96 protein-coding genes, 2 tRNA genes and 1 pseudogene are annotated in these 115,343 nt (G+C 67.4%); 63 read left to right on the top strand and 36 right to left on the bottom strand.

The window, feature by feature from the left end; all coding sequences use genetic code 11:
- Positions 1–128: 128 nt before the first annotated feature.
- On the bottom strand, positions 129–1,007 hold the full coding sequence (locus A9976_RS02460; protein ID WP_183017671.1) for a neutral zinc metallopeptidase: 879 nt from the start codon (positions 1,005–1,007) through the stop codon (positions 129–131).
- A gap of 108 nt (positions 1,008–1,115) precedes the next feature.
- On the bottom strand, positions 1,116–1,472 hold the full coding sequence (locus A9976_RS02455; protein WP_232245895.1) for a hypothetical protein: 357 nt from the start codon (positions 1,470–1,472) through the stop codon (positions 1,116–1,118).
- 101 nt (positions 1,473–1,573) lie between these two features.
- Between A9976_RS02455 and A9976_RS02450 the strand changes: the two genes are divergently transcribed.
- From A9976_RS02450 to nadB, 4 genes are all read left to right on the top strand, one after another.
- On the top strand, positions 1,574–2,521 hold the full coding sequence (locus A9976_RS02450) for a delta(1)-pyrroline-2-carboxylate reductase family protein (RefSeq protein ID WP_183017669.1): 948 nt from the start codon (positions 1,574–1,576) through the stop codon (positions 2,519–2,521).
- 15 nt (positions 2,522–2,536) lie between these two features.
- Entirely contained in the window at positions 2,537–4,288 is a 1,752-nt protein-coding gene (locus A9976_RS02445) for a sensor domain-containing diguanylate cyclase (RefSeq protein ID WP_183017668.1), read from the top strand.
- 172 nt (positions 4,289–4,460) lie between these two features.
- Complete coding sequence (gene nadA / locus A9976_RS02440) at positions 4,461–5,594, top strand: quinolinate synthase NadA (protein ID WP_183017667.1); 1,134 nt, start codon at positions 4,461–4,463, stop codon at positions 5,592–5,594.
- Positions 5,595–5,604: 10 nt separating this feature from the next.
- Positions 5,605–7,107 carry an L-aspartate oxidase gene (gene nadB, locus A9976_RS02435; protein ID WP_183017666.1) on the top strand — a complete coding sequence of 501 codons (1,503 nt, stop codon included), beginning with the start codon at positions 5,605–5,607 and terminating at the stop codon, positions 7,105–7,107.
- Positions 7,108–7,328: 221 nt separating this feature from the next.
- On the opposite strand, the gene dcd is transcribed toward nadB, so the two are convergent.
- The 3 genes from dcd to A9976_RS02420 form a co-directional block, all read right to left on the bottom strand.
- Entirely contained in the window at positions 7,329–7,901 is a 573-nt protein-coding gene (gene dcd, locus A9976_RS02430) for a dCTP deaminase (protein WP_013803686.1), read from the bottom strand.
- 68 nt (positions 7,902–7,969) lie between these two features.
- Positions 7,970–9,262 carry a guanine deaminase gene (gene guaD / locus A9976_RS02425; protein ID WP_183017665.1) on the bottom strand — a complete coding sequence of 431 codons (1,293 nt, stop codon included), beginning with the start codon at positions 9,260–9,262 and terminating at the stop codon, positions 7,970–7,972.
- Between the two features lie 112 nt (positions 9,263–9,374).
- Positions 9,375–10,481 carry a BMP family ABC transporter substrate-binding protein gene (locus A9976_RS02420; protein ID WP_183017664.1) on the bottom strand — a complete coding sequence of 369 codons (1,107 nt, stop codon included), beginning with the start codon at positions 10,479–10,481 and terminating at the stop codon, positions 9,375–9,377.
- Between the two features lie 193 nt (positions 10,482–10,674).
- On the opposite strand from A9976_RS02420, the gene A9976_RS02415 reads away from it, so the two are divergent.
- Complete coding sequence (locus tag A9976_RS02415) at positions 10,675–11,115, top strand: HIT family protein (protein ID WP_183017663.1); 441 nt, start codon at positions 10,675–10,677, stop codon at positions 11,113–11,115.
- 6 nt (positions 11,116–11,121) lie between these two features.
- Here the strand turns inward: A9976_RS02415 and A9976_RS02410 are convergent, their stop codons facing one another.
- The 10 genes from A9976_RS02410 to A9976_RS02365 form a co-directional block, all read right to left on the bottom strand.
- Positions 11,122–12,171, bottom strand: coding sequence for an adenosine deaminase (locus A9976_RS02410; protein WP_183017662.1), 1,050 nt, complete (start codon positions 12,169–12,171; stop codon positions 11,122–11,124).
- Entirely contained in the window at positions 12,171–13,169 is a 999-nt protein-coding gene (locus A9976_RS02405) for an aromatic ring-hydroxylating dioxygenase subunit alpha (RefSeq protein ID WP_183017661.1), read from the bottom strand. The genes A9976_RS02410 and A9976_RS02405 overlap by 1 nt, the downstream gene beginning before the upstream one ends.
- Before the next feature lie 243 nt (positions 13,170–13,412).
- On the bottom strand, positions 13,413–14,570 hold the full coding sequence (locus A9976_RS02400; protein WP_012204065.1) for a BMP family ABC transporter substrate-binding protein: 1,158 nt from the start codon (positions 14,568–14,570) through the stop codon (positions 13,413–13,415).
- A 250-nt stretch (positions 14,571–14,820) separates the two neighbouring features.
- Positions 14,821–15,993 carry a BMP family ABC transporter substrate-binding protein gene (locus A9976_RS02395; protein ID WP_183017660.1) on the bottom strand — a complete coding sequence of 391 codons (1,173 nt, stop codon included), beginning with the start codon at positions 15,991–15,993 and terminating at the stop codon, positions 14,821–14,823.
- A 46-nt stretch (positions 15,994–16,039) separates the two neighbouring features.
- Entirely contained in the window at positions 16,040–16,960 is a 921-nt protein-coding gene (locus A9976_RS02390; protein ID WP_183017659.1) for an ABC transporter permease, read from the bottom strand.
- Positions 16,960–18,066 carry an ABC transporter permease gene (locus A9976_RS02385; protein WP_183017658.1) on the bottom strand — a complete coding sequence of 369 codons (1,107 nt, stop codon included), beginning with the start codon at positions 18,064–18,066 and terminating at the stop codon, positions 16,960–16,962. The genes A9976_RS02390 and A9976_RS02385 overlap by 1 nt, the downstream gene beginning before the upstream one ends.
- Positions 18,053–19,642 (bottom strand): ABC transporter ATP-binding protein, encoded by a 1,590-nt coding sequence (locus tag A9976_RS02380; RefSeq protein ID WP_183017657.1) that lies wholly within the window; start codon positions 19,640–19,642, stop codon positions 18,053–18,055. The genes A9976_RS02385 and A9976_RS02380 overlap by 14 nt, the downstream gene beginning before the upstream one ends.
- A 120-nt stretch (positions 19,643–19,762) precedes the next feature.
- Positions 19,763–20,695 carry a LysR family transcriptional regulator gene (locus tag A9976_RS02375; RefSeq protein ID WP_183017656.1) on the bottom strand — a complete coding sequence of 311 codons (933 nt, stop codon included), beginning with the start codon at positions 20,693–20,695 and terminating at the stop codon, positions 19,763–19,765.
- 224 nt (positions 20,696–20,919) lie between these two features.
- A complete protein-coding gene (locus A9976_RS02370) occupies positions 20,920–23,172 on the bottom strand; it encodes a diguanylate cyclase domain-containing protein (protein ID WP_183017655.1) in 2,253 nt (750 codons plus the stop codon).
- A 120-nt stretch (positions 23,173–23,292) separates the two neighbouring features.
- Positions 23,293–23,928 carry a Crp/Fnr family transcriptional regulator gene (locus tag A9976_RS02365; RefSeq protein WP_183017654.1) on the bottom strand — a complete coding sequence of 212 codons (636 nt, stop codon included), beginning with the start codon at positions 23,926–23,928 and terminating at the stop codon, positions 23,293–23,295.
- Positions 23,929–24,068: 140 nt separating this feature from the next.
- Between A9976_RS02365 and A9976_RS02360 the strand changes: the two genes are divergently transcribed.
- Positions 24,069–25,952 carry a phosphodiesterase gene (locus tag A9976_RS02360; protein WP_183017653.1) on the top strand — a complete coding sequence of 628 codons (1,884 nt, stop codon included), beginning with the start codon at positions 24,069–24,071 and terminating at the stop codon, positions 25,950–25,952.
- A gap of 84 nt (positions 25,953–26,036) precedes the next feature.
- Here the strand turns inward: A9976_RS02360 and A9976_RS02355 are convergent, their stop codons facing one another.
- Both A9976_RS02355 and xdhC read right to left on the bottom strand, forming a co-directional pair.
- Positions 26,037–27,368 (bottom strand): urate hydroxylase PuuD, encoded by a 1,332-nt coding sequence (locus tag A9976_RS02355; protein ID WP_183017652.1) that lies wholly within the window; start codon positions 27,366–27,368, stop codon positions 26,037–26,039.
- 186 nt (positions 27,369–27,554) lie between these two features.
- The gene (gene xdhC, locus A9976_RS02350) at positions 27,555–28,430 is read right to left on the bottom strand and encodes a xanthine dehydrogenase accessory protein XdhC (RefSeq protein ID WP_183017651.1); all 876 of its coding nucleotides are present in this window, start codon (positions 28,428–28,430) and stop codon (positions 27,555–27,557) included.
- A 130-nt stretch (positions 28,431–28,560) separates the two neighbouring features.
- Here xdhC and A9976_RS02345 point away from each other — a divergent pair, with 130 nt between their 5' ends.
- Positions 28,561–29,049 (top strand): hypothetical protein, encoded by a 489-nt coding sequence (locus A9976_RS02345; protein WP_183017650.1) that lies wholly within the window; start codon positions 28,561–28,563, stop codon positions 29,047–29,049.
- A gap of 43 nt (positions 29,050–29,092) precedes the next feature.
- Here A9976_RS02345 and A9976_RS02340 read toward each other — a convergent pair whose 3' ends face one another.
- A complete protein-coding gene (locus tag A9976_RS02340) occupies positions 29,093–29,278 on the bottom strand; it encodes a hypothetical protein (protein ID WP_259649083.1) in 186 nt (61 codons plus the stop codon).
- A 164-nt stretch (positions 29,279–29,442) separates the two neighbouring features.
- Here A9976_RS02340 and A9976_RS02335 point away from each other — a divergent pair, with 164 nt between their 5' ends.
- Positions 29,443–29,772 (top strand): Arc family DNA-binding protein, encoded by a 330-nt coding sequence (locus A9976_RS02335; RefSeq protein WP_183017649.1) that lies wholly within the window; start codon positions 29,443–29,445, stop codon positions 29,770–29,772.
- Positions 29,773–29,837: 65 nt separating this feature from the next.
- Here the strand turns inward: A9976_RS02335 and A9976_RS02330 are convergent, their stop codons facing one another.
- Positions 29,838–30,422 (bottom strand): YSC84-related protein, encoded by a 585-nt coding sequence (locus A9976_RS02330; protein WP_183017648.1) that lies wholly within the window; start codon positions 30,420–30,422, stop codon positions 29,838–29,840.
- Between the two features lie 318 nt (positions 30,423–30,740).
- Here A9976_RS02330 and A9976_RS02325 point away from each other — a divergent pair, with 318 nt between their 5' ends.
- A complete protein-coding gene (locus A9976_RS02325) occupies positions 30,741–31,130 on the top strand; it encodes a DoxX family protein (RefSeq protein WP_183017647.1) in 390 nt (129 codons plus the stop codon).
- 112 nt (positions 31,131–31,242) lie between these two features.
- Here A9976_RS02325 and uraH read toward each other — a convergent pair whose 3' ends face one another.
- A complete protein-coding gene (uraH, locus tag A9976_RS02320; protein ID WP_012204044.1) occupies positions 31,243–31,593 on the bottom strand; it encodes a hydroxyisourate hydrolase in 351 nt (116 codons plus the stop codon).
- Between the two features lie 338 nt (positions 31,594–31,931).
- Here uraH and ggt point away from each other — a divergent pair, with 338 nt between their 5' ends.
- Positions 31,932–33,752 (top strand): gamma-glutamyltransferase, encoded by a 1,821-nt coding sequence (gene ggt / locus A9976_RS02315; protein ID WP_183017646.1) that lies wholly within the window; start codon positions 31,932–31,934, stop codon positions 33,750–33,752.
- Between the two features lie 273 nt (positions 33,753–34,025).
- Here the strand turns inward: ggt and glxR are convergent, their stop codons facing one another.
- The 3 genes from glxR to gcl all read right to left on the bottom strand — a co-directional run bounded on the left by glxR (position 34,026) and on the right by gcl (position 37,828).
- Positions 34,026–34,940: a 2-hydroxy-3-oxopropionate reductase gene (glxR, locus tag A9976_RS02310; protein WP_183017645.1), complete on the bottom strand. Its 915-nt coding sequence runs from the start codon at positions 34,938–34,940 to the stop codon at positions 34,026–34,028.
- Positions 34,941–35,000: 60 nt separating this feature from the next.
- Positions 35,001–35,789 carry a hydroxypyruvate isomerase gene (hyi, locus tag A9976_RS02305; protein ID WP_183017644.1) on the bottom strand — a complete coding sequence of 263 codons (789 nt, stop codon included), beginning with the start codon at positions 35,787–35,789 and terminating at the stop codon, positions 35,001–35,003.
- 248 nt (positions 35,790–36,037) lie between these two features.
- Positions 36,038–37,828 (bottom strand): glyoxylate carboligase, encoded by a 1,791-nt coding sequence (gene gcl, locus A9976_RS02300; RefSeq protein ID WP_016449782.1) that lies wholly within the window; start codon positions 37,826–37,828, stop codon positions 36,038–36,040.
- Positions 37,829–37,948: 120 nt separating this feature from the next.
- On the opposite strand from gcl, the gene A9976_RS02295 reads away from it, so the two are divergent.
- The 3 genes from A9976_RS02295 to A9976_RS02285 all read left to right on the top strand — a co-directional run bounded on the left by A9976_RS02295 (position 37,949) and on the right by A9976_RS02285 (position 40,213).
- Positions 37,949–38,866, top strand: coding sequence for a LysR family transcriptional regulator (locus A9976_RS02295; RefSeq protein ID WP_183017643.1), 918 nt, complete (start codon positions 37,949–37,951; stop codon positions 38,864–38,866).
- A 95-nt stretch (positions 38,867–38,961) separates the two neighbouring features.
- Complete coding sequence (locus A9976_RS02290; protein ID WP_232245897.1) at positions 38,962–39,300, top strand: antitoxin VbhA family protein; 339 nt, start codon at positions 38,962–38,964, stop codon at positions 39,298–39,300.
- Positions 39,290–40,213, top strand: coding sequence for a Fic family protein (locus tag A9976_RS02285; RefSeq protein WP_183017642.1), 924 nt, complete (start codon positions 39,290–39,292; stop codon positions 40,211–40,213). The genes A9976_RS02290 and A9976_RS02285 overlap by 11 nt, the downstream gene beginning before the upstream one ends.
- Before the next feature lie 40 nt (positions 40,214–40,253).
- Here A9976_RS02285 and A9976_RS02280 read toward each other — a convergent pair whose 3' ends face one another.
- The 3 genes from A9976_RS02280 to A9976_RS02270 all read right to left on the bottom strand — a co-directional run bounded on the left by A9976_RS02280 (position 40,254) and on the right by A9976_RS02270 (position 43,817).
- A complete protein-coding gene (locus tag A9976_RS02280) occupies positions 40,254–41,576 on the bottom strand; it encodes a glycerate kinase (RefSeq protein ID WP_183017641.1) in 1,323 nt (440 codons plus the stop codon).
- 104 nt (positions 41,577–41,680) lie between these two features.
- A complete protein-coding gene (locus A9976_RS02275) occupies positions 41,681–42,658 on the bottom strand; it encodes a tripartite tricarboxylate transporter substrate binding protein (protein ID WP_183017640.1) in 978 nt (325 codons plus the stop codon).
- Between the two features lie 52 nt (positions 42,659–42,710).
- The gene (locus A9976_RS02270; protein WP_034391100.1) at positions 42,711–43,817 is read right to left on the bottom strand and encodes a tartrate dehydrogenase; all 1,107 of its coding nucleotides are present in this window, start codon (positions 43,815–43,817) and stop codon (positions 42,711–42,713) included.
- 124 nt (positions 43,818–43,941) lie between these two features.
- On the opposite strand from A9976_RS02270, the gene A9976_RS02265 reads away from it, so the two are divergent.
- The 9 genes from A9976_RS02265 to A9976_RS02225 all read left to right on the top strand — a co-directional run bounded on the left by A9976_RS02265 (position 43,942) and on the right by A9976_RS02225 (position 55,748).
- Positions 43,942–44,865, top strand: coding sequence for a LysR family transcriptional regulator (locus A9976_RS02265; protein WP_043823989.1), 924 nt, complete (start codon positions 43,942–43,944; stop codon positions 44,863–44,865).
- A gap of 86 nt (positions 44,866–44,951) precedes the next feature.
- Complete coding sequence (locus A9976_RS02260) at positions 44,952–45,629, top strand: GntR family transcriptional regulator (RefSeq protein WP_012204034.1); 678 nt, start codon at positions 44,952–44,954, stop codon at positions 45,627–45,629.
- A complete protein-coding gene (gene puuE / locus A9976_RS02255; protein WP_065346749.1) occupies positions 45,626–46,582 on the top strand; it encodes an allantoinase PuuE in 957 nt (318 codons plus the stop codon). Before A9976_RS02260 ends, puuE begins: the two co-directional genes overlap by 4 nt.
- A 6-nt stretch (positions 46,583–46,588) precedes the next feature.
- Positions 46,589–48,364 (top strand): 2-oxo-4-hydroxy-4-carboxy-5-ureidoimidazoline decarboxylase, encoded by a 1,776-nt coding sequence (gene uraD / locus A9976_RS02250; protein ID WP_183017639.1) that lies wholly within the window; start codon positions 46,589–46,591, stop codon positions 48,362–48,364.
- Positions 48,361–49,653 carry a M20/M25/M40 family metallo-hydrolase gene (locus A9976_RS02245; protein WP_012204031.1) on the top strand — a complete coding sequence of 431 codons (1,293 nt, stop codon included), beginning with the start codon at positions 48,361–48,363 and terminating at the stop codon, positions 49,651–49,653. Before uraD ends, A9976_RS02245 begins: the two co-directional genes overlap by 4 nt.
- Positions 49,654–50,053: 400 nt before the next feature.
- Positions 50,054–51,541: a nucleobase:cation symporter-2 family protein gene (locus tag A9976_RS02240; RefSeq protein WP_013803717.1), complete on the top strand. Its 1,488-nt coding sequence runs from the start codon at positions 50,054–50,056 to the stop codon at positions 51,539–51,541.
- A 185-nt stretch (positions 51,542–51,726) separates the two neighbouring features.
- On the top strand, positions 51,727–54,024 hold the full coding sequence (locus A9976_RS02235; RefSeq protein WP_183017638.1) for an NADP-dependent malic enzyme: 2,298 nt from the start codon (positions 51,727–51,729) through the stop codon (positions 54,022–54,024).
- A gap of 101 nt (positions 54,025–54,125) precedes the next feature.
- Positions 54,126–54,209: transfer RNA gene (locus A9976_RS02230), tRNA-Ser, on the top strand.
- Between the two features lie 213 nt (positions 54,210–54,422).
- Positions 54,423–55,748: a hypothetical protein gene (locus tag A9976_RS02225; protein ID WP_183017637.1), complete on the top strand. Its 1,326-nt coding sequence runs from the start codon at positions 54,423–54,425 to the stop codon at positions 55,746–55,748.
- A gap of 589 nt (positions 55,749–56,337) precedes the next feature.
- Here A9976_RS02225 and A9976_RS02220 read toward each other — a convergent pair.
- From A9976_RS02220 to A9976_RS02210, 3 genes are all read right to left on the bottom strand, one after another.
- The gene (locus tag A9976_RS02220) at positions 56,338–56,754 is read right to left on the bottom strand and encodes a hypothetical protein (RefSeq protein WP_183017636.1); all 417 of its coding nucleotides are present in this window, start codon (positions 56,752–56,754) and stop codon (positions 56,338–56,340) included.
- Positions 56,755–56,860: 106 nt separating this feature from the next.
- Positions 56,861–57,748 (bottom strand): hypothetical protein, encoded by an 888-nt coding sequence (locus tag A9976_RS02215; protein WP_183017635.1) that lies wholly within the window; start codon positions 57,746–57,748, stop codon positions 56,861–56,863.
- Between the two features lie 39 nt (positions 57,749–57,787).
- Complete coding sequence (locus tag A9976_RS02210; protein ID WP_183017634.1) at positions 57,788–58,753, bottom strand: hypothetical protein; 966 nt, start codon at positions 58,751–58,753, stop codon at positions 57,788–57,790.
- Between the two features lie 254 nt (positions 58,754–59,007).
- Between A9976_RS02210 and A9976_RS02205 the strand changes: the two genes are divergently transcribed.
- Both A9976_RS02205 and A9976_RS02200 read left to right on the top strand, forming a co-directional pair.
- Positions 59,008–59,095 (top strand) — tRNA-Ser (locus A9976_RS02205).
- A 308-nt stretch (positions 59,096–59,403) separates the two neighbouring features.
- Entirely contained in the window at positions 59,404–60,936 is a 1,533-nt protein-coding gene (locus A9976_RS02200; RefSeq protein WP_409049528.1) for a glycosyltransferase family 39 protein, read from the top strand.
- Positions 60,937–60,960: 24 nt separating this feature from the next.
- Here the strand turns inward: A9976_RS02200 and A9976_RS02195 are convergent, their stop codons facing one another.
- Both A9976_RS02195 and A9976_RS02190 read right to left on the bottom strand, forming a co-directional pair.
- On the bottom strand, positions 60,961–61,488 hold the full coding sequence (locus A9976_RS02195; RefSeq protein WP_183017633.1) for a hypothetical protein: 528 nt from the start codon (positions 61,486–61,488) through the stop codon (positions 60,961–60,963).
- A 17-nt stretch (positions 61,489–61,505) separates the two neighbouring features.
- Positions 61,506–61,850, bottom strand: coding sequence for a hypothetical protein (locus A9976_RS02190; RefSeq protein ID WP_183017632.1), 345 nt, complete (start codon positions 61,848–61,850; stop codon positions 61,506–61,508).
- A gap of 158 nt (positions 61,851–62,008) precedes the next feature.
- Between A9976_RS02190 and A9976_RS02185 the strand changes: the two genes are divergently transcribed.
- The 11 genes from A9976_RS02185 (at position 62,009) to A9976_RS02135 (ending at position 72,788) form a co-directional block, all read left to right on the top strand.
- Positions 62,009–62,557: a hypothetical protein gene (locus A9976_RS02185; RefSeq protein WP_183017631.1), complete on the top strand. Its 549-nt coding sequence runs from the start codon at positions 62,009–62,011 to the stop codon at positions 62,555–62,557.
- A gap of 357 nt (positions 62,558–62,914) precedes the next feature.
- Positions 62,915–64,348: an amidase gene (locus A9976_RS02180; RefSeq protein WP_183017630.1), complete on the top strand. Its 1,434-nt coding sequence runs from the start codon at positions 62,915–62,917 to the stop codon at positions 64,346–64,348.
- A 1-nt stretch (position 64,349) separates the two neighbouring features.
- Positions 64,350–65,225 carry a polysaccharide deacetylase gene (locus tag A9976_RS02175; RefSeq protein WP_013803733.1) on the top strand — a complete coding sequence of 292 codons (876 nt, stop codon included), beginning with the start codon at positions 64,350–64,352 and terminating at the stop codon, positions 65,223–65,225.
- Positions 65,226–65,253: 28 nt separating this feature from the next.
- On the top strand, positions 65,254–66,699 hold the full coding sequence (locus A9976_RS02170) for an MFS transporter (protein WP_183017629.1): 1,446 nt from the start codon (positions 65,254–65,256) through the stop codon (positions 66,697–66,699).
- A gap of 7 nt (positions 66,700–66,706) precedes the next feature.
- Positions 66,707–67,483: an SDR family NAD(P)-dependent oxidoreductase gene (locus A9976_RS02165; RefSeq protein WP_183017628.1), complete on the top strand. Its 777-nt coding sequence runs from the start codon at positions 66,707–66,709 to the stop codon at positions 67,481–67,483.
- Between the two features lie 11 nt (positions 67,484–67,494).
- The gene (locus A9976_RS02160) at positions 67,495–68,253 is read left to right on the top strand and encodes an SDR family NAD(P)-dependent oxidoreductase (RefSeq protein WP_013803736.1); all 759 of its coding nucleotides are present in this window, start codon (positions 67,495–67,497) and stop codon (positions 68,251–68,253) included.
- 191 nt (positions 68,254–68,444) lie between these two features.
- Complete coding sequence (locus tag A9976_RS02155; RefSeq protein ID WP_225614067.1) at positions 68,445–68,801, top strand: hypothetical protein; 357 nt, start codon at positions 68,445–68,447, stop codon at positions 68,799–68,801.
- Entirely contained in the window at positions 68,798–69,910 is a 1,113-nt protein-coding gene (locus A9976_RS02150; RefSeq protein WP_183017626.1) for a GTP-binding protein, read from the top strand. Before A9976_RS02155 ends, A9976_RS02150 begins: the two co-directional genes overlap by 4 nt.
- Before the next feature lie 23 nt (positions 69,911–69,933).
- A complete protein-coding gene (locus A9976_RS02145) occupies positions 69,934–71,124 on the top strand; it encodes a PotD/PotF family extracellular solute-binding protein (RefSeq protein ID WP_097205350.1) in 1,191 nt (396 codons plus the stop codon).
- 69 nt (positions 71,125–71,193) lie between these two features.
- Entirely contained in the window at positions 71,194–72,270 is a 1,077-nt protein-coding gene (locus A9976_RS02140) for a GntR family transcriptional regulator (RefSeq protein WP_183017625.1), read from the top strand.
- Between the two features lie 128 nt (positions 72,271–72,398).
- On the top strand, positions 72,399–72,788 hold the full coding sequence (locus A9976_RS02135; protein ID WP_013803741.1) for a hypothetical protein: 390 nt from the start codon (positions 72,399–72,401) through the stop codon (positions 72,786–72,788).
- 61 nt (positions 72,789–72,849) lie between these two features.
- Here the strand turns inward: A9976_RS02135 and A9976_RS02130 are convergent, their stop codons facing one another.
- Entirely contained in the window at positions 72,850–74,364 is a 1,515-nt protein-coding gene (locus A9976_RS02130; RefSeq protein WP_183017624.1) for a murein L,D-transpeptidase family protein, read from the bottom strand.
- Positions 74,364–75,701: a tetratricopeptide repeat protein gene (locus tag A9976_RS02125; RefSeq protein ID WP_310889363.1), complete on the bottom strand. Its 1,338-nt coding sequence runs from the start codon at positions 75,699–75,701 to the stop codon at positions 74,364–74,366. The genes A9976_RS02130 and A9976_RS02125 overlap by 1 nt, the downstream gene beginning before the upstream one ends.
- Before the next feature lie 478 nt (positions 75,702–76,179).
- On the opposite strand from A9976_RS02125, the gene A9976_RS02120 reads away from it, so the two are divergent.
- The 21 genes from A9976_RS02120 to A9976_RS02020 all read left to right on the top strand — a co-directional run bounded on the left by A9976_RS02120 (position 76,180) and on the right by A9976_RS02020 (position 105,133).
- Positions 76,180–80,232 carry a hypothetical protein gene (locus A9976_RS02120; protein WP_183017622.1) on the top strand — a complete coding sequence of 1,351 codons (4,053 nt, stop codon included), beginning with the start codon at positions 76,180–76,182 and terminating at the stop codon, positions 80,230–80,232.
- An 82-nt stretch (positions 80,233–80,314) separates the two neighbouring features.
- A complete protein-coding gene (locus A9976_RS02115; protein ID WP_183017621.1) occupies positions 80,315–80,839 on the top strand; it encodes an OmpA family protein in 525 nt (174 codons plus the stop codon).
- A 118-nt stretch (positions 80,840–80,957) separates the two neighbouring features.
- On the top strand, positions 80,958–84,122 hold the full coding sequence (locus tag A9976_RS02110) for a Mur ligase (protein ID WP_259649082.1): 3,165 nt from the start codon (positions 80,958–80,960) through the stop codon (positions 84,120–84,122).
- A gap of 99 nt (positions 84,123–84,221) precedes the next feature.
- On the top strand, positions 84,222–86,066 hold the full coding sequence (locus tag A9976_RS02105) for a peptidase domain-containing ABC transporter (RefSeq protein ID WP_183017620.1): 1,845 nt from the start codon (positions 84,222–84,224) through the stop codon (positions 86,064–86,066).
- Positions 86,063–87,439, top strand: a complete 1,377-nt coding sequence (locus A9976_RS02100) for an HlyD family type I secretion periplasmic adaptor subunit (protein WP_183017619.1) — start codon at positions 86,063–86,065, stop codon at positions 87,437–87,439. Before A9976_RS02105 ends, A9976_RS02100 begins: the two co-directional genes overlap by 4 nt.
- The gene (locus A9976_RS02095; RefSeq protein ID WP_183017618.1) at positions 87,439–89,139 is read left to right on the top strand and encodes a TolC family protein; all 1,701 of its coding nucleotides are present in this window, start codon (positions 87,439–87,441) and stop codon (positions 89,137–89,139) included. The genes A9976_RS02100 and A9976_RS02095 overlap by 1 nt, the downstream gene beginning before the upstream one ends.
- A 91-nt stretch (positions 89,140–89,230) precedes the next feature.
- Positions 89,231–89,413, top strand: coding sequence for a Flp family type IVb pilin (locus A9976_RS02090; RefSeq protein WP_183017617.1), 183 nt, complete (start codon positions 89,231–89,233; stop codon positions 89,411–89,413).
- Between the two features lies 1 nt (position 89,414).
- A complete protein-coding gene (locus tag A9976_RS02085) occupies positions 89,415–89,987 on the top strand; it encodes a prepilin peptidase (RefSeq protein WP_183017616.1) in 573 nt (190 codons plus the stop codon).
- Between the two features lie 189 nt (positions 89,988–90,176).
- Positions 90,177–91,235: a Flp pilus assembly protein CpaB gene (gene cpaB / locus A9976_RS02080; RefSeq protein WP_183017615.1), complete on the top strand. Its 1,059-nt coding sequence runs from the start codon at positions 90,177–90,179 to the stop codon at positions 91,233–91,235.
- Between the two features lie 22 nt (positions 91,236–91,257).
- Entirely contained in the window at positions 91,258–92,781 is a 1,524-nt protein-coding gene (locus A9976_RS02075) for a type II and III secretion system protein family protein (protein WP_183017614.1), read from the top strand.
- A 5-nt stretch (positions 92,782–92,786) separates the two neighbouring features.
- Positions 92,787–94,244 carry a pilus assembly protein CpaE gene (locus A9976_RS02070; RefSeq protein ID WP_183017613.1) on the top strand — a complete coding sequence of 486 codons (1,458 nt, stop codon included), beginning with the start codon at positions 92,787–92,789 and terminating at the stop codon, positions 94,242–94,244.
- A 7-nt stretch (positions 94,245–94,251) separates the two neighbouring features.
- Entirely contained in the window at positions 94,252–95,574 is a 1,323-nt protein-coding gene (locus A9976_RS02065) for a CpaF family protein (protein WP_183017612.1), read from the top strand.
- Positions 95,571–96,530, top strand: coding sequence for a type II secretion system F family protein (locus A9976_RS02060; RefSeq protein WP_183017611.1), 960 nt, complete (start codon positions 95,571–95,573; stop codon positions 96,528–96,530). The genes A9976_RS02065 and A9976_RS02060 overlap by 4 nt, the downstream gene beginning before the upstream one ends.
- Positions 96,531–96,543: 13 nt before the next feature.
- Positions 96,544–97,581 carry a type II secretion system F family protein gene (locus A9976_RS02055; RefSeq protein ID WP_183017610.1) on the top strand — a complete coding sequence of 346 codons (1,038 nt, stop codon included), beginning with the start codon at positions 96,544–96,546 and terminating at the stop codon, positions 97,579–97,581.
- A 2-nt stretch (positions 97,582–97,583) separates the two neighbouring features.
- The gene (locus tag A9976_RS02050; RefSeq protein WP_259649081.1) at positions 97,584–98,597 is read left to right on the top strand and encodes a hypothetical protein; all 1,014 of its coding nucleotides are present in this window, start codon (positions 97,584–97,586) and stop codon (positions 98,595–98,597) included.
- Positions 98,598–98,607: 10 nt separating this feature from the next.
- A complete protein-coding gene (locus A9976_RS02045) occupies positions 98,608–99,045 on the top strand; it encodes a DUF3613 domain-containing protein (RefSeq protein WP_183017609.1) in 438 nt (145 codons plus the stop codon).
- A 42-nt stretch (positions 99,046–99,087) separates the two neighbouring features.
- A complete protein-coding gene (locus A9976_RS02040; RefSeq protein WP_259649080.1) occupies positions 99,088–99,582 on the top strand; it encodes a TadE/TadG family type IV pilus assembly protein in 495 nt (164 codons plus the stop codon).
- 67 nt (positions 99,583–99,649) lie between these two features.
- Entirely contained in the window at positions 99,650–100,069 is a 420-nt protein-coding gene (locus A9976_RS02035) for a TadE/TadG family type IV pilus assembly protein (RefSeq protein WP_310889362.1), read from the top strand.
- 17 nt (positions 100,070–100,086) lie between these two features.
- Positions 100,087–102,378, top strand: coding sequence for a TadG family pilus assembly protein (locus A9976_RS02030; protein WP_183017606.1), 2,292 nt, complete (start codon positions 100,087–100,089; stop codon positions 102,376–102,378).
- Between the two features lie 50 nt (positions 102,379–102,428).
- Positions 102,429–103,823 carry a sigma 54-interacting transcriptional regulator gene (locus A9976_RS02025; RefSeq protein ID WP_016450343.1) on the top strand — a complete coding sequence of 465 codons (1,395 nt, stop codon included), beginning with the start codon at positions 102,429–102,431 and terminating at the stop codon, positions 103,821–103,823.
- A gap of 53 nt (positions 103,824–103,876) precedes the next feature.
- On the top strand, positions 103,877–105,133 hold the full coding sequence (locus A9976_RS02020; protein WP_183017605.1) for a glycosyltransferase: 1,257 nt from the start codon (positions 103,877–103,879) through the stop codon (positions 105,131–105,133).
- 55 nt (positions 105,134–105,188) lie between these two features.
- On the opposite strand, the gene A9976_RS02015 is transcribed toward A9976_RS02020, so the two are convergent.
- Both A9976_RS02015 and A9976_RS02010 read right to left on the bottom strand, forming a co-directional pair.
- Positions 105,189–106,634, bottom strand: a complete 1,446-nt coding sequence (locus A9976_RS02015; protein ID WP_183017604.1) for an EAL domain-containing protein — start codon at positions 106,632–106,634, stop codon at positions 105,189–105,191.
- A gap of 15 nt (positions 106,635–106,649) precedes the next feature.
- Positions 106,650–107,216, bottom strand: coding sequence for a hypothetical protein (locus A9976_RS02010; RefSeq protein ID WP_183017603.1), 567 nt, complete (start codon positions 107,214–107,216; stop codon positions 106,650–106,652).
- 413 nt (positions 107,217–107,629) lie between these two features.
- Here A9976_RS02010 and A9976_RS02005 point away from each other — a divergent pair, with 413 nt between their 5' ends.
- The gene (locus tag A9976_RS02005) at positions 107,630–109,504 is read left to right on the top strand and encodes a hypothetical protein (protein ID WP_183017602.1); all 1,875 of its coding nucleotides are present in this window, start codon (positions 107,630–107,632) and stop codon (positions 109,502–109,504) included.
- Positions 109,505–109,686: 182 nt separating this feature from the next.
- On the opposite strand, the gene A9976_RS02000 is transcribed toward A9976_RS02005, so the two are convergent.
- Positions 109,687–109,809: a hypothetical protein gene (locus A9976_RS02000; RefSeq protein ID WP_259649079.1), complete on the bottom strand. Its 123-nt coding sequence runs from the start codon at positions 109,807–109,809 to the stop codon at positions 109,687–109,689.
- 212 nt (positions 109,810–110,021) lie between these two features.
- Between A9976_RS02000 and A9976_RS01995 the strand changes: the two genes are divergently transcribed.
- The 6 genes and pseudogenes from A9976_RS01995 to A9976_RS01970 form a co-directional block, all read left to right on the top strand.
- Positions 110,022–111,365: a PAS domain-containing sensor histidine kinase gene (locus tag A9976_RS01995; RefSeq protein WP_183017601.1), complete on the top strand. Its 1,344-nt coding sequence runs from the start codon at positions 110,022–110,024 to the stop codon at positions 111,363–111,365.
- Positions 111,350–112,696 (top strand): sigma-54 dependent transcriptional regulator, encoded by a 1,347-nt coding sequence (locus tag A9976_RS01990; RefSeq protein ID WP_183017600.1) that lies wholly within the window; start codon positions 111,350–111,352, stop codon positions 112,694–112,696. Before A9976_RS01995 ends, A9976_RS01990 begins: the two co-directional genes overlap by 16 nt.
- Positions 112,697–112,887: 191 nt before the next feature.
- Positions 112,888–113,565, top strand: coding sequence for a hypothetical protein (locus A9976_RS01985; protein WP_183017599.1), 678 nt, complete (start codon positions 112,888–112,890; stop codon positions 113,563–113,565).
- Between the two features lie 89 nt (positions 113,566–113,654).
- Positions 113,655–114,002, top strand: a complete 348-nt coding sequence (locus A9976_RS01980) for a DMT family protein (protein ID WP_012203978.1) — start codon at positions 113,655–113,657, stop codon at positions 114,000–114,002.
- Between the two features lie 11 nt (positions 114,003–114,013).
- Positions 114,014–114,175 (top strand): annotated as a pseudogene (locus A9976_RS01975) (MFS transporter); the annotation flags it as partial.
- 215 nt (positions 114,176–114,390) lie between these two features.
- On the top strand, positions 114,391–115,343 hold a 953-nt coding region (locus A9976_RS01970; protein ID WP_183017598.1), incomplete at its 3' end, for a DNA/RNA non-specific endonuclease.

Here is a 115,343-nt window from a genome sequence, read left to right as displayed (position 1 = left end):
CGCAAAAACCCGGTATGAGGGCCCGCAATGCGGGCATTTTTTCGTCGCCGGACAGCCTCCAGATGAAAAAGCGGCCCCTCGCAGGGGCCGGCGAAGCTTGCGCAGCAACGCGAGCGTGGGGGTACTTCTCAGAGGGAAGCAGCCGAAAAAGTGTCGCAGGACTTGACGCTGCCGGTACGCAGGCCGGTGCTGAACCAGCGCTGGCGCTGGGCGCTGGTGCCGTGCGTGAAGCTGTCCGGCACCACGGCACCGCCGCCTGCGCGCTGCAGGGCGTCGTCGCCGATCTTGGATGCCGCATTCATGGCCGACTCCACATCGCCCTGCTCCAGGATCTGGCGGGCGCTTTGCGCGCGGTTGGCCCAGACGCCGGCCAGGCAATCGGCCTGCAGTTCCAGCTTGACCGACAGATGGTTGTACTCCACCTTGCTGACGCGGCCACGGGCGCGGTCCACCTGGGCGCTGATGCCCAGCAGGTTCTGCACGTGGTGACCCACCTCATGGGCAATCACATAGGCCTGGGCGAAATCGCCGGGCGCGCCCAGCTGGTTCTTGAGCGTTTCGTAGAAGCCCAGGTCGATATACACCTTCTGGTCGGCAGGGCAGTAGAACGGCCCCATGGCCGACTGCCCCGTGCCGCAGGCCGTGGGCGTTGCGCCACGGAACAGCACGAGCTTGGGATCGGTATATTGGGCGCCGCCCTGGCGGAACACATCGCGCCAGACATCTTCGGTATCGGCAAGCACGGTGGAAACAAAGCGGGCGAGCTTGTCATCGGCCGGAGGCTTGTGGGCCGGGCCCTGAGGCTGCTGCACCTGCACCGGCGAGCCGCCGCTGAGCGCCCCCAGGATGGTCAGCGGGTTGATGCCCAGCACCCAGCCGCCGACCAGGGCGATGACGATGGTGCCGATGCCTATGCTGCGTCCGCCGAAGACGGGGCCGCCGCCGCCGCCACCCTCGTCACGGCGGTCTTCCACATTGTCCGACTCGCGGTTGCCTTCCCATCTCATGGTGTTCACTCCTGGATCTGTGCTGCAGCCTGCAGCATCGGGCGGCGATATTACGTCGGAACCTGCGGGCCCGCAGCGACCGCAGTCCCGGCAATGATACGGCGTGTATCAGCGCACGGGCTGCACCGCCATGGGGGCGGTGGCCGGTGGCGCCTGGCTGCGCAGGACCTGCTCGCGGGCCACCAGCGCCATGGCGGCCAGCATCGCGGCGACGATGCCCAGGCCGATGACGACCACCAGGCCCAACCCCCATCCGCCGCGCCTGCGCCGCTCGCGTGCCGGCTCGCCGGGCCTGCGGGGCGCGGGCGCCTGCTCGCTGGGCGGCTGCTCGCGCTGCCACGGCTCGGGCGCGGGTCCGCGCCGCTGCTGCTCATAGCGCGGAGCCGATTCCTTGCGCGGAGCTTCGGGCCGCGCCGAACCGTCCCAGCGGGGCTCTTCGCGCGGATAAGAAGGCTTTTGTGACATAGGCGACATCGTAGTGCCTGCGCAGGCCCTCACGGGCCTGTGCGCAGCACTGGACACATCGTGAATTGGTCGATCCAAGCCTACTGTGTACAGTCGCGGCCATGAGCCATTCCAGCATGCCCTCCTCCACCGCCCTTGACGCCCAGGCCACGGCCGGGCTGTTGCCCTGGAACGAACTGGCCGACGAGATCGCCGCCCTGCTGCTGCAGCCCCAGGCAGCGCAGGTGCCGGCGCGCATCGTGATGCCCCTGCCGGCCGGTGGCAGCCTGTTTTGCATGCCCGCCACCGACGGCCAGGTGGCCATGACCAAGCTGATCAGCTTCACGCCCGGCAACGCCGGCACGCCGCGCGCCACCATCCAGGGGGATGTGGTGGTCTTCGACGTGGCCACGGGCGAGCGCCGCCTGATCCTGGACGGCCCCACGGTCACGGCGCGGCGCACGGCCGCCGTATCGCTGCTGGCCGCGCAAAGGCTGGCGCCGAATCCGCAGGGTCCGTTGCTGATCGTGGGCGCCGGCGTGCAGGGCCTGGCCCATTTGCAGGCCTTTGCCGCTGGCCTGGGCGTGCGCGAGGTTCTGGTGGCATCGCGCAGCGCGCAGAGCGCCCAGGCGCTGGTCGGCCAGGCCCGGGCCATGGGACTGCAGGCCACCGCGGTAGAAGATGTGGAGGCGGCGGCGCGCCATTGCCCGCTGATCGTGACCTGCACGCCCGCCCGGGCCGTGGTGCTGCGCGATGCGCCGCGCAGCGATGCCTTCATCTCGGCCGTCGGTGCCTTCACGCCGCAGATGGTGGAGCTGGCACCCGGCCTGTGCCAGGGCTTGCTGCAGTCTGGCCGCGTGGTGGTCGATACCGGGGATGCGCTGCATGAGGCCGGTGATCTGCTGCAGGCCGGCATCGATGTCGCCGCCCTGCCCACGCTGGAGCAGGTGGTGCGCGAGCAATGGCCGCGCTCGGATTCGCCCGTGCTGTTCAAATGCTGTGGCTGGGGTGGCTGGGATCTTGCAGCCACCCGCCTGGCCATGCGCCGGGTTGCACTCCAGAACAGTTGAAAGCGGATTTCTGCGTTGAACGAGCTTTTCCCCCCGGATTCCCCCGCCCCGGCTTCCAGCACCGCGCCCAGCCGCTGGCAGCGCCTGGGCCTGCGCACGCAACTGGCCCTGGTCTTCGGCTCGCTGCTGGTGGGCGTGACGGTGCTGATGTCCCTGGCATTCGGCGAGCTGCTGCGCTGGCGCATGGAGCGCGAGGTCAGCGCCTCGCTGCATGCCATGGCCTCCAACGCCGCCCGGCAGCTGTCCGATGGCCTGTTCAGCCGCGCCCATACCGTGGAAGTGCTCGCTGCCTCGCCGGAGCTCTGGATCCAGGGGCTGGACTCCCCGGGCGTGGGTGCACTGCTCAACCGCGCCCGTTCGCTGACGCCCACCAGCCTCTGGATCGGCGTGGCCGACGCCGAGGGCACGGTGCGCAGCGCGACCGACCAGGTGCTGGTGGGCCTCGATGTCAGCGACCGGCCCTGGTTCGAGCCGGGCCTGCAGCGCGTCCATGTGGGCGATGTGCGCGCCTCCTCGCCTGTGATGTCCGCCTTGCTGCCGCCTGCGGCCGACGGCGCGCCGCGCCGGTTCATGGACTTCGCGGCGCCCATTCGCGTGGGCGATCTCACCCAGGGCGTGCTGTGCATGCACAGCAGCTGGGAATGGGTGCGCGAAACCATGCAGACCCTGCAGCAGGCCGACAGCGCCGACCGGCAGATCGGCCTGTTCATCTTCGACCGGCGTGGACGGCTCATCCACGCGCCGGGCGACAGCCTGGAGCCGTTGCTGGCCCTGGACCAGCGCCTGCCGGTGGCCCATACCCTGTCTGCCGATACGGCCGATGCCACGCTGCAGCCCGTACAGGTGGCGCGCTGGCAGGACAGCCCGCAGAGCTTTCTGACGGCCACCGTGCCGCTGCAGGCCCACAACCGGGCAACGGCCATGGGCTGGCACATCGTGGCCCGCCAGCCGCATGACAGCGCCTACGCGCCCGCGCGCCAGGCCATGCACCAGGTGCTGGCCGGCGGCCTGGCGGCCGCGCTGGTGGCCGCCGTCATCGCCTGGCTGGTGGCGCGCAGGCTGAGCCAGGATCTCAAGCGCCTGGCCCGTGCCGCCAATGGCATCGACGGCAGCGGTGCGGCCTCCGACATCCCGCAGTTGCACAGCAGCCGCGAAGTGCATCGCCTTTCGCAGGCGCTGCGCGGCAGCATTGCCCAGTTGCGCTCGGCCAACGAGGCCATGGAGCGCCAGGTGCGCGAGCGCACGCTGCAGCTGCAGCAGGCCAATGCCGAACTGGAGCACCAGGCGCGCAGCGATCCGCTCACGGGCCTGCTCAACCGCCGGGGCTTCGACTTCCAGCTGGACTTCGCCATGGCGCTTGCGCGCCGCAGCGGACGGCCATTGAGCGTGCTCGTCATCGACGTGGACCACTTCAAGCGCATCAACGACCAGCACGGCCACGACATGGGCGACGCCGTGCTGCGTACCCTGGCGCGCACCTTCCGCATGCGGCTGCGCGAGTCCGACGTGCTGGCCCGCATGGGCGGCGAAGAGTTCCTGGCGCTGCTGCCCGACACCACGGCCGATGCCGCCGTGGCCATTGCCGAGCAACTGCGCGAACTGCTGGCCGCCACGCCCATGGCGCATGGCGAGCCCGTCACCGCCAGCGTGGGCGTGGCCACGCTGCGCAGCGCCACCGACACGGCCGCGGCCATGCTGCGCCGTGGCGACGAGGCGCTGTACGAGGCCAAGGGCGCGGGCCGCAACAACGTGCAGCTGCAGCGCTGACGCGGCCCGTCACGCGCACTGCCAGCGCTTCCAGCGCTTTTCAAGGCCCTCTCGGCGCCTCTTCCCCTTGCCGCCGCACAACCTGTGCGGCAAAAAACACCACACTAATACTCAAATTGAGCATATTATTCGCAGCCATCACCAGCCCTTTCCACAGTCCCGGACGGCCACCATGCAGCTCAAATCCGTGCAGTACGACAAGCCCCATTTCTCCCTCGCCGGCCAGTGCGGCATCGGCGAGGCCTGGGCCCGCATTCCCCCCGAGCTTGACCGCGCCCAGCGCCTTCGGACCGCCGAGCGCATACGCGCCCTGCTGCACGAGCGCGATGCCGTGCTCGTGGCCCACTACTACGTGGACGGCGAACTGCAGGACCTGGCGCGCGAGACCGGCGGCTGCGTGGGCGATTCGCTGGAGATGGCGCGCTTCGGCGCCCAGCACCAGGCCAGCACCCTGGTCGTGGCCGGCGTGCGCTTCATGGGAGAGACCGCCAAGATCCTCAGCCCGGAAAAGCGGGTGCTCATGCCCGACGACGACGCCAGCTGCTCGCTGGACCTGGGCTGCCCGGCCGACGAGTTCAGCGCCTTCTGCGACGCCCACCCGGACCGCACGGTCGTGGTCTACGCCAACACCAGCGCGGCGGTGAAGGCGCGCGCCGACTGGGTGGTCACATCGTCGGTGGGACAGGACATCGTGGCCCACCTGCACGCCTGCGGCGAGAAGATCCTCTGGGCTCCCGACCGCCACCTGGGCGCCCACATCCAGCGCCAGACCGGCGCGGACATGCTGCTGTGGCATGGCTCCTGCCTGGTCCATGACGAGTTCAAGGCCGACGAACTGGCCGCCATGGCGCTGGAGCACCCGCAGGCCGCCATCCTCGTGCACCCCGAGTCGCCGGCCGCCGTGGCCGCCCAGGCCGATGTGGTGGGCTCCACCACCCAGCTCATCAACGCGGCAGGCCGGCTGCCCACCGACACCTTCATCGTCGCCACCGACCTGGGCATCCTGCACGACATGCGCATGCGCTACCCGGGCAAGACCTTCCTGCCCGCGCCCACGGCCGGCCAGGGCGCCACCTGCAAGAGCTGCGCCATGTGTCCGTGGATGGCGATGAACAGCCTGCACGGCGTGGAACTGGCGCTGGAGCAAGGCCTGTGCGCCATCGAGGTGGACCCCGCCATCGCCCAGGCCGCGCGCCAGCCCATCGAACGCATGCTGGCCTTTGCCGCAGGCCACCGCCAGCCCGTGCGCGCCAGCGGAGACCTCGCGCGCGATGCGGCGCTCTTCCAGCATTTCGGTCCCGCCTGAGGAGCACGCCATGACCCAGCCCTCCATGGACGTGCTCATCATCGGCGCCGGCCTGGCCGGCATGGCCGCCGCCCTGTCGCTGCCGCCGCACCTGCGCGTGGCCCTGCTCAGCAAGGGCGCGGCCGAGGAATGCGCCAGCGCCTGGGCCCAGGGCGGCATTGCCGCCGTGATGGATGCCGGGGACAGCATCGATGAGCACCTGGCCGACACCCTGGTCGCGGGCGCGGGCCAGTGCGACGTGCAGGCCGTGCGCGCCATCCTCGAGCAGGCGCCCGCCGCCATCGATTGGCTGGTGGCCCACGGCGTGCCTTTCACGCGCGACGACAGCGGTGGCCTGCACCTCACGCGCGAAGGCGGCCACGGCCGCCGCCGCATCGTGCATGCCGCCGACTGCACGGGACAGGCCGTGCATGCCGCCCTGCTGCGCGCCTGCCGGGAGCGCACGAACATCGATTTGCATGAGCACACCAGCGCGCTGGACCTGCTGACCGAAGGACAGCCTGCGCACTGCACAGGCGCGCTGGTGCGCCTGCCCGATGGCCGCCAGCAGCGCTGGCATGCCACGCATACCGTGCTGGCCACGGGCGGGCTGGGGCAGGTCTATCCCGCCACCACCAACCCGGCCACCGCCACGGGCGACGGCGTGGCCATGGCCTGGCGCGCGGGCTGCCGCGTGGGTGATCTGGAGTTCATGCAGTTCCATCCCACGGCCCTGCAGGTGGGCGGCCGCGCGGCCGGTCTGGTCTCCGAGGCATTGCGCGGAGAAGGCGCCCTGCTGCGCCTGCCGGACGGCACGCGCTTCATGCCTGCCCATGACGAGCGGGCCGAACTGGCGCCGCGCGACATCGTGGCCCGGGCCATCCGGCACGAGATGGACCGCCATGGCCTGGCCTTCGTGCACCTGGACATCACCCACCGGCCACGTGCCTGGCTGCAGTCGCATTTCCCCGGTGTGATGGCCCTGTGCGCCAGCCATGGCATCGACATTGCCACGCAGCCGATTCCCGTCGCCCCCTGCGCCCACTACGCCTGCGGCGGCGTGCTGGCCGGCATCGACGGGCGCACGGATGTCGATGGCCTGCGCGCCATTGGAGAGGTGGCGCGCACCGGCCTGCACGGCGCCAACCGGCTGGCCAGCAATTCGCTGCTCGAATGCGTGGTGATGGGGCGCGCGGCCGCCCGGGCCATCGCGCAGCAGCCGGCTGCCGCCCCAGCGCCGGCCCGGCCGACCGAAACCCTGCAGGCCGGCGCACAGGAGCAGGACACGGCCGCCGTCGCGCAGGAGTTGCGCCAGCTCATGCAGGACTGCGTGGGCATACAGCGCAGCGACCAGGGACTGGCCCTCGCGCTGCAGCGCATCGCTGCATGGCGCGAGACACTGGAGCCCGCCGTCCCGCATGCGCTGCGCAACCAGCTCGATGTCTGCTGGCTCATGGCCACGGCCGCCGCCGCGCGGCGCGAGAGCTGCGGCGCACATTCGCGCATCGACGCCGCACCGGCGCTGGTGGAATGAAAAATGGCCCCCACGCTCCCCTTGCTGCGCAAGGTCCGCTGCCCCCCGAGGGGGTTGCTTTTCATCTTGGGGCGGCCCGGCGATGAAAAATGGCCCCCACGCTCCCCTTGCTGCGCAAGGTCCGCTGCCCCCCGAGGGGGACGCTTTTCATCTTGGGGCGGCCCGGCGATGAAAAAGGCCCGCAGCTTTCGCTGCGGGCCTTGTCTTCCGGGCCAAAGCCGTCAGGCCTTGGGAAGCGTCACGCCCACCTGGCCCTGGTACTTGCCGCCCCGGTCGCGGTAGCTGACCTCGCAGACATCGTCGGGATCGCTCTCGAAGAACAGCACCTGGGCGCAGCCCTCGCCGGCATAGATGCGGGCGGGCAGCGGCGTGGTGTTGGAGAACTCCAGCGTCACATAGCCTTCCCACTCGGGCTCGAAGGGGGTGACGTTGACGATGATGCCGCAGCGCGCGTAGGTGCTTTTGCCCAGGCAGATGGTCAGCACGTTGCGCGGGATGCGGAAATACTCGACCGTGCGCGCCAGCGCGAAGCTGTTGGGCGGGATGATGCAGCTGTCGCCCTCGAAATCGACAAAGCTTTTTTCATCGAAGTTCTTGGGGTCCACCACGGTGCTGTGGATGTTGGTGAACACCTTGAATTCGGGTGCGCAGCGGATGTCGTAGCCATAGCTGCTGGTGCCGTAGCTGATGATCTTGCGGCCATCGACGTTGCGCACCTGGGCCGGCTCGAAAGGCTCGATCATGCCGTGATCCTCGGCCATGCGACGGATCCACTTGTCGCTCTTGATGCTCATGGCAATTCCTCGTTCCCTAGCTGTCCTTGTCAGGCGCCAGCACCCGGCCGGGCACTGGCGCAAAGGCGCTATTTTGCTTGAGAAACGACGGTGCGCTCGATCAGGCGGTCATCGCCCAGGATGATCATGGCGAACAGCAGCTCGTCCAGGCTCTCGGCCTGGCGGGTCTTGCGTTCGAGCAGCGGCGTGCAGGCCGGGTTGATGACCACGAAGTCGGCCTCGCAGCCCGGCTGCAGATTGCCCACCTGGCCCGCCAGCCCCAATGCACGCGCCGCGCCCGCCGTGTGCTGCCACCACAGGTTGCCCGGCGACAGGCTCAGGCCCTGCTTGGTCTGGCCCTCGCGGCCCGCCACGTAGGCGGCCTGCATGGTGCGGAAAGGGCTGAAGCTCATGCCGCCGCCCACGTCGCTGGCCAGGCCGTAGAGGAACTGCGCGGCATCGGCCCGCGCAAAGTCGAAGAAGCCGCTGCCCAGGAACAGGTTGCTGGTGGGGCTCACGGCCGCGGCGGTGCTGCGTTCACGCATCAGGGCGCGGTCTTCGTCGTCCAGGTGGATGCAGTGGGCGTAGACGGCGCGCTCGCGCATCAGGCCGAAGTCGTCGTAGACCGACAGGTAGCTGCGCGCCTGCGGAAAGAGCTCGGCCACCCAGCGCACTTCGTCCAGGTTCTCGGCCACGTGCGACTGGATCCAGACATCGGCGTAGCGCGCGGCGAGTTCGCCCGCGCCGCGCAGCTGCTCGTGCGTGCTGGTGGGCGCAAAGCGCGGCGTGATCGCGTAGCCCAGGCGGTCCACGCCATGCCAGCGCTGGATCAGGGTTTCGGTGTCGATCAGGCTTTGCTCGGTCTGGTCGCGCACGCCGTCGGGGCTGTGGCGGTCCTGCAGCACCTTGCCCGTGATCATGCGCATGCCGCGCGCCTGCGACGCGCCCATGAGCGCATCGACCGACCCGGGGTGCGAGGTGGCAAAGGCCAGCGCCGTGGTCACGCCGTTGCGCTGCAGCTCGTCCAGGAAGAACTCGGCCACGCTGTCGGCATGGGCGCGTTCGCAAAAGGCCGACTCGTGCGGAAAGGTGTATTTCTCCAGCCAGGGCAGCAGGCCGGCGGCGGGCGCGCCGATCACATCGGTCTGCGGATAGTGGATGTGCAGGTCGATGAAGCCCGGCGCCAGGATGCGGCCCGGCAGATGGGTGAGTTCGGCGCCCGGCTGGCCGGTGAACTGCGCCTGCAGCGCCTGCCAGCTGCCGGCGGCGACGACGCGCTGCTGCCCCCTGTCATCCGGGGCGACGGCCAGCAGGCCGTCTTCGTCGTAGAGCGCCTGGCCATCGTCGGCAAAACGCAGCAATGAGGAACGGTAGATTTGCATGCCGCCAAGCTTAGCGGGCGGCTAGGCAGATGCCATATCCGCAGCGCTATAGGCGCCATCGGCAGGCGCCATCCTAGGGTTTACGCCAGGATCGGACGCCCCGCAGGCCGCATCACTTGGGCAGGGTGGCCTGCACGCCTTCCACCAGCCAGTTCATCTGCAGGATCTGCGCATCGTCCAGCTGTTTGCCGGCAGGAATGCGCACCTGGCCCTGGTTGTCGCGCACCGGCTGGTCGCCGGCCTTGAAGGGCTGCAGGCGGCCCTGGGCCATGTCCTTTTGGCGCTGCAGCACTTCCTCGCGCACGGCGGGCGGCAGCCTGGGGCCGAAGCCCTCCACGCGGATCATGCCCTCGCGCACGCCGCCCCAGGTGTCCTGGCTCTTCCAGCGGCCATCCAGCACGGCGCGGGCGCGCGCCGTGTAGTAGTCGCCCCACTGATGGGTGACGGCCAGCAACTGGGCGTCGGGCCCGTCCTTGCGCATGTCGGAGTGGTAGGCAATCGCCATGCGGCCGCGCTCCTGGGCGGCCTGCATCACGGCGGTGGATGCGACCTGGAAGGACACCACGTCCACGCCGCCGTTGAACAGCGCCATGGCCGCATCGCGCTCGCGCGGCGGGTCGAACCAGGTGTCCAGCCACACCACCTTGACCGTGGCCTTGGGATTGACCGAACGCATGCCCAGCGTGAAGGCGTTGATGCCTTGCAGCACCTCGGGAATCGGAAAGCCGACCACGAAGCCGGCCACGCCCGTCTTGCTGGCGCGGCCTGCGGCAATGCCCGACAGATAGCGGCCCTCGTAGTAGCGTGCGTTCGAGGTGGCCACGTTGTCGGCGCGCTTGAAGCCCGTGACCGACTCGAACTTCACCTGCGGGAAGTCGCGCGCCACGCGCATCACGGATTCGGTGTAGCCGAAACTGGTGGTGAAGATCAGCTGGTTGCCGCTGGCGGCCAGGTCGCGCAGCACGCGCTCGGCGTCGGGGCCCTCGGGCACGCTGTCCACGGCGCGGGTCTGCACGCGCGGGCCCAGCGCCGCCTGCAATGCGCGCCGGCCCTCGTCGTGCTGGCGCGTCCAGCCAGCGTCAAGCACGGGGGTCAGATAGACGAAGGCGGCCTTGAGGGGCGCGGAACCTGCGGGGGATGAAGGGGCGGGATGGCCTTGGGACAAGGCCGTGGATACAAGACTTGCGGCCGCGACTGCGGCTGCGAGGTTTTTGTACATGGTGTTCCTCTACATGGCCCGGAAATGAAAACGCACCGGCCGTGGGCAGCGGCCGGTGCGGGGCGCGATTATAGGCAGCGGCCCCGAGGGCTGCCTGGGCCTGCGCTTATGGCCTCCATAAGGGACGGCAGATACCGTCCACTAAGATCGTCGACAAATTCCAACCCAAGCAACCACCAAGGAGTACAGGACCATGCCGATGTTCGTCGATACCTCGCCCCCGGGGCAGTGCCTCTTTTGCCGCCTCGTGGCGGGCGAGATTCCGTCCGCCAAGGTGTTCGAGGACGAGCAGACCATCGCCTTCATGGACATCGGCCAGGTCAATCCCGGCCATGTGCTGGTGGCCAGCAAGCGCCATGCCGTGACCCTGCTGGACCTCACGCCAGACGAGGCCGGCGCCGTGATGCGCACGGCCCAGCGCGTGGCACGCGCCGTGCAGTCAGCGTTCGACCCCGATGGCATCAGCCTGTTCCAGGCCAATGGCGCTGCCGGTGGGCAGACCGTCTTCCACTTCCACCTGCATGTGCTGCCGCGCCACGAGGGCGACGGCGTGGGCCTGGGCTGGCCGCGCAAGGAGCCCGGCATGCAGGCGCTGCAGGACCATGCCGAGCGCCTCAGGCAGGCCCTGGCCTGAACGGGCTCAGGCCAGGGCGGCGTAGCGCGTGAACACGGCCTCCAGCTGGCGCATCCAGTGGGCGCGCTGCTGGGGCGTGACGAAGCTGGCCTCAAAGCTGTTGACCGCCAGTTGCCAGGCCTGCTGCGAGTTCATGCCGGTGGCGGCGAACAGCTGCAGGTAGTTCTCGTTCACATAGCCGCCGAAATAGGCCGGATCATCGGAATTGACCGTGACCTTGAGCCCCGCCTCCAAAAGCTGCGGCAGGTTGTGCTGGGCCAGGTCTGGCACCACGCACAGCTTGAGGTTGGACAGCGGGCACACGGTCAGCGGCACGCCGTCGCGGACCAGGCGCTGCATCAGGGCCTCGTCGCGTGCGGCCTGCACGCCATGGTCTATGCGCTCGGAATGCAGCACGTCCAGCGCGCCCCAGATATAGGCGGGAGGTCCCTCCTCGCCCGCATGGGCCACCAGGTGCAGGCCCAGCTCGCGGCAGCGGGCGAACACGCGTGCGAATTTCTCGGGCGGGTTGCCGACCTCGCTGCTGTCCAGGCCCACGCCGATGAAGCGGTCGCGCAGCGGCAGCGCGGCCTCCAGCGTGGCGAAGGCATCCTCTTCGCTGAGGTGGCGCAGAAAGCTCAGGATCAGCGCCGACGAGATGCCCTGCTCTATCTCCGCATCGCGGCAGGCGCGGTACAGGCCGTTGATCACGGTCTCCATGCCCACGCCGCGCTGGGTGTGGGTCTGGGGGTCGAAGAAGATCTCGGCGTGGACCACGTTGTCCTGCGCGGCACGCGCCAGGTAGGCGCGGCCCATGTCGTAGAAATCCTGCTCGTACAGCAGCACGCTGGCGCCGGCGTAGTAGATGTCCAGAAAGCTCTGCAGGTCGGTGAAGGCATAGGCGCGGCGCAGGTCTTCCACGCTGGCGTAGGGCAGCTTCACGCCGTTGCGCTGGGCCAGGGCGAAGATCAGTTCGGGCTCCAGCGAGCCTTCGATGTGCATGTGCAGCTCGGCCTTGGGCATGGCCTTGAGCAATTGGGGCAGATGCGCTGCATCCACGGTGGGTACGGTGTGCATCAGCAGACTCCGAAGGTGATGCCGCTGGTCCGGAGGTAGCGGCGGTAGGCGGAGGACATGCGGTCGGCCGCAGAGTGCATTTCGGCGCGCGGGTCCAGCGGCAGGCGCTTGGGCTGCTGCGATTCCAGCACGGGCTGGTCCTGGCAGAAGATGGTGTGCTGGAATTGCTGCAGCTGTGCGTCGGGCGAGTCGAAGTCTGCCACGGCCAGGCGGAACCAGACGCGGCTGGTCTCGGGCGTGAGGGGGCAGATGAACAGGGCGATGGACTCGCGCCAGCCGGCCTTGGTGCTGCCGGACTCGGGGAGCTTGGTCAGCACGGCCGCATAGGGCGCGGTGACTTCATAGGTGTATTCGACTTCGGCCGCGCTGGTGGAGTGCAGGTTGGACTGCGGCTGCACGGCCTTGCAGCCCGTGGCCAGCACGCCCGTGGGCGTGCTCTCGACGGCATAGGCCTCGATGGCCGTGGCATCGCGGCTGCCCAGCCAGCCTTCGTGGACAAAGCCGAAGTGCGACATGTCCAGGAAGTTCTCGATGATGCGCGGCGCGCTGGCCGCCACGTCATAGGGGCCGCAGTTGAGCTTGCGCAGTTGCGCGTCCGCCTCGGCTTCAAAGGCTGGAAGTGCCGCCAGGGCTGGAACCGCCGAGAGCTCCTCGCCCGTGGCCAGCCGCACCCAGACCAGGCCGTAGGCTTCCTGTGCCTCGAAGGCCTTCACGCACTGCGAGGGCGGGGGCGTGAAGCTGGGCAGGGCCGGCACCTTGACGCACTGGCCGCTGTCGGCGAACTGCCAGCCGTGGTAGGGACATTCGAGGTGGCCGTTCTCGACACGGCCCATGGACAGGCGCGCGCCACGGTGCGGGCAACGGTCCACGAAGACGCGGACCCGGCCTTGCGGATCGCGCCACAGCACCAGGGGCTGGTCCAGCAGTTGCACGCCCAGCGGCGCATCGACAACTTCGTGGGCCTGGGCCACGGGATGCCAGAGGGAGTTTTCGATCATGGGGGGGAATCTCTTGCTGTCTGTCTGTGCCGCGGCGGCGGGCAGGCCGCGGCTGGGAGTGAGCATAAACCCACTCGATGCGCAGCACAGGTACGGTCCAAGTACGGTAAAGGTGCGGCACCTGTTCAGCACCTGTTCAGCACCTGTTCAGCACCTGTGCGGCGCATGAACGCCAAGGCCGCCCGAAGGCGGCCCTGGCGGCGGCGGGCAACCCGGCCTGCGCCGGATGGCCTGGCGTCTTGCTTACTTGCTGTCCTGGCCCGGCACCTTGCCTTCCACGCCCTTGACGTAGAAGTTGATGCCCGTGAGGAACTTGTCCTCGGCCACGGCGTCGGCGGCCAGCAGTTCCTTGCCGTCCTGGCCTGCGATCGGGCCCTTCCAGATGTGGAAGGTGCCGTCCTTCAGGCCCTTCTTGACCTCTTCGATCTTCGCCTTGGCCTCGGCGGGCACGTCATCGGCCAGCGAGACGATGTCGATCGCGCCTTCCTTCACGCCCCACCAGGTCTGCTGGCTGCTCCACTTGCCGTCCAGCATCTCGCGCACGGTCTTGGTGTAGTAGGGCGTCCAGTTGATGATGGCCGAGCCCAGGTGGGCCTTGGGGCCGTAGGCGGTCATGTCGGAGTCCCAGCCGAAGGCGCGCTTGCCCTTTTCCTCGGCCGTCTTGAGCACGGCGGCGGAATCGGTGTTCTGGAACAGGATGTCGGCGCCGCCGTTGATCAGCGAGGTGGCAGCCTCGGTTTCCTTCGGGGGGGCGAACCACTCGTTGACCCAGACCACCTTGGTCTTGATCTTGGGGTTCATGGACTGCGCGCCCAGCGTGAAGCTGTTGATGTTGCGCAGCACTTCGGGAATCGGCACGGAGCCGACCACGCCCAGCACATTGGACTTGGTCATGGAGCCCGCGATGATGCCGGCCAGGTAGGCGCCTTCGTAGGTGCGGCTGTCGTAGGTGCTGACGTTGGCGGCGGTCTTGTAGCCGGTGGCGTGCTCGAACTTCACATCGGGGAAGTCGGGGGCGATCTTCTGGATGGGCTCCATGTAGCCGAAGGTGGTGCCGAAGACCAGCTTGTTGCCGTTGGCGGCCATGTCGCGCAGCACGCGCTCGGCGTCGGCGCCCTCGGGCACGCTCTCCACGTAGGAGGTCTTGATCTTGTCGCCGAATTCCTTCTCCAGCGCCAGGCGGCCCTGATCGTGGGCAAAGGTGTAGCCGCCGTCGCCGACGGGGCCCACGTAGGCGAAGGCGATCTTCAAAGGCTCGGTTGCAGCGGCAGCAGGGGCCTCGGCAACGGGAGCGGGCGCAGGCGCGGCCTCCTCCTTCTTGCCACAGCCGGCCAGCGCGGCGGCGGCCACGGCCGACAGCGCTGCCACCTTGATCAGGGAGCGTTTGTGAAGATCAGTCATCGAAGTTTCCTCAAGTGGTCCTGCGGCAGGCAGGAAGAAGGCGGGGTCCGCAGGGGCGCAGACCCGCCGCGATGGGTCCCGAGAATAAAGCAAGAATGGCGCCAGCCGGCTGCGCCAGAGCCGCCAGGCATGCGGGAAAACCACATTTTGGGGACTTTGCACAATCGTGGTGCATAGGGCGGACCCGTCTGGCGGATCGCGGCAGAAAAAAGGGCCCCGAAGGGCCCTTGGTGCATGGACTGCCGCCGGATCACTTGGCGCCCGGCACCTTGCCTTCGACGCCGTTGACGAAGAAGTTGATGCTGGTCATGAAGCCCAGGTCGCCGACCTGGCCTGACGCCAGCACTTCCTTGCCGGCGTTGTCCTTGATGGGGCCGGTCCAGACGGCGAAGCTGCCGTCCTTCAAGCCGTCGCGTGCCTTGGCGACCTTGTCCTTGATGTCCTGGGGCACGTCGTCGGCGATCTTCACGAGGTCGATGGCGCCTTCCTTCACGCCCCACCAGAACGAGCCGCCCTGCCACTTGCCGTCCAGCGTGTCCTGGGTGACCTTGCTGTAGTAGGGCGTCCAGTCGATCACGGCCGAGCCCAGGTGGGCCTTGGGCGCGAAGGCGCTCATGTCGCCGTCCTTGCCGAAGGCGCGCGCACCGCGTTCCTCGGCCGTCTTGAGCACGGCCGGGGAGTTGGTGTTCTGGTAGAGCACGTCCACGCCGCCGTTGATCAGCGACGTGGCGGCCTCGGACTCCTTGGGCGGCGCGAACCACTCGTTCACCCAGACCACCTTGGCCTTGATCGAGGGATCGACGCTTTGCGCGCCCAGCACGAAGCTGTTGATGTTGCGCACCACTTCCGGAATCGGCACCGAGGCCACGACGCCGACGGTCTTGGTCTTGGTCATGCCGCCGGCCACGATGCCGGCAAGGTAGGCGCCCTCGAAGGTCTTGGTGTCGTAGGTGGCCACGTTGTCGGCGTTCTTGTAGCCGGTGGCGTGCTCGAACTTCACGTCCTTGAGGTCGGCCGCAACCTTCTGCACGAACTCCTGGTAGCCGAAGCTGGTCGCGAAGATCAGCTTGTTGCCCTGCCCGGCCATGTCGCGCATCACGCGCTCGGCGTCCGCGCTCTCGGGCACGCTTTCGACGAAGGAGGTTTCCACCTTGTCGCCGAACTTCTCCTGGATGGCCTTGCGGCCCAGCTCGTGCTGGAAGGTCCAGCCACCGTCGCCGATGGGGCTGACGTACATGAAGCCGATCTTGAGCTTCTCGGCCGGCGCCTGGGCGGCAGGCGCGGCAGCGGGAGCAGGCGCTGCGGCCTCTTCCTTCTTGCCGCAGGCGGTCAGGGCCGCCACCGAGATGGCCGACAGGCCGATCATCTTCACAAGCGTGCTTTTCAGGCCAGGTTTCAGGTTGCGTTCGCGCAAAGCGGGCATGCGTTTGTCCTTTTTTGGTTCTGGAGGGAGGGAAAAAATGAAAGCGTCAGGAGCCCGGATAGAAGGGCTTGCCCAGCGAGGCAGGCATGTTGGCACGTATCCAGGCCGGATTGCGCGAGATCAGCACCAGCACGACGATGGTCGCCAGGTAGGGCAGCATGGACAGCAGCTGGCTGGCCACCTGCACGCCCGTGGCCTGCAGGTGGAACTGCAGCATGGTCACGCCGCCGAACAGGTAGGCGCCCAGCAGCACGCGCGCAGGGCGCCAGGTGGCAAAGGTGGTCAGCGCCAGCGCGATCCAGCCACGGCCCGACACCATGCCCTCCACCCACAGCGGCGTGTAGACGGTGGAGATGTAGGCACCGGCCAGCCCGCACATGGCGCCACCGAAGACCACGGCCGCCAGGCGGATGCGGCGCACGGGATAGCCCAGCGCGTGGGCCGACTGCGGCGATTCGCCCACGGCGCGCAGCACCAGGCCGGCCCGCGTGCGGTAGAGGAACCAGACCAGGGCCGCCGCGATGGCCACGGCGCCATAGACCAGCGGATGCAGACGGAACAGTGCCGCGCCGACCACGGGCAGGTCGGACAGCCAGGGCACGGCGAACTTGGGCAGCTCGGGCAGGCGCGCCTGCACATAGCCCAGGCCCAGGAAGGCCGAGAAGCCCGTGCCGAACAGCGACAGCGCCAGCCCCGTCGCGTACTGGTTGGTGTTCAGCCAGATCACCAGCACGCCGAAGATGGCGGCCAGCAGCGCACCCGCGCCCATGCCGGCCAGGAAGCCCACGGTGGTGCTGCCCGTGTGGACCACGGCGGCAAAGCCCGCAATGGCGGCGCACAGCATCATCCCCTCGGCACCCAGGTTGACGATGCCGGCCTTTTCATTGATCAGCAGGCCCAGCGCGGCCAGCGCCAGCACGGTGCCGGCGCTGAGCGTGGAGCCCAGCAGCAGTGCATAGGATTCCATCAACGGGCCTCCTTGACTGCAGCCGTTGCGGCGGTCGGGGCCGCAGGCGTGCGGGACACCCAGCGCAGGCGGTAGGCCACCAGCGTGTCGCAGGCCAGCAGCGTGAACAGCAGCAGGCCCTGGAACACGCCGGTCAGCGCCTTGGGCAGGCCCAGGCGCGACTGGGCGAGTTCGCCCCCGATATAGAACATGCTCATGAGAATCGCGGAAAAGATCATGCCCACGGGATGCAGGCGGCCGACGAAGGCCACGATGATGGCGGCAAAGCCGTAGCCGGCCGGGACATAGGGCGTGAGCTGGCCCAGCGGGCCGGCCACTTCCAGCGCACCGGCCAGGCCGGCTGCGGCGCCCGAGATCAGCAGCGCCGTCCACAGCGCGCGGCGCGAGGAAAAGCCCGCGTAGCGCGCGGCGGCCGGGGCCAGGCCACCGACCTGCAGCGCAAAGCCGGCACGGGTACGGAACAGGAAGACCCACAGCATGGCCGCCGCGGCCAGCGCCAGCAGCAGCCCGATGTTGGTGCGCATGCCCTGCATGAGCTTGGGGATCTGCGTGACGCGCTCGAAGGTCTTGGTCTGCGGGAAGTTGTAGCCCATGGGGTCCTTCCACGGCCCGTAGACCAGAAAGCCCAGCACCAGGGTGGCCACGTAGACCAGCATCAGGCTGACCAGGATTTCATTGGCGTTGAAGCGGTCGCGCAGCAGGGCCACGATGCCGGCCCAGACCATGCCGCCGAGCATGCCGGCCACCAGGATGGCGGGCACGATCCACGGGCCCGTGGTCTTGTCCGCCAGCAGCGCCATGCCGCCTGCGGCCACGGCGCCGATGACGAACTGCCCCTCGGCGCCGATGTTCCAGACATTGGAGCGAAAGCACACGGCCAGGCCCAGCGCGATCAGCAGCAGCGGCGTGGCCTTGACGGCCAGCTCGCCCAGCGCATAGGTGGACTTGACGGGGTCCCAGAAGAAGGCCTGCAGGCCGCGCACCGGGTCCTTGCCCAGCATCACGAACAGGCACACGCCGATCAGCACGGTGATGGCCAGCGCCAGCACGGGCGAACCGTAGGTCCACAGCCTGGAGGCCTGGGGGCGTTGTTCAAGCTTGAACATGGGCGCCTCCCCTGGCGGCGTTCGGGGCGACGTTCGGAGCGGCAGCACCGTCCCACAGGCCACTCATCCACTCGCCGATCTGCTGCACGGTGGCATCGGCCCGCGCCACCGAGGGCGACAGCCGGCCCTTGGCCACCACATGCAGGCGGTCACATATTTCGAACAATTCGTCCAACTCCTCGCTGAGCACCAGCACGGCGCAGCCCTCGTCACGCAATTGCAGGATGGCGCCGCGGATCTGCGCGGCCGCCCCCACGTCCACCCCCCAGGTGGGCTGGGAGATGATGAGCAGCGTGGGCCTGGCATCGATCTCGCGGCCCACGATGAATTTCTGCAGGTTGCCGCCCGACAGCGACTGCGCCGCTGCGTTGGGGCCACCGGCCTTGACGTTGAAGCGCGCGATGATGGCGCGCGCCTGCTCCTGCAGCTGGCCCATGCGGATCCAGCCGCCTGCGCCCAGCGCGGTCTTGCGCGTCAGCAGCAGGTTGTGCGCCAGGCCCATGCTGGGCACGGCGCCACGGCCCAGGCGTTCCTCCGGCACGAAGTGCAGGCCCAGCGCCCGGCGCCGGCCGGGGCCGAGGCGTCCCGCCTCCCGGCCGGCAATCTGCACCATTTCGGGCGCCGCGCGCGTGTCCTCGCCGGACAGGGCGTACAGCAACTCCTTCTGGCCATTGCCCGAGACACCGGCGATGCCCACGACTTCGCCCGCGCGCACCTCGAGCTGGATGCCATGCAGGTCCACGCCGAAGGGCTCCGAGCGCGGCAGCGCCAGGCCCTGCACGCGCAGCACGCTGGCGCCGACCTGGGATTCGCGGTGCGTGAGCTCGGGCGGCTCCGAGCCGATCATCAGCCGCGACAGCGAGGCATTGCTCTCCACGGCCGGGTTGCACACGCCGGTCACCTGCCCGCCGCGCAGCACGGTACAGGCCGTGCACAGCGAACGGATCTCGTGCAGCTTGTGGCTGATGTAGAGGATGGAGCAGCCCTCGGACGCCAGCCGGCGCAGCACCACGAAGAGCTTTTCCACGGCCTGCGGCGTGAGCACCGAGGTGGGCTCGTCAAGAATGAGCACGCGCGGGTGCGTGAGCAGGGCGCGGATGATTTCCACGCGCTGCATCTCGCCCACGCTCAGCGTGTGCACGGGGCGGTGGGGATCGACCTCCAGCCCGTAGTCATGCGCCGTGGACTCGATGCGCTGCACCACCTCGGTCAGCGGCAGGCTCTTGTCCAGGCCCAGCCAGACGTTCTCGGCCACGGACAGCGTGTCGAACAGGCTGAAATGCTGGAACACCATGGCGATGCCCAGCTGGCGCGCCTCCTGGGGATTGCGGATGTGGACCGGCTTGCCATCGACCTCGATGCGGCCCTCGTCAGGCTTGACGGCGCCGTAGATGATCTTCATCAGCGTGGACTTGCCGGCACCGTTCTCGCCCAGGATGGCATGCACTTCGCCGGCGCCCACGGTCAGCGAAATGCCGTTGTTGGCCACCACCGCCGGATAGCGCTTGGTGATGCCCGTCAGCTGCAGCCGGGGCGGCGCTGCGGCTGGCAGGGGGACTGTATCGGGGGGATTCATGGCTGGGATTGTCTTTCAATTTCTGCAACAAACTGGAACACAAGTCCTTGAAAACGCCTTGGCGGCCCTCATATCGGCCATCACTTTGCCCGCCAAAAAGGCGCTTCCTGCCGCCGTCGCCTAGCGGGCGCGAGACATCAGGGCCACGTGCCGTACGGCGTCGCGCAGCCAGCGCGTGGAGGCGCCCATGTGCGTGCGGGCGTGCCACAGCTGGTAGTACACCAGCGGCGCAAACTCCACCGGGCAGGGCAGGATCACCAGGGGCAGGCGCTGGCTGAAGCGCTCGCAGAACAGCCGCCCCGTGGTCAGCACCAGCAGGCTGGTGGCCACGATGTCGGGAATCAGGCTGAAATGCGCGCAGCGCGCCGCCACCTGTCGCTGCAGGCCCATGCGGGACAGCTGGTCCTCGATCACGCCGCGCGCGCCCGGGTAGGTGGGCGTGGGCGCGATGTGCTCGGCCTCCAGCCACTGGGCCGCGTCCCAGCCGCGGCGCACGGCCGGGTGCTGGGGGCTGACCAGGCAGACCACCTCGTCCTCGAACAGGCTGGCCATGTGCAGGCCCTGCGGCGGTTCGGGCCAATTGCCTATCACCACGTCCACATCGCCCTGTGCCAGCTGCACTTCGTAGTGCGCGTCGCCGTTGAGCGCCAGGATGTCCACGGGGCAGCCGGGCGCCTCGGTCTTGAGATGGGCCACCAGGCGCGGCAGGAACAGCGGGTCCAGGTAGTCGCTGGCGGCGATGCGGAAGGTGCGCGTGGAGGTGCGGGGATCGAAATGGCGCGCATCGCTGAACAGGCCCTCGGCCGCACGCAGGATGTCGGCGGCCGGCTGCACCATGCGCAGCCCGGCCTCGGTGGGCTGCATGTGGGCGCCCGAGCGCACCAGCAGCGAATCGCCGGCCAGGTCGCGCAGGCGCTTGAGCGCGGCGGACACCGCCGGCTGGTGCATGCCCAGGCGCAATGCGGCACGCGAGACACTGCGCTCGGTCAGCACCGTGTGCAGCACCCGGATCAGATGCAGGTCAATCTTGTCGAACAGGGCCTGGTCGCGCATGTAGCGAAGCAATCAGCGAAAAAAAGAGCGGTCGCGCCGGGGACGCGCCGCAGGTCATGGGGAGCCCGCAGCGTAACCCAGCCACGCAGCGCTCCGGCTAGATACAACCACCAAGGATGGGACGGTTAAACACTTGTGTGTGCAAGACATGCAATATGCGGGCCAAGGCCGGTCAAGCGCTGGCGCGGCGGCGCGGCCACCCAGGCCCGCATTCATTCCCTCACTCAGGCCGCCTCCAGCACCTCGACGCGGTTGCGGCCTTTGCGCTTGGCCGCATAGCAGGCCATGTCGGCCGAGCGCAGCGCGCTGCTGACCGTGTGCTGGCGGGCATCGAGCACCACCATGCCGACGCTGACACCCATCAGGTAGCGCTGCCCCTCATGGGCGCCCTCCCAGTCCTGCACGGCCATGCACAGGCTTTGCGCCAGCAGCATGCCCTGCTCCGCCGAGGTGCCCGCCAGCAGCACGGCGAACTCATCACCGCCCAGGCGCGCCACCCAGCCCAGCGGCCGGACCACGCTGTCGATCAGCCGGGCCATGTGGCACAGCACCTCGTCGCCTGCCGCATGGCCGCCCTGCTGGTTGACGTGGGCGAAGTGGTCCAGGTCCAGGAACAGGATCACGCCATGCTGCGGCAGGCCAACGGCCTCCTCCTCGACCGTGGCGACGGCGGTGGTGTCGCTGCGCTGCATGGCGAATTCACCATCCTGCAACGCCTCGGTCGGCAGGCGCTGGGCGGCACCGCACTCCTGCAGCCATTCATGCAGGCGCACGGCAAAGGCCTCGCGGTTGGGCAGCAGGGTCAGCGGATCGTGCATGGCCTTCCAGCCCGGCTGCTCGCGCACCAGTCGCTGCATGGTCACATCCTCTACCACCCAGACCAGGGTGGGGTCTGCCGGTACCACGGCGCGCGGCTCAAGGCCGCGCTGAAGGCGCTGCAGGCTCTGGCCGTGCAGGCGCACCCAGATGGGGCGGCCGTCCTTGCGCACAAAGCACTGCTCGCTGTCGAACTGGCCGTACGTGTCCAGGTCCTTGCGCACCCGCTCCAGCAATTGGATGTGTGCCGCGTCGGAGGCGCACAGCTGGCGTATCGCCTGCCCCTGCAGCTCGCGCGGAGGGTAGCCGAGCATGCGCGCAGCCTGCAGGCCTACCAGCTCCAGCTGCGCCGCATGCGTGACCACCAGGCCCACGGGCGCGTAGTCCATCAGCGTCTGCAGCTGCAGTTGCAGCCGGCCGACCTCGTGCGCCTGCTCCTGCCCCATCTGGCCCAGGCGATGCAGGGCCTGCCACAGCGTGGAGGCTTCGCCCCAGGCGTGGGTCCAGGGCATGCGCCAGCCGCCTTCCTCGGCATGGCCCGGCTCGGGTTCGGGCGCGGGGTCCGGCTCCTCGGCCATCAGCCTTCCCTGGTCCGCCAGCCATTGGCGTGCAGTGCGGTGCAGGGCCGCCATGGGTTCGGTGACCAGGATCAGCAGCAGGACCAGCACGCCAGCGACACCGGCCACGGCGGCCAGCAGCCACCACAGCACGCGCGGCTCCAGGCTGGGCGCAATGGCTTCCTCGGGGGTGATCCTGACCACCAGCCACTGCGGCAGCGGCATGCCTGCCGTCGTCACCAGGTAGCCCGCGCGCCGCTGGGTGTCGGGGCCCACCTGCACTGCGCCGGCAGCGGGGTCCTGCAGCCAGTCCGCGCCCAGGCCGGGCTCGGCCTCGGCCCGCGCCGACCAGCGCGAGGGGTCCGAGTGGGCCAGGATCTGCCCGTCGCGCTGCATGACCAGCAGGCGCCCGCCGGAGCGCGAGGGGTCGATGCTGGGCGGCAGCAGGGCCTGGGCGGACATGCGCACACCGGCCGACAGCACGCCGCTGACCGTGCCGTTGCCGTCGCGCAGCGGCACGGCATACAGCAACTCCATCATTGCGGGATCAGGCCCCTTTCGGGCCATGGTGGAGACCACGGGCTTGCCATCGGCCAGGCTGCGCCGCATCACGTCGCGCACCCCTTCGTCCAGATCGACCAGGGGCTCGGAACGGCCGCCGCGCAGGCTGAGCTGCAGCTGTCCGCGCGCATCGGCCAGTTGGAGGGTGTCGAACAGCCGCACCGAGGCGTCTCCGCGCAGCATCTCGCCCATCAGCCGGCTCGGGTCGCTGCCCTGGTCGGCCATGCCCTGGGCCAGCACCCACAGCAGGCGCTGCTGCTGCTCCAGCCGCGCGGCCAGCATGCGCGCCACGGTATCGACCTCGTCGGCCTGCCGGGCCACGGCGCGCTCCAGCGTCTGCTGGCGCATGCTGTGCGAGACCCACCAGACGCTGCCAAGGCCCGCCAGCAGCACGGCCGCAGCGGCCAGCGCCAGCACCGTGCAGCGCATGGCACCCCAGCCTGTGGCCGCGCGCGGCCGCAAGGGTGAATCCGGCAGCTGCGGAGCATCCTGGGATGCCAGCAGTGCCTGGAAAAAGGGAGATCGGCGGGCGTCCAGTGACATGACGCCATCAATATATGCAGGCCCGAAAGCCGTCCCACTGGGTGGAACCCGCGAACCAGTGGATACCCCGCCCCGCAAGGCCTGGCGCTTGCAGGCAGGCACCAGCCAGGGGCGTGGGAATCAGCCTACGGCGAGCACTTCGAGGGCTGCCGGCTTGGGCAGATCGATGACATTGCCCCGGCCCGCGATGAGCCCGTGCTCACGCAACTGGCGCAGCACGCGCGAGAAGGTCTCGGGTGCGATGCCGAGCTGGGCGGCGATCAGCCGCTTGCGCAGGTGCAGCGTCACGCGCAGGCCGCCAGCCTCGTGCGGCATGGCATGGCGCAGCAGCCACTGGGCGCAGCGCGCCTCGGCGTCCTTGGACAGGCGGCTCACCGCCAGCTCGGTCTGCGCGCAGTAGGCCTGGGCCATGTCCTGCAGCAGTTGCTGGGCGGGCGAAGGCAGCTGCGAGACGGCCTGCAGGAAGTCGGTCTGGGGCAGTTGCTGCACGCGGACATCGCTGTCGGCCAGCATGTCCAGGCTGCTGCCGCGCCGCCGCAGCACAAAGGCCGCGTCCAGCCAGGCCGGCCCCTCCACGACGCCGAGCTGGTGGCGCATCTGCCCACCCTGGCCTATGCCCAGGAGCACGCGACCGCGCTCCAGATACATCACCGTATCCGGCGACTGACGACGCAGCCTGAGCCAGGTACCCGCGGCCAACACCTGGGCGGAACCCGGCGCGAAGGCGAAAGCTTGCAAGGAAGACAGGGCGAACATGCATGCAACTTTGCCGGCTTTGCTCCCGCCGCGTTTTGAGCCATGTCAATCCACCGCCAGCCCACCGGTCCACAGGCGGCATACTTGTCACAAGCATGTCACCAGTGAAACGCAATGTATCCAACTGAAAAGTTGAGCCCATGATCGATCCCCAGATGCTCGCCAGCCTGCCCGCTGCCGCGGCCGTGCTGTCCGCCGCCGTGCGGTCCGGCGCAGGCCCCGTGGCGCAGCTCATGCGCGCGGGCGGCCTGTACTGCGTCTTCCAGCCGCTGGCCGATCTGCGCAGCGCCCGCGTCTATGCGCACGAGGCGCTGATCCGCGGCCCCCAGGGCACGCCGCTGCACACGCCCGATGCCCTGCTACAGGGGGCGGCGGCCGAGGGCATTCTTCGGGAATTCGAGCTGCTGGCGGTCTGCGTGGCGCTGCAGGACTGGGGCCGGCAGAGTGCGCCGGGCCGGCTGTTCGTCAATCTCAGCGCCCAGGCGCTGGTGCAGGCCGTGGGGGTCTGCGGACCCGGCATGGTCGGGGACACGGTGCGCAGCTTCGGCGTGCAGGCCCGGTCCCTGGTGGTGGAGATCACCGAACACGACCATGTGACCGACATGCCCGCCGTCTGCGCCGCCGTGAAGGCCGTGCACGCCACGGGCGCGCGCCTGGCGCTGGATGACTTTGGCGACGGGCGCTCCAGCCTGCGCCTGTGGTCCGAGGCCAAGCCCGACTTCGTCAAGATCGACAAATACTTCATCCACCAGATCGAGCAGCGCCCGGCCACGCTGCAGTTGCTGCAGGCCATCAAGGGCATTGCCGAGGTCTTCGGCACCATGCTGATCGCCGAAGGCATAGAGACCGAGGGTGAGCTGCGCACCTTGCGCGACCTGGGCATTCCGTATGGCCAGGGCTGGCTGCTGGGCCGCCCTGCCGAAACCGCCCAGCCACAGATCAGCACGCAGGCGCGCAGCGTGGCGCAGGACCCGCGCGTGGCCGTGCTGCCCCACCAGGGACACAGCGCCCGCCCGGGCGTGCTGCGCAATCTGATGGTGATGCAGGCGCCCTGCGTGGCCCCGGCCGCCAGCAACGACGAGGTGGCCGAGCTGTTCAAGGCCGGCCAGCAACTGCATGCCATTGCCGTCGTGGAGGCCGGCCGGCCGCTGGCCCTCATCAACCGCCAGCAGTTCATGAACCACTACGCCACGCTGTACTTCCGCGAAGTGCACGGACGCAAGCCCTGCCTGGCGTTTGCCAACGTGCAGCCGCGCATCGTCGAACTCGATTGCGATGTGGACCAGCTCGTGGGCATCCTCACCTCGCAGGACCAGCGCTACCTGAGCGACGGCTTCATCGTCACCGACAACGGCCGCTATGTGGGCCTGGGCACGGGCGAGCAGCTGGTGCGCCGCGTGACCGAGGCGCGCATCGAGGCCGCGCGCCACGCCAACCCGCTGACCTTCCTGCCCGGCAACATCCCCATCAGCCTGCACATGCAGCGACTGCTGGACAGCGGCGCGGGCTTCGTGGCCTGCTATGCCGATCTCAACCATTTCAAGCCCTTCAACGACCACTACGGCTACTGGCGCGGCGACCAGATGATCCGCCTGGTGGCGCGGCTGGCCGTGGCGCACTGCGATGCGCGGCGCGACTTCGTGGGCCATGTGGGCGGGGACGACTTCATGCTGCTGCTGCAAAGCGAGGACTGGCAGCGGCGCTGCGAGGACATCGTCGGCGCCTTCGCAGGCGAGGCGCGCCAGCTGTTCGACGACCAGGCGCGCGAGGCCGGAGGCATCTGGGCCGAGGACCGCCACGGCATCCGGCGATTCTTTGCCTGCACCACGCTGTCCATCGGCGTGGTGCGCGTCACGCCGGGCAGCCTGCTGGCACCCGAGGACATCGCCAACCTCGCGGCCCTGGCCAAGCAGCAGGCCAAGGCGCAAAGCCTGCCGGGGCGCGGCGCCATCGCGCTGCACACGCCGCAAGATGAAGCGCGGCGCCCCGCCCGGCATGGCGCCGCAGCGACCTGGCCTGCCTGAAACAGAAAGCCCGCAGGCTCTTGCGAGGCTGCGGGCTGGTGGCTGGCCGCCAGACGCTGACAGCGTTTGGGCGCGGCCCGGCGATCAATTCACCGATGCACCAGACTCGTACCAGCGCTTGACCATGCTGCGCTCGTCATCGTTCAGGGCGCCCGGATTGCCGAAGGGCATCTTGCGCAGTTGCACCACCTGCTGGTAGATCTGCTGGGCGTGGGCCTTGACCTGCTCGGGCGAGTCCAGGCGCACATTCTTTTGCTGCAGGGCGGCACCGTGGCAGACCACGCAATGCTGCTGGAAGAAGGGCGCCATCTGGGCGTAGCCCACGGCGCCGTCGGCGGCGGGAGCGGCCGCAACGGGTGCAGCGGCTTCGGCGCCGGGTGCCGCCGTCGCAGCGGGTTCGGCAGCAGCAGAGGGGGCCTGCACGGCGGCGGGAGCCGGTGCGGGGGCGGCGGCAGGCGCAGACACAGGGGCGGCGGCAGGCGCCGGTGCAGGCTTGAGCCAGACGGCCGTGCCGATCAGCACCAGCACGCCGACCAGGGCGTAGGGCCAGGGATGGGCGTTGCGGCCCAGCTTGAAGCCATGGCGCATCACGAAGAACTGGCGGATGGCGGCGCCCGCGAACATCATCAGGATCAGCACCAGCCAGTTCAGCTCATGGCTGTACAGCCAACCGTAGTGGTTGGACAGCATGGCGAACAGCACCGGCAGCGTGAAGTAGGTGTTGTGCACGCTGCGCTGCTTGCCGCGCTTGCCGTGGATGGGGTCCACGGGCTGGCCTTCCTTCAGGGCCTTCACCACCGTGCGCTGGCCGGGAATGATCCAGAAGAACACGTTGGCGCTCATCGAGGTCGCCAGCATGGCGCCCATCAGCAGGAAGGCGGCCTGGCCCGGGAAGATGTGGCAGGCCAGGAAGGCCGCGATGCACACCAGCACCAGCACCATGGCGCCCACCGTGGCGTCGCCGTTCTTCTTCTGGCCGAAGACGCGGCAGATGCCGTCGTACAGCAGCCAGAACACGACCAGGAAGGCCAGGGCCGAGGCAATGGCAGCAGCCGAGCCCATGGCGTTGGGATCGGCCGGATTGACGAGGTAGATCTTGGCGTTCCACAGATACGACACCGTCAGCAGCGCGAAGCCGCTGAGCCAGGTGGTGTAGCTTTCCCAATAGAACCAGTGCAGATGATCGGGCAGCTTGGGCGGCGAGACATTGAACTTGACGGGGTGGTAGAACCCACCGCCGTGCACGGCCCAGAGTTCGCCGCTGACGCCCTGCTTCTTGAGATCGTCATCGACAGGCGGCGTCAGGCTGCTGTCGAGGAAGACGAAATAGAAGGAGGAACCGACCCAGGCGATGGCCGTAATGACGTGGAGCCACCGCAACAGCAGGTTGGCCCAGTCGAGAATGTAGCTTTCCATAGCTCTCAACCTTGGCAGCGTGGGGGCCGCCGGTGTTCAACCTGCTCACCACTGCGGGCGCTCTGAGCAGAAGAAAAAGGCCGCGCACCCGGTAGATATACCGCCGGTGCACCGCTGCGACCATTTCGTAGACACAAAGTGTATGCAATTTTTCGGCAGCCAACCGGCTTGCGCGAAATCAATTCACTAGAGATTTCCCTGATTCTGCGCGGGCGCGGCGCTGCGCCGCTGCAGCAGCTGCGCCGCCACGGCCACCGCGATCACCTCAGGCTCCTTGCCCTTGATGCCGGGCACGCCGATGGGGCAGGTCACGTGGTCCAGCTCCGCATCGCTGAAACCGCGCTCGCGCAGCCTGCGCCGGAAGGTGGCCCATTTGGTGGCGCTGCCGATCAGCCCCACATAGGGCAGGTCGCCGTGCTGGCGCTGGCGGCCCAGGCATTGGGCGACCACCTCCAGGTCCTCGGCATGGCTGAAGCTCATGATCAGCACCTGGGAGCCGGTGGGCAGATCGGCCACGGCGGACTGCACGGGATCGGAGTACTCACACTGCACGAGCTCGTGCTCCTCCTCGGGGAAGACCGAATCGCGGCTGTCCACCCACATCACGCGGTAGGGAAGATTGCACAGCAGGCGCACCAGCGCATGGCCGACGTGGCCTGCGCCGAACAGGGCCACGCAGTCGCGTGGCGGCTGCAGCCGCTCTCGCAGCATGTCCATGCGGCCCTGGGGCACCAGCACGAACCTCAGCACCACCACGCCGCCGCAGCACTGGCCCAGGCTGGGCCCCAGCGGATAGCGGTGCTGGTGGTCGGCGAGGGCAGGGCCCGCCTGGCCGCCCTGCCCGGCCTGAAGCGCCGCGTCGCGCAGCAGGCTGCGGGCGCGGTCGATGGCGTCGAACTCCAGGTGCCCGCCACCAATGGTGCCGGCCACGCGGTCGGCAAAGACGGCCATCCAGGCGCCGCGCTCGCGCGGCACCGAGCCGCGCGACTCCATCACCTCGACCCAGCACAGCGACCCCTGCGCAAGGCCCTGCTCGACTTTCTTGAACGTGTCACTCCACATGGGCGCACCTGACAGCCCGTCGTGGCGCCTGCGGGCTTCGTTGGAACTTGTTGCGGGATTTTCCGCTGCGGCACTTGAGTTTTGCGCTCCGACTGCCGGTGCCGCGGCGTTTCAGGATACGCTCGCAATCATGCCCGATTCCCCCGATTCCTCTCAGCACAGTTCCGTGCAAAAGCCACGTTCCGGCCGTCCCTGGCTGTGGGCGGGACTGATGGCCGCCATTGCCTCCCTGGTCACGGCCTGCAAGTCACCGCCCGGCCCCGGCGCGCGCCCCGACGAGGCCACCTCCAGCGCACAGCTGCAGTACCGCAAGGTGGCAGCCAACCATCTGTACGCGCGCAATGCCGAGCGCATCTACAAGGGCCAGCTGCCGCCCATGCTCTACGCGATCGGCGTGCTGCAGGTGCAGATCGACCGCAACGGCCAGGTCCAGCGCCTGCACTGGATGCGCGCGCCCAGCCATGCACCCGAAGTGGTGAGCGAGATCGAGCGCCTGGTGCGCGCCGCCGCGCCCTTCCCGGCTCCTGCTGGCGCCGCCCGCATCACGTATACCGATACCTGGCTCTGGGACAAGTCCGGCCGCTTCCAGCTCGACACGCTGACCGAAGGCCAGCTCTGAGCCTCAGGCCGCCAAAGGCTGGCTCAGGCCGGTTCATGCCGGTTCAGGCAGATTCACGCGGCTGGCCGTCGGCAAAGCACCTGGCGCTTTTGAGCAGGCAGGCCACGGCATGGAGCACCAGGTCGTCCGGAGCATCATCGTTCACGCGGTCGATGACCTCGATGGCATAGCCCCGCTCCTGCGACAACTGCGGCAGCACGCCCGGCCGCTCCCCTGTGGCACAGCGCATCGACCGCGAGCACTTCCTGGTGCTGTGGTGAGCATCCCAGGTGCCTGCGGCCCGATGGATTGACCGTCTTCATGGCCCCTTGCGCGGGACCGTGCTGGTGCTGAAGCAGCAAAACCTTTCAGGTCCATTGCAGTCAATACCTTTCCGGTCCATGATTGCCGGCGATGAAACAGACCGATCCTCAGTACAAGCTGCGCCTGCCGCAGGAACTCAAGGACCTCATCGAGGAGGCAGCCAAGCGCACCGGCCGTTCCATGAACGCCGAAGTCGTGGCCCGGCTGCAGACCACGTTCGAGGCCCCGGTGCTCGGCCGCATGTCGGCCGCGACGGACCCTGCGCTGGAATGCGAGGAGCCCGTGAGCATCTACGACATCAAGATGAGTGCCGACGCCGTGGAGCGCATCGAAAAGCGCCTGGAGCGCATAGAGCAGGCCATGCTCCCGCCCGCGGCACCGGAAGGCGGCAATGAAGGCGGCGTCGCTGGCGCCGCCTGACACGACCGCATCAAGAAAAACCGGCCCGCAGGCCGGTTTCTTTCAAAGGCCCCTCAGGGCCTGGATCACTCGACCACCTTGGTGATCTTCGAGCCCTGCAGCGACACGCCGGCTTCCAGGCCTGCATTGGTCAGCACATAGCTGGTCACGGGGCCCTGGGCGGTCGTGGTGTCCACGCTGCCATTGGCGCCCACCTTGCCTGCGGCCACCGTGGCATCGGCGCCCACGGACCAGCCGTCGCTGGCCAGGAACTTGTCCAGCGCTTCCTGGGTGTTGAACACATAGATCACAGCCTTGGACTGGCCACCGGCCTGCCAGCCCACCGAGGCGCCGGTCGTGCTGTAGTAGCCCTTGTTCTGGCCGCCGACGCGCAGCACGCCGCGGCCGTGCTCGACACCGATGACGAAGCTGCCACCGATCACAGAGGGGAAGATCAGCACGCCCCTGGAGCGGGCCACCATTTCCTTGGAGCCGGGCGCCGTCTGGTACAGCCGCTCCAGCGCGGCGTTGGCACGCGCGTTGACGGTGGTGGCGTCGGCACGCGGCGCGGACTGGGTTTCCGGCTTGGTGGTCGTGCAGCCGACCATGGCAATGCTGCCGGCCGCCAGTGCCGTGGCCATCACGACGGTACGCAAAGAAAACTGACGCATGGGAAAACCTGCCTTTCTTGATTGGACGTTTTGGGGAGACCCCATCGGTTCATTGGATTGATCACCTTGCCTCCCGGTCCCGGGCACCCCTTCCAGTGCTCGCAAACCGTTTCTGAGACAGGCTGGGGATGATGCTAGGCCGCTTTGCGGTACTTGTGATGAGACATGTCACAAGTTGCGCCATAGGACTACAGGCCCGCAGGAAATGTCTGAAAATCCCGTGCCGTGCCGCCACAGCCGACACCGAAAGCGCGCTGATGCCAGAATGCACCCACAGCAACACCCGGCCCACCGGGCCCATCCACAACGAGGGAGTTCATGAAGTTCTGGAGCCACTTTCACCATCCCCAGGCAGCCATGGTGCTGTTGCGCGTCACGCTCGCGGTCCTGCTGCTTTTTCATGGCTGGGCCAAGATCCGCTACGGCATAGGCAGCATCGAGCGCATGGTGGAATCCACGGGCGCACCGGGCTGGCTGGCCTATGCGGTCTATCTGGGTGAGGTGGTGGCGCCGCTGCTGCTGCTGGTCGGCCTGTGGGTGGTGCCTGCGGCGCTGGTGATTGCGATCAACATGGTCGTGGCCTTTGCGCTGGTGCACACGGGCCAGGTGATGCAGCTGCACAGCTCGGGAGGCTGGGCGCTGGAGCTGCAGGCCTTCTTCTTCATCACGGCCCTGGTCGTGGCCATGGGGCACGCCAAGGGCAAGTAGCCCGCCCTCCTGCAGAGACAGGCGCAAGAACAGGAACGGCCCGCGATGCGGGCCGTTCTTCGTTTCAGGGCTCACTCCAGGCCATCCCCCGACAGCCTGCCTGCAGCAGGGCTCAGGAGCCCCGGTACGTGGAATAGCTCCAGGGGCTGACCAGCAAGGGCACGTGGTAGTGCTGGTCGGCATGGGCCACGCCGAAGTCCAGGCTCACCTTGTTGAGGAAGTTGGGCTCGGGCAGTTGCACGCCACGGGCCTTGAAGTAGGCCGCCACGTCGAAGGTCAGGCGGTAGGTGCCGGTCCTGAGGCTGTTGTTGTCGAACAGCGGCGCATCGGTGCGGCCGTCGTGGTTGAGCACCAGGCTCTTGATCAGCGTGGCCTGGTCGCCATCGGTGGAATACAGCGCGACGGCCATGCCGGCTGCGGGGCAGCCATTCATGGTGTCGAGGACGTGGGTGCTCAGGCCCATGGAAATCTCCTGTGCGGCGGGGGCTGGCCCAGCCGGTTGTCATTGGTTGGTCGATGCACGCAGCGCGGCGCGCGACAGCACTCGCGGCCCTGCCCTGCATTCGCAAAGTGTATACAGTTTTTGTACGCCCTTGAAGGGCGTTGCACGGCCGACGCCTAGGCAGATACCCGCACTTTCGGCGCCCGGGCCTGCGCGCGGGAAGGCTGCCGACGCCATGCTTCTACACTGTGGTCCGCCACCGCCCTGGCCGCAGGACCCTGCGGCCGGCGCACACAGGGCGGCACAGGACGCGCGCTCTTTTCCACTGTTCCACTGTTTCATCTGCCAAGGAGATACCGATGCAACTTCGCTCCCCCTTGCTTGCAACCAGCCTGGCGCTGGCCATTGCCAGCCTGGCCGCCTGCAGCAGCACGCAGCCGCCTGCGGCTTCGGCGACGCCAGCACCCGTGGCCGCAGCGCCTGCCCCGGCAGCGGCGCCCATCACGCAGAGCAACGCGGCCCAGGCCGCCAGCGCCGCCTATGACTTCGACATGGATGTGTTCCATCCCGTCGTGGCCAGGAGCGGCATGGTGGCCAGCGAGCAGGAGCTGGCCTCGCGCATCGGCCTGCAGATCCTGAAGTCCGGCGGCAATGCGGTGGATGCCGCCGTGGCCATGGGCTTCGCGCTGGCCGTGGCCCTGCCCAACGCAGGCAACATCGGCGGCGGCGGCTTCATGGTGGTGCATGACGCCAAGAGCGGCAAGAACATTGCGCTGGACTTCCGCGAGGTCGCTCCCTCCAAGGCCACGCGCGACATGTACGTGGGCGCGGACGGCAAGGTCATCGACGGCAAGTCGCTCTACACCCACTACGCCGTGGGCGTGCCCGGCACCGTGGCCGGCATGGAGCATGCGCTGAAGAAATGGGGATCGCTGCCTTTGTCCACGGTGATTGCGCCGGCCGCGAAGCTGGCCGACAAGGGCTTTCCCGTCAGCGAGACCCTGGCCAAGATCCTGGAGCAGGAAAAGAAGAACATGGGCCAGTGGCCCGCCACCCAGGCCATCTTCTGGCGCGGGGGAGAGCCGCTCAAGCGCGGCGACCGCCTGGTGCAAAAGGACCTGGCGCAGTCGCTGCGCCTGATCGGCCAGCAGGGCTCCAAGGTGTTCTACGAAGGCTCCATCGCCCGCAAGATCGCGGCCGAGATGGCGCCGCATGCAGGCGCCCTCTCGCTGCAGGACCTCAAGAGCTACAAGGTCGCCGAGCGCGCGCCGCTGCGCGGCACCTACCGCGGCTACGAGATCGTGACCATGCCGCCTCCGTCCTCAGGCGGCGCCCATCTGATCCAGATCCTCAACATGATGGAACGCTGGCCCATGAACCAGTGGGGCGTCAACAGCGCGCAGAGCATCCACTACATGGCGGAAAGCATGAAGCTGGCCTATGCCGACCGTGCCGAATACCTGGGTGATCCCGACTTCGTGACCGTGCCGCTCAAGGGCCTGACCTCCAAGCGCTATGCCGAGGCGCTGGCCGCCGGCATCGATCCCTACCAGGCGCGCGCCGGCAAGGACATCAGGCCCGGCAAGCCCCAGCCCTACGAAAGCGACCAGACCACGCACTACTCCGTGGTGGACAAGGCGGGCAACGCCGTGGCCGTGACCTATACGCTGAACACCAACTTCGGCAGCGGCATCGTGGCCAAGGGCACGGGCATCCTGCTCAACAACGAGATGGACGATTTCTCGGCCAAGCCCGGCGTGGCCAACGCGTATGGACTGGTCGGCGGCGATGCCAATGCGGTGGCCGCAGGCAAACGCCCGCTGTCGTCCATGACACCCACCATGGTGCTCAAGGATGGCAAGCCCGTGCTGGTCACCGGCAGCCCCGGCGGCGCGCGCATCATCACCACCGTGCTGCAGACCGTGGTCAACACCATCGACTTCGGCATGAACCCGGCCGAGGCAGCTGCCACGCCGCGCTTCCACCACCAGTGGACGCCCGATGAGCTGCGCGTTGAAAAGGGCATCAGCCCCGACACCGTGGCCCTGCTCAAGTCGCGCGGCCACAACGTTGCCGTGAAGGCGTCGATGGGCCGCACGCAGACCATCGAGCTGCGCGACGGCATGCTCTACGGCGCCTCCGACCCGCGCAACCCCGACGGGCAGACACTGGGATATTGACCCCCTGAGGCGCTGCGCGCCTTCCCCCTTCTCGCTTCGCGGAGGGGGACGACACCCTCGGTGCGGGGCGGCGCGGCCGGCTTAGGCCCTTCCTCGGTGTCCCTGAGTTGGGCCGTGGCGGCTTTACAAAGTGTTCGCCTTGCGCAGGTCTTTAAGCATGCAGCGCATGCGTTTCATTGCAAGAAAAAGCCGCGCCCGTTGCCGAGCGCGGCTTTTCACAACAGGGCGGCGCAAGGCCGCCCTCCCACCAATCGTTGTCTCAAAGACCGGCCATCAGTCCTGGACCTTCTGGCCCACTTCGAAGTTGGCCTGGATCTCCAGCGCACGCACCATGCCCGAGTGGTCCCAGCCCGCGCCGCCGTGGGCCACACAGCTGTTGAACAGCTCCTGGGCCTGGGCCGTGTTGGGCAGGGACACGCCGAGCTGGCGCGCGCTGCTCAGGGCCAGGTTCAGGTCCTTCTGGTGCAGCGAGATGCGGAAGCCCGGATCGAACGTGCGCTTGATCATGCGCTCGGCATGCACTTCCAGGATCTTGGACGAGGCAAAGCCGCCCAGCAGCGCCTCGCGCACGCGGGCCGGATCGGCGCCGGCGCGCGACGCGAACAGCAGGGCCTCGGCCACGGCCTCGATGTTCAGCGCCACGATGATCTGGTTGGCCACCTTGGCGGTCTGGCCGTCGCCGTTGCCGCCCACCAGGGTGATGTTCTTGCCCATGCGCTCGAACAGCGGCTTGACGCGCGCGAACACGTCCTCGGGGCCGCCGACCATGATGGACAGCGTGGCGTTCTTGGCGCCCACCTCGCCGCCGGAGACCGGCGCATCCAGGTACTGGGCGCCGATGGCCTCGATGCGGCGCGCGAAGTCCTTGGTGGCCACGGGAGAGATGGAGCTCATGTCCACCACCACCTTGCCGCTGCTGCCCTTGAGGCCGGCGGCCACGCCGTCCTCGCCGAACAGCACCTTCTCGACATCGGGCGTGTCGGGCAGCATCAGGAAGATGATGTCGGCCCGCTCGGCCACGCCGCGCGCCGTGGTGCACTGGGTGGCGCTGCTCTCGGCGATCTGCGCGGGGATCTTGCCCAGGGTGTTCACGAAGAGCTGGTGGCCGGCCGTGAGCAGGTGGCCCGCCATGGGCGCGCCCATGATGCCGAGACCGATGAAACCGAGCTTGAGAGAGGATGCATTCATGCTGTGTACTCCTTGTCGTTTTTGGGAATTGCGGGAAATCTGGAAAGGTTCCGCGTGCGTTCAGGCCGCCACGGCGGCGTGGGCCTCGATCCAGCCCAGGCCCGATTCGGTATCGCGCGCGGGCTTGTACTCGCAGCCCACCCAGCCCTGGTAGCCGATGCGGTCCAGGTGCGCGAACAGGAAGGGGTAGTTGATCTCGCCCGTGCCCGGCTCGTTGCGGCCCGGGTTGTCGGCCAGCTGCACGTGGCCGATGCGGGCCAGGTGCTTTTGCAGCGTGGCCGCCAGTTCGCCCTCGGTGCGCTGCGCGTGGTAGATGTCGTACTGCACGAAGGCATTGGGCGCGCCCACCTCGTCGAGGATGGACAGGGCCTGGTCCGTGCGGTTCAGGTAGAAGCCGGGAATGTCGAAGGGGTTGATGGGCTCGATCAGCAGGCGCAGATTGGCCGCGCTCAGTGCCGAGGCGGCAAAGCGCAGGTTGTCCACGAAGGTGCGGCGCAGCAGCGCGGCATCGGCACCGGCAGGCGCCTTGCCGGCCAGGCAGTTGAGCTGGGGCACGCCCAGCGCATGGCCATAGGTCACGGCCTTGGCCACGCCGGCGCGGAACTCGTCCACGCGGTCGGGGTGGCAGGCAATGCCGCGCTCGCCCGCCTCCCAGTCGCCGGCCGGCAGGTTGTGCAGAACGATCTGCAGGCCGTGGGCATCGACGCGCTCCTTGATCTCTTCGACCGAATGGGCGTAGGGAAACAGGAATTCCACGGCCTCGAAGCCGGCGCGCGCCGCGCGCTCGAAGCGGTCGAGGAAGGGCACCTCGGTGAACAGCATGCTGAGGTTGGCAGCGAAACGGGGCATGTCAGAAGTCTCCGGTAGTCGTTTGGTGGGTTGGGAGCGGCAGGGCACGCAAGGCGCCCCGCCGGTAAAAATGCCCAAGGGGCAATGGAAATCGGCCCCCCGAGTGCTTGCACCGCCCGCAATGCAGGCATTGGCGCAGCGCCAGCCAGGGATGCCAGGCAAGGGCCGCCCCGCAGCGATGGCATCGTCCCCCTCCGAAGAGAGGGGGAAGCGGCGCAGCCGCGCAGCCGCTCAGGGGGTGCCTTGCTTCAATCCAGCAGTGCCAGGGCGCTGGGCACGTCGGCAGGCGCTGCGGCCAGGTCCTCGAACTCGATCACGTTGTCGATCTCGGCACCCATGGAGATGTTGGTCACGCGCTCCAGGATGACCTCGACGACCACCGGCGTGCGGTGCTCGGCCATCCAGGCCTCGGCCTGCTGCATGGCGGGCGCGAAGTCCTCGGGGCGGTGCACGCGGATGGCCTTGCAGCCCAGGCCCTCGACCACCTTGACGTGGTCCACGCCGTAGCCCTTGGACTCCTCCTTGTCATCGACATTGATGTTGTCGAAGGCCAGCTGCACGCAGTAGTCGATGGAGAAGGCGCGCTGCGCCTGGCGGATCAGGCCCAGGTAGCTGTTGTTGACCAGCACATGGATGTAGGGCAGCTTGAACTGCGCACCCACGGCCAGTTCCTCGATCATGAACTGGAAGTCATAGTCGCCCGACAGCGCCACGATCTTGCGGGCCGGGTCGGCCACGCGCACGCCCAGGGCGGCCGGCACGGTCCAGCCCAGCGGGCCGGCCTGGCCGCAGTTGATCCAGTTGCGCGGCTTGTAGACATGCAGGAACTGCGCGCCGGCAATCTGCGACAGGCCGATGGTGGAGACATAGCAGGTGTCCTTGTCCAGGCTGCGGTTCATGCACTGGTAGACACGCTGCGGCTTCATGGGCACGTTGTCGAAATTGGTCTTGCGCAGGTACTCCACATTGTTCTTGCGGGCCTGGCATTCGGCCACCCAGCCGCTGCGGTCCTTCAGGCGGCCGGCCGCCTTCCACTCGCGCGCCACCTCCACGAAAAGCTGCAGCGCCGCGCCGGCATCCGAGACGATGCCGTAGTCGGGCGCGAACACGCGGCCGATCTGCGTGGGCTCGATGTCCACGTGCACGAACTTGCGGCCCTTGGTGTAGACCTCGACCGAGCCCGTGTGGCGGTTGGCCCAGCGGTTGCCGATGCCCAGCACGAAGTCCGAGGCCAGCATGGTGGCATTGCCGTAGCGGTGGCTGGTCTGCAGGCCGCACATGCCGGCCATCAGGCGGTGGTCGTCGGGGATGGTGCCCCAGCCCATCAGGGTGGGAATCACGGGCACGTCCAGCAGCTCGGCGAACTCCACCAGCAGCTCAGACGCATCGGCATTGATCACGCCGCCGCCCGAGACCAGCAGCGGACGCTCGGACTCGTTGAGCATGGCGATGGCTTTTTCCACTTGCTTGCGCGTGGCAGCCGGCTTGTAGACAGGCAGGGGCTCGTAGGTATCGATGTCGAACTCGATCTCGGCCAGCTGCACGTCGATGGGCAGGTCGATCAGCACGGGGCCGGGGCGGCCCGAGCGCATCAGGTGGAAGGCCTGCTGGAAGGCGCGCGGCACCTGGGCCGGCTCCAGCACCGTGGTGGCCCACTTGGTCACGGTCTTGGCGATGGAGGCAATGTCCACGGCCTGGAAATCTTCCTTGTGCAGACGCGAGCGCGGCGCCTGGCCCGTGATGCACAGGATCGGAATCGAATCCGCGCTGGCCGAGTACAGGCCCGTGATCATGTCCGTGCCGGCCGGGCCGCTGGTGCCGATGCACACGCCGATGTTGCCGGCCACGGCGCGGGTGTAGCCCTCGGCCATGTGGCTTGCGCCTTCGACGTGGCGCGCCAGGATGTGGCCGATGCCGCCATGGTCCTTGAGCGCTGCGTACAGCGGGTTGATGGCGGCACCGGGAACGCCGAATGCGACGGTCACGCCTTCTTTTTCCAGCACGCGGACTGCGGCTTCGATTGCTTTCATTTTTGCCATGGGAGGTCTCCTTCAAATTGGAGTCAACTCTAGGCAGACAGGCCGGTTGGCGGAACGCCTGCGCAGACCATAAAATTTATTCCGTACAGGAATAACTACCAATGAAAAGGAGACGACGCCATGGACAGACTCGATGCCATGCACATGTTCGTGCGCGTGGTGGAGACCGGCAGCTTCACCAAGGTCGCGCACGAGTTCGCCACCACCCAGCCCACGGTCACCAAGCAGGTCGCAGCCATGGAGACGCGCCTGAAGGTGCGCCTGCTCAACCGCAACACGCGCGGCGTGAGCCTGACCGAAGCGGGCGCGCTGTACTACGAGAAATGCAAGGCCATCGTCAACGACGTGGCCGAGGCGGACAAGGTGGTCCAGGTGCGACAGACACAGGTGCAGGGCCAGCTGCGCATCGGCAGCTCGGTGGCCTTCGGTCGGCGCGTGCTGATCCCGCTGGCGCTGGAGTTCATGACGCACAACCCCCAGGTGCAGGTCGACCTGAGCTTCGAGGACCGCTACACCGACCTGGTGGCCAACGGCATCGACGTGGCCCTGCGCCTGGGCAAGCTGGCCGACTCCAGCCTGGGCGCACGCACCCTGGGCGTGAACCCCTGGGTGCTGGTGGCCTCGCCCACCTACCTGCGCAAGCGCGGCACGCCGCGCCGCCCCTCCGACCTCAAGGAGCACGCGACGCTGATCTACAGCAGCGTTCAGGGCAACGACCTCTGGCGCCTGCGCAACGCCAGCGGCGAGCCCGTTTCCGTGCCCGTCACCGGCCGCCTTCGCTCCAACAACCTCTCGGCCCTGCTGGCGGCCTCGCGCTCGCACATGGGCATCGCCGCCCTGCCCCGCTACGTGGCCCACGACTCCCTGGAAGCCGGCCGCGTGGTCGAAGTGCTCAAGACCTGCCGCCTGCCCGAGCAGGAAATCCACGCCGTCTACCCCTCGCCGCGCCTGGTGCCGCAGAAGGTGCAGTCCTTCATCGCCTTCCTGCAGGGGCGGTTCGATGCCGAATGGTGGGAGACGCTGCCGCGCGGGGCGTGAGGTCAGGCGCTGCGCATTGGCAATGCAATGTATGTACATTGAGAAGAATGCCACCCGAACGGCATGTTTGATTCCCGTCTTGCGAGGTGCCAGCCATGTCCAAAGAAGTGCAAATGACATTTCGTGTCGAGCCTGAACTGCGCTCAGAGTTTGCCGACGCTGCCTTGCAGGAAAACCGCCCCGCAGCACAAGTGCTGCGCGAGTTGATGCGCGCCTATGTCAACCAATCGCGTGAGCGCGTCAGCGGCCCTGTGAACACCGCCATTTCCGCAACGGAGAAACGCCGGCGCGAAGCAGCCGTCAACTTCGCCCGCGCGTCCGTCGGACTGGAAGGCTTCACGCCTTCCGAAGCTGCTGATACCGGCGCACGCCAATTTATCCAGGGTGATATCCAGCTTGCCGATTTCGTCCAGGTGAAGGTCAATGCGCGATGAGTTCCCGCCTGCATCCGCGAACACGTTGACTGCAGCGCAGCGTCGGCAACTCGAAGCCGATCACACATTCAAACGGCTTGTCGAGCTGGAGCTGGAGCCCGTGCGTGGCAGCTTCGACGCTGCCCACCTGAAGGCAGTCCACCATCGCATCTTCCAGGACTTGCCGGACGCCGGCTTCCATGAGGTCACGCCTGGCGAATTCAGAACACAGGTACTCCATGGCCAGGACTGGATGAAGCAGCGCGGCCTATCGACCATGGGAGGCACTTTCCATGTCGTCTATTCACGCATGGACGACGCGGCCATGGCCAGACTCGACAAGGCCCTCGAAGAAGCCAGCCCCGACGAGCTGCGCGGCTTGAAGACCGCTGAATTCACGGCACGGCTTGCCAGGATGTACATCGAGTTGGACTACGCCCATCCATTCAGCGATGGCAACAGCCGCACGCTTCGCACCTTCACCAGGCAGCTCGCCAGGGAAGCTGGATATGAGGTCGATTGGGCACGATTCGGACACAGCGAGACCGGGCGTGATCTTCTCCATATCGCCCGCGACCGCAGCGTGAACGAGCTGGCGAAACCGCACGTGCAGCACGAAAACACCATGCAAAAAATCCTGCGCACGCAGGACCGGCTGAAAGTCCATTCCGCCCTGCCCGACTTGCTGCGCGACGCAGTACGTCCGAGCCGCGCAGTGGCCTTCGAGCGGTTGAACGAGCGGGAAGCCTTGCATGAGCACCCCGAGCTTGAAGCGGCATACCAGGTCATACATGCAGCGGCGACCCGCCTGGCCTCGCAGATGCCGGGCAATCCTGAAGCGCAGGAAGCCGGCATTCAATCAGTCATGGACCACGTTCAGAACTGCCTGAACACCGGGGAAACCGTGGACTTCGTCCGCAGCCACGAATGGTGAAGTGCAGGCATGCGCCGTTGTGGCAACGGGCCGACTCCGCTCAAAGCACCAGAATCGCCCGGAAGTCATTCACGTTGGTATGCGTAGGCCCGGTCACCACCAGATCCCCCAGCGCATCAAAGAACCCATACGCATCATTGCGATCCAGGTACTCGGCAATCCGCATTCCCTGAGCCTGAGCCCGCGCCAACGTATCCGGCGACACGCGCGCTCCCGCGTTGTCCTCCACGCCATCGATGCCATCGGTATCGGCCGCCAGGGCCCAGACCTTGTCCTGCCCCTGCAGGGCCTGGGCCAGGCCCATGCAGAACTCGCCCGCGCGGCCGCCGCGTCCCTTGGGCGTGCCGGCCGGGCGCTGCCGGATGGTGACCGTGGTCTCGCCGCCGGACAGGATCACGCAGGGCTTTGCAAACGGCTGGCCGTGGCGGGCCACGGCGCGCGCCAGGGCGGCATGGACCTTGGCGACTTCGCGCGATTCGCCCTCGATCTCGTCGGACAGCACATGGGTGCGCAGGCCTGCGGCCTCGGCCACGCGTGCGGCCGCCTCCAGCGAGTGCTGGGGCGTGGCGATCATGTGGACCTCGTGGCCGTCGAAGCGCGCGTCGCCGGGCTTGGGTGTTTCCAGCTCGCCCGCCTCCAGCGCGCGGCGCACGGATTCGGACACGTCGATGCGGTAGCGCGCGAGGATGGCCAGCGCGTCGGCGCAGCTGCTGGCATCGGGCACGGTGGGGCCGCTGGCGATGATGGAGGGGTCGTCGCCCGGCACGTCGCTGATGGTCAGCGTGACCACGCGCGCAGGCGCGCAGGCCGCGCCCAGGCGCCCGCCCTTGATGCGCGACAGGTGCTTGCGCACGCAGTTCATCTCGCCGATGGCGGCACCGCTTTCCAGCAGGGCGCGGTTGATGCGCTGCTTTTCCTCCAGGTCGATGCCTTCGGCAGGCAGGGTCAGCAGGGCCGAGCCGCCGCCCGAGATCAGGCACAGCACGAGGTCGTCCTCGGTCAGCCCTTCGGTCAGCGCGAGGATGCGTTCGGCGGCGGCCAGGCCTGCCGCATCGGGCACGGGGTGGGCGGCCTCGACCACTTCGATGCGCTGCGCCAGGCCTTCGGGGCGCGGCGGGATGTGGTGGTAGCGCGTGACCACGAGGCCGGACAGCGGCGCGTCCGCTGGCCACAGCGCCTCCAGCGCCTGGGCCATGGAGCCGCCGGCCTTGCCCGCGCCCAGCACCAGGGTGCGGCCCTTGGGAGGCTTTGGCAGGCATTGGGCCATGCTGTACAGGGGCTGCGCATCCTTGACCGCAGCGCGGTAGAGGTCGAGCAGAAAGGCTTGGGGATCGGTGAGGTGCAGGTCCGTGGTGCTGGTCATGGTGTGTTGTCTCCGCCGGGCATTATGGAATTTCCTGCACCGGCGGTGGCATGCGGTCAAGTCACAACTGATTCGCCCGGCCTCGTTCCTCGTGCCAACCCAACTCAATCCAGGGCCACCTTGGCATCCTTCACCAGCCTGGCGAAGCGGTCGGTGTCGTCGCGGATCTGGCGCGCCATCTGCTCGGGCGATCCGCCGATGGGCTCGGCGCCTATCTCCTCCATCTTCCTGCGGAACTGCGGGGACTCGATGATGCGGTTCATGTCCGCGCCCAGCCGCGCCAGTACCTCGCGGGGCGTGGCGGCCGGTGCCAGCACGCCGAACCAGGTGCCCATGTCGAAGCCCTTGAGCCCGGCCTCGTCCAGCGTGGGCACATCGGGCAGGGCCACCGAGCGCCGGGCCGTGGTCACGGCCAGCGCGCGCAGCTTGCCGGCCTTGATGTGGGGCAGCACAGGCGTGACGGTATCGAAGGACATGGCGATCTGCCCGCCCAGCAGGTCCGTGGTCAGCGGCCCGCTGCCCTTGTAGGGCACGTGCAGCAGCTGCACGCCGCCCATGGACTCGAACTGCGCGCCGATCAGGTGCTGGCCCGTGCCCGCGCCGTTGGAGCCATAGGCCAGCTTGCCGGGCTGGGCCCGGGCCTGGGCCAGCAGCTCCTGCACGGTTTTGGCCGGCACCTGCGGATTGACCACCAGCACATTGGGGACCACGGCCACCACGGTGATGGGCGCCAGGTCCTTCTGGAAGTCATAGCCCAGCCTGCGGTAGACGCTGGTGGCAATGGTGTGGTGCACGGCGCCCATGAGCAGGGTGTAGCCGTCAGGTTTCGCCTTGGCCACATGGTCGGCGCCCAGGGTGGCGCCCGCGCCAGGGCGGTTTTCCACGACCACGGGCTGGCCCAGACTCTTGGACAGCTCCTGGCCCAGCGCGCGCGCCAGCACGTCGGTGGTGCCGCCTGCGGGAAACGGCACGATGAGGTTGACGGGGCGTGCCGGCCAGGCCTGTGCCCAGGCAGCGGGGATGGTGGCAGGAATGGCGGTGGCCAGCGCGCACGCGGCGGCAACCCTGGTGATGCGGTTCATGGTTTGTCTCCTGTCTGTTCTTTTGTGGGTTATCGGACCATGCAGCGCGCGCTCAGGCAGGCACGGGCTCGGCCTGGGCCTCGGCCGTCTGCGCACGCAGCCGTGCGCAGACGGCATCGGTGACCTGGCGCGTGGTGGCCTTGCCGCCCAGGTCACGCGTGTGCAGCGCGGCATCGGCCGTCACCTGCTCCACGGCCTGCATCAGGCGCTGCGCGGCGCGGTGCTCGCCCAGGTGCTCCAGCAGCATCACGCAGCTCCAGAAGGTGCCCACGGGATTGGCCAGGCCCTGGCCCATGATGTCGAAGGCCGATCCGTGGATGGGCTCGAACATGCTGGGGTAGCGGCGTTCCGGGTCGATGTTGCCCGTGGGCGCAATGCCCAGGCTGCCGGCCAGCGCGGCCGCCAGGTCGCTGAGGATGTCGGCATGCAGGTTGGTGGCGACCAGGGTGTCCAGCGAGGCGGGGCGGTTGACCATGCGCGCCGTGGCCGCGTCCACCAGCTCCTTGTCCCAGCGCACGTCGGGGAACTCGGCGGCCACCTGCACCGCAATCTCGTCCCACATCACCATGGCATGGCGCTGGGCGTTGGACTTGGTGATCACCGTCAGCAGCTTGCGCGGCCGCGACTGCGCCAGGCGGAAGGCGAAGCGCATGATGCGCTCCACGCCCGCGCGGGTCATCATGCTCACGTCGGTGGCCACCTCGATGGGATGGCCCTGGTGGGCGCGACCGCCCACGCCCGCGTATTCGCCCTCGGAGTTCTCGCGCACGATGACCCAGTCCAGGTCCTCGCGCGCGCAGCGCTTGAGCGGCGCATCGATGCCCGGCAGGATGCGCGTGGGCCGCACATTGGCGTACTGGTCGAACCCCTGGCAGATCTTCAGGCGCAGGCCCCACAGCGTGACATGGTCGGGAATGTGCGGGTCGCCGGCCGAGCCGAACAGGATGGCGTCCTGGCCGCGCAGCGCGTCCAGCCCGTCGGCCGGCATCATCTCGCCGTGCGCGCGGTACCAGTCGCCGCCCCAGCCGAAACTGGTGAAGGCAAAGCCCAGGCCGGGCTGGGTTTCGGCCAGCGCCTGCAGCACCTCCTGCCCTGCGGGCACCACTTCCTTGCCGATGCCATCGCCGGGAATGCAGGCGATGCGGTATGTCTTTGTCATGAGGGCTCCTTGGATTGCGGTGGATGAAGCGCCATGCGGATCCATGGCCTTGTCCGTGAATCTATCGATGGAACAACGCCGCGCGCGCCTCTAGAGTGATGGCATCGTTCACTTTGATTCAACAATGAGCACACCCGTCTCAGCGCCATCGGAGATGGCCTTCTTCTGCCTGCTGGCCCGCAGCGCCAGCCTGTCGGCCACGGCCCGCGAGCTGGGCATCACCACGCCGGCGGCCAGCAAGCGCCTGTCCCAGATGGAGGCGCGGCTGGGCGTGCAACTGGTCAGCCGCACGACGCGGCGCCTGGGCCTGACCGATGAGGGCCAGACCTACCTGGCCCATGCGCGGCGCATCCTGGATGACATTGCCGCCATGGAGCAGGCCGTGGCCGGCATGCCCGGGCAGCCGCAGGGCCTGCTGCGCATCAATGCCACGCTGGGATTCGGGCGCAGCCATATCGCGCCGCTGATCGCCAGCTTCGTGCGCAGGCACCCGCAGATCCAGGTGCAGCTGCAGCTGTCGGCCTCGCCGCCGCCCCTGGTCGATGACAGCTTCGACCTGTGCATACGCTTTGGCGAGCCGCCGGACGCGCGCATCATCGCGCGGCGCCTGGCGCCCAACCGGCGGCTGCTGTGCGCGTCTGCCGCCTACCTGGCACGGCGCGGCACGCCAGCCACCCCGCGCGAGCTGATGCAGCACGACTGCATCGACATCCGCCAGGGCGACGACACCCACGGCGTCTGGCGCTTCACCCACAACGGCCCCGGCCGCAAGACCGAGGCCATCCGCCTGCGCGACAGCCTGAGCACCAACGATGGCGAGATCGCCGTGGGTTGGGCCCTGGCCGGCCTGGGCATCGTCATGCGCGCCGAATGGGATGTCGCCCGCTATCTGCGCAGCGGCCGCCTGGTGCAGGTGCTGGCCGACCATGCCACGGCGCCGGCCGACATCCATGTGGTCTATCCGCAGCGGCATGCGGCAACCCAGCGCGTGCAGCGCTTTGTAGAGCACCTGGCACGGCACTTCGATACGGCCGCGCCCGGCTTCTGAAAAGGCATGCCGTATGCGGGGAAACGCCAATAAGCAGTAGACAGAAACTGTATACAACTCTTGTGACCAGCCGCTATGATGGCTGAATGGAGACTTCCACCACCAGTTTCATTGTCGAGAGCCTGACCCGGGCCATCGTCGAACACCGTCTTCTGCCCGGCACCAAGCTGGCCGAGCAGAAATTGGCAGACCATTTCGGCGTCTCGCGCACCCTGGTGCGCCAGGCGCTGTTCCAGCTGTCGCAAAACCGCCTGATCCGGCTCGAACCCGCGCGCGGGGCCTTCGTGGCCACGCCCTCGGTGGACGAGGCGCGCCAGGTCTTCGCCGTGCGCCGCATGCTCGAAGCCGAGATGGTGCGCGCCTTCATCGCCCAGAGCACGCCGGCCAAGATCCGCGCGCTGCGGCAGCACGTGGCGGCCGAGAAAAAGGCCATGGACGGCAACGACGTCGGCCAGCGCACCGAGCTGCTGGGCGACTTCCACGTGCGCATGGCCGAACTCATGGGCAACGAGGTGCTGGCCCAGCTGCTGGGCGAGCTGATCTCGCGCTGCGCGCTGATCACGCTGATGTACCAGTCCAGCACGGCCGCCGAGCATTCCCATGACGAGCATGCCGAAATCGTCACGGCCCTGGCCGGCGGCGACGCCGACCACGCCGTGCAGCTCATGCAGCAGCACCTGGACCACGTGGAAGCCGGCCTGACCTTCGACCGCGACATGCCGACCAGCGATCTTTCGATGGCCCTTTCCTCCGTATCCGCATGACCTACGACGCCACTGCCCCCTATCCCCGCGACCTGATCGGCTACGGTCGCACGCCCCCCCACGCCCGCTGGCCAGGCCAGGCCCGCGTGGCCGTGCAGTTCGTCCTCAACTACGAAGAGGGCGGCGAGAACTGCGTGCTGCACGGCGATGCCGCCAGCGAGCAGTTCCTGTCCGAAATGTTCAACCCGGCCGCCTACCCCGAGCGCCACATGAGCATGGAAGGCATCTACGAGTACGGCTCGCGCGCAGGCGTCTGGCGCATCCTGCGCGAGTTCGAGAAGCGCGGCCTGCCGCTGACCGTGTTCGGCGTGGCCACGGCGCTTCAAAAGCACCGCGAGCTGGCCCAGGCCTTCGACGAGCTGGGCCATGAAGTGGCCTGCCACGGCCTCAAGTGGATCCACTACCAGGGCGTGCCCGCCGAGGTCGAGCGCGCCCACATGCAGCAGTGCATGGAGATCTTCGGCGAGCTGTACGGCCACGATGGCGACCACGGCCTGGGCTGGTACACGGGCCGCGACAGCCCCAACACCCACCGCCTGGTGGCCGACGACGGCCGCTTCGCCTACGACAGCGACTACTACGGCGACGACCTGCCCTTCTGGATGAAGGTCGGCAAGAGCGACGGCAGCACCCGCAGCCAGCTCATCGTGCCCTACACGCTGGACTGCAACGACATGCGCTTCGCCCTGCCCCAGGGCTACTCGCACGCCGACCCGTTCTTCCAATACCTGAAGGACACGTTCGACGCCCTCTACGCCGAGGGCGATCCGGCCGGCGACGACTCCCCCAAGATGATGAGCATTGGCATGCACTGCCGCCTGCTGGGCCGCCCCGGCCGCATCACGGCACTGCAGCGCTTTCTGGACCACATCCAGCGGCACGACAAGGTCTGGGTCTGCCGCCGCATCGACCTCGCGCGCCACTGGGCGCACCACCATCCCGACAAGGAATAACGCAGCATGGCTCTGACGCTGGAACAACTCAACGCCGCCGACCTGGCCACCGCCACCGGTCTGCTCGACGGCCTCTACGAACACTCGCCCTGGATTGCCGAGGCCGCGCTGGCCCAGCGCCCCTTCCGCTCGCTGGCACAGATCAAGTACGCCATGGCCCAGGTGCTGGACAAGGCACCCGTGCAGGCCAAGCTCGACCTGATCCGCGCCCACCCGGAGCTGGCCGGCAAGGCCATGGAGGCCAACACGCTCACGGCCGAATCCACCAACGAGCAGAACAAGGCCGGCCTGACGCGCTGCACGCCCGAGGAGCTGGAGCACATCCGCAAGCTCAACGCCGAGTACGGCAAGCGCTTCGGCTTTCCCTTCATCCTGGCCGTGCGCGGTCCGCGCGGCGCGGGCCTGGCCAAGGCCGAGATCATCGAGACCTTCGAGCGCCGCCTGCACAACCATCCCGACTTCGAGCTGGGCGAGGCGCTGCGCAACATCCACCGCATTGCCGAGATCCGCCTGAACGACAAGTTCGGCTACACGCCCGAGCTGGGCAACGATGTCTGGGACTGGCAGGAAAAGCTGGCCCAGCACAGCGACCCGGGATATGCCGAAAAGGGCCAGCTCACCGTCACCTACCTGACCGATGCCCACCGCGCCTGCGCCCAGCGCATCAGCCACTGGATGCGCGACTGCGGCTTCGACGAGGTCGAGATCGACGCCGTGGGCAACGTCGTGGGCCGCTACAAGGCGGCCACCGAGGACGCCAGGACCCTGCTGACCGGCAGCCACTACGACACCGTGCGCAACGGCGGCAAGTACGACGGCCGCCTGGGCATCTTCGTGCCCATGGCCTGCGTGCGCGAGCTGCACCGCCAGTGCAGGCGCCTGCCGTTCCACATCGAGGTCGTGGGTTTTGCGGAAGAGGAAGGCCAGCGCTACAAGGCCACCTTCCTGGGCTCGGGCGCACTGATCGGCGACTTCAGGCAGGAATGGCTGGAGCAAAAGGATGCCGACGGCATCACCCTGCGCGAGGCCATGCAGCATGCCGGCCTGTGCATTGACGACATCCCCAAGCTGCAGCGCGATCCGGCCCGCTACCTGGGCTTCATCGAGGTGCACATCGAACAGGGCCCGGTGCTCAACGAGCTGGACATCCCGCTGGGCATCGTCACCTCCATCAACGGCAGCGCGCGCTACATCTGCGAGATGATCGGCATGGCCAGCCACGCCGGCACCACGCCCATGGACCGCCGCCGCGATGCCGCCTGCGGCGTGGCCGAGCTGGCGCTGTACATCGAAAAGCGCGCCGCGCGCGACGGCACCTCGGTGGCCACCATGGGCCAGCTCAATGTGCCCAGCGGCTCGGTGAACGTGGTTCCCGGCCGCTGCCAGTTCAGCCTGGACCTGCGCGCGCCCACCAACGAGCAGCGCGACGCCATGGTGGCCGACATCCTGGCCGAGATCGAGGCCATCGCCCAGCGCCGCGGCCTGCGCTACAGCACCGAGCTGGCCATGAAGGCCGCCGCCGCCCCCAGCGCCCCCGAATGGCAGCAGCGCTGGGAAGCCGCCGTGGACGCCCTGGGCGTGCCCCTGTACCGCATGCCCAGCGGCGCCGGCCACGACGCCATGAAGCTGCACGAAATCATGCCCCAGGCCATGCTGTTCGTGCGCGGCCTGAACGCCGGCATCAGCCACAACCCGCTGGAAAGCTCCACCGCCGACGACATGCAACTGTCCGTCGATGCCTTCTCCCACGTACTGAACCAGCTGGCCCAAGAGCAGCAATGACCGACATGAACCAAGACAAGCAAGCCACCTACGCCGCCCTGGACGCCTGGATCGACCAGCATTTCGATGAAGAGGTGCAATTCCTGCAGGCCCTGGTCCAGGTTCCGACCGACACCCCGCCCGGCAACAACGCCCCCCATGCCGAGCGCACGGCCGAGCTGCTCAAGACCCTGGGCTACGAGGCCGAGAAGCACACCGTGCCCGAGGCCGACGTCAAGGCCTACGGCATGGAGTCCATCACCAACCTGATCGTGCGCCGCCCCTACGGCAGCGCAGGTGACGCCGGCGGCGGCCTGACCATTGCGCTGAACGCCCACGGCGACGTGGTGCCACCCGGTGAAGGCTGGACCCAGGACCCCTATGGCGCCGCCATCGAGGACGGCAAGCTCTACGGCCGCGCCGCCGCCGTGAGCAAGAGCGACTTCGCCACCTTCACCTACGCCGTGCGTGCGCTCGAAGCCGTGGCCCGGCCCTCCAAGGGCGCGGTGGAACTGCACTTCACCTATGACGAGGAATTCGGCGGCATCCTGGGCCCCGGCTGGCTGCTGGCCAACAACCTCACCCAACCCGACCTGATGGTCGCGGCCGGCTTCAGCTACGAAGTCGTCACCGCCCACAACGGCTGCCTGCAGATGGAAGTGACCGTGCAGGGCAAGATGGCCCATGCCGCCGTGCCCCACACGGGCGTGGACGCGCTGCAGGCCGCCGTGGTGCTGATGAACGCGCTGTACGCCGAGAACACCAAGTACCAGCAGGTGACCTCCAAGGTGCCGGGCATCAAGCACCCCTACCTGAACATCGGCCGCATCGAAGGCGGCACCAACACCAACGTGGTGCCCGGCAAGGTCGTGCTCAAGATCGACCGCCGCATGATCCCCGAGGAGAACCCGGCCGAGGTCGAGGCCAGCATCCGCGCCGTCATCGCCCAGGCCATTGCCGACTTCAACGCCAAGGGCGGCTACACGGGCGAGGATGCCGTGCGCGTGGACATCAAGCGCCTGCTGCTGGCCAATGCCATGACGCCGCTGGCGGGCAACAAGCCCCTGGTGGACGCCATCCAGGCCCATGGCGAAGCCGTGTTCGGCGAAAAGCCCCCGGCCGTGGGCACGCCGCTGTACACCGACGTGCGCCTGTACGTGGAGCGCGGCATTCCCGGCGTGATCTACGGCGCCGGCCCGCGCACCGTGCTGGAATCCCACGCCAAGCGCGCCGACGAGCGCCTGGTGCTGGAGGACCTGCGCCGCGCCACCAAGGTCATTGCGCGCATGCTGTGCGACCTGACGGCCTGACCATCTGACCGCCTGACGGCCCGCATCAAGGCCTGACACCCAAGCCCGGCGCCGCCGGGCTTTTTTGCGCCCGGGCACCGCATCGGGGCGCATGCACCACCGCAGCCCATGCCGTGCGCCAGAGCCACGCACGAGCCGCGCCAAGCCGCGCGGTAGCGGCCGCCAGGCACCAGCACGGTGCCTGGTGCTTGCCAGGCGGCTGGCATCCATCTTGCAATGCACCATGGCACTCCCGCCCTGGCAGGCGATGCGCACCAAAACGGGTTGGCGCGACTGCCGCAACAGGGTTTACCGGGAGCAGAAATTTCCCATGATCTGTATACACTTTTTGTATGGATGTTGGCGCCGAACCCTGCCACGCCGGCGTCCGTTCCCATAAATCCCGAGGAGACAAATCCCCATGCAATCTTCCGTTCATCCCGTCGATGAGATGCTGCCCGCAGGCAAGCTCACGGCGCTGGGCCTGCAGCACGTTCTCGTGATGTATGCGGGCGCCGTGGCCGTGCCCCTGATCGTCGGCCGCGCACTCAACCTGCCGCCCGAGCAGGTGGCCCACCTGATCTCGGCCGACCTGTTTTGCTGCGGCCTGATCACGCTGATCCAGGCCATGGGCGCGACACAGTGGTTCGGCATCAAGCTGCCCGTGATGATGGGCGTGACCTTCGCCAGCGTGGCGCCCATGGTGTCCATGGCGCAGAGCACGGGCGGCTCGGCGGGGGCGGGGCTGATCTTCGGCTCGGTGATCGGGGCGGGGATCGTGTCCATCCTCATCGCCCCGCTGATCAGCCGCATGCTGCGCTTTTTCCCGCCCGTGGTGACCGGCACCATCATTGCCGTCATCGGCATCAGCCTGATGCGCGTGGGCGTGAACTGGATCTTCGGCAACCCCGTCGGCCCCACCGCTCCCAGCGTGCCCAACCCCGAGCACCTGAAATGGCTGGCCGACGCCCAGGCCACGGCCGGCGCGCCAGGCTCCTCGCTGCCGCCCGTGCCCAAGGGTTTCGCGGTCGTGCCCACCATTCCCAACCCCAAGTACGGCGACCTGACCGGCGTGGGCATCTCGGCCATCGTGCTGCTGTCCATCCTGCTGATCGCGCGCTTTGCCAAGGGCTTCCTGGCCAACGTCTCGGTGCTCATGGGCATCCTGATCGGCGGCGTGCTGTCCGTGGCCATGGGCCTGATGGACTTCAGCAAGGTCGCCAAGGCCGAATGGTTCACGATGGTGCTGCCCTTCGAGATCGCCACACCGGTGTTCGACCCCATCCTCATCCTCACCATGAGTCTGGTGATGGTGGTGGTGATGATCGAGTCCACCGGCATGTTCCTGGCCCTGGGCGACATGACCGATCGCAAGATCAGCCAGGACGAGCTGACGCGCGGCCTGCGCACCGACGGCCTGGGCACGCTGATCGGCGGCATCTTCAACACCTTCCCCTACACCAGCTTCTCGCAGAACGTGGGCCTGGTCGCCGTCACCGGCGTCAAGAGCCGCTGGGTCTGCGTGGCCGGCGGCGTGATCCTGATCGTGCTGGGCGTGCTGCCCAAGATGGGCGCCCTGGTCGAGTCCCTGCCCACCGTGGTGCTGGGCGGCGCGGGCCTGGTGATGTTCGGCATGGTGGCCTCCACCGGCATCCGCATCCTGAGCAACGTGGATTTCCAGACCAACCGCAACAACGCCATGATCGTCGCCGTGTCCATCGGCGTGGGCATGATTCCGCTGGTGGCGCCGAATTTCCGCCAATGGATGCCCCACGGCATTCATCCGTTGATCGAATCCGGTATCCTGCTGGCCTCGATTACCGCGGTGGCATTGAACATTTTCTTCAACGGAGCCAGCAGCGACACCTCTGCTGCCGTCCGGGCCGCACGCCAGGCAGACGCCCACTGATGAAACAGTGCCCGCCCTGGCGGGCACGCCCAACAATCGCCCGGCCTACCCGCCGGGCCGTGCGCCCCCTGCCGTCCATAGGCGCCAGGGGGCTTGTTGTCGAAATCCCTGAGGCAAAACTGTCCTGACCCTCATAGGCTGTAGCTATCCGGTAAGCTCCGAGAGCATTTGCAGAGAATTCCCGTATGACCCAAAACCTGTCCAACGCCGAACAAGCCCTGCGCGACGCAGCCCGCGAATACCATCGCAGCCCCAACAAGGGCAAGATCTCCGTCACGCCCACCAAGCCCTTGTCCAACCAGCGCGACCTGTCGCTGGCCTATTCGCCCGGCGTGGCCTACCCCTGCCTGGACATCCAGGCCGACCCCTCGCTGGCCGCCGAATACACGGCGCGCGGCAACCTGGTCGGCGTCATCACCAACGGCACGGCCGTGCTGGGCCTGGGTGACATCGGCCCGCTGGCCGGCAAGCCGGTGATGGAAGGCAAGGGCTGCCTGTTCAAGAAGTTCGCCGGCGTCGATGTGTTCGACATCGAACTGGCCGAGCGCGATCCGGACAAGCTGATCGAGATCATCGCCTCGCTCGAACCCACGCTGGGCGGCATCAACCTCGAGGACATCAAGGCGCCCGAGTGCTTCTACATCGAGCAGGAGCTGTCCAAGCGCATGAACATCCCCGTGTTCCATGACGACCAGCACGGCACGGCCATCATCTCCAGCGCCGCCCTGCTCAACGGGCTGGAGCTGGTGGACAAGCAGATCGGCAACGTCAAGATCGCCGTCTCCGGCGCCGGCGCTGCCGCCATCGCCTGCGTGAACGTGATGGTGGGCCTGGGCGTCAAGCGCGAAAACGTCTTCATGTGCGACTCCAAGGGCGTGATCTACGAAGGCCGCCCCGGTGGCCTGGACGCCTCCAAGGCCCAGTACGCGCAAAAGACGGACGCCCGCACCCTGGCCGATGCCGTCAAGGATGCCGACGTCTTCCTGGGCTGCTCGGCTCCCGGCGTGCTCACTGCCGACATGGTCAAGACCATGGCCGACAAGCCCATCATCCTGGCCCTGGCCAACCCCGAGCCCGAGATCCGCCCCGAGCTGGCCAAGGCCGTGCGCCCTGACTGCATCATGGCCACGGGCCGCTCGGACTACCCCAACCAGGTCAACAACGTCCTGTGCTTCCCCTACATCTTCCGTGGCGCGCTGGACTGCGGCGCCACCAAGATCACCGAAGCCATGAAGCTGGCCTGCGTGCGCGAAATCGCCGCACTGGCCAAGCAGGACGTCAGCGATGAAGTCGCCGCCGCCTACCAGGGCAAGGAGCTGAAGTTCGGCCCCGACTACCTGATCCCCACGCCCTTCGATACCCGCCTGATCCTGCGCATCGCGCCGGCCGTGGCCAAGGCCGCCGAAGAATCCGGCGTCGCCACCCGCCCCATCGCCGACTACGACGCCTACCGCGAGAGCCTGACCCGCTTCGTCTACCAGACCAGCATGTTCATGCGTCCGGTGTTCGCCGCTGCCAAGGCCAACCAGCAGCGCGTGGCCTATGCCGAAGGCGAAGACGAGCGCGTGCTGCGCGCCGCCCAGGTCGCCGTCGATGACGGCCTGGCCAAGCCCATCCTGATCGGCCGCCCCGCCGTGATCGAGGCCCGCATCGCCAAGGCCGGCCTGCGCCTGGTGCTGGGCAAGGACGTGGAGATCTGCAACCCCGAGGACGATCCGCGCTTCCGCCAGTACTGGGAAACCTACCACCGCCTGATGGGCCGCAACGGCGTCACGCCCGAGACCGCCAAGGCCGCCGTGCGCCGCTCCAACACGCTGATCGCCGCGCTCATGGTCCATCTGGGCGATGCCGACGCCATGCTCTGCGGCCTGGTCGGCAAGTTCGACAGTCACCTGGCCCATGTGCGCGACGTGCTCGGCCTCAAGGAAGGCGCCGGCGAGTTCGCCACCGTCAACGCCGTGATGCTGGACAGCGGTACGCTGTTCATCGCCGACACCTACATCAACGATGCGCCCAACGCCACCGAGCTGGCCGACATCGCCCGCCTGGCGGCCGAGGAAGTGGCCCGCTTCGGCCTGCCGCCCAAGGTGGCCTTCCTGTCGCACAGCAACTACGGCTCCTCCAGCCGCCCCTCGGCGCTGAAGATGCGCGCCGCGCGCGACCTGTTCGCCGCCGCCAACCCCGACGTGGAATGCGACGGCGAGATGCACGGCGACTCCGCCCTGTCCGAAGCCATCCGCGACCGCTCCCTGCTCGAGTCCTCGCTGCACGGCGAGGCCAACGTGCTGATCTGCCCCAACCTGGACGCCGCGAACATCCTGTTCAACGTGCTCAAGACCACGGGCGGCCACGGCACGACCATCGGCCCCATCCTGCTGGGCGGCGCCGCGGCAGCCCACGTGCTGACCCCCTCCGCCACCGTGCGCCGCGTGGTCAACATGACGGCCCTGGCCGCAGCCCAGGCCATCGCTGCCCGCGGCTGATCCGCGCCGCACCCAAAAAAGGCGCCCCTTCACAGGGGCGCCTTTTTTACGCCCCCTGCCCCGGCAGGAGCGGCACAACCCCGGCTAGAATACGCAGCTTCGGAGGTTTGGGTGAGTGGTTTAAACCAGCAGTCTTGAAAACTGCCGACGGGCAACCGTCCGTGAGTTCGAATCTCACAGTCCCTTTCTAGGACTCATGACAGACGGGCCTGAGCGGCCCGTTTTGCATTTCTACCCATCAGCTTACCTATCGCAGGATAGTGGTGCATAGTTCCGCATCGCTCTAGCCAATAGGCATGTGCCTGTGGCTCTTTCATACTCGATAACTTTGCTGCGCTGGTTGACTGCGGCCTGACGCAGATGAAGATGGCGCCACTTATCTCTACTTTGAGGTGCGAATGGATGATCGTCCGGGTTTCAAGCTTGACGCCTACTTGGTGAAGCATGGCCAACGTGGCCCCCTCTGTGACGTCCGCGTATGGCTCCCAAAACAACCCGCCGACGATGGCCGAATGGCAGTCCAAGCTTTCGGTCTGCCCTTTGACAATGAGCTATGCGGCAGTGGCTTCTCTTTGATCAATGATGAGGAGCCAGGTTTCTACTTCGAGGCCAGTGATATCCTTATTCGCTCTTCGTCCACGCAGTTCGGACGACGTGTAGGCGGCACCACTCTGGAGATTGATCATGTTGAGCGTTTGACGATCCGAAGAAATCTGCGAGGAGGGGCTTATCACGAGCTTCAGTCTATCGAAAGTGCGACTTTTCATTTAAGTCAGGTGCACTACGCGATTCCCTCCAAAGTATGGAGCATGGATTTCAAGGGCAATAGAAACTTTGGTCATTCCTACTCCCCTCCGCGCCTTCCGGTGCGCGACTCATCCGGAGAGAGTTTAGCGCTGGAACTGGATCGCCATTGGAATTGGGTGAATCACGACGACGGAGACACCGTTGTCGCTAGGAGTACCCCTGTTTTTGTATTTCATGATTCTTCCAACGCACCTCCTGCCTCACTGAATACCTTGAGGCAAAGTGCACGCACGGCAGCATTGCTACTTTCACTCGCGGCCCGCTGGAGAGTCGTGGTGCACGGTTTCCATGCTTACTTCAATGGCGTTACGCATGAGGAATGGGACTATCCTTTTTCTCGCGTGAGAGCAGCAAACGGATTAGAAGACTCCAGAGACTTTCTGGTTCATCCGAGCTATCTAGAAAATTTCATCCAATCGGCCTCTTCTCGGATCAGTAGCTTTAAGGAGGCTGAGAGCGATGCAGTTTTTCTCGCCATTTATTCGCTCCATCCAACAGTCAAGCATTCCATCGAGTCTCGATTTCTGGCCCTCTTCGTCGCATTAGAGGGTTTAGCTCGGCAATTTGGTAGCGCCAACGGCGGTATGCATAGCATCATCCCAGCATTGCTAGCGGCATATCCGCCGGGAATTCCTACCCTCTGGCCTATTCTGGGTGAACAAGGCTTGCCAGGGCTGAAGGATCTCCGAAATGAACTGGCACATGGCAGAAACTTCAGCAGGCGTGTACCCGGCAGCCTTTCAGTTGCCGAAGATCATTTGCAGCTTTGGATCGAGTACCTTCTATTGTCTATTTTGAACGGACGAGCTTATGCGCATAGTTTTAATTGGCTGACTCGACACACTATTGAGCAACGGGATAAAATGGAATCCTTACGCATTCATTTGAGCGAGGCGGGCATCAGAAGCAGGTCGTAGCACGCAGTTCAGAAAGCATTGTCACCCGAAGGCCACAGAGAGCCGCTACCACTGATGCCCACTGTGCGAGCAGCATCTCCTATCTTGAACACTTTTACACCAATGCATGCCACGCCATACGGCTCGGTAGATTGCTCAGCCGAAGTCACCGGGCTGCTATAAATTCAAGATGTACCTGGTTGCGGTTGCGATTGAGCAAGACGGTGGCGCCAGTTATCAATGATAGACGCTTGGCGTTATCGATTACCTCCGCCATGTGTTGATTGGAGCTTGCGACCACCTTCCCAGCCGGGGCTGCGGCCAAAGTGCCAATGATCATGGGCTGGCTACAAACCGTGTAGCTGTCTCCGCCAATCGACGCAAGCTCCTCGGATCGGCTAGGCCGATGAGGTCGAACATGAGCAGCAGTCGATGATCCGGCTTGACCTGATGGTGCTAGATCCTGCCAGCACACGGTTGCGAAAGCCTTGCGCTCCCTCCAATGCACAGTAGAGGACACCCACATTGGTTACCGGGCGCCCATTCCACTCCTTGCCGTAGGTAGAATTGCCAGCATGAGGTCAATCAGCCACGCCGTCTTGCCGGCTCCTTAGGGACCCCAAACTATAAGGAGCCATCCGATGTGGAATAGGTTTTCAACCATCCACTGGATTTTGCTCCACTCACCAAACTCATGAACACCGAAAGTTTCATAGTGCTGCACGTCCGAGGGTACGGCACTGAATGGCTTAAGCAACTGTAGGATTTTGGGATTTCTTTTGAAACGCAAGGCTGGGCCAGCAATCTCTTCCTTGGTCACCATTTCCTCGGAGTCCTCTGGAAGCACCTCTGTTTCGGAATCAATCGAGCCGTGCGGAACGAAAACAGTAGCTTCGCCCAGAGAACCAGGGTCAACGGACAGAATTTCGGCATGACTGAGGCTTACTTGGTGTGCGCTTTTCTTTTGGTGGCAGCTTACAGTTTTACATTGAGAGAGGATAGCAAACTGTACCGCGCTCCACGACATCAGGTGAGCAAGGGGGAGTACAATTTTAAGAGATCCAGGGCTCGCAACTATGCCGTGCTTGGTATCACGGCCAGGAGGCAGAGATGACTGCCAACCGAACCTGCTGCTAGTTGGCCCCTGATGTCCGTGGAATTAACGGTATTCCTTTCATACCATCCAATAGCAAGCTCCAATAGCATTCGTAGCAGGCGCGTGCGCGACGGAATTGCTCCAGATTTACAGTGCATGCGTCCTCTATATCGAGTGGCAGGGTACCGCCCCATCCATACCCCACAGACATGCGTCCCGGGATGCGCACCATTTCATAGGTACCATTCGCCTGTTTCTTGTGTTCTGTCGCAGGTTTCACTGATCTGACCACAGCCCTCGTCATCCCAATTCCCAATCGTGGTCCAATTGCATGACTTGTACGATTGCGGTAATCCGAAGTGGCCGATCTGTAGTCGTGAGCATCCAACGAACAGATTAAGTTGACAAATTTTTTGGCTACTGACCATGGAGCCAAGAGCTTGAGCAAACGCTGCTCTTTTTGCCTCCTGGTTAGGTGCCGAGGCTTCTCATCATGCGTTGTAGGATCGCCGTCGATGCGATCTGGGTAGCTTGCATCCTGTGCAAGACGCACTTGATGCATAGAATTGGTAGCGACGAAGGTAAACGTGTCGCGCATAGCACTAGGAAGAAGTAGGCATTGATGCGCAAGCGCCTCCAGAAATTCTCGGCGTAGTTCCCACGCATCATCTTTTTCATAGCCCGCGATGACGGAATTCCACGCCTTCCAACGACGTAGCAAACCAAGCCATCCGTTGAGTAGATTCGTGAGTTCTCGAAGCTCATCCCTAACCATCTCAGCCCCTAACAGAGACCATTGATAACGGTCAATCTGCTCAAAATCGTAAGGTAGATAGCGCTCCGATGGTCCCATTTCGCCCTCATCCCACCGGACGAGATATGCATCATATGCTGTGCGCAGAAGCATCGAATATTTTATGTCCATAAACAGCCTTCTAGCACCAATCTAAAGACGCCAAAATGATCATTGTTGAAGCCCTAGCCTACCCCTGAGAAGCGATTTCACCGTATGAAGAATGGTGTCATAGGCAGTGTAAACATCATCGTTGCTAGCAACACCGGTGTGCACAATTTTTCCTCGGAGATCATAGGCACGCACAACTTCACGGGCTAACTGATTGCGATCAGCGTGCGCCAATCCCGCACCGGTTGCGACCAGTTCACGTATGCGCCTGCGTATTGAAGTCTCTTTACGAAAGTCGAACTCTCTCTGCAGTGACTCCAGCGCGAAACGCTCCTCATCACTGATGTTCTCGTGAAGACGCGTATCGATATCCAACGTCATCTTCTCCAACACGGCTACAGCGGATTCGTGCTTTGCGAGGTCTGGTGCGAGAACTTCCAACACCATCATCAATGTCAGTAACCGCGCCCGCATGGATGTTTCCAGAAATTGCCCCAAGTACAGTGAAATCGCTGTTGCAGTCTTTGTCTCGCTGATTACCCCGTCCTTGCAAGTCGTAACTGCCTCCACGAAGAGCGGAGCTAGTACATCGAAGGGCGATGAAACATAACCCGAAACTTCTACTCCTGCAAAAAACTTGATGTTCTGGTCCGTCTTGAAAACCGTGTATCCGCCAGAATTGCCCAGTCCATGGACTGGACAATCGTCAGCCAAGCCAAAACCTCTCGCCAAATTTTTTCCAGCCTGAGTCGGATCATCGGCATAGGTGATGTCTCCCCGGTCATGCCCCAAGATGAACGGTATGTTGTGGACTAGGGCTATGTTCCAAAGTCCAGCTCGAAGACGTGGCAAAAATGCTTCGGCTTCAGACTCAGTCGCAAAGTCTGCAATCCTTACTATCAGATCCCGATGCTGCAACACGAACGTTGCGCGCCTACCTCCTATTTCCACCTCAACGGGGATGTCGATCCCGGTGATGCGCGATGCGTGTGGTGTCTTTGCCGAGACACGCAGCGTATATGTCATGTGCGGCCCTCCTCCCCATCAGCTTACCCATCTTTCAGCGCCCTGCCTGCTGCCCCCATGTGAGCGCCAACCTAGATGTGATGCACGCCGCGACACGAGCCGCAAGCGCACCAACGCCCAGCGCATCAAATCGTTTGTTATGACCAACCTCGAGACCCTGATGGGCATGCCAGAAGCGGTCAAGTTCGTCGAGACCCGGGGCATGCTGAAAAAATCAGGGCACGCAGTCGGCTAGAATTCGCGCCTACCCTCCCGGAGACTTGGGTGAGCGGTTTAAACCAGCAGTCTTGAAAACTGCCGACGGGCAACCGTCCGTGAGTTCGAATCTCACAGTCTCCGCCAGATCCAGATGATCAGAAACAAAGCGCCTGCCCAGGCGCTTTTTTCTTGTCCATCGCGCGCCAGGCAGGTTCAACCAGCGCCCTGCCCCCCGGCTGCAGCCACGCAGCCCGCCGTGAGCCCGCAGGCAACGGTCTCCACACATTCTTCACACAGTCTTTACATTAGATTAACCAGCCAGACATAAGCTGCCGGGCTTCTAGCGCCCGCGTAAGCCAAGAGTCCGTAGCCAACGCTGAAGCTCCCGTTCGACCGTCTCCCTGGGAATTTCCCTTGTGCCAGCGCACTTCTCTCCGCTGCCGGCCTCTGTCATGACTTCTCCTGTTTCCTCTCAAGCAGCGAGCGCGATCACGCGAAGCGCTCCGCTGGCCCTGGCCGCTCCGTCGCTTTCACTCGCACTCAAGATCGCCATCGGCCTGCTGGTCTTTGCCGTGGCCTGGCTGCTGCAGATCGACAGCTCCAGCCTCACGGCACCCAAGGACAATCTCGAACAGCTGACCTGGGTGCACAGCCTGGAATGGGGCTACTACAAGCACCCGCCCCTGCCGACCTGGCTGCTTTCGGTGCCGGTCCATCTGTTCGGCCTGTCTGCGCGCACCAGCTACGCCACCGGCGCGCTTTTCACGGTGGCGGGCCTGTTCCTTTTCTGGAAGCTGCTGAACGACTTGCGCGGCAGCCGCTACGCCACGCTGGCCCTGTTGGCGGCCATGTGCATCACCTACTACAACGAGCGGATGCACTTCTTCAACCATGAAGTCGTGCTGATGCCCTTCTTCGCGGCCAGCGCCCTGCTGGTGTGGCGTGCGGTGGGCAGCAGGCAGCTGCGCTGGTGGGCCGCCCTGGGCTGCTGCCTGGGGCTGGGCGCACTGGCCAAGTACCAGATGATCCTGGCCGCCGTGGCGGTATTCCTGTTCTGGCTGGCGTCAGGCGCCTGGCGCGAGCGAGTCCACATGATCGGCCTGGTGCTGGCGGCAGCCATCTCGCTGGCCATCATCTCGCCGCACCTGTACTGGCTTTTCCTGAACGACTTCGGCCCCATCCGCTATGCCACCGAATCCTCGCTGGGCGCCAGCCTGGGCGGTGGCGCAAGACTGCTCAATACGCTGCACTGGCTGGCCGACCAGCTGCTCAACCGTGCATTGCTCGCCTGGGTGCTGCTGGGACTGGTGATGGCCCTACACCGCCGCAGCCGCCTTGCGCCGCAGGACACACCGCAGCGCCCCGGGACAGCCGATGCATCGCGCGCGCTGATCCTGTGCTTTGGCCTCACGCCCATCGTGCTGACCTGCGCCATCGGCATCTTTGCGGGCTCGTCGCTGCAGCTGCACTGGGGCACGCCCTTTCTGCTGCTGGCCGTTCCCGTCGCCATGGAGCTGGCCGGTGCCAGGCTGCAGCCGTCGCGCATATCGATCACCACCGCCATCAAGTGCTTCGTGGCGCTTCAACTGGCCTTGCTGCTCGTGGCCCAGATGACCTCGGCGCGCAGTGAACTGCGGCTTAACAGCCGGCACTGGAGAAACTTCGATTCAAAGGCCTTGAGCCAGGCGCTTGCCGAACCCGCGCGCGAAGCGCTGGGCGGCGATATCCGCGTGATCGCAGGCCCCACGGCCGAGGCCAAGGCCCTGGCCCTGAAGCTGCGCGAAAAGCCGCTGGTGCTGATCGATGGCCGCATGGACATCAGCCCCTGGATTTCCCAGCACATGGTGGATGCCTGCGGGGTGCTGCATCTGCAGCTGGCTGCGTCGCAGCCGCCCGGACACCAGCCGGTGGGCGAAGGCTTTCCCTCCCTCTTCTGGCGTGTCAGCCCGCCGGAGGAAGATGCGGGCAGCTGCGTCCCAAGCTGAACAGGGTGATGGCTGGGCCGGGCACTAGCGAACCAGCACGTGCCGCACATCGATGGCAAAGCCGCTCAAAACCTTGCCCGGGGTTTCGCCGTCTTCGACGTCCACATCGAACAACTGCCAGTGCGCTTGCCGGCCTTGCGGCAAAGGCAGACAGGAGATCTGCGGCCCCATGTCGATCATGGCTGCGATGTTGTTGACCGCCTGCACCTGTGCCGCGCGCACCAGGGGCATCAGCAAGTCGTCGGCAATGCCCAACGCGCGCAGGCGGCCCAGCGCCTGCTGCGCATCGCTGAGCAACGGGCCTTCGTTGACGTTCAGATCTCCTTGGTGCAACTGCTCCAGCCAGCGGCTGTCGCCGGCGGCCGCCACCTCGCTGCACAACCCGTGAACCAGTGCCGCCATTGCCACGGTGGGCTCTCCGCGGCTTTCGCTCAGAGCCCATAGCACGGGCTCGGCCAAACCCAGGGATTCGTAGTACGGAAAAAGCGCGTGCAGCTCGGGATGCTGTTCGAGCAGGTACTCGCTGTGGGACTTCTTGGGCTTCTTGGGCATGGGCGTGTGCTTTCAGGTCAATGCGCCGTGATTTTCTGCTGTCTTGGCTGAATCACGGTCACATATCCAATGACCATTCCACCGATCAAGGCCATGGGCCAACCAAAAAGAAACACCACCACATAGGCCATAGATGCACCGCCGCCTGCATAGGGCGCGCACTCTTGTGCATTGGCCCACAGACTGAAAATCAGCACCGTTGCCGCAGAAACCAAGCAAGGCCAGGAACTGGGCCAGGCCAGCATGCCAAGCGGCACCAGCATCACGAGTGCATTGGCAAGCCAGAAACGGGTCAGACCTGCATGGCACCAGATCTGTGTGAACAGGGATTGAATGGGAAAGCTGGCAAGCAGGGCCAGCATGCCAAGCCGTCTGACCGCGTAATGGTGACGCAAAAATCCAGGCCTCATGTCACATTGCCTTGCTCGAGAAATGATGGACAGAAAGAATACGCTGCCTGCGGGCCGCGCCTGTCCGCATTGCGTGATTGCACCCATTGTTGAGAACCACCGCCGTGCCCATGAAATCCCCCTGCGAAGAACTCATCGACATGCTGGGCCGGCCCTATGACGCCGGCAAAGTGGCCCGACTGCTTGGCCCATTGGGTGTCAAGCGAATGCCCAGGCCGTCGAGCCATTTTGATGACGACATCATCTGGTCCGCCAAGTCCTCGCTGCGCATCGATGTCTATCGTCCCCGGGCACTTTCCAGGCTGACGGGGAGAGACTGGGAGGATGGCGATGTCTGGCTCATTGGCTCCGTGCATTTTCTTGCGCCGGGGGCAGACAGCAGAATCCGGGCCGTATTTGCGGGCAGCCTGCCTTCGGGGCTGAGCATGCAATCCCCACCTGAAGCGCTGGTGGCGGTTTTTGGGCCGCCGCAAATGGATGATGGGATCGAGCGACCGGGACATGGCGGACGTCTGCTGGCCTGGCGCAAGCCGCAGGTCAACATCGTGGCCAAGTATGAGGACGCGGGCGAAGCTGGCTCCATCACCAGCTTTGTGGTGTGCCTCATCGGCTGCATAGGCGCCTGGCGCAACGACGACCCAGAGGTTTTTGCACCCTGAGGATCTGGCGGCCAAATCGCATCCTGCATCCTGCGTCCCCGACCCGGGGCAGGCGCCCGCAGATACCCCATCAATACCTGCGCGATGCCGGCCGCCATGGCCGCAGGTTCGAACATGGCAGGCGGATCAATGGCGGCCGCATGCACCAGGGGCCTCACGCATGCGCCCCCTCCCGCTCGGTCGCCCAGGCCCGCGCGGGCGAACAGGTGGCCATTGCCGGCCCGCGCATCGCCGGGCCGCGCACGCAACTTTCTCCACCCATCAACAGCGCCACATCCCCCGGGTAACCACCCGGACGCGGGATGCAGGCGCTCACTAGAATCAAAAAATGAACTTTGACATCAACATTCAAATTCAATGAAAACCAATGGCTGCCAGACGGCGCCTCCCTCGGCCTCCGAACTGCATGCGGCCTATGCAGCCGGCACGCTGACGCCCATGCAAGCCACGGAGCACTGCCTGCGCGTTGCCTGCGCAAGTCAGTCAGTGTTCACGCGCATCACGGCGGACCGCGCGCTCGAGGAGGCCCGGCAGTCCACCGAGCGCTGGCGCACGGGCCGGCCGCTGGGGCCGCTGGACGGCGTCCCCATCAGCTGGAAGGACTTGTTCGACGTGCGCGGCACGCCGACCACGGCGGCCTCGGCCCTGCTGCAGTCGGCCGCGCCAGCCCGGGCCGACGCCACCGTGGTGGCGCATGCCGCAGCGGCCGGCATGGTCTGCCTGGGCAAGACCAATCTCAGTGAGTTCGCCTACTCGGGCCTGGGGCTCAATCCCTGCTTCGGCACGCCGGTGTTTGCACATGAGGGAGGCCACGACCGGGCGCCCGGGGGCTCGTCCAGCGGCGCTGCGCTGGCCGTGGCCCTGGGGTGCGGGCCGCTGGCCATGGGCACGGACACGGCGGGGTCCGTGCGCATTCCCGCCGCCTTCAACGGGCTGGTGGGCTATCGCGCCAGCAGGGGGCGCTATTGCCTGCAGGGCGTGTTTGCGCTGGCGCCGTCCCTGGACACCCTGGGGCCGCTGGCCCTGAGCGTGGCCGACTGCATGGCGCTGGACCGCGTGCTGCGCGGGCTGACCGACGACGGCCATGCCAACGCATCCCCCGCTGCGGACCTGCGCAATCAGGTGTTCTGCACGGACCTCAGCCTGCTGGATGACGACCGCGTGCAAGCTCCCGTGCGCAACAACCTCCTGTCCTCCCTGGCCTTGCTGGAGACCCGGGGCGCCCGCGTGGAGCGCCGCACGCTGCGCAGCCTGCGCGCCGTACGGACGCTGACCCGGCGCCATGGCTGGCTGGGCGCCCATGAAGCCTTTGCCACCCACCGCGCACGCCTGGACGATGCCGATCAGGCCGCACGCATGGACCCGCGCGTGCGCCAGCGCCTGGAGGCAGCCAGGCATCTGAGTCCTGACAGCTACCGGACATTGATCGCCCAGCGCGCACCACTGATGGCCTTGTTCGCGCAGGAGCTGGGCGATGCCACCCTGGTGCTGCCCACCACGGGCCACACCGCACCCCTGCTGCTGCCGCTGCTGGACGACGACAGGCTGTTTGCCGAAACCAACCTCGCCACGCTGCGGCTGACCATGCCGGGCAGCTACCTGGACACGCCGGCCGTGGCCCTGCCCAGCGGCGTGCAGCGCATTCCCGGCCTGGACGGCAGGCCTGCGTTTCTGCCCACGGGCCTGCAGCTCATGCGCCCCCGGGGCGATGACGACCGGCTGCTGCGCATTGCGCTGAGCGTCGAACAGGTTCTTTCCCCCTCCACCGTTCCCATTGATAGGAGTGCATGACATGAGCAAGGAAATCCAGATCACGTTTGGCGTGGACGTCGATGCCGTCGGCGGCTGGCTCGGTTCGTATGGCGGGGAAGACTCGCCCGACGACATCTCGCGCGGCATGTTCGCGGGCGAGGTCGGCTCGCTGCGGCTGCTCAAGCTGTTCCACAAATACGGCCTGAAGACGACCTGGTTCATTCCGGGCCACTCTGCCGAGACCTTTCCCGAGCAGATGAAGGCCGTGGTGGACGCGGGCCACGAAATCGGCATCCACGGCTACAGCCATGAGAACCCGATTGCCATGACGCCCGAGCAGGAAGAGGCCGTGCTGGACCGCAGCATCGAAGTCATCACGCGGCTGGCCGGCCGCGCGCCCACGGGCTACGTCGCTCCGTGGTGGGAATTCAGCCCGGTCACCAACGAGCTGCTGCTCAAGAAAGGCATCAAGTACGACCACAGCCTGATGCACAACGACTTCCACCCGTACTACGTGCGCGTGGGCGACCAGTGGACGCGCATCGACTACAGCAAGCATCCGGACACCTGGATGAAGCCCCTGGTGCGCGGCAAGGAGACACGGCTGGTCGAGATCCCCGCCAACTGGTATCTGGACGACCTGCCGCCCATGATGTTCATCAAGAAGTCGCCCAACAGCCACGGCTTCGTCAACCCGCGCGACATAGAGCAGATGTGGCGCGACCAGTTCGACTGGGTCTACCGCGAGCACGACTACGCGGTCTTCCCCATCACCATCCACCCCGATGTCTCCGGCCGCCCCCAGGTGCTGCTGATGCTGGAGCGCCTGATCGAGCATTTCCAGTCGCATGAGGGCGTGCGCTTCATGACGTGCGACCAGATCGCCGACGACTTCCTGCGCCGCCAGCCGCGTTGATGCCGCATCCCATCTCAGCGAGGACACCATGAATACCTCCGCCATTGCCTCCGACGCCCCAGGCGCCGGCCATCCGGCCCCGGCCGGCATCGATGCCCCCTGGACCGCGCCCACCGTGACGCGCAGGCAGGTCAGCTACGCCACCTGGGTCTGCTTTTTCGCCTGGGTCTTTGCCGTCTACGACTTCATCCTCTTCGGCACCCTGCTGCCGCAACTGGGCGAGCACTTCCAGTGGAGCGCCGAGCAGCAGGCGCGCCTGAACACCTGGGTGACGCTGGGCACGGTGATCGTGGCCTTCGGCATCGGCCCCATCGCCGACCGGCTGGGGCGGCGCAAGGGCATCATCATCGCCGTGGCAGGCGCCGCGCTGTGCTCGGGCCTGACGGCGCTGGCCGGCTGGGTGATCGGCCTGTCGGCGGGCCTGGGCTTCGTGCTGCTGATCGTGGTGCGCTCGCTGGCGGGCCTGGGCTACGCCGAGCAAAGCATCAACGCCACCTACCTGAGCGAGCTGTTCTCCCTTGTCTACACGGACCCGGCCTCGCTGCGGCGGCGTGGCTTCATCTACTCGCTGGTGCAGGGCGGCTGGCCCGTGGGCGCGGTGCTCACGGCCGTGCTGGTGGCCCTGCTGTATCCGCTGGGCGAGCGCTGGTTCGGCCAGGGCGGCGGCTGGGCGCTGTCCTTCGTGTTCGCCATGTTCCCGGCCCTGGTGATCGCCGTGCTGGGCCGCCGGCTGGTGGAAACGCCCCAGTTCCTGACCGCGCGGCGCGTGGCCGATCTGCGCCGCGCCGGGCGCGAGGCAGAGGCCATGCGCCTGGCGCAGGAGCATGGCGCCAGCGCACAGCAGGAGCAGCACACCGGCCTGTCGGCCATGTTCCGCGGTGCCTCGCTGCGGCCCACGCTGTCGCTGGCCCTGGGCTTTTTCCTGAACTGGTTCGCCATCGTGATCTTCGCGGTGCTGGGCACCTCGGTGCTGGGCGGCGCCGGTGGCACGCCGGGCAAGGGCGTGGATTTCTCCAGCGCGCTGCAGGTGCTCATCATCTCCAATCTCGCGGGCTTTCTGGGCTATGTCTTCCATGGCTGGCTCGGTGACCGCATAGGCCGGCGCAACGCCGTGGCCATAGGCTGGATGCTGGGTGGCCTGGCCTTCGCGCTCATGCTGAACGCGCCCTCGGGCGACTTCTGGCGCATCGTGCCGCTGTACTCGCTGGGGCTGTTCTTCCTGATCGGCCCCTATGCAGCCGCCCTGTTCCTGATCGGCGAGAGCTTTCCCAGCCACATCCGTGCCACGGCCAGCTCCTTCGTCAACGCCATGGGCCAGGTGGGCGCCATCGCGGCAGGCTTTGGCGTGACCTGGACGCTGTCGCAAGGCTCGGACTGGGTGCAGGCGGCGCTGTACTGGGGCGCCATTCCCTGCGCGGCCTCGGGCCTGCTGATGTTTCTGGCGCCCCATGTCGATCCCGAGACCGTGAAGTGAGGCCGACATGAACCCGGACACCCCCAGCAACAAGGTGGCCCTCGTCACGGGCGCCGCCAGCGGCATCGGCCAGGCGCTGGCCCTGGCCTATGCGCAGGCAGGCATTGCCGTGGCCGGCAGCTACTACCCCCGGGATCCGCACGATCCCGGCCAGACCCTGGAACTCGTCGAACGCGCGGGCGGGCGGTGCGTCATGGAGGCGGTCGATGTGGGCGATGCCGAACAGGTCGAGCACCTGGCCAGGGTCGCCGTGGACCGCTTCGGCCGGCTGGACTTCGCCGTCGCCAATGCGGGTTTGCTGCGCCAGGCGGCCCTGGTCGAGATGAGCGATGCGCAGTGGCTGGAGGTCATCAACATCGACCTGGGCGGAGTGATGCGCACCTTCCGGGCCAGTGCGCGCCACATGGCTGCAGGCGGGGCCATGGTGGCCGCCTCCTCCATTGCAGGCGGCGTCTACGGCTGGGAGCAGCATGCCCACTATGCGGCCGCCAAGGCAGGCGTGCCCGGGCTGTGCCGCGCCGTGGCCATGGAGCTGGCACCGCGCGGCATACGCTGCAATGCCGTGATTCCCGGCCTGATCGAGACGCCGCAATCGCTGGACCCGGTCAACTCGCTGGGGCCGGAGGGTCTGGCGCAGGCGGCCAGGGGCATCCCGCTGGGACGCGTGGGGCAGGCCCGCGAAATCGCCGCCCTGATCCGCTTCCTGACCAGCGACGAGGCTTCCTACATCACCGGCCAATCCATCATTGCCGACGGCGGCCTGACCGTGCGCTGGCCCAGTTGAGGACATCCGACATGAACACCTCCAAGCCCCTGGACGGCCGCCGCGCCGTCGTGACAGGCGCCGGCAGCGGCATCGGCGAGGCCATCGCCCTGGCCTATGCGCAGGCCGGCGCGCAGCTGTTGCTGGCCGACATCGATGCCGCCCGTGCCGACAGCGTGGCACAGCGCTGCCGCGCGCTGGGCGCGCAGGCCGAAACCGTCATCGGCGACGTGGGCGACGAGTCCACGGCCCACCGCATCATCGACCGCTGCGTGCAAGCCTTTGGCGGCATCGACATCCTGGTGAACAACGCCGGCATGCTCACCCAGTCGCGCTGCGCCGACATGTCCACCGCGATGTGGGACGAGATGCTGCGCGTGGACCTGCGCAGCGTCTTCCTGTGCGCGCGGCGCGCGGTGCCGCACATGCAGGCCCAGCGCTGGGGCCGCATCATCAACATCGCCTCGCAGCTGGGCATCAAGGGCGGCGTGGAGCTGAGCCACTATGCGGCGGCCAAGGCCGGCGTGATCGGCTTCACCAAGTCGCTGGCGCTGGAAGTGGCACCCGACAACGTCCTGGTCAACGCCATTGCCCCCGGCCCCATCGCCACGCCGCTGGTCGATGGCATCAGCGCGGACTGGAAGCGCGCCAAGGAGGCCAGCCTGCCGCTGGGCCGCTTCGGCCGCGCCGACGAGGTGGCGCCCACGGCGGTGCTGCTGGCCTCCGATCCCGGTGGCAATCTGTATGTGGGACAGACGCTGGGGCCCAACTCCGGCGATGTCATGCCGTGAAAAGAAGCACCCCCTGAGTCGCTTCGCGCCTTCCCCCTCTCTTCGGAGGGGGGCGTACGGGCAGCCGGCGACACCCTCGGTGCGGGGCGGCGCGGCCGGCATAGGCCCTTCCTCGGTGTCTCTGCTCTTTGGCTGCGCCAGTTTCGCAGGCGGCTCCATTCGCAACCGAAAGGGTTTCTGTCATGTGTGGAATGTGCGGTTTGCTGCAGGCCTCCGGCCACTGGAGCCAGGCGCCGGCCGGATCGGCCGGGCGACGCCAGCGGCTGATTCAGATTGCGCGCGCCAACCGGCTGCTGGCGCTGTGGCGGCTGCGGCTCAGCGACTTCCATGGCCAGTCCTATGTGCTGGCCGGCCCCACGGGGGCCAGCGTGCTGATTGCCGATTTCGGCGCGCTGTGGCCCGCCGCCGAGCAGATGCTGGGCCGAGCCCTGGATCCGCTGGCCATGCCGTGGCAGCCGGCGCAGGCACAAGGGCAGGCACAAGGGCAGGCACAAGTGCGGTCACAAGGGCGTGCACCAGCACAGGAACACAGGGAGCAGGCGCCATGAACGGCCTGACGGACCACCACGGCGAGCGGCTGCCCGTGGGCGTGCTCACGGGCTTTCTGGGCAGCGGCAAGACCACGCTGCTCAGGCAGTGGCTGCAGGACTCGCCCGCGGGCGAGACTGCGGTGCTCATCAACGAATTCGGCGCCGTGGGGCTGGACCATCTGCTGGTGGGCCGCATAGACGCCGACACGGTGCTGCTGGACAACGGCTGCGTCTGCTGCGCCATACGCGGCGAACTCAAGGACGCTCTGTGGCGCCTGCACCAGCGCCGCCTGCGCGGCGAGCTGCCGCCTTTTCAAAGGGTGCTGGTGGAGACCACGGGGCTGGCCGCGCCCGGCCCCGTGATCGCCACCCTGATCGGCGATGCGCAGCTGCGCCAGATCTTCAGGCCAGCCTTCATCTCCACCGTGGTCGATGCACTGCATGCACCGTGGCAACAGTCCCGGCGCCCCGAATGGCTGGCCCAGGTCGCGGCGGCCGACCGGCTGTACCTGAGCAAGACCGACCTGGCCACGCCACAGCAGGCCGAGGCACAGCGTGCGCAACTGGCGCAGATCAACCCCCTGGCCAGCATCGTCACCTGCGGCCCTGGCGCAGCGGTACCGCCTGCCTGGCAGATGCAGGAATCCCATGCCCTGCAAACCGATTGGCTGGCACGCGCCATTGCCGGCACGCCGCGCGACCGCGCGGGCCAGCGCCAGCGCCAGCGCCAGCGCCAGGGCCAGGGTCTGCACGCAGGCGCCCAGGCGTTCTGCCTGGAACTCGACAGCCCGGTGGACTGGTGCGTGCTCACCCTGTGGCTGACCATGCTGCTGCACCGCCATGGCGACCGGCTGCTGCGCCTGAAGGGACTGGTGGCCGTGGCCGCGGATGGCTGGCCGCAGGGGCAGCCCACGGCGCTGCACGGCATGGGCCATCTCATGCACGCCCCCGAGCATTTGCCCGAGTGGCCGGGCAAGGACAGGCGCTCCCGCCTGGTCTTCATCACGGCCGGGCTCGATGAGCAGCAGGTCAGGGCCTCCTGGCAATCGTTCCAATCGTTCTACCGCCTCCACTCGCAGGACAATGGCAGCCAGACCCCGGCAAGCCCCTCACCCCACACTGCGTGAACCTCCACGGCAAGGACCGCAACATGCGCAAGAACGATCCCGAACTGCGTGTCCTCGGCACCTCGGTGACGCTGACCGAAGCCCTGCGCCAGCGTGCGCAGCAGGACCTGGGCATACGCATCCATTTCGAGGTGCTGGACGGCTTCGACGCCCAGCGCCAGGCCGTGATGCGCCAGGACAGCTTCGACCTGTACGACCAGTGGTTCCACAGCGTGGATTTCCTGTGGCCCACCGGCACCCTGCAGCCCATCGACACGGCGCGCCTGACCTGTTGGGACGAGGTCAACGCCCTGCCCCGCACCGGCCGCATCACGCCGCAGGCGGCCTTTGGCGCGGGCTGCAATCCTGTCACGCGCCTGTATGTGCAGGCCGATGGCAGCGTCAGCGATGTGCCCAGCGCGCATATCTCCATGCTGCCGCTCACGCACAACGTCGACAGCTTTGTCTACCTGCCCGCCGCCCTGCCCGCGCTGTTCGACCAGGCCGAGGAAAGCTGGTCCTGGCTGGTCTCCCCCGCCTGCCGAGGGCGCGCTGCGCTGCAGGCCGATGCCGCCATCGGCGCGCTGGACGCGGCCCTTGCCCTGCAGGCCAGCGGCGACATGCGTTTCGGCGACATCAGCAACCTGGGGCTGGAGGAAATCGACCGGATGATGGCCGTGCTGCTGCAGCGGCAGGAGTCCGAGCAGTTCCGGGGCTTCTGGGGCAACTACGCCGATGCGGCACGGCTGATGATCGATGCAGGCGTTGCCATCCAGAGCCACTGGTCGCCGGCCATGGGCCACTACCGCGCGGCGGGGCTGGACTACCGGCTGGCCTGTCCGCGCGAAGGCTACCGCGCCTGGTACGGCGGCCTGGGCATCTCCAGCCAGGCCAGGGGCGACACGCTGGATGCCGCCTACCGCTACCTGAACTGGTGGCAATCCGGCTGGCCCGGGGCCGCGATGGCGCGGCAGGGCTACTACATCTCCAACCCGCTGCGCACGCGCGAGCACCTGAGCGCCAGCGAGTGGGACTACTGGTACGCCGGCCTGCCCGCCGCCGAAGACCTGCAGGGCACCGACGGCCAGCTCGTGATCCCGCGCGGCAGCGTGCGCGACGGCGGCTCCTACGAGCAGCGCCTGGGCCGCATCGCCGTCTGGAACACCGTCATGGACGAGCACAACTACCTGGTGCGGCAGTGGGCCACGCTGCTGCGCCGTGCGCGCGCCGTATAGTCCTGCCCGATGACGGCCCCGCCGGCGGCGGCACACGCACACGCACACGCACACGCAGATGAAGCAGGAATGAGAAGAGCCATACAAGCATCCACGCAGACTGCGCGGGACGAAGAGACCGGCGAGAGCGGCGAATCTGGCGATTCCGAGCGCCGGCTGCGCTATGAACTGATACGCCAGCGCCTGCGCCAGGCCATCGTCGAGCAGCGGGTGGCGCCCGGCCTGGTGCTGCTGGAGGGGCCGGTGGCCAAGGTCTTCGGCACCAGCCGCATTCCCGTGCGCAAGGCCTTCGAGCTGCTGCATGCCGAAGGGCTGCTGAGCACCTTCGACGGACGCGGCTACTTGGTCGCCCGGCCCGGGCAGGCCGTGCAGCCCCAGCGCCTGACGCTGGACGCGCAGGCCCTGGGCCTGGAGGCGGGCCAGGCCACGATCCACATTCCATCGGAAAGCGAGCGCATCCACGACGAGCTGGAGCAGTCCATCTCCATCGCCATGATCTTCGGGCGCTTTCAGATCGATGAGAGCGCCGCCATGGACCACTTCAACGTCAACCGCGTGGCCCTGCGCGAGGTGCTGAGCCGGCTGGTAGATAGGGGGCTGGTGGAGAAAAGCACCTACGCCGCCTGGCGTGTGGCCGCGTTGACGGCACGCGCGGTGAATCAGGACTTCGAGCTGCTCGCCTTGCTGGCGCCCGCAGCGTTGCGCGAAAGCGGGCCGCGCCTGGACAGGGACATGCTCGCCAGCCTGCGCCACGGCCTGCAAGGCGCGACGGCGCCAGGTGTTCCGGACACGCAGGAACCATTGCGCCTGGAGCAGCGCCTGGAACAGCGCGTGGAGCAGCACCTGCACGGCGACTTCCTGGCCCGGCACCCCAACGACAAGCTGGTGGGCATGCTGCAGCAGTGCCAGATGCCCTGGCTGATCCACAGCACCTTCTGCCGCATGTTTCCGCAATCGCCCAACCCGCCGCTGACCGAGAACTGCCGGCAGATCGTCGATGCCTTGTGGGAGGGGCAGTACGAGCGGGCCGCACAGGCGCTGCAGGACTATCTGGCCCAGGCGCGCAAGCGCGCCCAGCTGCAGCTCAAGGTGCTGGCCGTGCTGCCTGAGACGCAATTGCCCGCCTACCTGGTGCGGCAGACCTGATCTTGTGATTGCTGCAGTCGGCTGCCGCAGGCCGGCGCGGCTGGTTGCATGTGGAACCGCTGGTTTGCCTGCCGTTCACCGGGCGTTTACGCAAGCACGGCATATTGGGCGCCCAAAGGACCGCACCGATGAACGCCTTGCGCATCAGCACCACCGTCTTCACCGAAGCCAGATTCTGGAGCCTGGTGGTTTTCTCGGTCGTTCTTCCCTGCGCCATCTACGCGGCCCTGCTGGCCAAGCGCAGCATCTCGCGCACCACGGTACTGCTGTTCGGGCTGGCCCTGGTGGCCATGGCGGGGGTGGATGTCTACCTGCTGCAAAGCCTGGCATCGGCGGCCCGGCAGACGCCGTCGCTGTCGGACAACGCCATCTTCGTCTCGGAGCTGTCCACGGCGCTGTACCTGCTGCCGGCCATGATTGGCGGCATCGGCGTGAACATGACCTCGCATGTGCTGATACAGCATCTGTTCGATGCGGAGCGGCGGTTCGACAGCAACCGCAAGAACGAGACCACCTGAGCCGGCCGGGCCCCGCCTGGCGCTATCGGGCGCTATCGGGAGCAACCGGACTCGACCCGGTTCAGCCCATCACGTCTTCGGAAAAAAGCTGCCAGCGCCCGCCCGTCTTGCGCCAGTACTGGCGCAGCGGCAGGCCTTCGGCGAAGGACTTGCTGCTGGCGCGCAGGTTGACCACGCGGATCTCTCCCTTGGCATCTTTCCAGGAATAGATGGACAGGTCCTGCAGCGTCACGCCGGGGCGGTTCAGGTAGGCGGCCAGCCGTTCCTGCGATGCGCGCGAGGCGGGCGACTGCAGCAGGTCCGGCGCGTAGAGCGCGGCCAGCTTGCGCGGGTCGGCCCCGTCCCAGGCGCTCTTCCATTCCTCGACGACACGCACAAAGGCATCTGCCGCCTTCTGCTGGGCCTGGGCCTTGGGGGCCACCCACTGCAGCTTTTCGCGGATCAGCACCGGCGTCTGCCGGTCCACGGTCTGCATGAGCAAGGTGAGGTCGGGGTTGGCCAGCACCAGGCAGCCATCGCTGGCCTCGGGCGCGCGCGAGAACTGGTCGGGCGGCGAGCCATGCAGCCAGATGCCGCTGCCCGAGCGGCCGACGGCCTTGTCCCAGTCATTGGGAAAGTTGACCGTGAGCGCGCCCTTGCCATAGAACTCCGGCAGCCGGGGTCCGGGGATGTGGCGGCCCACGAAGTAGATGCCCAGCGGCGTGCGCTGGTCGCCTTCCTGCCATTTGTCCGTGCCCAGCTTGCCCACGGAGACATAGAAATCCCCCACCAGCCGCAGCCCGCCCGCCTCATGGGCGAACAGGTACAGCCGTGACTTGCTGGCGTCGATGGCAATCGCATGCCGCACCGACGCGCCCAGCATCAGGAACTCGCCGGGAACGGAGCCCGCAGGCGGCGCGCCGCTGTCGGCATGCAGGCGGCGCTTGAGTTCGTTTTGCAGATCCTGCAGCTGGGCCTGCGAGGGACTGGCCGGGCCTTCCAGCCGCGCGACACTGCCCACGGACAGGTTGTGCCGCACCAGTACGCCCTGGCCCGGATGGCCGGGAGCGGAGGAGGCGGCGACGGGCGTGCCCGCCAGCACCTCGCCGGCACGGCCGGTCTTGAAGCGCAGCAGGTCGGCATACACCAGCTGGGCTGCGCGGAAATTGGGAACCTCGGCGGTGAGATCGCCGGCGGCCTTCAGCGCGCCGTCCAGATCCCGCTGCTCCACCTGGCGGATGATGGCCAGCAGGCGGGCCTCCGCCTGGCTTTGCTGTGCGGGGGCGGCTGCCTTGGCATGGGTGGCTGCCACGGCAGCGGCACCGCCCGCCGTGGCCACCGCAGCGGCGGCCAGAGCGGGCTTGCCCGATGCCGCGCGCAGCCTGGCCGCGCCCGCCTTGCCGGGGACAGACTTGGAGGCGACAGGCTTGGCGGTTGCCGTTTTGGAGGCCTTGGCCTTGGCCGGCTTGGCATGGGCCGCCGGGCTGAAGGACACCGCGGACAGCGCGACCAGCAGCACGGCCACCCCGGCGGCCCGCGCATGCAGGCGCAGCAGGCCGGTGGGCGGCAGTGCCAGGGGACGCGCTTTTTCAGGCATCAGGAGCCGGTTCCTTCATGGGTGATGCGCCATTGTCCCTTTTCGCGCTGCATGCGCAGGGTCTTGCGGGTGGTGGTCTTGAGCGCGCCCGAGGCGTAGTACTGGCGGAACTGGGCCGTGGCCTTGTCGCCGTCCACGGTCACCTTCAGGTCGCGCACATTGACGACGATGGCGGTGCGGCCAACGATGCGCTGGCGGCGCTGTTCCTTCCACTTGGCCAGGCTGCTGCCGTCGGCCGGGGAGAAGTGGTCGCTGTAGGCGTCCAGGTAGCGGTCCATGTCCTGTCCGGCCCATGCGGTGGACCAGGCCTTGACGGCGGCCTCCACTTCCTGCGTTGCGGCCGACTGGGCCGCCTTCTTCTCGTCGACGGCAGGCGCTGCCTTGGCAGGCTCGGCGGCGGCCACGGCGGTGGCGGCTGCTGCGGTGGCCGGAGCAGCGGCCTTGGCCGCAGCCTGCCTGGCGTCCTCGGCCGCGCGGGCCTTGTCCTGTGCAGACTGAGCTGCCTGAGCTGCCTTTTCCTGGGCCAGCTTGGCCTCTGCCGCCTTGGCTTCCGCCGCCTTGGCCTGGGCCAGCTTGGCTTCTGCAGCCTTGGCCTCGGCGGCCTTGGCTTCTGCAGCCCTGGCTTCCGCCGCCTTGGCCTGGGCGGCCTTGGCATCGGCGGCCTTCACTTCAGCGGCCTTGAATTCGGCAGCCTTGGCCTCTGCAGCCTTGGCTTCGGCGGCGCGGGCCTCGGCCAGCTTGGCGTCGGCTTCGCGGGCCTTGGCATCGGCCGCCTTGGCATCGGCGACCTTGGTCGAGGCAGCTGCAGCCTGGGCCGTCTTGGCCTGGGCACCACCTTGCTTGGGGAAGATCTGCGTGATCAGGGCCAGCTTGGGCTGGATGGCCTGGCGCGATCCGTCCAGCTGCAAGGCCTTGGCATAGGCATCGCTGGCCATGCGCGCATAAAGGTCGCCCAGGTTCTCATGCGCCGTGGCGTAGCTGGGGTTGGTGCGAATGGCCTGCTCCAGCACTTCCGAGGCCTTGCGCTCCTGGCCCTCGGCAGCGTAGAGCACGGCCAGGTTGTTGTAGGGCTCGGGCAGGCTGGGGTAGTCACGGGTCAGCGCCGTGAAGATCTTGATGGCCTGGGCGTTCTGGCGCTGCTCCGCGGCGATCACGCCCTGCAGAAAGCGCATCTGCACATCGGCCGGGTTCTGCTTGAGGTAGGCCTCGGCCTGCTTGGCGGCCTGGGGCGCCTTGCCCTGCTCCAGCAGCCGGGAGACCTCGTCCACCGCCTCCTGCGATGCATGGGCAAACGCCCCGCACAAAGCGGCCCCCAGGCTGAAGGCGGCAATGGCCACGGGTCGGGCTATCCGCAAATAGGCACGACCCGGCACTCGCGACGGAACTCTGGACGAAATCAGCATATGGGCGCTCTCTACGCAATGAAAGTTGGAAGACGGGCCTGTTCGCTTTTGGGCTTCTTGCATGCGCCGATATGCGCCTGCAGCCAAAAGCCAGCGATTTTATAGGCGAAAGCCACCTTACCCCGCTGCATGGGCCCTTGAGTCAAGGGCCATGAAACACGGCGCGGAGCCAGCTCCGGGGTAACGGAGCGGACCGGCCGGTGTTACGTAACGTATGCCGTAACAGACCCTTGCCGAGACATTGTGATCAATAAGCAAAACCATACAAATCAATATCTTAGGAAGATTCCTAGGCCATTCAGACCTGCCACCGGCACATGGCATGCATGTTGCACAAAAGGGCTCGACAGATTTCACGGCTTCCAAGCCACCGTCTGACCTTGTCGTTTCAACCCTTGTCTGGAGAGAGCAAATGACCGCCCAATCGATGCAGCCCACCGGCAACACCACCGTCAGCCCCGTGCAGTTCGGTGACCCGCAGCCCTCCAGCGTCGTGCTTGCACAGCTGAACACGTCGAACATGCAGCCCGGCGCGGCCGCAGCAGTCATGCCCCGGGGCACACCTACCCCCACGCTGTCCCAGGTCAGCCCGGGCGTGCAGATCGTGCGCAACGGAGAAACCTTGATGGCCCAGCCCGGCAGCGCACTGCAGGTGGGCGACAAGATCATCGTGCCCGCCGACGGCAGCGCCAAGGCGCTGTTCCCGGGCAAGGACGGACAGACCCTGGTCGGCACTTTCGAGGGAGGCACCCAGGCCACGCTGGCCCAGCGCGAGGGTGATGGCGCAGGCGCCATGGTGCTGGACCTGGCCTCGGGCAACGTCCAGGTGGCACCCGCCAATGACGGTGACGCCGTGGGCCTGATCGTGACCAAGGAAAGCGCCGCAGCCGCAGCCGGCGGCTCCGTGCTCAGCGACTTCCTGCTGGCCGGCCTGATCGGCGCGGGCGGCGTGGGCCTGATCGCCGCAGCCAACAACGACGACGACGACCCAGCCCCCCCGCTGCCAACCGATCCCACGAACCCGACGAATCCCACGGATCCCACCAATCCGACCAATCCCACGAACCCTACAAACCCGACCAATCCGACGGATCCCACCAACCCGACGAATCCCACCAACCCGACGAATCCTACAAATCCGACCAATCCCACGGATCCCACGAACCCGACCAATCCCACGAACCCCACCAATCCGACCAACCCCACGGATCCCACGAACCCGACCAATCCCACGAACCCCACCAATCCGACCAACCCCACGGATCCCACGAACCCGACCAATCCCACGAACCCCACCAATCCGACCAACCCCACGGATCCCACGAACCCGACCAATCCCACGAACCCCACCAATCCGACCAACCCCACGGATCCCACGAACCCGACCAACCCCACCAATCCAACGGATCCGACGAACCCGACCAACCCGACCCATCCCACGGATCCCACCAATCCCACGGATCCCACGGACGGTCATGGCCTGATCACCTCGGTGCAGGACGTGGTGGGCGCGCTGGCGGGCGGCACGGTGGCCGGCCCGGTGGGCAACCTGATCGATACGCTGGTCAATCCCGGCAGCGGCACGCTGTCCGGTGTGACAGGCCTGCTGGAGAGCCTGACCAGCACCAATGGGGGCCCGCTGGGCGTGCTGACCGAGCTGGTGGACGGCCTGGTCAACATCCAGAATCAGGGCCTGGAGCCGCTCATCAGCACGCTCAATGAGCTGCTCAAGGGCCTGGACGAAGCGGGCTCCGGCGGCGCCATCGGCACCGTCGTGGACAACGTGCTGGGCGGCCTGCTCGATGAAAACGGTGCGCTGGGCGGCCTGCTGGCCGGCGTGGGCGGACTGCTGGGTGGCCTGGTGGGCGGCGGAACGGGCAACCCGCCCGGCACGCCTGACAGCGGCGTGGTCACCTCCGTGCAGGACGTCGTGGACGGCCTGCTCGGCGGAACGGTGGCAGCGCCTGTGGGCCAGTTGCTGGATGCCCTGGCCAACCCCACGGACGGGCTGCTGTCCACCGTGACTGGAGCGCTGGAGAACCTGACCAATGTGGAGGGCGGCCCGCTGGGCGTGCTGACCGAGCTGGTCAACGGCCTGACCCAGGTGGACGGCGAAGGCCTGGCCCCGGTGATCGGCACCCTCAACGAGCTGATTGCAGGCCTGGGCAACGGCCTGGGCGAAGGTGGACTGGGCGGACTGGTCGGCAGCCTGCTGGGTGGACTGGTGCCCGGTGGTGGTACAGGTGGCGGCACGGGCGAAGGCCTGGTCACCACGGTCCAGGACGTGGTGGACGGCCTGCTCGGCGGCACCGTCGCAGCTCCTGTGGGCCAACTGCTGGATGCGCTGACCAATCCCACCGATGGCACGGCCTCGGTCGTGACCGGCCTGCTGGAAGGCCTGACCAGCGTGGACGGCGGCCCGCTGGGCGTGCTGACCGAACTGGTCAATGGCCTGACCCAGGTGGACGGCCAGGCCCTGCAGCCCGTGATCGGCACGCTCAACGGCCTGATTGCCGGCCTGGGCAGCGGCCTGGGCGAGGGCGGCATCGGCGAGCTGGTGGACGGCCTGCTGGGCGGCCTGATCCCCGGCGGCACGGGCGGCGGCAGCGGCGACGGCCTGGTCACCACGGTCCAGGGCGTGGTGGACGGCCTGCTCGGCGGCACCGTCGCAGCCCCTGTGGGCCAACTGCTGGATGCGCTGACCAATCCCACCGATGGCACGGCCTCGGTCGTGACCGGCCTGCTGGAAGGCCTGACCAGCGTGGACGGAGGCCCCCTGGGCGTGCTGACCGAACTGGTCAACGGCCTGACCCAGGTGGACGGCCAGGCCCTGCAGCCCGTGATCGGCACCCTCAACGGCCTGATTGCCGGCCTGGGCAGCGGCCTGGGTGAAGGCGGCATCGGCGAACTGGTCAACGGCCTGCTGGGCGGTGACGGCGGTCTGTTGGGCGGCGTGATCGGCGATGACGGCCTGGTCGGCGGGTTGCTCGGCGGCGACGGCGGCCTGCTGGGCGGCGTGCTTGGCGACAATGGCCTGGTCGGCGGCCTGCTGGGCGGTGACGGCGGCTTGCTGGGCGGCGTGATCGGCGATGACGGCCTGGTCGGCGGGTTGCTCGGCGGTGACGGCGGCCTCCTGGGCGGCGTGATCGGCGATGACGGCCTGGTCGGCGGGTTGCTCGGCGGCGACGGCGGCCTGCTGGGTGGCGTACTTGGCGACGACGGCCTGGTCGGTGGGCTGCTCGGCGGGCTGGTTCCGGGCGGCGGCACAGGCAGCGGCGAAGGACTGGTCACCACGGTGCAGAACACCGTCGATGACCTGCTCGGCGGCACGGCCGCAGCCCCTGTGGGCCAGGTGCTGGATGCACTGGCCAACCCCGGCACCGGCGCCCTGTCCGTGGTCACGGGCCTGGTGGAAGGCGTGACCCAGGTCAACGGTGGTCCGCTGGGCGTGGTGACGGAGCTGGCCAACGGCCTCACGCAGGTCCCGGGCCAGGCATTGCAGCCGGTGATCGCCACTGTCAACGGCGTGCTGGCCGGCCTGACCGGCGGCGATGGCCTGCTGGGCGGTGTGGTCGGCGGCGACGGCGGCCTGCTGGGTGGCCTCACGGGCGGTCTGGCGGGCGGCCTTGGTGGCGGCTCCGGCCTGGTCGGCGGCCTGCTCGACACGGTGGCGGGCGACAACGGCATCGTTGGCGGACTGCTGGGTGGCAACGGCGGCCTGCTGGGCGGCCTCACCGGCGGTCTGACGGGCGGCTCCGGCCTGGTCGGCGGCCTGCTCGACACGGTGGCGGGCGACAACGGCATCGTTGGCGGACTGCTGGGTGGCGACGGCGGCCTGCTGGGCGGCCTCACCGGCGGTCTGACGGGCGGCTCCGGCCTGGTTGGCGGCCTGCTCGACACGGTGGTGGGCGACAACGGCATCGTCGGCGGGGTGCTCAACACCGTGGCCGGTGACAACGGCGTCGTCAGCGGCATCGTCAGCGGCGTACTGGACACGGTGGCAGGCAACAACGGCATCGTCAGCGGCGTGCTCGACACCGTGGCCGGTGGCAACGGTATCGTCAGCGGCGTGGTCAACACCGTGGCGGGCGACAACGGTGTCGTCAGCGGGCTGGTCAACACGGTGGCTGGTGATCACGGCATCGTCAGCGGCGTGGTCAACACCGTGGCGGGCGACAACGGCATCGTCAGCGGCGTGGTCAACACGGTGGCCGGCAGCAACGGCATCGTCAGCGGGCTGCTGGGCGGCGGCAGCAGCGGCGGCGGCCTGCTGGGCGGGCTGCTGGGGGGATCGTCCGGCGGCGGGCTGCTCGGTGGCCTGCTGGGTGGCACATCGCACGCGGCAGCGGCCTCGGCCGCCGAGCTGGATCCGATTGCCACCTCCATCAGCAGCCATGCCAGCAGCACGGCCGATGCAGCAGCCAGCGTGCTGACGCCGCAACTGCACCACAACACCCTGCTCTGAGCGGCCGCGGCGCCTGCGGGCGCCGCATCCATCCCCTGCGCCGCCGCCCCACGGTGGCGGCGCACGTCCCAGGAGATCCTCCATGTCACACACTCTCAGGCTGTGCACCATCGTGCTGCTGGCCGCAGGCCTGGCTGCCTGCGGCTCCACCGCCACCACCAGCACGCAGCGTTCCGAGCACCACTACGCCTTCGGCAAGGCGCCGGCGCCTGCGCCGGCCAGCTCCGGCGTCGCGCCCGTGGTGACCACGACCCAGGCCGACCAGCGCGGTCCCGCCAATGTCGCCCACATCGTCTACTTCGACTTCGACGCCTACACCATCCGCAGCAGCGACCGGGCCATCGTGGAAAGCCATGCGCAGTGGCTGCGCAGCAATCCCGGCCGCTCGGTGATGCTGCGCGGACACACGGACAGGCGCGGCGGCATCGAATACAACCTGGCGCTTGGCCAAAAACGTGCCGACGCGGTGCGCAACAGCCTGCAGCTGCTGGGAGTGAATCCGGCCCGCGTGGAGTCCGTCAGCTATGGCAAGGAGCGGCTGGCCGATGAAGGCACGAGCGAAGACGCCCACCAGCGCAACCGGCGCGTGGAATTCGACTACCGCTGAGCCGCCGCGCTCCGCACTCGCCTGCCGCCGGGCCGCCATGAACGAACAGATCCGTACGCGGTCAGCGCACCGCAGCCCGGCGCCCCGTCCCCACGGGAAGCGCAGCCTCCCACTGACCTTGACCGAGGCCGAGAGCATGTTGTCGCAGCAATTGGCAAATGGCCTGGAGTACCTGGCACGGCACATGGTGTTGCTGCCCGAGCCCTACCCCGGCTGCATTCTTTTCTTCACGGTGGCGGCCGAGAACAAGCCTGCCTCCGTCTTCCATGTACGCGCCACCACGCTGGAGGCTGCCTGGCGCGAGGGCGCGACCCGCGTGCGCCAGTGGGCCTGGGCTCGCAAGCGCGATGAGGTCGATCTGCGCATCGACTGGGCGCAGGACATCACGCCCCTGAAGGCGGGCAGTCCGCTGCCGGACTGCAGCGCCTGGACCCAGGCGCCCATGCACTCCCTGGCCCTGGCAGATGCCAGCCTGGAGCGTGCGCAACTGCTGCAGCCCTTGCTGCCAGAGCCGCACCAGGAAGACGTCGAAACAGGCAGCGCCCAACGGCCCCTGCTCCCGCCCCGCCTGCTGCTGCACCTGCGCGGCATCTATATCAGCGGGGAGCAGCCCGCCGTGGCCGTGCCGCGCACCGATCCGCCGCAGCAGCGCCTATGGCCCCATCTCGTGCCCGTGCACGCTGCGCTGCAACAACTTCTGGCGCAGCAGGGCAAGGATGGAAGCTGGCCCGGTTGCGGCGACGTCTGCGACCACCTGGGCGTGACCTATGCCCTGCTGCAGGCCCAGCGCCACGCGGGCAGCGCTGCACTGACGCAGGCCATTGCACTGGCCATGGACCATGTGGAGCGCCGGCTGCAGCAATTGCCCGGCGACTGCCTGCCCGGCGCGCTGGCCATGCTGGTGCTGGCTCGCCACCTGCGCAACAGCTTTGTGCTGGGGCCGGGAGCCGACAGCCAGGCCCGAGCCCGCATCCCGGCGCTGATGGACCCGCTGGCGGAAAGCCTGCTTTCCAGCGCGGCGGCCTCGGCCAGCGCCACCAAGACCGCAGCCGCGGCCAAGGCCGATGCACCCCGCAGCGGCCAGCCCCTGCTGAGCTGGGCCGAACTGGCCATGCACGTCTATGCCAGTTCGCGCCCGCCCACCAGCGACAGCCCCACGCTGCGCGCGGCGCGCAGCGCCCTGCCCGAGACGGCAGTCCTGCCCGCCGCCTTCTTGCAGGCCGCGCTGCCGCCGCTGCTGGACATGCCCGACAGCCCCGACGATCGCCAGGGTGATCAGGCCGACGACCCATGCGCTCGCTGGATAGGCATCGCCCTGGTCGAAAGCCTGCAGCTCGACGCGGGCCTGGAGCCCCAGCCCACGGACCTGCTGCGCCAGTGGCAGATCAGCCTGGAGAGCCATCTGCAGGCCATGGCCCAGCGCGCCATCTGGCCGGAACAGGCGCTGTACCTGCCGCCCGCCCGTCGCCGCCACGCCGCCTTTGCCGACGCCAGCCTGCGACAGGTGCTGCAGTCCCCGCGAGAAATCGCCTGGTTGCTGGCATCCAGCCTGGCCAGCCTGGAACTGCTGGACGCGCTGGCCCAGGCACTGCGCTCGGCCACCAGCCATGGCGCTGCCGAATCCGGGGAAGACGCGCTGACTGCGCAGGCAGGCCATGGCTTGAGCGCGAGTGGCAGCCCTGCCAAAGCTTCCCCGCCCTCTCCATCACTCTCCCTCACGTCGCGGGCCGATGAGACTGCGGGCCAGCCGGCTTTTCCGCCCACAGCGGGCTCCATGTACCCGTCCATGTCCTGGGACAGAGCTTCCCTGGCCGAACTGATGAGCGGGCGCTGGCTGGATGCAACCACAGAGCCCGGCACAGATAGCCACACAGATAGCGGCACCGGCTGCGCGGGATTGGACGCCAGCCGCCTGCACCACCAGCCCGGCGCCGCCGTGCTGGTGCGGCGCGCGGGCATGGCCCTGGGCGTGCAGGCCGCGGCCCTGCCCACGCTGCGCGCCTCGGCGCTGATCAGCAGCAACCCGCAGGGCCTGCTGCACCACGGCGTGCCGGTGCTGCATGTGCCTGATATGGAAGAGGGCCTGCGCAATCTGGCGCAGGCGGCCCGCCGACGCATCCGGTCGCCCGTGGTCGCCGTCAGCGGCTGCGTGGGCAAGACCTCCACCCTGGGCATGATGCGCCAGTGCCTGCAGGACGGGGGGGACGCGCGTGGCGATGCCCTGCTGTCCCAGGGCACCGCGCTGCAGATGATCAATTGGAGCGAGGCCTCGCCCTGCGCCCTGCTGGAGCTGCCATTGCACGCACTGCGTGGCGACCTGCCGCTGATTGACCCGGATATTCTGGTTATTACTAATCTTTCAATAAATAACACCCCCTATTCAGGGGAGTCCGAGCCCCCCGGACAGGCCGGTCTGTCCGGTGAAAGAAAATACGAAGCATTGCAGGAAGTGCTTGAAGCCATGCAGCACATGCACAAAGGCAGTGCACTGGTGACCGGTCAGGACATAGGTGAAAACCCCAGTGTTATTGAGAGTGCAAAACGCATGGGACTGCGCCTCATCACGTTTGGCCCCCATTGCAACGCACAAGTCCGTGAAATGGGATTTCACAATGGAAATCTGCAAATAGGCATGGGCAACCTGCGCCTGGGCATTTCCCTGCAATCCGACGGCCACCACATGGCACTCAATGCGCAGGCGGCCCTGGCGGCCCTGCATGCATTGGGATACGCGCCTGCACAGGTGCAGGCCTCCCTGGCCGATTGGCAGCCCATGATCGGGGCCGGGCAGCCCCAGCTCCTGCCCAGCGGAATCTGCCTGCTGGACCACAGTCTGAGCAACCACTTACTTTCAATGACGGCTGCATTTTCGCAACTGCAGTCGGTCGCTCCCCATGTGAGCAAAAGGCTGATCGTGCTGGCTGGCATACAGCCGGGCCAGGCCAGCATCGACACTGCCCAGCTGGCGCTGGAGCCGCTGGTGCGCGCGGCCCAGGCCCGGCGCGTGCTGCTGTACGGAGAACCGCTGCGGCAGCTGGCGGCAGCACTGGCAGATCTTCTGCACGTCAATTGGTATGACGATCTCAATCAATTGATCTGTTCACTTCTTCGCACAACCCATAAAGGCGACACGGTTTTGTTGGCAGGCCGCGCCACGACCAATCTGGCCCTGGCAGCCGATGCCATGCGGGATAGTTTCAGTGACCACGGGGGCCATTTAATAACGTCTATTCCATCCTCTTGCTTTGATCCACATCAAAAACAAATGAACATGCATTCCTGATTGAATAAAACTTATAGAGGTCTGTATATAAATCGCTACAGTGTTTGGAAAACGAGTGACTTTACATTTTGTAAAGATGCTTACTAAGCCCATCAGAACATGATCCGATACCTTCTTCCCCGTCAGTTGGCCAAGGCCACGGCGATACCGTCGGGAACGGAGACGGTGGGGGCTTTTGCATCTGCCATCGCCGAGTCCTTCGACCGGGCTGCGCACCAACTGCGCCGGGCTGGCTGGCTGTCGCTGCCCATCAGCCTGCTGGGTCTGCTGCCGTCCATCTTCCTGCTGCAGGTCTACAACCGCGTCATTGCGCGCGGCGGCACGGCCACCCTCACGGCCATGGTGGCAGGCGTGCTGTTCTTCCTGGGCCTGGAATGGTGGCTGCGGCGCAGGCGCGCCCGTGCCCTGCGCGAAGCCGGCGCCATGATCGACCGCGATGTGTCCCAGGCGCTGATGCACTCCATGCTGCGTCACCCGCTGGCCGCCCTGGAGCAGCGCTCCTCCAGCCAGTGGCTGCAGCTGTTCCGCGACGTGAGCGCCATGCGCTCGGGCGTGTCCGGGGGCCTGGCGACCTCGCTGCTGGACCTGCCCATGGCCCTGCTGGCCCTGGTCGTCATCGGCATCATTGCCTGGCCCGTGCTGCCGGTGATCCTGGTGGCCATGCTCATCATGGGCGTGCTGGCCTGGTGGTGGGCCGACGAGGTGCGCAGCGGCCGCGTGGAGGAAATCGCCCAGGCCCGCATGCTGGACCGGGGCACGGCCGAGATCTGCAACGCCCGCGCCACGCTCAAGGTGCTGGGCTATGACGCCGCCGCACGCCAGAACTGGCAAAGCGGCTATGACCGCTGGCTGGCCGAGAGCTTTGGCAAGAACGGCGAGATGGAGAACGCACGCGAGGCAAGCACCGTGCTGCTGACGCTGTTCTCCGTTGCCGTGATCACCGTGGGCGCCATTGCCATCAATGCGCAGTGGATGAGCATCGGCAGCCTGATGGCCGTGAACCTGCTGTCGGGCAAGGCGCTGGGTCCCATCTCGCAGCTGGCCAGCAACTGGCGCTCGCTGGCCCAGGCCAACGAGGCCGCACGCCGCCTGCAGTCCGTGCTGGAGGAGCCCGTCGAAATCATGACCGAGACCGTGGACCTGCCGCGTCCCCAGGGCCGGCTGCGCCTGGACCAGGCCAGCTTCCACTATCCGGGCGGCCATGTGGCGCTGGAGCAGGCATCGCTGGAGATCGGCCCCGGGGGGCTGCACGCCATCGTGGGGCGCAACGGCGCCGGCAAGTCCACCCTGGCCAAGCTGCTGGCGGGGCTTTACCAGCCCACGCAGGGCCGCATCTTCATCGATGAATACGACATGGCCCAGTTCCCGCGTGCCGAGCTGGGCCGCTGGATAGGCTGCCTGGCGCAGCAGGTGTACTGGTTCAGCGGCCCCATCGTGGACGGGCTGCGCATGGTCAACCCCGATGCCGACGACCACAAGATCGTCACCGCCTGCCAGATCTCGGGCGCGCATGGCTTCATCAGCCGCCTGCCCCAGGGCTACCAGACGGTGCTGGGCGAAGGTGGCGCGGGCCTGTCGGCGGGCGAGCTGCGCAAGCTGGCCCTGGCCCAGCTCTTCCTGCGCAACCCCTCCGTGCTGATCCTGGACGAGCCCAGCAACGACCTGGACTTCGAGAGCGAAACCGTACTGCTGCAGACGCTGCGGCAGATTGCGCTCAAGCACACGGTCATCGTCGTCACGCACTCGCTGCGCGTGGCCTCCATGGCCCAGCATCTCTACCATGTGCGCGGCGATGGCGGCATCGAGCATGGCTCGCCCCAGCTGCTGCTGCCCCAGCTGTTCGGCACGGCGCGCGAGCCCGCAGCACCCGCAGCACCCGCAACGCCGGCCGACCCGGCCCCGCATGCCGATCATCCCGCCGTGGCGCAGGAGCTTGCCTCATGAGGGCCGGGCGCTACGACGACCTCCCCCTGGTGCTGCGCCAGTCGAGCGAAGCGCAGGCGGCCGTGCACGGCCAGCCGCCTGCGGACGCGTCCGGCGCAACGCCCCCCACCCCTGGCCGAGCCGCCCTGGCGCGGGGCAAGTGGCTGCTCGTCATTCCCGTCGCCGCCCTGGTGGTCACCGGCCTGTTCTATCCGGTGGAGAACGTGGTGGTCGCCAGCGGCCAGGTCATCCCTTCCGACCGCGTGCAGACCGTGCAGCATCTGGAAGGCGGCATCGTCACCGCCGTCCATGTGCGCGAAGGCCAGGCCGTGACCCAGGGCCAGCCACTGCTGGAAATCGACCTGGGCAGCAACAGCCTCAACCTCGAACAGCTCACCGCCCGCATGGCCACGGCCCAGGCCGTCAAGGCGCGTCTGGGCGCGGAAAGCCAGGGCAGGCCGCTGCTGCGCACCGCCTTCCCCGCCGACCTGGACGCGCAGGTGGTGCGGGCCGAACTGGGCGCCTTCTCGGCGCGCGCGCTGGAGCACCAGGGCAGTCTTGCCGCAGCCCAGGCCCAGTTGCAGCAGGCGCGCGGCGACGTGGCCCAAGTGCAGGCGCGCATCGAGGGGCTGGAGACCAATCTGCGCCTGCACCAGCAGGAAGCCTCCATTGCCGGCCAGCTCGCCTCCGAGCAGCTGATCGGCCAGCTCGAAGTGCTGGACAAGCAGCGCGCGCTGGAGCAGGTGCGGGCCGAGCTGGCGGCCTCGCGCCAGACGCTGTTCAGCAACCGCGCCAAGATCGAGCAGGCCCAGGCCAAGCTGCAGGAGACCCAGGGCGCCTTCCGCCGCCGCGCCTCCGACGAGCTGGCCCAGACCGAACGCGAGCTGGCCAGCCTCAACGAAGACCTGGTCCGCGCCCGCACCCAGCGCACGCGCACGGCCGTGCTGGCGCCCACCAGCGGCTTCGTCAAGGGCCTGCGCAGCTCGGGTGCAGGCTGGGTGGTCAAGCCCGGCGAGCCCATTCTCGAAATCGTTCCGGACAAGGACGAAGTCATCGTCGAGGCTCGCCTGAGCCCCGCCGACCGTGGCTATGTGCGCCCCGGCCAGGCCACCAAGGTGAAGATCTCGGCCTACGACTTCCTGCGCTACGGCTCGGTGCCCGGCCAGGTCACCCTGGTGGCGGCCGATGCCGACCGCGATCCCAACCTGGCCGACTCGCCCTCGTACTTCCGCATCCAGGCCAGCCTGGATCAGCCCTGGGTGGGCCGCACCGACAACCGCATCACCACCGGCATGCAGGCCGAGCTCGACCTGCTGCTGGGCCACGAACCCTTTATCTGGTATTTGCTGCGGCCCGTGCTGCGCATCCAGAGCGAAGCCTTCCGGGAGCCCTGATGCCAGGCCGCCCGTCCACCCTCACCACAGGCTGGCACGCCCGGCTGCGCCGGCTGCTGGCCGCCGCCTGCTGCCTGTCAGGTCTGTCGGCCCTGCAGGCGCAGCAGGCCGCGCCCGCGGCGACCGAGGAACTGGACCTGGCCACCACGGCTGCCGCAAACACGGCGGACTCCGCACCCGCGCCCACATCCGTCTCGGTACCCGACGCCGTGGTCCTGCGCCTGGCCCAGCAGCTCACGCCCGGCACCCTGGCCAGCGACAGCGGGCAGCGCCGCCTGCTCGATGCCCTCTACGCCCTGATCGACGAGTACCCCGACGTGCGCAAGGCGCGCGCCGCGCTGGAATCGGCCGGGCATGACGTGAACACCGCGCGCGGCGCGCGCTGGCCCACCTTCAAGGTGGGCACCAACACGGGCGATGCCAAGCTGCGCCGGGGCCGCGAGTCCTACACCGCCGTCAACGCCGAAGTGCGCATGGCCCTGCTGGACGGCGGCGCCATCGGCGCGGGCATCCGCTCGGCCGAATCGCAGGAGGCGGCCCAGGGCAGCGTGCTCTACGGCACGCGCCAGAACGTGCTGCTGGAGGCGCTGACCGCCCTGCTGGAGCTGCACCGCTTCGAGGACAAGGCGCGCGTGGCGGCCGAGTCGGCGCGCATCATCGGCCAGCTCGCGCGCATCGAGGAGCGCCGCGCCGAACTGGGCGCCGTGGGCCGCAACGACCTGCGCCAGGCCGCCTCGCGCCAGGCCGGCGCCCTGGCCCAGCAGCATGCGCTGGAGTCGCAGCGCATGGATGCGCTGGCCCGCTTCACGCGCTACTTCGGCTTCACGCCCCAGCCCGGCTGGCTGCCCCAGCTCAACGTGCCCGTGCAATGGCTGCCGGCCAGCGAAGACTCGGCCCTGCAGGCCTCCGAAACCGTCAGCCCCGAGCTGCAGGAGATGGAGCAGCAGATCGAGAAGGCCCGCGCCGAAGTCGACCGCAGCAAATCCCAGCGCTTTCCCACCCTGGCCGCCGTGGTGGCCCACACGCGCGATCCCAGCGGCGTGCTCTATGCCGAGGGCACGCGCTACGGCGTGGAGCTGAGCTGGAACTTCGGCAACGGCTTCGAGCTGCGCGACCGCATCCTCAAGGCCATCAACGAACTGCAGGCCCAGGAGGCGCAACAGGAAACCGTGCGCCGCCAGGTGCGCGAGACCGCCTCCGCCGCCTGGGGACGTACCCAGTCCGGCCGCCAGCGCGAAAGCCAGCTGGCCGACGCCGTGCGCGAGGCGCGCGCCGCCTTCGAGGGGCGCCGCCGCCTGCTCGAAGTCGGACGCGGCAGCCTGGCCCAGGTACTGGACGCCCAGCTGGACATGCAGCGCCTGCTGCTTGACGAGGCCGACGCCATCTACGACCAGCGCATCAACGAACTGCGGCTTGCACGCACCACCGGCCGCCTGCTGCCCCAGGACCCGCCCGACCAATGGCTGAACGCGCTGTTTAGCACGCAAAAGCCGATTCCGGCAGGTGGTGGTGCGCCAGGCACTGCACCCATCGACGAGCCCGGCACCGAGCCCTCGCGCAGCCGCCCCGAATTCCAGGACGCTGCCGTGGCCTCCTTGTCCGCCAGCGCCATGCCCCGACGAATACAGCTGCGCCTTGAGCAGCAGCTACGCCCCATTTCAAACGCTTTTCAAACCACTGCCGCGCGACAGCAGTGGTGAAGTGAGGTTTCCAGCGCTGCGGCCGGCTCTCGCCCATCGCCAGCCGCAGCCATCCAACCGATGGGCTTTTGCAAACCGAAAGGACGATGCCATGACCGACATCATCAAGAACTTCTGGAAGGACGAAGAAGGCGCGACCGCCATCGAGTACGGCCTGATCGCCGGTCTCATCGCCGTCGTGATCATTGGCGGCGTGACGGCTCTGGGTACGAACATCCAGGCCAAGTTCTGCCAGGTCGTGGAAGCACTGGGCGGCACCTGCACAACCACTTGACATGACCACCGCCTGGCTTCTGACCGCGATCCTGCAGCTGTGGCTCGCCGCCATCGCTGCCATGGATCTGCGCAGCCGCAAGGTACGCAACTGGATGGTGCTGCTGGGCCTGGCCACAGGCGCGGCGGCACTGTTCAGCGGCGTCCAGCCTTTCTGGGTCCAGACCTGGAGCGGGCTGGCCGGCATGCTCGCGGCCTTTGCCGCACTGCTGCCGTTCTATGCGATGCGCTGGATGGGAGCCGGGGACGTCAAGTTCGCCGCCGTGATCGGACTGTGGTTCGGACTGTCCCCCTACCTGCTGCTCATCTGGATCGGCGGCAGTCTGCTGGCCGGCATGCATGGCCTGCTGGTGCTTTCCTGGCGCCATCTGCAGCAAGGCCCCGTGGGACTATGGCTGCAGGCATGGCTGCCTGCCCCCATGGCCACGCGCCTGGCGACCGCCGCCCCTGCCCAGGGCGCCGCGCCGGACGCTCCGGGCGCGCCGCGCAAGCCGCCGCACACCATTCCCTATGCCGGCTACCTGGCCATTGCCGCCATGGGCATTGCCTGGCTCGAAGGCCCGCCACTGACTTGAAAGGAGATCACGCATGACGCAGCCGCATTGTCTGCCCGCCCCTTCGCCGCGCGGCACACCGTTCGGACGCTTTCCTGCCTTGACACAACCAGCGCCACACCCGTGCCGCCAAGGAAGGAAAGCGCCGGAGCGCATCCAGCCCGCCTGTATTCTGACTTTTGCCGCCCTGGCCTCTCTGGAGCACACGCCATGAACCTCACCAAGATTCTTGCGGCACTGCTCGTGGTCCTGGCCATCGGCCTGGGCTTTCTTGCATGGATGCTGGGCAAGCCGATCGAACGCCCCGTGACGCCGCTGCCCGCGGCCTCGGCGCCCGCACCAGCGGCTGCCCCGTCGCAGCAGCATGCCGTCGTGGTGGCGGCGCAGGCCCTTGCCGCAGGCCAGCGCATCGGCCCGGAACATGTGAAGTTGGTCCAGCTGCCCGGCGCCGTGGCCGACAGTTTCGACACGCCAGAAGCCGTGCTGGGCCGTACCACGCTGGTGGCGCTCACGCCCGACGCCCCCGTGTTCCGCCAGCAGTTGCTCAGCGGACTGGCGCTGCAGGTGGAACAGGGTCAGCGCGCCGTCGCTATCGCCATCAAGGAGCAGATGGCCGCCGGCAACCATGTGCGGCCGGGCGACTTCGTCGATGTCTTCTTCACCCTGGACGGCCGCAGCGAGCAAGCGCCCGTGGAGGCCCAGACCCGCCTGCTGCTGGCGCGCAGCCGCGTGCTTGCCTATGGCGGCGCCAGCGTGGAGCGGCCTCCCGTGACGGCGGCCGAGCGCAAGGCACAAAAAGAGCAGGAATCCGGTACCCCCAGCCTGCGCGGCAGCCCTGCCCGCGAAGAGCCGGGCCTGCGCCCGGAAAACGCACAGACCGCCGTGCTGGCCGTGCCCCTGGAAGATGTGGAGCGGCTGACGCTGGCCGAAAAGCACGGCCAGCTCACCCTGGCTCTACGCCATCCGGACGACACGGCCGTGCCCGACCCCGCACTGTTTGCCGCACTGCCCACCGCGCTGCGGCCCGTGGCCGGCCGCCTCAAGAAAGGCGAGTCGCTGCAGCCCGCAGACCGCTCCTATGCCGGCCTGCGCATAAAGGACCTGGCGACAGGCGGCGACGCACGCAACATCCGCCAGCCGGCAGCGCCCATGTACATGCCTGCCGCCACAGCGCCGGGAGGCCAGGCATCCCGGGAGAAAAAGCCGGGCGTGCGTCAGCAGACCGTGGAGCTGCACAACGGGGCAGCCGTGCAGACCGTGAACTACTGAAAACAACAGTGAGGGAGAAGCCATGACATCGCCAAGCACTTCGCGCCACCGCCACCAGCACCAGGTGGCACCCGGCGCCACTGCATCACACCTGCAGCGCGCAGCCTGGGCACTGTGCGCCGGCCTCGCGCCGCTGTGTCTGCCAGCCGGCACCCGCGCGCAGCAGCCCGTCGAGGCAGGCCCTGCCACAGCAGCCACGGCCTTCGCCATCCCCTCGCGCAGTGCCCCCGAACCATCCCCGCCCCCGGGTGGCCAGGAAACGCTGCACGGCGAGGCGTTGCAGCTCATCGCGGGCCGCCAGCATCTGCTGCAGGCCGGCGTGGTACCGGGCCGCATCGCCGTGGGCGATCCCAACGTGCTCGACGTCAAGGTGCTTCGCTCCACATCCGGTGGCCCGTCCGCGGCACCTGAACTGCTGCTCACCCCCAAGGCCCAGGGCAGCACCACGCTCATGGTCTGGCCCGGCAAGGGCGGACCACCTCAGACCTGGCAGATCCAGGTCCGGGGCCAGCACCTGGCGCTGGAGCGCCGCCTGGCCTCGGTGCCGGAGCACGCACAGGTCCTTGCAGCGCTGCGGCAAAACGCGCCCGCACAGACCCTTTTGCTGGACCGATCGCAGATCGATGTCAAAAGCAATACGGTGCAGGTCGATGTGCAGGTCGTGGAATTCAAAAAGACCGCCATGAAGCGGGCCGGTGTCAACTTCTACAGCGGCGGCCCAAACAACCAGGGCTTCAACTTCGGTGTCTTCAGTCCCGGCGTGGTCGGTGGCGTGGCAACCACCACGGGAACGGGTTCCGGCACGGGGACAGGGACGGGCACCAACACCGTCTCGGCTGCCTCCCCCGTGGCCAGCGCGCTGAGCCTGGTGATGAACTTCGGCCGGGCCTTCAGCGGAGCGGGTATCACCACCCAACTGAGCATCCTCGAAGGCAACGGCCTGGCGCGCGTGCTGGCCAAGCCCACGCTGCTGGCCCATACGGGCCAGAGCGCCAGCTTCCTGGCCGGCGGAGAGCTGCCCATTCCAGTGCCCAGCCGCGACGGCAACGTCGCCATCCAGTACAAGGAGTTCGGTATCAAACTGCAGCTGACGCCCACCATCCTGTCGGACGAGCGCATCGCGCTCAAGGTTTCGCCCGAGGCCAGCGACCTGGACTTCGGCTCCGGAGTCACCATCAGCGGCGTGTCGGTCCCCGGCGTGCGCACCCGCCGAGCCGACACCATGGTGGAGCTGGCCGACGGCGAGAGCTTCATCATCGGCGGTCTGGTCAGCCGCAACACCACCTCCAACGTCAGCAAGGTTCCGCTGCTGGGCGACCTGCCCGTGCTGGGCACCTTCTTCAAGAACCTCAACTACTCGCAGGAAGAGACCGAGCTGGTGATCATCGTCACCCCGCGCCTGGTCCATCCCTTGCCGGCCACCGCCGACCTGGACAGCCTGCTGCCCGGCGCGCGCTCCGAGCAGCGCAACGCCTCCCAGGTCTGGGGACCCTTCATCGCAGGCGGCATGAGTCCCAACTCTGCCTTGCCCGGCTTCTCGTATTGATATCCATGACAAGCAAGCCCATCGCCTCCGATCCATCCGTCGAGCCCCCGGGTTCGCCGGCCGTCGGCTCGCCCACTTCGCTGGAGACCTTGCTGGGCCTGCGTTCCTCGAACACGCAGACGGGCCAAGCGGCTGCCCAGTCATCTCCATCCGCGCAGCCGCTGCAGGCACCGCCCCTGGCGAAACTGCCTTCCGACTCCGACCTCCATGTGGAGCTGCTGTTCATCCAGGCGGGCACACCCGAAAGCGCGCTGGCGCTGTCCTGGATGCAGCGCATGCTGGACGGCGCTCAACTGCACACGGCCCGCTTCAACGACAACGTGACAGAGCAGGTTCAGCGCTACATGCCCCACGCCGTCTTCATTCACTTCGATCCCCTGTCCACCGACGAAGCGGCCCAGTTGGCATCACAGCTGCATGTCTCCCACCCGCATCTGCCCTGCGTGGCCGTGGGCCGCACCAAGTACCCGCAATGCATGCTGGCCGCGTTGCGCGCGGGCGTGCAGGACTTTCTCGATGTGGATGGCCCCGTTCAGGCCGCGTACCAGACGGTGATCGATCTGATCAAACGCGTGCCCGCTTCGGCGCCGGGCATGCCCAGCGCACCGCTGACCGCCATCATGTCGGCCCGCGCAGGCCTGGGCAGCAGCCTCATGGCCTCGCACCTGGCCTGGTACCTGCAAAAACGCATGCACGGCACGACAGCCATACCCGGCAAGGACGCTACGCCCCGCGAAATCAGCAACGAGACCTTGGACGGACTGCTCATTGATCTGGGCAGCCCCAGCGGCGACTGCGGCCTGTATCTGGGCACGCTGGGCGACTTCGACTTCATCGAGGCCGTCAACAACCTGCGCCGCTTCGACCGGCGCCTGGCATCGACGGGACTGTCGCGCCACGAAAGCGGCCTGCGCCTGCTCACGCTGCCGCGCCAGCCGGGCCGCCTGCGCGAGGTCTCCTATGCCGATGCCGACGCACTGCTGCTGCGCCTGCGCCAGTATTTCCGCCACATCGTGGCCGACCTGGGTGCCGTCGTGCCCACGCAGCTGGCCATGCGCGTGGCGCTGCGCGCCAGCCAGATCTGGGTGGTCTGCGACCAGAGCGTGGCCAGCGTGGTCTCCACCACCGAGCTGCTGCGCCAGCTCGACGAGCAAAAGGTCGAGCGCGAGCGCGTGCAGCTCATCGTCAGCCGGCACGACAGCCAGCTGGAGCTGGAGGCACCGCAGATCGCCAGGCAACTGCAGCTGCCGCTGCTGGCCACCATTCCCGAGCGCCGGCGCGAACTGGTCCAGGCCGTCAACCAGGGCCAGCTGCTGCCCAGCCGGCTGCAGCGCGAGCCCTATGTGCAGGCCGTGGAAAAGCTCGCCACCTTGCTGATCACCACCCACCACCAGGCCCATGCGGGCGATCAGGCAGCGCCCGTCCGCGGCCTGAACCGTTTCTTCCACCGAACAAGAAGCTGAACGCACCATGACGACCACGGCTTATTCCCATCTGGCGGACGCACAGGCCAGCGAGTTCGAGCAAAGCGCGCTGTTCCTCGACCTGAAGAACCGCACGCACGAGCACCTGCTCAGCCGAATCGAGGAGCTGGGTGCCGAGTTCGGCCGCTGGTCGCAGGCCGCCATCGCGCAGTTCGTGCTGATGGAGCTGGACAGCTTCATCCGCCTGCACTCCGTGCCCGTCAACGAGCAGGAGGCGCTGCAGGTGGCGCGCGCCCTCACGCGCGAGCTCACGGGACTGGGGCCGCTGCAGCCGCTGCTGGAAGATCCGCTGGTCGAGGACATCCTCATCAACGGCCACGGCAACATCTACGTCTCGCGCGGGGGCGTGCTGCAGCGCGAGACGCTGCACTTCAAGGACGACGAGCATGTGCTGCGCATCGTGCGCCGCATCCTGGCGCCGCTGGGCCGGCGCCTGGACGAGTCCAGCCCCATGGTCGATGCCCGCCTGCCCGATGGCGGGCGCATCAACGTCATCATCGAGCCGCTGTCCATCGACGGTCCCTCGGTCTCCATCCGCAAGTTCCGCAAGGACCCGCTGACGCCTTCAGAGCTGGTGCAGCTGGGCACCTTCAACCAGGACATCTGCCGCATCCTGGAGATGGCCGTGCAGGCGCGCTGCAACATCCTGGTCAGCGGCGGCACCAGCTCGGGCAAGACCTCGCTGCTCAACGCGCTGGCCAGCTTCATCCCGGCCAGCGAGCGCATCGTCTCCATCGAGGACACGGCCGAGCTGGCCCTCAACCACAACCACGTGGTGCGGCTGGAAAGCCGCCCCGGCGGCTTCGACGGCTCGGGCCACGTCAGCATCCGCGACCTGCTGCGCAACAGCCTGCGCATGCGGCCCGACCGCATCATCGTCGGCGAAGTGCGCGGCGGCGAGGTGCTGGAGCTGCTGCAGGCCATGAACACCGGCCACGACGGCTCCATGGGCACCATCCACGCCAGCTCGCCGCGCGAATGCCTGTACCGCGCCGAAATGCTGGCCGGCTTCGCGGGCTTTCAGGGCAGCGAGGTCAGCCTGCGCCGCCAGATCGCCAACGCCGTGGACTTCATCGTGCAGATCGGCCGCCTGTCCAACGGCCGCCGGCGCCTGCTGTCGCTGACCGAGGTCACCGGCATGACCGACAACATGATCTCCATGCAGGAGCTGTACCGCTACGAGCCCCAGGTGGGCCCTGACGGACAGGAGCTCGATCACTGGGTCTCGCTGGGCATCTCGCCCCACTCGCCCAAGCTGCTGAGCTGGTGGCGCTCGCAGCAGCAGGCCAGCCACGGAGGCGTGCGATGACAGGCCTGGCACCCGCTGCACTCATCGCTGGCGCGCTGGCCTGCCTGCTGCTGGCGCTGGCGCTGTGGGTGTTCGGGCGCGGGCGGCGCAGGCAGCAGGAGCAGTCCGTCAACCGCCATCTGCAGCGCAGCCTGGAAGGCCAGCGCACGCAGCCGCCCACGGCGCCGGCCGGCATGCTGCCATCGGCCGCACGGCCGCAACCGCCGCAGGGCACGCGCCCCGCCGTGCAATGGCTGCAGCAGCGCCTTGGAAGCGCCTCCTGGGGCGTGACCCCGCGGGTGCTGGGCATACTCGGGGCGGGAGCCGTCGCCGTGGCGCTGCTGGCAGCCGGGCAGGCAGGGCTGGAGGCCGGTCTGATGGCACTGGGGCTGTATGCACTGATCTTTGCCTTCTTCATCTGGCGCCGCATCACGGGCCGCCGCCAGCGCCTGCTGTCGCAGCTGCCCGGCTTTCTGGACAACATGGTGCGCCTGATCTCCATCGGCAACTCGCCGCATGCCGCCTTCCAGATGGCGCTGGGCAATGTGCCGGCGCCGCTGAGCGAGGCCTTGCACCAGGCAGGAGCCATGCTCAGCGCCTCGCCCGACCTGGGCCAGGCCATGGGACAGCTGGAGAAGACATGGGGCCTGCCCGAGTTCGGCCTGCTGGCCGCGGTCTTTCGCATGAGCGTGCGCTACGGCGGCCGCGCCGACATGGTGCTCGAGCGCGTCTCCACCTACATCCGCGACCGCCAGTCGGCAGAACGCGAACTGCACGCCATGTCGGCCGAGATCCGGCTGTCCGCCTGGGTGCTCGCCATGCTGCCGATCGTGGTGGGCGCGCTGATCATGGTGCTCAACCCCGGCTACTTCATGCGCATGTGGAACGACGACAGTGGCCGCCAGATGATCCTGATCGCTGCCGGCCTCGAAGCCTTCGGGGCCCTACTCCTATACCGCCTGGCGCGGCTGAAGTAAGGAGGAGACGGCCATGACATCGCACCAACTGTGGATCGCCAGCCTGTGCCTGGGGACACTGGGCGTCGGACTGTGGGCCGCCACGCTGGCCCTGCGCCTATGGCGCTCGGCGCGGGCGTCAGGCCAGGTCCGCAGGCTGCTGCAGGCGCGCCAGGCCACGGCAGCCTCGGCGGCGTCGGCCGCAGTGGCGCGCGCACCGCTGGGCACCTCCAGCATGGCAGCAGCGGCGGCCGACACCCAGCTCCTGCACCCGATGGGGGCCAGCATCCGGGCGTCCGACTCGCCGCAGGCCCTGGCGGCCAACCTCCAGCCGCCGGCCTGGCTGCAATCGAGCGCAGGCCAGGCCCTGCTGGCCGACGAAGACCGCAAGCTGCTTGACCAGGCCGGCATCGCACAGCGCAGCGGCAGCATGCTCTACGTGGGCTCGCGCCTGGCGCTGGGGGGCGCACTTCCGCTGCTGGCATTGAGCCTGCTGCAGCCCGAGGGCCTGTATGCCTCGGCGCTCTGCACCTTCTTCGGTCTCGGCCTGGGCCTGATGCTGCCCAAGTGGGCCGTACGCGCCAAGGCCAGCCGGCGCCGCGAGCAGGTGGTGGAAGAACTGCCGCTGTTCGTGGACCTGCTGCGCCTGCTGCAGGGCGTGGGCCTGAGCATCGACCAGAGCCTGCAGATCCTGGCCGCCGAATTCGGCAGTGTGCTGCGCGTCATCAGCGGCGAACTGGCCCTGGCCAACCAGCTGTACAGCAGCGGCCGCACACGGGAGCAATCCTTCCAGCGCCTAGCCAACCTCAGCGCCGACGACGACATGATCGCCATCGTCAACCTGCTCACCCAGGTGGACCGCCACGGCGGCGCCGTGCAGGAGCCACTGCGGGAATTCAGCGTGCGCCTGCGCGAAAAGCGCCAGGCCAGCTTCAAGGAAAAGATAGGCGCCATCACCGTCAAGATGACGGCGGTGATGGTGCTTTCGCTGCTGCCAGCATTGCTGGTCATCACGGCGGGCCCGGGCTTCATGGCCGTGATCCGGGCACTGTCGAACGCGGGAGGACACTGAACATGGAACACCGCCATCCCATCGCCACTTTTCTGACGGGCACTGCCGTGCGGACCGTGGCCGCCGGCCTGCTCGGGCTGGCAGGCCTTGCGGGCTGCGCCGGCAAGGGCCCCCAGGGCTACGGCGTCTCGCAGGAAGCGGGCACGGCCGCACAGGCACAGCAGCAGATGGCCAGGGCCGAGCAATCGACCCAGCCCGACACGGTCCAGACCTATCTGGACCTGATCGCCCAGATGCAGCAGGCAGGCCAGTGGTACGCCTCCCTGGCCCATGCCGATGCCTTCGAGCAGCAGCACGGCGCCAGTCCCGAATCGCGTCTGCTGCGGGCCAACGCGCTGCGCAACACCGGCCAGTTCGCGCAGGCACGCCAGGCCTACCTGGCGCTGCTCGACGGCCCCACCGCTGCGCGCGCGCGTCGCGGCCTGGGCTTGGTGCATGCCGGCCTGGGGCAATACGCCCAGGCCACCGAGCAGCTGGAGCTGGCCCGCCAGCTCAACCCCATCGACGCCAGCGTGCTCAGCGACCTGGCCTATGCCCACATGCTGGACGGCAGCCTTGCATCGGCCCAACTGCCCATTCTTCAGGCCTCACAGCTGGCGCCGGCCAATGCGCGCGTGCAGTTGAACCTGGCGCTGTACTGGCTGGCCAGCGGCAACCAGCCCGAAGCCTCGCGGCTGCTGCAGCAGCTGTCCCACCCCCCGGGCAAGGGGGCGGCGCCGCTGATCGACCAGACCTCGCTGCAGACCCTGCAGACGCAGCTGGCCAGCGTGCGCGAGGCCGTGCGCCTGCGCACCGACAACCTGCCCGCCGCACCTGGCACACCCGCCGCACCCAGCGCGCCTGTCCAGCCCGTGGGCGCTGCCCTGCCACCCGTCCCGCCCGAGCGCGTGCCTGCCCAGGCCATGGAGCCGCCCGCCAGGCCAGGCCAGAACCCCCTTCCAGCCGGTATCACCCGGCGCATCCTGCTCTCCGAGCCTTCCGGCACCGCAGGTGCCGCACCGGCTTCGCCACTTTGAGGACCCTGCCATGCCACAGACACACCGCATGCTTGCACCCGGCCATGCCGCCCATACAGCGCTGGCGCCCTGGCTGCTGGTCTTTGCCCTGGCGGCGACCTGCACGGGCCCGCTGCGCGCCCAGGCCTTCGGCGAGGTTCAGAGCCCGCCCGCCGACCTGGCCGCGCAGGCAGATCCGTCGGCCGACACCTCCGCCGACTCCACCCTGGTCGGCTACACGCTCTATGCCAATCCCGATGGAACCGTGATGTATCTGCCCAGGCGCGAGATCGACATCGGCCGTAGCACCGCGCGCCTGCTGGGCATGCAGCGCAGCGAGCCCGGCCAGCGTGCGCGCCCCATCGACGGCGCGCAGGCGCTGCGCAGCTACGCGCGCTACCTCAAGAGCTTCGAGACGGAGATCCCCGAGCAGTACAAGACCGGCATGGACACCGGCACGCGCCGCTAGGTACCGCCGCAATCGCTATCGGAAATCTCCATGCGCAAGTCCATGCACCGCACATACCTCGCCGCGCCTCAAGGGCAGCGCGGCGTGTATGCGCTGGAGTGGGCCATCATCTTTCCGGTGTTCTTCGCGCTGCTGTATGCCAGCATCAGCTACGGGCTGACCTTTCTCGTGCGCGAGTCCATGCAAATGGCCGTGGAGGATGCGGCCCGCGTCACGCTGCGCTACCAGACCACACGCACAGGCCGGCTCGATGCCGCGCGCACCCTGGTACAGCAGCGCATGGGCTGGCTGCCAGCCAACCTGCGGCCTGCGGCTGCCGCCATCGATGTGCGCATCTGCCGTCTCAACGACAGCAACCTGTGCTCCGCCACGCTGACCTGCGGCGTTCCGTTGAACGAGCGCTGCGTGGTCCAGGTCGGCATGTCCATTCCCTACGGAGCCCATCCCATCGCGCCCGCCCTGCCCGGCCTGCGCATCCTGGTGCCAGCCACGCTGACGGCGCGCGCCAGCATCCTGGTGGACAAGGGAGGACTGTGACATGCCGGCACAGGCACCCATTTACAGGTACGGCCTCGCGCGGCACAAGGAAAGAGGTGTCGCGGCGGTGGAATTCGCCCTCATCGCCAGCATCATGGTGCTCCTGCTCATGGGCATGCTGGTGTACTGGCGCGTGCTGCAGGCCCAGCAGTCGGTCGCGCGAGCGACCGGCGACGGCGCACGGATGGTCCAGCACCTGGCCCATGGCGGGCTGGCGGGCTTCAACCCCGCACGCCCCACGGAGCAGGCCAACATCCTGCAGGCCACCACCGCCGTGGTGAACCAGAGCCTGGCCTCCAGCGGCTTGCCCACCAGCACCGCGCCGGCGCAGGTACGAATCACCTGGACCAACACCCAGGCCACATTGCAGGTGGTCTACCTGCTCCCCCCACTTCTGGGCAACGGCATGCAGCTGGGAAGCCTGTATCTGGCCGAACCCACACGGCTGCAGGCCAGCAGTCTGGTCCAGCTGGCACCCTCCAGTTGAGACAGGAGGAACGGCACATGCACGGCTCTCACTCTCTCCGCCTGCGGCACTGCGGTGCCGCCTTCCGGCATGCCCACCGCCAGGGCGGCGGCATCCTCGTACAATTCGCGCTGCTGGCCGGCGTGCTCATCCTCATGCTCGGCGTGGTGGACATGGGCTACATGTACTACGCCAAGCGCGATCTGCAGCGCATCGCCGATCTGGCCGCCATGGAGGCGGCCCAGCACATCAACGCCGAGCGCAACAACACGCCCGCCTGCGTGAGCGCCGGCCAGGCCAGCATCAACGACAACTGGCCTGCCGCCCTGACCCGCAACACGGCCCGGACCCAGGTGGCCTGCGGCAACTGGAATGCCCAGCACCCCGCCCGCCAGGCCTCGGGCGGGCGCTACTTCGATGCGGCCGCCGCGCCGCTGAACGCCGCGCATGTCGTGGTGGCAGGGAGCTCCCCCACCTTCTTTCCGGGTCCCTGGGACCGCCTCGTGGTGGCCGAGGCCATTGCCATGCGCAACGAATCCGTGGCGTCCTTCCAGGTGGGCTCGCAGCTGCTGCGCTTCAACAAGGACACGCCGTTGGGCAGCCTGCTCGGCGTAGTGGGGCTGGACGTGGGCATGCTGACCCTGCTGGACTCCAAGGGCCTGGCCGATGCCAAGATCAGCCCGGCCGGCCTGCTCAAGGCCCTGGGCGTCAACCTGGGGATAGAACAGCTGCGCGCGCTGTCGCCCGAGGGCCTGGCCAACATCGCCAGCGTCACCTTGCTGGACGTGATCGATGCCTCCATCAGCGCCATCACCGACAACGCGCTGGCCGTGCAGCTCAATGCGCTCAAGACCCAGGTGATCAACCTGGGCCTGAGCACCATCAAGATCCCGCTGGGCAGCCTTGATGACCAGAAGGGCCTGTTCGCCTTCCTGGGCGCCGGCCGCACCGATCCGCTGAACGCGGCCATGGACGTGCAGCTGGGCATTGGCGATGTGCTGAAGACGGCCATTGCCATCGGTGCCAACGGCCATGCGCTGAAAAACGATATTGATTTACTGGGCATCATCAAGGCCAAGCTGACCATCGTGCAGCCGCCCACCATTGCCGTAGGTCCCGTCGGCACGCAGGGCTACAGCGCACAGATCCGCCTGAACCTGAACGTGGACACGGACCAGTTGCTGGGCGGCGCACTCCAATGGCTGGTCAAGGACATCCTGGGCACCCAGGTCAAGCTGCCCATTGCCGTGGACATCACCAACGCAACGGGCACGCTGACCGCGCTGCAGTGCAGCGCCAGCCCGCAGACCATGGACTTGTCGGTCAAGTCCTCCATCCTCAACGCCTGCGTGGGCAAGATGGACCCCAACAACAAGCAAAGCTGCGAGAAGGGCCTGCAGGACGAGCAGTTGATCACCCTGCTGCGCCTGCCCGTGCTGACCGGCAAGCTCTGGGTGCCGGCCCTGGAGTACACGGACTCCACCACGGGCCTGGGCATGGAGCCCGGCTATGAAGACCCGGCCGATCCCAACTGGACCAAGACCAACCGCTCCACGCAGGTGAACCAGCTGGCGCTGGGCGATACGGTCGACAACATCGTCACGGGATTGCTCAACCTGCTCAGCGGCCTGCTGCAGCCGCCGGGCACCACGCCCACCGACATCACCACGCGGCTGCTGGAGTCATACCTGGATGCCGCCAAGGTCAGCGGCCTGTACAACGTCGCCAGCGTCACCAGCCTGCTGCTTAATGGCCGGGGTGTGGCTGGAGACAAGGACTACATGCCACCGCTGCTCACCTCCAACTTCACGTTCAATAACGCGATCGCTGTCAGCGGCATAGACAAATGCGGTCTCGTCATGGGCCTACTTGCCGTATGCCCTTCCTCCACCTGGCCAAGCGGCACGTTCTCGGCCGCTCTCAATTCCTACACCAGCGTGCCCGGCGGTCTGCTGGGTGTTCTGGGCATCTCCACCTACGACAACGGCTACCTGAGCTGCGCGGGCCTGCTCAGCTCGCTGTTCAACTGGAATGGCTGCGTCAAGCACAACGTGACCAAGCTGCTGACCTCGCACCCGCAGTACCTGTACGCGATCAACGCCAACAGCCCCGAGATCCAGTCCCTGCTCAACCGCGACCACAACCTCACCTGCACCGGCGCCCTGTGCACCCTGCTCAAACCGCTGATTACCGATGTGCTCAAGCCCATCCTCAATGGAGTGGGTGATCTGCTGACCTCGGTGCTCAAGAACACGCTGGGCCTGGAGGTGGGCCGCACCGACATCAAGGCCCTGTCCATCGGCTGCGACACGGCGCAACTGGTTTTCTAAACTGCAGGCAAGGCCATCCAATCCATGAATCGACAACGAGGGAATGCAACGTGAATCTGGACGAGTTGGTCATTTATGTCTGGGAAGGCCAGGCCGACATCGCCGAGCGGGTGGAGCGCTGCGTGCTCAACCTGGGCGTGGACGTGGTGCGCGCCGACGGGCTGACCCTGCCCGCCGACACCAGCGAGCTGGGCAATGCGATCGCCGTGGTCAGCGTCTCGGTGCTGGAGGGCGCGCGCTTCACGCGCCAGGGCGTGGAGGGTACCTTCGGCATGCCCGTGCTGTGGGTCAGCGCCAAGCAGCGCGACGCCAACGCCGGCACCTATGCCATGGAGTACTCGCATGTGCTGCCCTTCGACTTCACGGGGGCCGAGCTGCGCGCCATGCTGGTGCGCATCCTGCGGCGCATGCAGAGCAACCAGCGCCAGGTGCAGCGCTCGGAGGACATCATCGCCGTGGCCGACTGCATGCAGCGCCTGCTGCGCGACGTGGACACCTTTGCCGACTGCGAGCACAGCGTGCTCATCATCGGCGAGACCGGCGTGGGCAAGGAGCGCATTGCCGAGCGGCTGCACGAGCGCAACAACCGCTACGGCCAGGGCCCCTTCGTGGTGGTCAACTGCGGCGCCATCCCGGACGGGCTGTTCGAGTCCCTGTTCTTCGGCCATGCCAAGGGCTCGTTCACGGGCGCGGTGAATGCCCACAAGGGCTATCTGGAGCAGGCCAACGGCGGCACGCTGTTCCTGGACGAGATTGCCGACCTGCCGCTGTACCAGCAGGTCAAGCTGCTGCGCGTGCTGGAAGAGCGCGCCATCACGCGGCTGGGCTCGGCCGCCGCCGTGCGGCTGGATTTCCGGCTGGTGGCAGCCACCAACAAGCCGCTGCGCGGGCTGGTGCGCGAGGGGCGCTTCCGGGCCGACCTGTTCTTCCGCCTGGCCGTGATCGAGCTGCAGATCCCCAGCCTGGAGGAGCGCGGCGAGGCCGACAAGCTGGCCATCTTCCACGCCATCCTGCACAAGGTGGTGGGCGAGGCCACGATGAAGGAGCTGGGCGAGCCGCCCTTCTTCATCCTCGACGCCGTGGCCCAGATGTACTTCCCCGGCAATGTGCGCGAGTTGCGCAACCTGGCCGAGCGCATCGGCGTGGCCGCCCGCCAGACGCGCGACTGGAACGCCGACGGCGCCACGCAGCGCATCCTGCAGCACGCCCAGGCCCTGTCGGCCACCACCTTCCCGCCGGACGCGGGTGCCGCCGAGCCCCTGCTGGCCGACCGCAGCAACTGGGACATGGACGAGCGCAACCGCATCATCGCGGCGCTCAACACCAACGACTGGAAGCGCCAGAACACGGCCCAGCACCTGGGCATCAGCCGCAAGGTGCTCTGGGAAAAGATGCGCAAGTACCAGATCAGCGACGGCGAGCCCGAAGTGCCCGTGCCGGGCTGAGCACGCCCTCCGACACATCCCCATCCCCCCACGCCACGGAGACCTCCACGAACATGCAGGACAAGCCGGTCATCATCTTCGTCAGCGCCGTCTACCCCAGCCAGTACAGCCTGCTGTGCAGCCACCTTCGCGCCAGCGGCGCGGCCGACAGCTGGTTCATGACCATGCCAGGCCATGCCGAGAACTACGCCAGCCAGTGCGACCACCTGCTGTCGTTCCGGCCCGATGGCGACATCGTCGGCCCGCAAAGCTACTACTACTCCAGCAAGGTGGAGCGCTCGGCGCGCATCGGCCGCGGCCTGCTGCAGGGGCTGCAGGCCTTCGAGAAGGAAAAGGGAAAACGCATCGACGTGGTGGTCGCCCACTCGCTGTGGGCCGCGCCCAACCTGCTGTACGGCGAGATCGATGCGGCCATCGTCAGCTACATCGAGTTCCCCAGCTACCGCGTGCACGGCAACGAGCCCGACTACCCGCCCGACCTGTCCCAGCGCCTGGCCGACCGCAACATGGAAATGCTGCACTACCACCAGGTGCTGTGCAGCGACCTGACCATCGCGCCCAGCGCCCATGCGCGCTCGCTGTTCCCGCCGCTGCTGCAGGAGCGCGTGGCCGTGCAGTTCGAGGGCTTCGACATCCAGGCGCCCGACGAGCAGGCCGAGCCGCCGCCGCGCCAGGACGGGCGCTTCACCGTGGCCTTCTCATCGCGCGACCTGTCCAGCTCCAAGGGCTTCGAGACCTTCATGCGCCTGGTCGATCGCCTGGTGCGCGAGGGCGATGGCCGGCAGATGCGCTTCATCGCCCTGGGCGACCCCACGGCCGTGACCTATGGCTACGAACAGCAATGGGTGGAGCGCCGCTACCAGGGCAAGGTGGCCAGCTTTCGCGACCACCTGCTGCAGATCCACCCGGCCGCCGAGGTGGTGGAGTTTCCGGGCAAGCTGCCGTACGACGAGTTCGCGCGCACGCTGGCCTCGGTGGACCTGTTCCTCTATCCGCTGCGCTACGGCGTGGCCAACTGGGGATTGATGGAGATCCTGGCGCGCGGCGGCTGCGTGATCGGATCGAACTGGGGCTTTGTGCCGGAGCTGGTGCAAAACGATGTCAACGGCCTGCTGCTGCCCGACAGCGACGACGCCTGGATAGGCGCCATCCGCCAGTTGCGCGACGATCCGGCCCGGCGCCAGCGCTACGGCCGGGCCGCGCGCGAGACGGGCAAGCGCTTTCACATCTCCAACGTGGCCCCGCGCTTCATGGACCTGTTCCGCCTGGCCATGGCGCGGCGCAAGGCCGGCCCGCTCATGCTGGAGTGAGGCGCCGCAGCGGCATGTGCCCCGGCCAGGCCCGGGCCCGGGCCCGGTCCAGGGATCAGGCCCGCGCCCGCAGGAAAAAGCCCGTGCCCATGCCGGACTCGGCGGCCGACACCGCCGATGCGGCAGACGCGCCAGACACGCTTGAGGCCGCCGAAAGTGCAGACATGCGCTCCATGCCGCTCCAGCTCAGGGCCATGTCCAGCTCGTCGTCGTCCTGCACCTCGGTCGCCTCCAGCACCTCCAGCACGTCTTGCACGCGCACCACCTGGTCCAGCAGGCCATGCAGCGAGGGCCGGGCGATGAAGAAGCCCTGCGCGCCATGGGCTCCCGCCAGCGCCACGGCCTCCAGGCCCTGGGCGGACTCGATGCCCTCCACGATCACGCAGGCACCCCGGTCGGCACACAGGCTGACCAGGCCCTGCATCATCCGGGCCGAAGGCCGGGCCTGCAGGCTTTGGTCCAGCACGGACTTGTCGATCTTGACGATGTTGGCGCGCAGCTTGCCCAGAATGTCCAGGCCGCCGCGCCGGGGCACGATGTCGTCCAGCGCCACGCGCACGCCCAGGATCTGCAGGTGCCGCACCAGGCCCAGCGCGGCCTTCTCGCAGGGGAAGGCGCCGGTCTCGGTGATCTCCAGCACCAGGCGCTGGGCGATCTCGGGCCGGTCCTCCAGATAGTCGAACACGCCCTCCCACCAGGCGTCGTCGCAGAACGAGGCGGCCGACAGATTGCAGCCCAGGCTGTGGCCGGTCTTCATCTCCAGCGCGCCTATCACCGACCACAGCACGCTGCGATCCAGCCGCGCGGCCAGGCCCAGGCGCTCCAGCGCCTCGATGGCATGGGGCACGGCGTAGTTGTCGTAGGCAGAGAACACGCTGCGGCGCAGCAGGCACTCGTGGTAGAGCGTGCGGCCCGCGCCGGTCCCGCTGCCTCCCCCTGCCAGGCCTGCGGGCTCCAGCAGCGTCACGGGCTGGAATGCCAGCGCCAGGTGGCCCAGCCGCAGATCGTCCAGCAGGCGGCTCGCCAACTGCATGTCGGCCTGGTAGCCCTTGATCAGCCTGGGGTGCATCCTGCGCACCGCCATGTCCTGGACGCCCGCCGTGGCGTGGCCCTTGCCGCGTATCTCGTGCAGGCCCGTCAGGGAGACGCAGCCCAGCGCCTGCACCTCGGCGCGCAGATAGGCCTGGCGCGAGCCGTCCACCACCGGCTCGCGCACCAGGGAGGACTCCAGCGCATGCATCCAGCCATGCCGGGCCTGATTGCCAGGCAGTACCGTGTCGGCCATCGTGCGGGGGTCGAACCCGCGAACCAGCAGCGTATCGCCCGCGCGCTCCAGCGATTCGGCATCGATGCCCAGGCCCCTGAGCCGTTCCACGCAGGCCTGCATGGCCTCGTCGCAGAAGCCGTTGCCGTAGACGCTGCGCCAGGTCCGCAGGGGCGACAGCCAGATGGCCAGGTCCACGGGGGTGTCGCCGTGCGGAGCTTCGATGATGTCGTGCATGGTGTGCTCCTTCATTCAACGGCCTGCAATGGGTTGTGAATAGCAGTGAAATCCGATCGCCCTGCGCCCCTGGCCTGCGGGCCCGCCGCCCAATGCGCCCAATGCGCCCATATCCACGGCCGACAGCGCCAGGTCCACATGGCCGGCCACCAGGTCAAAGACCACCGAGCAGGCATCTGCCTTGCGGCTGAAATACGCCAGCGTGGCGTCCGTGCCGCCTGCAAAGCTGCCCAGCAGCGCCTGCCCGTCCTGCTCCTGGAACACGGCCTGCGCGCTGCCCTGCTGGGGCACGATGACGCGATCGCCCTGCTGCAGCAAGGCGCCGGCCTGGGCCGCGATCACATCATTGCGCCGCACGATGCGCACGCCCTCGCTCACGCGCGTCAGCAGCGCCACCGGCGCCACCTGTGCATGCATGCCTCCATCACCGGCCTCGCGAGCAGAAGCAAAGGCAGAAGCACGCGGCACCGCCGCAGACACGAACGAACCGGACACATTCAACGGCTTGCTGCGCGCCCTGTCAGGGCTGGTGCGCAGTCGCGACAGGGCCACGCCTGCAAGCGACAACGAGAGAGCGGCCATGGTTTCTCCTCCGAAAGACTGCGATCGATGGGGCGGGTGGCGCAGCACATGGTTTTCCAGGCACTGCGACAAGCTTTTTGCAACCTGCTGCAACAAGCGTGCCATGGGCTGGCGCCCTTTCCGAAAGCCGGCGTCTTTCTGTAACCCATTGATTTGATTGAACCTGGGAATGCAGACTTGGCCGATTGACCATTGCGCGTTACGGGCTATGTCACGTAACGCCGCGGCCCTGCGCCGTTACTTGCACGGCAAACCTGACAGCAGCCAGTCCAGGAGCAGGTACCTGTGACCTCTGCCCAGGCAATCCAGATGAAATACTGCGCATCAAATAGCCAGGCCTGAGTCTGGAACCCAGACACTCGCCATAATCACGGCTCCGTTGTATCCAGAAATTTCAAACTCGAGAGGGAAATATGGCTAAGCCGATATGGATGGCGGCAGCATTGCTGTCAGCCGTGTTTATTTTGTCAAGCTGTGGTGGTGGAGGATCTGGTGATGCTCCGGCAACAGGAAACCCAGGAACAGGAAATCCGGGAACAGGAACCCCCGGCACCGGGGGTGGCGCCGACAACTCCTGGCTCAGTTTCAGCCCGGCATCAATTTCGCATACGGCGAAGGAGCGCAGTTTTGCGGTGCCCATTACTGTGGTGGCCACCTCCAGCAAGACGATTGTGGAACGCGTCAACGTGGCGATCGTGGACACGTCCGGTGTTCTTGACGCCAACGAGACCACCGTGACGGCGCTGAGCGCCACCAGCTATGAAGCGAACATGTCACTGTCGCCCACGTTGAAGCCGGGCAAATACCAGGGCTTCTTCAAGGTGCAACTGTGCCTGGACGATCCTCAGGTGTGCAACCAGCCCTATTCCGGTTCACCATGGCAGATTGCGTACGATATCGAGGTCAAGCCTTGGGCTCAGCCACGCACGGTGCACAAGCTGCTGGTATCGGACACGGGCATTGCACTGACCAGCATGTCTGATTTCGCTCTTCTCACACGGTCGATCAGTGTGTCGGACAATCTTGGGCAGGCAGGCCGTTGGCAAGCTCGCTCCGACCAGCCGTGGCTCACTGTGACACCGTCCGGAGCAGTTGGAGAGGCGCTGCAGATTCAGGCCGACCCTTCCGCGCTTGCAGAGAACACCATCAGCTATGCAACCGTCTCGGTCACATCGCCGGACGCCACCGTGGGTGAAGCTCAGCCCGTGGTCGTTGCCTTGTGGAAGGGAAAGGGCCCGGTGCGTCAGCTGGCAAGCAGCACCACGGAAATAGCCCGGTACAAGTATCTGCTGGCTGACCCGGTCAGGCCACATGCCTATGCCCATTCCGGTGGCGGCAAGATCGACGTGTACAACATCTACACTGGCGCTCAGGAGGGCACGCTGACTGCTGCAGGTGCGGCGTTCGGGAAAATGGTGGCGTCTTCGGACGGTGCCTTCCTGTATGCGGTCGACTGGGCCTCCAGCCAACTCAGGGTCTTCGATCTGCGGAGCAGGCAACTGACCTCGTCCTGGCCGCTTGATACCGTCCTGACGGGCTTCGACAGCGGCTATGTGGATATGGTTTACGCCCGTCCCAATGGCATCGGCATCGTTGTATTGACAACAGGGCAGGTCTTCCGGGCATCCGACGGCAAAGTTCTGGCTACCAAGGTCGCCACAGCCGAGCGGCCGCGGGATCAAATGCAGTTTTTCTCAGTGCTGAAATCGAGCTATCTTGCTGTCTCGCCGGATGGTCTCCGTATCTACTCGACGAGTTCCAGGCAGCGCAGTCCCAACACGCCGTTTTACTGGGACATGGATTACAGCGAGGTGGACTCAGGTACGCTCTCGTTCACAAAGCCATATCTGGCAAGCCCGGCTCAGGAGCGCCTGCCGCAGGCGGGTGGTATAGCGATCTCCCGGGATGGCAAGCGCGTTCTGATGCTGTCGTACGGCGGCGGGGTTTCCCTTTGGAGCCCGGAGGACCTCTCGCGGGCGGGAATGCTCACGCAAGGACTAAGCCTCAATTCAGATACGCTCATCGTGGCGGCGGACGGCAGAATCATCGTTGTGGACATGATGGATAACTGGAAATTCAATATCCTGTCACCAAGCGGCAATCTACTGAAGACGCAGTCAACTGTGCTGCCGGCAAGCACCGTCAAACCCGGCGACTCCAGCAGTATCTATGCATGGACTTCCGGCATGGTGGTGTCCGCAGACGGGGCGGTCGTGATCCAGAGCGCATCCATCCAAGTTGAACGGGATTCCGCATACCTGCTCACTTTCACACCGATTACGCCCTGAACGGCAACCACGGCGCCCCGCCACATTGCGCGGGGCGCTCTTCATCAGGCATATGCGGACGCAGCTTCGCATCAAGACTCCCAGTGCCGCAAAGCATGCCTGCAAAAACCTCCCAGGCAAGGGCACATCCAAGCACTTGGCGGCCATTCGCTGGGAGCACCTCCAGGTTCTCCACGACCAGCTCAGATGGGCCCATCCGGATCCAGGCTTTGGCCCGCCGAGATGGCCAGCAGCACGGCCGGCCCGGGCGTGGAGCACATCAGCACAGAGGCGCCGCAGAAAACAAGCCAGTGGGCAAGGGTCATGGCCAGGTGCAGCCGTAGATGGGGGAAGACAGCCGGCATTTTTCGATCAATTGCGGCCTCTCCAATGCCTGTCCCGGAAAGATCCCCCGCCCCAGGGACCACCCCGCCATGGCGCACAGGCCTGCCCGACACGCCCCCCTTTCGGTGTATGTTCCAGCGCATCACTTCAGGAGCCGGCCCTGTCCCCGCAAAAGTCCATCCAACGGGATCTGGTGATCCTCTGGCTCACCATCTCGGCCGTCGCCCTGGTGCTGGCATGGCTGCTGCTGCTGCTGAGCCGGCAGGGCACCGACCAGCAGGTTTCCCGCGCCCGCCACGCCGCAGGCGTCAGCTGCAGCGCGCTGCAGGCCGGGGCCGCGCGCATGGGGCTGGCGGGGCTGACGGCGGACACGCCCAGCGCACAGGCCCGGTCCGCCGCGCAGGCCGTGCTGGACCTGGCGCTGCGCGAGCGCCCCGGCATGGAGGGCGGCTTCTGGCGCGAGGGCCCCGGTGTCGTGGCCTATGCCTTTCCCACCTATGACGGCTCGGGCATCAAGCGCGATGCACCCAGTGCGGAGATGGAGCGCATCACCTCCACCGCCCAGCGCGCGCGGGACAGCGCGGGGCTGGTGACCGACCTGCGCCCCGGCCTGCGCGAGGCGGTGGTCTTTGCCGCCTGCCCGGCCCAGGCCGATGCGCCTGGGCTGGTGGCCTGGACACTGATGCGCGTCCCCCTGATCAGCGCCGACGTGGTCAACCCCCTCATCCTTGCCGTCAGCCTGCTGCTGGGCATGGTCCTGGTCTCGGGCCTGTGGCTGGGCAGAATGCTCCGGCGCTGGCAGCGGCAGTCGGCACAGATGGAGCAGCAACTGCTCGGCGCCGAACGGCTGGCCACCCTGGGCCGGCTGTCCGCAGGCCTGGCGCACGAGATCCGCAATCCGCTGGGCACCATGCGCATGAAGGCAGAGACCGCGCTGGCAGCGCCCGCGCCACTGCGCGAAGCGCGCAGCCAGGGCGCCCTGGAGGCCGTGCTGGCCCAGACCGCGCGCCTGGAAGACCTGGTATCGAGCCTGCTGGCCTTGACCCAGCCCTTCCGGGTGCAACCGGAGCCGGTGGACCTGCAGCATTTGCTGGACGAAAGGCTGCAGGCACATGCCGAGCTGGCCCAGGCCAGCGGCGTGCAACTGGCAACGGCAGTGTCCACCGGCCTTGCCCGGGACCTGCAGGACGGGCGCCGCCCGCTGCTGGACCCCGCGCAGATGGCCAGGGCGCTGGACAATCTGCTGCTCAACGCACTGGCGCACACGGCGGCCGGCGGCCGGGTGGAACTGGGGGCAGACCGCGGCGGCACCAACAGCGGCCCACTACAACTGTGGGTGGCCGATGACGGCACGGGCGTTGCGCCCGAGCTGCGCGACACGCTGTTCGAGCCCTTCACCACCGCACGCCCCGGCGGCACCGGGCTGGGATTGGCGCTGGTGCGCGAAATCGTGCTGGCCCATGGCGGCCGCATCGCGCTGGGCAAGACAACACGAGGCACCCGCATAGAAATGGAATTTCCATGGCCCGCATCCTGATCGTGGACGACGACACGGCCTTCCGTGAAAGCTTGGCCGAGATGCTCGGCGACCTTGGCCATGGGGTCAGCCAGGCCCCGACCGTGGCGGCGGGGCTGCAGATCCTGCAGGCCGGTTCGGTGGATGCGGCCATCGTCGATCTGCGCATGCCCGGCGAGGACGGCCTGGTCTTCCTGCGCAAGGCCCGTAGCCTCTCGCGGGCGCCCTGCATCATGCTCACGGCCTATGCCAGCGGCAGCAACACCATCGAGGCCATGCGCCTGGGCGCCTTCGATCACCTGACCAAGCCCATTGCCAGAACCGCGCTGGTCGAGGTGCTGGAGCGCGCCTTGCTCAGTGCGGGCCAGGCCGGCAGCCGCGAGAACACGGCGCAGAGCCCGGAGCAGAACCAGGAGCCGGAAGGCGATGACGCCGAGCTGGTCAGCGGCAGCGAGGCCATGCGTCAGGTCTTCAAGCGCATCGGCCTGGCGGCGGACAGCGACGCCACCGTGCTGGTGCTGGGCGAGACCGGCACGGGCAAGGAGCTGGTGGCGCGCGCCCTGCACCGCAACAGCGCCCGGGCGGAACGCCCCTTCGTGGCCGTCAACTGCGCGGCCATTCCGGCCGACCTGATGGAAAGCGAACTCTTCGGCCATGTGAAGGGCGCCTTCACGGGCGCCGTCAGCGACCGCGCCGGGCGCTTTCGTGAGGCGCAGGGCGGCACGCTGTTCCTCGATGAAGTGGGCGACATGCCGCTGCCCACGCAGGCCAAGATCCTCAGGGCGCTGCAGGAGCGCGAGATCACGCCCGTGGGCGCCAGCCGGGCGCTGCCGGTGAACGTGCGCATCATCGCGGCCACGCACCGCGACCTGCCGGCTGCCGTCAGGCAGGGGAGCTTTCGCGAGGATCTCTGGTACCGGCTCCAGGTCGTGCCCGTGCACCTGCCGCCGCTGCGCGAGCGCCTGGGCGACGTGCTGCTGCTGGCCGAGCATTTCCTGCGCCAAGGCGGCGGCGCCTCGCCCAAGCGCCTGGGTGCCGACGCCGCGCGCCTGCTGCTGGCGCACGACTGGCCCGGCAATGTGCGCGAGCTGCGCAACGCCATGGAGCGCGCGGCCCTGCTGTGCCCCGGGCCGGTCATCGGGGCCGAGCACATCGGCCTGCAGCCTGCCGTGGCGCACGGGCCCGCCATCGACTGGAACGGCCCGCTGGCCGCCGCCGTCGCCCAGCTGGAGCGCGAAATGGTCACGCGTGCCCTGGCCGCAGCCGCGGGCAATCGTGCCGAAGCCGCGCGTCGCCTGGGACTTTCGCGCCAGCAGCTGTACCGCAAGCTGGCGGAGTTCGGGCTGGGCTGAGGCCGCAATGGGCACACGGACGCACGGACGCACGGACGGCGCCGCATGTGTCCGATACGGTGACACCTGCTGTCTCCGCATCGGACGCCCGGCCCACAGAACCCGCTGCAAGCCCTTGATTTCATGAGGATTCCTGATGGCATGGCACTTGCATTGACGGATGCGTGTCCATCGCCAACCAAGGAGCCCTCATGTCCCGATTTGTTCTTACCTCCGCCGTTCTGTGGCTGGGTTCCAGCGCATTGAATGCGCATGCCGTGCCGCCCGGCGGCTTCGCCTCTTCGGCCCCTTCAGCCCCTGCAGGGCCTGGCGCGCCGCACGCACAGGCCGTGCTCGAAAGCGCCGTCGCCCGGCTGCTGACCAATCCGTATGGAGAGGTGGACGGCCTGCGCCTGACCGACGGCACGGTGGTCCGGTTCCCGCCCCATATGTCCGACGCGCTCACGGCAGCCGTGAAGGTGGGCGACACGGTGCGCATCATCGGCCGCAGCGAAGCCGGTGGTGCGGTCAAGGCGGATGCCATCGTGAACTCGGCCAGCGGCCAGACCGTGTACGACCAGCCGCCCGCCCGCGACGGCGCGCGCCCCATGCCGCCGCACCTGCGCATGGCCGGCCTGCAGACGCAGCAGGCCCAGGGCCGCATTGATGTGGTCCTCACCGGCCCGCGCGGTGATGCCAACGGCGTCATCCTGTCCGACGGCGCCATCGTGCGCTTTGCCCCCCATGCGCTGCAGCAGCCGCTGCAGCCGGGGCAGCTGTTTGCCGCCTCGGGCCTGGGCACGCGCAACGCGCACGGCACCTCGCTGGAGGCCACCAGCATGGGTGCCAGCCTGTCGGACCTGCAGCCGCTGTACGACCGCGCGCGCTGACACCACCGCCCGGTCCCAGGGGCCGGGCGGGCTTCTCCCCCTTCCTGCTTTTCTGCTTTCCGGCTTTCCTGTTTTCACCGAACCCCGCCATGTCCCCCAAGATCGCCCCCGTCCTGCTGCTGCTGATCTCCAACGTCTTCATGACCTTCGCCTGGTACGGGCACCTGAAGTTCGAGAACCGGCCGCTGTACCTCGTCATCCTGGTGAGCTGGCTGATCGCGCTGGCCGAGTACTGCTTCGCCGTGCCCGCGAACCGGCTCGGCCATGAGGTCTACAGCGCGGCCGAGCTCAAAACCATCCAGGAGGTGATCACGCTGGTGGTGTTCGCCGTCTTCTCCGTGCTCTACCTGGGCGAGAAGCTCACCCTCAACCACCTGGTGGGCTTCGGCTTCATCTGCCTGGGCGCCTTCTTCGTGTTCAAGGGCCCGCTGCGCTGAAGGAAGCCGCCATGCACCGCACACACCACCATGCGCGGCGCTGGCTGCCGGGGCTCAACTTCTTCCTGGCCGATGTACGCGACGGCCTGGGACCGTTCCTGGGCGTGTTCCTGCTCGCCCAGGGCTGGCGGCTGGACGACATCGGCTACGTCATGGCCCTGGGCGGCATCGCGGTGCTGGCCCTGGCGCTGTGCTGGTTCGGCGCCCCTGCCGAACCAAGGGCTGCCCACCTCCAGCCCAAGACCTGAAATCAGGCCATGCGCGGCCCGCTTTCAGGGCATCTGGAAACATTTGGGGGCCTGGAAACATAGGAGAATTCCTAGGACCCGAATCAGAACCCGCGCCATCGCGGACTTGCCTCCCAGCGGCCAGCGCCTGCCGCCCCCGAATGACTGTCAAGAACAAGAAGCCTTCCGCGCGCAAGCGCAGTTCCTCCCCCGCCTCCAAGAAGAAAGCCTCCAGCCGCAGCGGACTGTGGCGCTCCATGTTCGCCGCCCTGGTGGCGGCAGCGGGCACCTTCCAGATCGCCAGTTGCAGCCTGGACCCGAACTGGCACCCCAAGCTTCCCGAGCCGCCCTTCCTGTCCACCCTGCCCATCCCGGGGCTGGAGCACCTGCGCAAGCAGCCGGAGACGGGTTCGGGCACGGCCTCCGGTGGCGGCAGCCCGCCAGCCGGCAGCATGGCCACGGGCTTTTCGCACTGCCGCGATTTCTTCCCCGGTGGCGAGCCCCCGGCCCTGCAGATCCAGCCCCAGGAGCGCGAGCTGTGCTTCAGCGCCTTTGCCGTGCTGCACAGCGGCCAGACCAAGACGCCCGTCTTCGTGGTGGAGCGCCTGAACCGCAAACTGCTGGACCAGGGCCAGGGCCTCAAGCGCAGCGACAAGTTCTATGCCGATGCCCGCCTGCCCCGCGCCGAGCGCGCCGAACTGGACGACTACCGCCGCTCCGGCTACTCGCGCGGCCACATGGCGCCGGCCGGCGACATGTACTCGCCCGAGGCCATGGCCCAGAGCTTCAGCCTGGCCAACATGGTTCCGCAGGACCAGACGCACAACGGCGGCGTCTGGAGCAAGGTGGAGCAGGACACGCGCCGCTACGCCCAGCGCGCCCAGGGCGATGTCTATGTGTTCACGGGGCCGGTGTTCGACGGCCAGCCGCTCACCATCGGGCCGGGCAAGGTCCATGTGCCCAGCCACATTTTCAAGCTGGTCTACGACGCGAGCACGGGGCGTGCCTGGGCGCACTGGCAGGCCAACAGTGCGGATACGCGGATGAGTGCGCCGATCAGTTATGAGGAGTTCACTCGGAGGACGGGGATGCCGTTGTTGGCGGGGGTGATGAG

It is taken from the genome of Delftia sp. UME58, assembly GCF_014170385.1.
Classification (GTDB): domain Bacteria; phylum Pseudomonadota; class Gammaproteobacteria; order Burkholderiales; family Burkholderiaceae_C; genus Comamonas; species Comamonas acidovorans.
The sequence above is the reverse complement of the archived record's forward strand: the minus strand, read 5'-3'. Positions and strand labels throughout refer to the sequence as shown.

Bases quoted from the DNA above. Each gene is read 5' to 3' on its own strand.
- A9976_RS02360 (WP_183017653.1), top strand. From the start codon at position 24,069: ATGATCGATCCCCAGATGCTCGCCAGCCTGCCCGCTGCCGCGGCCGTG.
- A9976_RS02030 (WP_183017606.1), top strand. From the start codon at position 100,087: ATGCACGGCTCTCACTCTCTCCGCCTGCGGCACTGCGGTGCCGCCTTC.
- A9976_RS02420 (WP_183017664.1), bottom strand. From the start codon at position 10,481: ATGTACAAAAACCTCGCAGCCGCAGTCGCGGCCGCAAGTCTTGTATCC.
- A9976_RS02070 (WP_183017613.1), top strand. From the start codon at position 92,787: ATGACAAGCAAGCCCATCGCCTCCGATCCATCCGTCGAGCCCCCGGGT.
- A9976_RS02455 (WP_232245895.1), bottom strand. From the start codon at position 1,472: ATGTCACAAAAGCCTTCTTATCCGCGCGAAGAGCCCCGCTGGGACGGT.
- A9976_RS02135 (WP_013803741.1), top strand. From the start codon at position 72,399: ATGAACGCCTTGCGCATCAGCACCACCGTCTTCACCGAAGCCAGATTC.
- A9976_RS02200 (WP_409049528.1), top strand. From the start codon at position 59,404: ATGACTTCTCCTGTTTCCTCTCAAGCAGCGAGCGCGATCACGCGAAGC.
- A9976_RS02165 (WP_183017628.1), top strand. From the start codon at position 66,707: ATGAACCCGGACACCCCCAGCAACAAGGTGGCCCTCGTCACGGGCGCC.
- A9976_RS02380 (WP_183017657.1), bottom strand. From the start codon at position 19,642: ATGAATCCCCCCGATACAGTCCCCCTGCCAGCCGCAGCGCCGCCCCGG.
- puuE (WP_065346749.1), top strand. From the start codon at position 45,626: ATGACCTACGACGCCACTGCCCCCTATCCCCGCGACCTGATCGGCTAC.
- A9976_RS02140 (WP_183017625.1), top strand. From the start codon at position 71,194: ATGAGAAGAGCCATACAAGCATCCACGCAGACTGCGCGGGACGAAGAG.
- A9976_RS02115 (WP_183017621.1), top strand. From the start codon at position 80,315: ATGTCACACACTCTCAGGCTGTGCACCATCGTGCTGCTGGCCGCAGGC.
- A9976_RS01990 (WP_183017600.1), top strand. From the start codon at position 111,350: ATGGCCCGCATCCTGATCGTGGACGACGACACGGCCTTCCGTGAAAGC.
- A9976_RS02365 (WP_183017654.1), bottom strand. From the start codon at position 23,928: ATGTTCGCCCTGTCTTCCTTGCAAGCTTTCGCCTTCGCGCCGGGTTCC.
- A9976_RS02185 (WP_183017631.1), top strand. From the start codon at position 62,009: ATGAAATCCCCCTGCGAAGAACTCATCGACATGCTGGGCCGGCCCTAT.
- A9976_RS02050 (WP_259649081.1), top strand. From the start codon at position 97,584: ATGGAACACCGCCATCCCATCGCCACTTTTCTGACGGGCACTGCCGTG.
- A9976_RS02150 (WP_183017626.1), top strand. From the start codon at position 68,798: ATGAACGGCCTGACGGACCACCACGGCGAGCGGCTGCCCGTGGGCGTG.
- A9976_RS01980 (WP_012203978.1), top strand. From the start codon at position 113,655: ATGTCCCCCAAGATCGCCCCCGTCCTGCTGCTGCTGATCTCCAACGTC.
- A9976_RS02195 (WP_183017633.1), bottom strand. From the start codon at position 61,488: ATGCCCAAGAAGCCCAAGAAGTCCCACAGCGAGTACCTGCTCGAACAG.
- A9976_RS02270 (WP_034391100.1), bottom strand. From the start codon at position 43,817: ATGACAAAGACATACCGCATCGCCTGCATTCCCGGCGATGGCATCGGC.
- A9976_RS02340 (WP_259649083.1), bottom strand. From the start codon at position 29,278: ATGCGCTGTGCCACAGGGGAGCGGCCGGGCGTGCTGCCGCAGTTGTCG.
- A9976_RS02235 (WP_183017638.1), top strand. From the start codon at position 51,727: ATGACCCAAAACCTGTCCAACGCCGAACAAGCCCTGCGCGACGCAGCC.
- A9976_RS02005 (WP_183017602.1), top strand. From the start codon at position 107,630: ATGGCTAAGCCGATATGGATGGCGGCAGCATTGCTGTCAGCCGTGTTT.
- A9976_RS02175 (WP_013803733.1), top strand. From the start codon at position 64,350: ATGAGCAAGGAAATCCAGATCACGTTTGGCGTGGACGTCGATGCCGTC.
- glxR (WP_183017645.1), bottom strand. From the start codon at position 34,940: ATGAATGCATCCTCTCTCAAGCTCGGTTTCATCGGTCTCGGCATCATG.
- A9976_RS02090 (WP_183017617.1), top strand. From the start codon at position 89,231: ATGACCGACATCATCAAGAACTTCTGGAAGGACGAAGAAGGCGCGACC.
- A9976_RS02240 (WP_013803717.1), top strand. From the start codon at position 50,054: ATGCAATCTTCCGTTCATCCCGTCGATGAGATGCTGCCCGCAGGCAAG.
- A9976_RS02015 (WP_183017604.1), bottom strand. From the start codon at position 106,634: ATGCACGACATCATCGAAGCTCCGCACGGCGACACCCCCGTGGACCTG.
- A9976_RS02375 (WP_183017656.1), bottom strand. From the start codon at position 20,695: ATGCGCGACCAGGCCCTGTTCGACAAGATTGACCTGCATCTGATCCGG.
- A9976_RS02220 (WP_183017636.1), bottom strand. From the start codon at position 56,754: ATGTCGTGGAGCGCGGTACAGTTTGCTATCCTCTCTCAATGTAAAACT.
- A9976_RS02065 (WP_183017612.1), top strand. From the start codon at position 94,252: ATGACGACCACGGCTTATTCCCATCTGGCGGACGCACAGGCCAGCGAG.
- uraD (WP_183017639.1), top strand. From the start codon at position 46,589: ATGGCTCTGACGCTGGAACAACTCAACGCCGCCGACCTGGCCACCGCC.
- A9976_RS02415 (WP_183017663.1), top strand. From the start codon at position 10,675: ATGCCGATGTTCGTCGATACCTCGCCCCCGGGGCAGTGCCTCTTTTGC.
- A9976_RS02410 (WP_183017662.1), bottom strand. From the start codon at position 12,171: ATGCACACCGTACCCACCGTGGATGCAGCGCATCTGCCCCAATTGCTC.
- A9976_RS02190 (WP_183017632.1), bottom strand. From the start codon at position 61,850: ATGCTGGCCCTGCTTGCCAGCTTTCCCATTCAATCCCTGTTCACACAG.
- A9976_RS02400 (WP_012204065.1), bottom strand. From the start codon at position 14,570: ATGACTGATCTTCACAAACGCTCCCTGATCAAGGTGGCAGCGCTGTCG.
- nadB (WP_183017666.1), top strand. From the start codon at position 5,605: ATGACCCAGCCCTCCATGGACGTGCTCATCATCGGCGCCGGCCTGGCC.
- A9976_RS02075 (WP_183017614.1), top strand. From the start codon at position 91,258: ATGACATCGCCAAGCACTTCGCGCCACCGCCACCAGCACCAGGTGGCA.
- ggt (WP_183017646.1), top strand. From the start codon at position 31,932: ATGCAACTTCGCTCCCCCTTGCTTGCAACCAGCCTGGCGCTGGCCATT.
- A9976_RS02215 (WP_183017635.1), bottom strand. From the start codon at position 57,748: ATGGACATAAAATATTCGATGCTTCTGCGCACAGCATATGATGCATAT.
- A9976_RS02450 (WP_183017669.1), top strand. From the start codon at position 1,574: ATGAGCCATTCCAGCATGCCCTCCTCCACCGCCCTTGACGCCCAGGCC.
- A9976_RS02000 (WP_259649079.1), bottom strand. From the start codon at position 109,809: ATGACCCTTGCCCACTGGCTTGTTTTCTGCGGCGCCTCTGTGCTGATG.
- A9976_RS02145 (WP_097205350.1), top strand. From the start codon at position 69,934: ATGCGCAAGAACGATCCCGAACTGCGTGTCCTCGGCACCTCGGTGACG.
- A9976_RS02265 (WP_043823989.1), top strand. From the start codon at position 43,942: ATGAGCACACCCGTCTCAGCGCCATCGGAGATGGCCTTCTTCTGCCTG.
- A9976_RS02390 (WP_183017659.1), bottom strand. From the start codon at position 16,960: ATGGAATCCTATGCACTGCTGCTGGGCTCCACGCTCAGCGCCGGCACC.
- A9976_RS02325 (WP_183017647.1), top strand. From the start codon at position 30,741: ATGAAGTTCTGGAGCCACTTTCACCATCCCCAGGCAGCCATGGTGCTG.
- A9976_RS02210 (WP_183017634.1), bottom strand. From the start codon at position 58,753: ATGACATATACGCTGCGTGTCTCGGCAAAGACACCACACGCATCGCGC.
- A9976_RS02280 (WP_183017641.1), bottom strand. From the start codon at position 41,576: ATGACCAGCACCACGGACCTGCACCTCACCGATCCCCAAGCCTTTCTG.
- dcd (WP_013803686.1), bottom strand. From the start codon at position 7,901: ATGAGCATCAAGAGCGACAAGTGGATCCGTCGCATGGCCGAGGATCAC.
- A9976_RS02160 (WP_013803736.1), top strand. From the start codon at position 67,495: ATGAACACCTCCAAGCCCCTGGACGGCCGCCGCGCCGTCGTGACAGGC.
- hyi (WP_183017644.1), bottom strand. From the start codon at position 35,789: ATGCCCCGTTTCGCTGCCAACCTCAGCATGCTGTTCACCGAGGTGCCC.
- xdhC (WP_183017651.1), bottom strand. From the start codon at position 28,430: ATGTGGAGTGACACGTTCAAGAAAGTCGAGCAGGGCCTTGCGCAGGGG.
- A9976_RS02020 (WP_183017605.1), top strand. From the start codon at position 103,877: ATGCAGGACAAGCCGGTCATCATCTTCGTCAGCGCCGTCTACCCCAGC.
- A9976_RS02055 (WP_183017610.1), top strand. From the start codon at position 96,544: ATGACATCGCACCAACTGTGGATCGCCAGCCTGTGCCTGGGGACACTG.
- A9976_RS02290 (WP_232245897.1), top strand. From the start codon at position 38,962: ATGTCCAAAGAAGTGCAAATGACATTTCGTGTCGAGCCTGAACTGCGC.
- A9976_RS02045 (WP_183017609.1), top strand. From the start codon at position 98,608: ATGCCACAGACACACCGCATGCTTGCACCCGGCCATGCCGCCCATACA.
- A9976_RS02285 (WP_183017642.1), top strand. From the start codon at position 39,290: ATGCGCGATGAGTTCCCGCCTGCATCCGCGAACACGTTGACTGCAGCG.
- gcl (WP_016449782.1), bottom strand. From the start codon at position 37,828: ATGGCAAAAATGAAAGCAATCGAAGCCGCAGTCCGCGTGCTGGAAAAA.
- A9976_RS02010 (WP_183017603.1), bottom strand. From the start codon at position 107,216: ATGGCCGCTCTCTCGTTGTCGCTTGCAGGCGTGGCCCTGTCGCGACTG.
- A9976_RS02405 (WP_183017661.1), bottom strand. From the start codon at position 13,169: ATGATCGAAAACTCCCTCTGGCATCCCGTGGCCCAGGCCCACGAAGTT.
- A9976_RS02060 (WP_183017611.1), top strand. From the start codon at position 95,571: ATGACAGGCCTGGCACCCGCTGCACTCATCGCTGGCGCGCTGGCCTGC.
- A9976_RS02260 (WP_012204034.1), top strand. From the start codon at position 44,952: ATGGAGACTTCCACCACCAGTTTCATTGTCGAGAGCCTGACCCGGGCC.
- A9976_RS02105 (WP_183017620.1), top strand. From the start codon at position 84,222: ATGATCCGATACCTTCTTCCCCGTCAGTTGGCCAAGGCCACGGCGATA.
- A9976_RS02095 (WP_183017618.1), top strand. From the start codon at position 87,439: ATGCCAGGCCGCCCGTCCACCCTCACCACAGGCTGGCACGCCCGGCTG.
- uraH (WP_012204044.1), bottom strand. From the start codon at position 31,593: ATGGGCCTGAGCACCCACGTCCTCGACACCATGAATGGCTGCCCCGCA.
- A9976_RS02335 (WP_183017649.1), top strand. From the start codon at position 29,443: ATGAAACAGACCGATCCTCAGTACAAGCTGCGCCTGCCGCAGGAACTC.
- A9976_RS02460 (WP_183017671.1), bottom strand. From the start codon at position 1,007: ATGAGATGGGAAGGCAACCGCGAGTCGGACAATGTGGAAGACCGCCGT.
- A9976_RS02180 (WP_183017630.1), top strand. From the start codon at position 62,915: ATGAAAACCAATGGCTGCCAGACGGCGCCTCCCTCGGCCTCCGAACTG.
- A9976_RS02355 (WP_183017652.1), bottom strand. From the start codon at position 27,368: ATGGAAAGCTACATTCTCGACTGGGCCAACCTGCTGTTGCGGTGGCTC.
- nadA (WP_183017667.1), top strand. From the start codon at position 4,461: ATGCAGCTCAAATCCGTGCAGTACGACAAGCCCCATTTCTCCCTCGCC.
- A9976_RS02100 (WP_183017619.1), top strand. From the start codon at position 86,063: ATGAGGGCCGGGCGCTACGACGACCTCCCCCTGGTGCTGCGCCAGTCG.
- A9976_RS02295 (WP_183017643.1), top strand. From the start codon at position 37,949: ATGGACAGACTCGATGCCATGCACATGTTCGTGCGCGTGGTGGAGACC.
- A9976_RS02385 (WP_183017658.1), bottom strand. From the start codon at position 18,066: ATGTTCAAGCTTGAACAACGCCCCCAGGCCTCCAGGCTGTGGACCTAC.
- A9976_RS02085 (WP_183017616.1), top strand. From the start codon at position 89,415: ATGACCACCGCCTGGCTTCTGACCGCGATCCTGCAGCTGTGGCTCGCC.
- A9976_RS02040 (WP_259649080.1), top strand. From the start codon at position 99,088: ATGCACCGCACATACCTCGCCGCGCCTCAAGGGCAGCGCGGCGTGTAT.
- A9976_RS02170 (WP_183017629.1), top strand. From the start codon at position 65,254: ATGAATACCTCCGCCATTGCCTCCGACGCCCCAGGCGCCGGCCATCCG.
- A9976_RS02245 (WP_012204031.1), top strand. From the start codon at position 48,361: ATGACCGACATGAACCAAGACAAGCAAGCCACCTACGCCGCCCTGGAC.
- A9976_RS02225 (WP_183017637.1), top strand. From the start codon at position 54,423: ATGGATGATCGTCCGGGTTTCAAGCTTGACGCCTACTTGGTGAAGCAT.
- A9976_RS02120 (WP_183017622.1), top strand. From the start codon at position 76,180: ATGACCGCCCAATCGATGCAGCCCACCGGCAACACCACCGTCAGCCCC.
- A9976_RS02330 (WP_183017648.1), bottom strand. From the start codon at position 30,422: ATGCGTCAGTTTTCTTTGCGTACCGTCGTGATGGCCACGGCACTGGCG.
- A9976_RS02345 (WP_183017650.1), top strand. From the start codon at position 28,561: ATGCCCGATTCCCCCGATTCCTCTCAGCACAGTTCCGTGCAAAAGCCA.
- A9976_RS02130 (WP_183017624.1), bottom strand. From the start codon at position 74,364: ATGCCTGAAAAAGCGCGTCCCCTGGCACTGCCGCCCACCGGCCTGCTG.
- A9976_RS02395 (WP_183017660.1), bottom strand. From the start codon at position 15,993: ATGCCCGCTTTGCGCGAACGCAACCTGAAACCTGGCCTGAAAAGCACG.
- cpaB (WP_183017615.1), top strand. From the start codon at position 90,177: ATGAACCTCACCAAGATTCTTGCGGCACTGCTCGTGGTCCTGGCCATC.
- guaD (WP_183017665.1), bottom strand. From the start codon at position 9,262: ATGCAAATCTACCGTTCCTCATTGCTGCGTTTTGCCGACGATGGCCAG.
- A9976_RS02370 (WP_183017655.1), bottom strand. From the start codon at position 23,172: ATGTCACTGGACGCCCGCCGATCTCCCTTTTTCCAGGCACTGCTGGCA.
- A9976_RS01985 (WP_183017599.1), top strand. From the start codon at position 112,888: ATGTCCCGATTTGTTCTTACCTCCGCCGTTCTGTGGCTGGGTTCCAGC.
- A9976_RS02275 (WP_183017640.1), bottom strand. From the start codon at position 42,658: ATGAACCGCATCACCAGGGTTGCCGCCGCGTGCGCGCTGGCCACCGCC.
- A9976_RS02155 (WP_225614067.1), top strand. From the start codon at position 68,445: ATGTGCGGTTTGCTGCAGGCCTCCGGCCACTGGAGCCAGGCGCCGGCC.